This is a genomic window from Verrucomicrobiia bacterium (genome assembly GCA_036268055.1).
Lineage (GTDB): Bacteria > Verrucomicrobiota > Verrucomicrobiia > Limisphaerales > Pedosphaeraceae > DATAUW01.
The window spans coordinates 1-115343 of the sequence record DATAUW010000027.1 but is presented as its reverse complement, the minus strand read 5'-3'; the positions used below and the strand labels follow the sequence as shown (position 1 = coordinate 115343).

Annotated in this window: 114 protein-coding genes and 1 tRNA gene (1 of these 115 running past the window's edge); 66 read left to right on the top strand and 49 right to left on the bottom strand. The window is 56.3% G+C overall.

Annotated elements, in window-relative coordinates; all coding sequences use genetic code 11:
• The 59 genes from VH413_16475 to VH413_16185 all read left to right on the top strand — a co-directional run.
• Positions 1-876, top strand: the 3' portion of a protein-coding gene (locus tag VH413_16475; GenBank protein ID HEX3800292.1) for a LacI family DNA-binding transcriptional regulator. Its footprint begins 135 nt before the window's first position; 876 of the gene's 1011 nt are visible here — the last part of the coding sequence; its start codon lies beyond the left edge, outside the window; the stop codon is at positions 874-876.
• A gap of 140 nt (positions 877-1016) precedes the next feature.
• The gene (locus VH413_16470; GenBank protein ID HEX3800291.1) at positions 1017-3251 is read left to right on the top strand and encodes a hypothetical protein; all 2235 of its coding nucleotides are present in this window, start codon (positions 1017-1019) and stop codon (positions 3249-3251) included.
• Between the two features lie 28 nt (positions 3252-3279).
• A complete protein-coding gene (locus VH413_16465; GenBank protein HEX3800290.1) occupies positions 3280-3996 on the top strand; it encodes a hypothetical protein in 717 nt (238 codons plus the stop codon).
• A gap of 139 nt (positions 3997-4135) precedes the next feature.
• Positions 4136-5713, top strand: coding sequence for a DUF4832 domain-containing protein (locus VH413_16460; protein HEX3800289.1), 1578 nt, complete (start codon positions 4136-4138; stop codon positions 5711-5713).
• Positions 5714-5725: 12 nt separating this feature from the next.
• Positions 5726-6973 carry a DUF5009 domain-containing protein gene (locus tag VH413_16455; protein HEX3800288.1) on the top strand — a complete coding sequence of 416 codons (1248 nt, stop codon included), beginning with the start codon at positions 5726-5728 and terminating at the stop codon, positions 6971-6973.
• 222 nt (positions 6974-7195) lie between these two features.
• Positions 7196-7285: transfer RNA gene (locus tag VH413_16450), tRNA-Ser, on the top strand.
• Positions 7286-7657: 372 nt separating this feature from the next.
• Positions 7658-9307 (top strand): DNA translocase FtsK, encoded by a 1650-nt coding sequence (locus VH413_16445; protein HEX3800287.1) that lies wholly within the window; start codon positions 7658-7660, stop codon positions 9305-9307.
• Between the two features lie 267 nt (positions 9308-9574).
• Positions 9575-10162: a hypothetical protein gene (locus VH413_16440; protein HEX3800286.1), complete on the top strand. Its 588-nt coding sequence runs from the start codon at positions 9575-9577 to the stop codon at positions 10160-10162.
• 82 nt (positions 10163-10244) lie between these two features.
• The gene (locus VH413_16435; GenBank protein HEX3800285.1) at positions 10245-10469 is read left to right on the top strand and encodes a hypothetical protein; all 225 of its coding nucleotides are present in this window, start codon (positions 10245-10247) and stop codon (positions 10467-10469) included.
• Entirely contained in the window at positions 10459-10656 is a 198-nt protein-coding gene (locus VH413_16430; GenBank protein HEX3800284.1) for a hypothetical protein, read from the top strand. The genes VH413_16435 and VH413_16430 overlap by 11 nt, the downstream gene beginning before the upstream one ends.
• A gap of 4 nt (positions 10657-10660) precedes the next feature.
• Positions 10661-10957: a hypothetical protein gene (locus tag VH413_16425; GenBank protein HEX3800283.1), complete on the top strand. Its 297-nt coding sequence runs from the start codon at positions 10661-10663 to the stop codon at positions 10955-10957.
• A gap of 1 nt (position 10958) precedes the next feature.
• Complete coding sequence (locus VH413_16420) at positions 10959-11540, top strand: hypothetical protein (GenBank protein HEX3800282.1); 582 nt, start codon at positions 10959-10961, stop codon at positions 11538-11540.
• Positions 11541-11558: 18 nt separating this feature from the next.
• A complete protein-coding gene (locus VH413_16415) occupies positions 11559-11948 on the top strand; it encodes a hypothetical protein (GenBank protein HEX3800281.1) in 390 nt (129 codons plus the stop codon).
• 41 nt (positions 11949-11989) lie between these two features.
• Entirely contained in the window at positions 11990-14449 is a 2460-nt protein-coding gene (locus tag VH413_16410; GenBank protein ID HEX3800280.1) for a hypothetical protein, read from the top strand.
• A complete protein-coding gene (locus VH413_16405) occupies positions 14446-14805 on the top strand; it encodes a hypothetical protein (GenBank protein ID HEX3800279.1) in 360 nt (119 codons plus the stop codon). Before VH413_16410 ends, VH413_16405 begins: the two co-directional genes overlap by 4 nt.
• Positions 14806-14824: 19 nt before the next feature.
• Positions 14825-15133 (top strand): hypothetical protein, encoded by a 309-nt coding sequence (locus VH413_16400; protein ID HEX3800278.1) that lies wholly within the window; start codon positions 14825-14827, stop codon positions 15131-15133.
• A gap of 4 nt (positions 15134-15137) precedes the next feature.
• Positions 15138-15734: a hypothetical protein gene (locus tag VH413_16395; GenBank protein HEX3800277.1), complete on the top strand. Its 597-nt coding sequence runs from the start codon at positions 15138-15140 to the stop codon at positions 15732-15734.
• On the top strand, positions 15734-18730 hold the full coding sequence (locus VH413_16390) for a hypothetical protein (protein ID HEX3800276.1): 2997 nt from the start codon (positions 15734-15736) through the stop codon (positions 18728-18730). Before VH413_16395 ends, VH413_16390 begins: the two co-directional genes overlap by 1 nt.
• 1 nt (position 18731) lies before the next feature.
• The gene (locus VH413_16385) at positions 18732-19961 is read left to right on the top strand and encodes a hypothetical protein (GenBank protein ID HEX3800275.1); all 1230 of its coding nucleotides are present in this window, start codon (positions 18732-18734) and stop codon (positions 19959-19961) included.
• Position 19962: 1 nt separating this feature from the next.
• Positions 19963-20703 carry a hypothetical protein gene (locus VH413_16380; GenBank protein ID HEX3800274.1) on the top strand — a complete coding sequence of 247 codons (741 nt, stop codon included), beginning with the start codon at positions 19963-19965 and terminating at the stop codon, positions 20701-20703.
• A 19-nt stretch (positions 20704-20722) separates the two neighbouring features.
• Positions 20723-20971, top strand: coding sequence for a hypothetical protein (locus tag VH413_16375; protein HEX3800273.1), 249 nt, complete (start codon positions 20723-20725; stop codon positions 20969-20971).
• Complete coding sequence (locus VH413_16370) at positions 20971-22254, top strand: hypothetical protein (GenBank protein HEX3800272.1); 1284 nt, start codon at positions 20971-20973, stop codon at positions 22252-22254. The genes VH413_16375 and VH413_16370 overlap by 1 nt, the downstream gene beginning before the upstream one ends.
• The gene (locus VH413_16365; GenBank protein ID HEX3800271.1) at positions 22244-22516 is read left to right on the top strand and encodes a hypothetical protein; all 273 of its coding nucleotides are present in this window, start codon (positions 22244-22246) and stop codon (positions 22514-22516) included. Before VH413_16370 ends, VH413_16365 begins: the two co-directional genes overlap by 11 nt.
• A gap of 4 nt (positions 22517-22520) precedes the next feature.
• Positions 22521-24383 carry a hypothetical protein gene (locus tag VH413_16360; GenBank protein HEX3800270.1) on the top strand — a complete coding sequence of 621 codons (1863 nt, stop codon included), beginning with the start codon at positions 22521-22523 and terminating at the stop codon, positions 24381-24383.
• Between the two features lie 37 nt (positions 24384-24420).
• Positions 24421-24768, top strand: coding sequence for a hypothetical protein (locus VH413_16355; protein ID HEX3800269.1), 348 nt, complete (start codon positions 24421-24423; stop codon positions 24766-24768).
• Positions 24765-26408: a DEAD/DEAH box helicase gene (locus VH413_16350; GenBank protein ID HEX3800268.1), complete on the top strand. Its 1644-nt coding sequence runs from the start codon at positions 24765-24767 to the stop codon at positions 26406-26408. Before VH413_16355 ends, VH413_16350 begins: the two co-directional genes overlap by 4 nt.
• A gap of 55 nt (positions 26409-26463) precedes the next feature.
• Entirely contained in the window at positions 26464-27858 is a 1395-nt protein-coding gene (locus VH413_16345; protein ID HEX3800267.1) for a hypothetical protein, read from the top strand.
• A 12-nt stretch (positions 27859-27870) separates the two neighbouring features.
• Positions 27871-28920, top strand: coding sequence for a hypothetical protein (locus VH413_16340; GenBank protein ID HEX3800266.1), 1050 nt, complete (start codon positions 27871-27873; stop codon positions 28918-28920).
• Positions 28921-28922: 2 nt separating this feature from the next.
• Positions 28923-30956: a hypothetical protein gene (locus tag VH413_16335; GenBank protein HEX3800265.1), complete on the top strand. Its 2034-nt coding sequence runs from the start codon at positions 28923-28925 to the stop codon at positions 30954-30956.
• A 38-nt stretch (positions 30957-30994) separates the two neighbouring features.
• A complete protein-coding gene (locus VH413_16330; protein ID HEX3800264.1) occupies positions 30995-31789 on the top strand; it encodes a LamG-like jellyroll fold domain-containing protein in 795 nt (264 codons plus the stop codon).
• A complete protein-coding gene (locus VH413_16325) occupies positions 31786-32640 on the top strand; it encodes a hypothetical protein (GenBank protein HEX3800263.1) in 855 nt (284 codons plus the stop codon). Before VH413_16330 ends, VH413_16325 begins: the two co-directional genes overlap by 4 nt.
• Before the next feature lie 29 nt (positions 32641-32669).
• Positions 32670-33350, top strand: coding sequence for a hypothetical protein (locus tag VH413_16320; GenBank protein HEX3800262.1), 681 nt, complete (start codon positions 32670-32672; stop codon positions 33348-33350).
• 177 nt (positions 33351-33527) lie between these two features.
• The gene (locus VH413_16315) at positions 33528-34376 is read left to right on the top strand and encodes a hypothetical protein (protein ID HEX3800261.1); all 849 of its coding nucleotides are present in this window, start codon (positions 33528-33530) and stop codon (positions 34374-34376) included.
• Positions 34377-34413: 37 nt separating this feature from the next.
• Positions 34414-34893 carry a hypothetical protein gene (locus VH413_16310; protein HEX3800260.1) on the top strand — a complete coding sequence of 160 codons (480 nt, stop codon included), beginning with the start codon at positions 34414-34416 and terminating at the stop codon, positions 34891-34893.
• Between the two features lie 50 nt (positions 34894-34943).
• Positions 34944-36212 (top strand): hypothetical protein, encoded by a 1269-nt coding sequence (locus VH413_16305; GenBank protein ID HEX3800259.1) that lies wholly within the window; start codon positions 34944-34946, stop codon positions 36210-36212.
• A gap of 66 nt (positions 36213-36278) precedes the next feature.
• Positions 36279-37343: a hypothetical protein gene (locus VH413_16300; protein HEX3800258.1), complete on the top strand. Its 1065-nt coding sequence runs from the start codon at positions 36279-36281 to the stop codon at positions 37341-37343.
• 129 nt (positions 37344-37472) lie between these two features.
• Positions 37473-38030 carry a prepilin-type N-terminal cleavage/methylation domain-containing protein gene (locus VH413_16295; protein HEX3800257.1) on the top strand — a complete coding sequence of 186 codons (558 nt, stop codon included), beginning with the start codon at positions 37473-37475 and terminating at the stop codon, positions 38028-38030.
• 104 nt (positions 38031-38134) lie between these two features.
• Positions 38135-38557, top strand: coding sequence for a hypothetical protein (locus VH413_16290; protein ID HEX3800256.1), 423 nt, complete (start codon positions 38135-38137; stop codon positions 38555-38557).
• Positions 38558-38610: 53 nt separating this feature from the next.
• Entirely contained in the window at positions 38611-41475 is a 2865-nt protein-coding gene (locus VH413_16285; GenBank protein HEX3800255.1) for a LamG domain-containing protein, read from the top strand.
• Positions 41476-42366 (top strand): hypothetical protein, encoded by an 891-nt coding sequence (locus VH413_16280; GenBank protein ID HEX3800254.1) that lies wholly within the window; start codon positions 41476-41478, stop codon positions 42364-42366.
• Positions 42367-42373: 7 nt separating this feature from the next.
• Positions 42374-42679: a hypothetical protein gene (locus VH413_16275; protein HEX3800253.1), complete on the top strand. Its 306-nt coding sequence runs from the start codon at positions 42374-42376 to the stop codon at positions 42677-42679.
• Positions 42680-42687: 8 nt separating this feature from the next.
• The gene (locus VH413_16270; GenBank protein HEX3800252.1) at positions 42688-43068 is read left to right on the top strand and encodes a hypothetical protein; all 381 of its coding nucleotides are present in this window, start codon (positions 42688-42690) and stop codon (positions 43066-43068) included.
• Positions 43069-43119: 51 nt separating this feature from the next.
• Positions 43120-43800 (top strand): hypothetical protein, encoded by a 681-nt coding sequence (locus tag VH413_16265; protein ID HEX3800251.1) that lies wholly within the window; start codon positions 43120-43122, stop codon positions 43798-43800.
• 2 nt (positions 43801-43802) lie between these two features.
• On the top strand, positions 43803-44042 hold the full coding sequence (locus VH413_16260) for a hypothetical protein (GenBank protein ID HEX3800250.1): 240 nt from the start codon (positions 43803-43805) through the stop codon (positions 44040-44042).
• A gap of 166 nt (positions 44043-44208) precedes the next feature.
• Complete coding sequence (locus VH413_16255; GenBank protein HEX3800249.1) at positions 44209-44352, top strand: hypothetical protein; 144 nt, start codon at positions 44209-44211, stop codon at positions 44350-44352.
• A gap of 4 nt (positions 44353-44356) precedes the next feature.
• Complete coding sequence (locus VH413_16250; protein HEX3800248.1) at positions 44357-45094, top strand: lipase family protein; 738 nt, start codon at positions 44357-44359, stop codon at positions 45092-45094.
• Between the two features lie 3 nt (positions 45095-45097).
• A complete protein-coding gene (locus VH413_16245; protein HEX3800247.1) occupies positions 45098-45391 on the top strand; it encodes a hypothetical protein in 294 nt (97 codons plus the stop codon).
• Positions 45392-45562: 171 nt separating this feature from the next.
• On the top strand, positions 45563-46450 hold the full coding sequence (locus VH413_16240; protein ID HEX3800246.1) for a hypothetical protein: 888 nt from the start codon (positions 45563-45565) through the stop codon (positions 46448-46450).
• Positions 46451-46453: 3 nt separating this feature from the next.
• Positions 46454-46876 (top strand): hypothetical protein, encoded by a 423-nt coding sequence (locus tag VH413_16235; protein ID HEX3800245.1) that lies wholly within the window; start codon positions 46454-46456, stop codon positions 46874-46876.
• A gap of 6 nt (positions 46877-46882) precedes the next feature.
• Positions 46883-47818, top strand: a complete 936-nt coding sequence (locus VH413_16230; GenBank protein ID HEX3800244.1) for a hypothetical protein — start codon at positions 46883-46885, stop codon at positions 47816-47818.
• Positions 47815-48249 carry a hypothetical protein gene (locus VH413_16225; GenBank protein HEX3800243.1) on the top strand — a complete coding sequence of 145 codons (435 nt, stop codon included), beginning with the start codon at positions 47815-47817 and terminating at the stop codon, positions 48247-48249. Before VH413_16230 ends, VH413_16225 begins: the two co-directional genes overlap by 4 nt.
• Positions 48250-48252: 3 nt before the next feature.
• Positions 48253-48933, top strand: coding sequence for a hypothetical protein (locus tag VH413_16220; GenBank protein ID HEX3800242.1), 681 nt, complete (start codon positions 48253-48255; stop codon positions 48931-48933).
• Positions 48930-49178: a hypothetical protein gene (locus VH413_16215; GenBank protein ID HEX3800241.1), complete on the top strand. Its 249-nt coding sequence runs from the start codon at positions 48930-48932 to the stop codon at positions 49176-49178. Before VH413_16220 ends, VH413_16215 begins: the two co-directional genes overlap by 4 nt.
• Positions 49178-49777 carry a hypothetical protein gene (locus VH413_16210; protein ID HEX3800240.1) on the top strand — a complete coding sequence of 200 codons (600 nt, stop codon included), beginning with the start codon at positions 49178-49180 and terminating at the stop codon, positions 49775-49777. The genes VH413_16215 and VH413_16210 overlap by 1 nt, the downstream gene beginning before the upstream one ends.
• Positions 49778-49868: 91 nt before the next feature.
• Positions 49869-50354, top strand: coding sequence for a hypothetical protein (locus VH413_16205; GenBank protein ID HEX3800239.1), 486 nt, complete (start codon positions 49869-49871; stop codon positions 50352-50354).
• Between the two features lie 62 nt (positions 50355-50416).
• Positions 50417-50635 carry a hypothetical protein gene (locus tag VH413_16200; GenBank protein ID HEX3800238.1) on the top strand — a complete coding sequence of 73 codons (219 nt, stop codon included), beginning with the start codon at positions 50417-50419 and terminating at the stop codon, positions 50633-50635.
• 48 nt (positions 50636-50683) lie between these two features.
• Positions 50684-55756, top strand: a complete 5073-nt coding sequence (locus VH413_16195) for a phage tail tape measure protein (GenBank protein HEX3800237.1) — start codon at positions 50684-50686, stop codon at positions 55754-55756.
• Between the two features lie 2 nt (positions 55757-55758).
• Complete coding sequence (locus VH413_16190) at positions 55759-55980, top strand: hypothetical protein (GenBank protein ID HEX3800236.1); 222 nt, start codon at positions 55759-55761, stop codon at positions 55978-55980.
• An 11-nt stretch (positions 55981-55991) separates the two neighbouring features.
• The gene (locus VH413_16185) at positions 55992-58892 is read left to right on the top strand and encodes a hypothetical protein (GenBank protein ID HEX3800235.1); all 2901 of its coding nucleotides are present in this window, start codon (positions 55992-55994) and stop codon (positions 58890-58892) included.
• Between the two features lie 72 nt (positions 58893-58964).
• On the opposite strand, the gene VH413_16180 is transcribed toward VH413_16185, so the two are convergent.
• From VH413_16180 to VH413_15965, 44 genes are all read right to left on the bottom strand, one after another.
• Positions 58965-59438 carry a hypothetical protein gene (locus tag VH413_16180; protein ID HEX3800234.1) on the bottom strand — a complete coding sequence of 158 codons (474 nt, stop codon included), beginning with the start codon at positions 59436-59438 and terminating at the stop codon, positions 58965-58967.
• Entirely contained in the window at positions 59435-59683 is a 249-nt protein-coding gene (locus tag VH413_16175; GenBank protein ID HEX3800233.1) for a hypothetical protein, read from the bottom strand. Before VH413_16175 ends, VH413_16180 begins: the two co-directional genes overlap by 4 nt.
• A 6-nt stretch (positions 59684-59689) precedes the next feature.
• Positions 59690-60085 (bottom strand): hypothetical protein, encoded by a 396-nt coding sequence (locus VH413_16170; GenBank protein HEX3800232.1) that lies wholly within the window; start codon positions 60083-60085, stop codon positions 59690-59692.
• The gene (locus VH413_16165) at positions 60082-60354 is read right to left on the bottom strand and encodes a sigma factor-like helix-turn-helix DNA-binding protein (GenBank protein ID HEX3800231.1); all 273 of its coding nucleotides are present in this window, start codon (positions 60352-60354) and stop codon (positions 60082-60084) included. Before VH413_16165 ends, VH413_16170 begins: the two co-directional genes overlap by 4 nt.
• A gap of 7 nt (positions 60355-60361) precedes the next feature.
• Positions 60362-60682: a hypothetical protein gene (locus tag VH413_16160; GenBank protein ID HEX3800230.1), complete on the bottom strand. Its 321-nt coding sequence runs from the start codon at positions 60680-60682 to the stop codon at positions 60362-60364.
• A 16-nt stretch (positions 60683-60698) separates the two neighbouring features.
• Complete coding sequence (locus tag VH413_16155; protein ID HEX3800229.1) at positions 60699-61100, bottom strand: hypothetical protein; 402 nt, start codon at positions 61098-61100, stop codon at positions 60699-60701.
• A 4-nt stretch (positions 61101-61104) separates the two neighbouring features.
• Positions 61105-61314 (bottom strand): hypothetical protein, encoded by a 210-nt coding sequence (locus VH413_16150; protein HEX3800228.1) that lies wholly within the window; start codon positions 61312-61314, stop codon positions 61105-61107.
• Between the two features lie 2 nt (positions 61315-61316).
• Positions 61317-62093, bottom strand: coding sequence for an N-6 DNA methylase (locus VH413_16145; GenBank protein ID HEX3800227.1), 777 nt, complete (start codon positions 62091-62093; stop codon positions 61317-61319).
• Positions 62090-64288, bottom strand: a complete 2199-nt coding sequence (locus VH413_16140) for a DEAD/DEAH box helicase (protein ID HEX3800226.1) — start codon at positions 64286-64288, stop codon at positions 62090-62092. Before VH413_16140 ends, VH413_16145 begins: the two co-directional genes overlap by 4 nt.
• 35 nt (positions 64289-64323) lie before the next feature.
• Positions 64324-64572 carry a hypothetical protein gene (locus VH413_16135; protein ID HEX3800225.1) on the bottom strand — a complete coding sequence of 83 codons (249 nt, stop codon included), beginning with the start codon at positions 64570-64572 and terminating at the stop codon, positions 64324-64326.
• Positions 64569-64790, bottom strand: coding sequence for a hypothetical protein (locus VH413_16130; protein HEX3800224.1), 222 nt, complete (start codon positions 64788-64790; stop codon positions 64569-64571). The genes VH413_16135 and VH413_16130 overlap by 4 nt, the downstream gene beginning before the upstream one ends.
• A gap of 16 nt (positions 64791-64806) precedes the next feature.
• Entirely contained in the window at positions 64807-66546 is a 1740-nt protein-coding gene (locus VH413_16125; protein ID HEX3800223.1) for a hypothetical protein, read from the bottom strand.
• A 6-nt stretch (positions 66547-66552) separates the two neighbouring features.
• Positions 66553-66882 carry a hypothetical protein gene (locus VH413_16120; GenBank protein ID HEX3800222.1) on the bottom strand — a complete coding sequence of 110 codons (330 nt, stop codon included), beginning with the start codon at positions 66880-66882 and terminating at the stop codon, positions 66553-66555.
• Positions 66879-67316 (bottom strand): hypothetical protein, encoded by a 438-nt coding sequence (locus VH413_16115; GenBank protein ID HEX3800221.1) that lies wholly within the window; start codon positions 67314-67316, stop codon positions 66879-66881. Before VH413_16115 ends, VH413_16120 begins: the two co-directional genes overlap by 4 nt.
• Entirely contained in the window at positions 67317-67514 is a 198-nt protein-coding gene (locus VH413_16110) for a hypothetical protein (protein HEX3800220.1), read from the bottom strand. It abuts the gene before it with no gap.
• Complete coding sequence (locus VH413_16105; GenBank protein ID HEX3800219.1) at positions 67511-67849, bottom strand: DUF4326 domain-containing protein; 339 nt, start codon at positions 67847-67849, stop codon at positions 67511-67513. Before VH413_16105 ends, VH413_16110 begins: the two co-directional genes overlap by 4 nt.
• A 2-nt stretch (positions 67850-67851) precedes the next feature.
• The gene (locus VH413_16100) at positions 67852-69117 is read right to left on the bottom strand and encodes a hypothetical protein (GenBank protein HEX3800218.1); all 1266 of its coding nucleotides are present in this window, start codon (positions 69115-69117) and stop codon (positions 67852-67854) included.
• A gap of 114 nt (positions 69118-69231) precedes the next feature.
• Positions 69232-70224, bottom strand: coding sequence for a radical SAM protein (locus VH413_16095; protein HEX3800217.1), 993 nt, complete (start codon positions 70222-70224; stop codon positions 69232-69234).
• Complete coding sequence (locus VH413_16090) at positions 70221-70646, bottom strand: hypothetical protein (GenBank protein ID HEX3800216.1); 426 nt, start codon at positions 70644-70646, stop codon at positions 70221-70223. Before VH413_16090 ends, VH413_16095 begins: the two co-directional genes overlap by 4 nt.
• Positions 70647-70649: 3 nt before the next feature.
• Positions 70650-70973: a hypothetical protein gene (locus VH413_16085; GenBank protein ID HEX3800215.1), complete on the bottom strand. Its 324-nt coding sequence runs from the start codon at positions 70971-70973 to the stop codon at positions 70650-70652.
• Positions 70974-70977: 4 nt separating this feature from the next.
• A complete protein-coding gene (locus VH413_16080) occupies positions 70978-71745 on the bottom strand; it encodes a PRTRC system ThiF family protein (protein HEX3800214.1) in 768 nt (255 codons plus the stop codon).
• Complete coding sequence (locus tag VH413_16075; GenBank protein HEX3800213.1) at positions 71742-72479, bottom strand: PRTRC system protein B; 738 nt, start codon at positions 72477-72479, stop codon at positions 71742-71744. The genes VH413_16080 and VH413_16075 overlap by 4 nt, the downstream gene beginning before the upstream one ends.
• Positions 72469-73608 (bottom strand): PRTRC system protein F, encoded by a 1140-nt coding sequence (locus VH413_16070; protein HEX3800212.1) that lies wholly within the window; start codon positions 73606-73608, stop codon positions 72469-72471. Before VH413_16070 ends, VH413_16075 begins: the two co-directional genes overlap by 11 nt.
• A 166-nt stretch (positions 73609-73774) precedes the next feature.
• Positions 73775-73984: a PRTRC system protein C gene (locus VH413_16065; protein ID HEX3800211.1), complete on the bottom strand. Its 210-nt coding sequence runs from the start codon at positions 73982-73984 to the stop codon at positions 73775-73777.
• 38 nt (positions 73985-74022) lie between these two features.
• The gene (locus tag VH413_16060; protein ID HEX3800210.1) at positions 74023-74520 is read right to left on the bottom strand and encodes a PRTRC system protein E; all 498 of its coding nucleotides are present in this window, start codon (positions 74518-74520) and stop codon (positions 74023-74025) included.
• 26 nt (positions 74521-74546) lie between these two features.
• Positions 74547-75707, bottom strand: coding sequence for a DNA polymerase III subunit beta (gene dnaN, locus VH413_16055; GenBank protein HEX3800209.1), 1161 nt, complete (start codon positions 75705-75707; stop codon positions 74547-74549).
• Positions 75708-75955: 248 nt separating this feature from the next.
• A complete protein-coding gene (locus tag VH413_16050; protein ID HEX3800208.1) occupies positions 75956-76231 on the bottom strand; it encodes a hypothetical protein in 276 nt (91 codons plus the stop codon).
• An 11-nt stretch (positions 76232-76242) separates the two neighbouring features.
• Entirely contained in the window at positions 76243-76437 is a 195-nt protein-coding gene (locus tag VH413_16045; GenBank protein ID HEX3800207.1) for a hypothetical protein, read from the bottom strand.
• A gap of 18 nt (positions 76438-76455) precedes the next feature.
• Positions 76456-77076, bottom strand: coding sequence for an ATP-binding protein (locus VH413_16040; protein ID HEX3800206.1), 621 nt, complete (start codon positions 77074-77076; stop codon positions 76456-76458).
• A 27-nt stretch (positions 77077-77103) separates the two neighbouring features.
• Complete coding sequence (locus VH413_16035) at positions 77104-77931, bottom strand: recombinase family protein (protein HEX3800205.1); 828 nt, start codon at positions 77929-77931, stop codon at positions 77104-77106.
• Between the two features lie 63 nt (positions 77932-77994).
• Positions 77995-78450: a hypothetical protein gene (locus VH413_16030; protein HEX3800204.1), complete on the bottom strand. Its 456-nt coding sequence runs from the start codon at positions 78448-78450 to the stop codon at positions 77995-77997.
• A gap of 8 nt (positions 78451-78458) precedes the next feature.
• Positions 78459-78977 carry a JAB domain-containing protein gene (locus VH413_16025; GenBank protein HEX3800203.1) on the bottom strand — a complete coding sequence of 173 codons (519 nt, stop codon included), beginning with the start codon at positions 78975-78977 and terminating at the stop codon, positions 78459-78461.
• Positions 78978-79048: 71 nt separating this feature from the next.
• Positions 79049-79771, bottom strand: coding sequence for an SOS response-associated peptidase (locus VH413_16020; protein ID HEX3800202.1), 723 nt, complete (start codon positions 79769-79771; stop codon positions 79049-79051).
• Positions 79772-79930: 159 nt separating this feature from the next.
• Positions 79931-80089 carry a hypothetical protein gene (locus VH413_16015; protein HEX3800201.1) on the bottom strand — a complete coding sequence of 53 codons (159 nt, stop codon included), beginning with the start codon at positions 80087-80089 and terminating at the stop codon, positions 79931-79933.
• A 169-nt stretch (positions 80090-80258) separates the two neighbouring features.
• Entirely contained in the window at positions 80259-81155 is an 897-nt protein-coding gene (locus tag VH413_16010; protein ID HEX3800200.1) for a hypothetical protein, read from the bottom strand.
• Between the two features lie 272 nt (positions 81156-81427).
• Complete coding sequence (locus VH413_16005; GenBank protein ID HEX3800199.1) at positions 81428-81658, bottom strand: hypothetical protein; 231 nt, start codon at positions 81656-81658, stop codon at positions 81428-81430.
• Positions 81655-81855, bottom strand: coding sequence for a 3D domain-containing protein (locus VH413_16000; GenBank protein ID HEX3800198.1), 201 nt, complete (start codon positions 81853-81855; stop codon positions 81655-81657). Before VH413_16000 ends, VH413_16005 begins: the two co-directional genes overlap by 4 nt.
• Before the next feature lie 889 nt (positions 81856-82744).
• Positions 82745-83629: a hypothetical protein gene (locus VH413_15995; GenBank protein HEX3800197.1), complete on the bottom strand. Its 885-nt coding sequence runs from the start codon at positions 83627-83629 to the stop codon at positions 82745-82747.
• Positions 83630-83850: 221 nt separating this feature from the next.
• Positions 83851-84048: a hypothetical protein gene (locus tag VH413_15990; protein ID HEX3800196.1), complete on the bottom strand. Its 198-nt coding sequence runs from the start codon at positions 84046-84048 to the stop codon at positions 83851-83853.
• A 523-nt stretch (positions 84049-84571) separates the two neighbouring features.
• Positions 84572-86065, bottom strand: a complete 1494-nt coding sequence (locus VH413_15985; protein HEX3800195.1) for a hypothetical protein — start codon at positions 86063-86065, stop codon at positions 84572-84574.
• A gap of 1974 nt (positions 86066-88039) precedes the next feature.
• Positions 88040-88360, bottom strand: coding sequence for a hypothetical protein (locus tag VH413_15980; GenBank protein ID HEX3800194.1), 321 nt, complete (start codon positions 88358-88360; stop codon positions 88040-88042).
• Positions 88361-89132: 772 nt separating this feature from the next.
• A complete protein-coding gene (locus VH413_15975) occupies positions 89133-89405 on the bottom strand; it encodes a hypothetical protein (GenBank protein ID HEX3800193.1) in 273 nt (90 codons plus the stop codon).
• Positions 89406-89478: 73 nt separating this feature from the next.
• Positions 89479-89685, bottom strand: coding sequence for a hypothetical protein (locus VH413_15970; protein ID HEX3800192.1), 207 nt, complete (start codon positions 89683-89685; stop codon positions 89479-89481).
• A 242-nt stretch (positions 89686-89927) separates the two neighbouring features.
• Positions 89928-91031: a tyrosine-type recombinase/integrase gene (locus VH413_15965; protein HEX3800191.1), complete on the bottom strand. Its 1104-nt coding sequence runs from the start codon at positions 91029-91031 to the stop codon at positions 89928-89930.
• A gap of 765 nt (positions 91032-91796) precedes the next feature.
• Here VH413_15965 and VH413_15960 point away from each other — a divergent pair.
• Positions 91797-92096 (top strand): hypothetical protein, encoded by a 300-nt coding sequence (locus tag VH413_15960; protein HEX3800190.1) that lies wholly within the window; start codon positions 91797-91799, stop codon positions 92094-92096.
• Between the two features lie 21 nt (positions 92097-92117).
• Here VH413_15960 and VH413_15955 read toward each other — a convergent pair whose 3' ends face one another.
• Positions 92118-93044 (bottom strand): serine protease, encoded by a 927-nt coding sequence (locus VH413_15955; GenBank protein ID HEX3800189.1) that lies wholly within the window; start codon positions 93042-93044, stop codon positions 92118-92120.
• Between the two features lie 282 nt (positions 93045-93326).
• On the opposite strand from VH413_15955, the gene VH413_15950 reads away from it, so the two are divergent.
• Complete coding sequence (locus VH413_15950) at positions 93327-94571, top strand: PRC-barrel domain-containing protein (GenBank protein ID HEX3800188.1); 1245 nt, start codon at positions 93327-93329, stop codon at positions 94569-94571.
• A 289-nt stretch (positions 94572-94860) separates the two neighbouring features.
• Entirely contained in the window at positions 94861-95334 is a 474-nt protein-coding gene (locus tag VH413_15945; GenBank protein HEX3800187.1) for a hypothetical protein, read from the top strand.
• A 164-nt stretch (positions 95335-95498) separates the two neighbouring features.
• On the opposite strand, the gene VH413_15940 is transcribed toward VH413_15945, so the two are convergent.
• A complete protein-coding gene (locus tag VH413_15940) occupies positions 95499-96479 on the bottom strand; it encodes an RNA polymerase sigma factor RpoD/SigA (protein ID HEX3800186.1) in 981 nt (326 codons plus the stop codon).
• Between the two features lie 437 nt (positions 96480-96916).
• Between VH413_15940 and VH413_15935 the strand changes: the two genes are divergently transcribed.
• Positions 96917-105760, top strand: a complete 8844-nt coding sequence (locus tag VH413_15935) for a glucoamylase family protein (protein ID HEX3800185.1) — start codon at positions 96917-96919, stop codon at positions 105758-105760.
• A 4-nt stretch (positions 105761-105764) separates the two neighbouring features.
• On the opposite strand, the gene VH413_15930 is transcribed toward VH413_15935, so the two are convergent.
• Together VH413_15930 and VH413_15925 are read right to left on the bottom strand one after the other, a co-directional pair.
• Positions 105765-107162, bottom strand: a complete 1398-nt coding sequence (locus tag VH413_15930) for a mandelate racemase/muconate lactonizing enzyme family protein (GenBank protein ID HEX3800184.1) — start codon at positions 107160-107162, stop codon at positions 105765-105767.
• Between the two features lie 9 nt (positions 107163-107171).
• The gene (locus VH413_15925) at positions 107172-108449 is read right to left on the bottom strand and encodes an MFS transporter (GenBank protein HEX3800183.1); all 1278 of its coding nucleotides are present in this window, start codon (positions 108447-108449) and stop codon (positions 107172-107174) included.
• Between the two features lie 168 nt (positions 108450-108617).
• Here VH413_15925 and VH413_15920 point away from each other — a divergent pair, with 168 nt between their 5' ends.
• The gene (locus VH413_15920) at positions 108618-111353 is read left to right on the top strand and encodes a DUF6797 domain-containing protein (GenBank protein HEX3800182.1); all 2736 of its coding nucleotides are present in this window, start codon (positions 108618-108620) and stop codon (positions 111351-111353) included.
• 19 nt (positions 111354-111372) lie between these two features.
• Here the strand turns inward: VH413_15920 and VH413_15915 are convergent, their stop codons facing one another.
• Positions 111373-112941: a peptidase S10 gene (locus VH413_15915; GenBank protein HEX3800181.1), complete on the bottom strand. Its 1569-nt coding sequence runs from the start codon at positions 112939-112941 to the stop codon at positions 111373-111375.
• A gap of 118 nt (positions 112942-113059) precedes the next feature.
• On the opposite strand from VH413_15915, the gene VH413_15910 reads away from it, so the two are divergent.
• Positions 113060-113308, top strand: coding sequence for a hypothetical protein (locus VH413_15910; GenBank protein HEX3800180.1), 249 nt, complete (start codon positions 113060-113062; stop codon positions 113306-113308).
• Positions 113309-113348: 40 nt separating this feature from the next.
• Complete coding sequence (locus VH413_15905; protein HEX3800179.1) at positions 113349-114281, top strand: SGNH/GDSL hydrolase family protein; 933 nt, start codon at positions 113349-113351, stop codon at positions 114279-114281.
• The last annotated feature ends 1062 nt before the right edge of the window (positions 114282-115343 follow it).

Here is a 115343-nt window from a genome sequence, read left to right as displayed (position 1 = left end):
CGCCCGAATCCTTATGCCCGCGCCTTGAGAAAGGGTAAAAGCGGGATCATCGGCTTGTGGATACCGGATCAGATTTCCACTCATTACACTCATGTAGCGCGAGAGCTGAATCGCCTGGTGAAAACTGCCCGGCATGAATTGATCGTCAGTGAAGTCAGCATTGCCGAAGAACAACAGATGTTGTCCCACGTTCCGATGGATGGAATTTTCGTGGTGGATGCTCCCGATCAGGCGGACATTTATCGCAAATCACCCACGGCGGCCCGGGTTCCAATCATCAGCATGGGCGCGGATTGTTGTGAGAATTCCGATGCCGTGCAGGTGGATCTATACGCGGGCGCTCTGGAAGTGATGGAGCATTTGATCGGCTCGGGATTCCGCCGCATCGCCCATGCGACCTTCGTGCGAGAGGATTCTTCGCGCGCCGTCCGGCGTCTCGGTTATGTCAAGGCGATGCGCCAGGCCAAGTTAAAACCGGAATTCATTTATTATCCGCTCACGGAACAGCAGCGCACCATCGCGCGGCAGTTGATTCAGGATTACATCCGCGAGAACGGCCGCCCGGACGCGATTTTTTGCCACTCTGACGACGTGGCGCTGGGAATCTATCGCGGCCTGTGCGATATGAAAATAAAAGTGCCGGAAGAAATCGCGCTGGTGGGTTGCGACGGCATTCAGGACACCGAATATCTGGAATGTCCATTGACTACTTTGGTGCAACCGGTCGCCGCGATGTGCGCCACGGCGTGGCAGTTTTTGATTCAGAGAATGGACCAGTCCACGACGAAGACGCAGAAGACCAAGTTGAAACCCAAGCTGGTTATTCGTAATTCCTCGGTCCGCGAAAATCGCGGCGCGGCCTCCGTTTCCCTTTAACAGTCTCTTTTTGACCGCATGGGTCAAAACTCGTATATACCCAAATTATCATGTGATAAATGATTGTTGACAGAACAAGAACGGATGGTAAAGTCGCCTAAACTGGCGAAGGCATAGCGAAGCAAAAATGCAGTAAAATAGTGGCCGAAATCATTCAACGCGGGCAGGGCAGGGTGGCGGCGATCTTCAGCGTGTGCTTGATGCTGGTAGTTTCCATCGCGAGTGCATTTGGCGGCCGTGGTCCAGCGTTGAGACTAAACACCACCACACCTTATTTGATTTATTACGGCAATTGGAATGCCAGCCAGGTGGATTATGCGCGCACCAATTATCGCATGGTGATCCTGCATCCGGCGAGCAACATAACGTCCAATCAGATCGCCACCATCCGCCGCGGCAAGGACAATATCGCCGGCACGAGTGACGACGTGCTGGTCCTGGCTTACCTGTCCATTGGTGAAGATGATCGAAACGGCGCGCCGGTCGCCGGTGATGGACTGGGTCCGCGTGTTGACCCAAGGGCATCCGATAGCCTGCCGCTTTCCGGCATCACGAATGTCATTGGATTGCCGTCATCTGGCGGCACGAACTACGCGTCGTATTATCTCAACTCAAAAAGCAACCAGACCGGCAAGCCGGATGAGAATTCTAATTTTGGCAGTTACTATGTGAATGCCGGCGCGCCTGCCTGGTGGATGGTGATCAAGACCATGAATAAAGCCACCAGCGGCCAGTCGGGCCTTGACGAGATTCTAACTACGACCAACGGGACCGCGCTTAATTGCGACGGCGTTTTTCTCGATACCCTGGACACCGCCGCGCCGGATACTTTTGGCACACCCTACGAATGGACTGCTCCCGGCATGCAAGTGCTCATTCAGCGCATTCACACAAACTATCCGACCAAGCTGCTCATGGCCAATCGCGGCCTTTTTTTCTATGATTCAAACCTGAAGACCTATCCATACAATCCGAGGCCGTACGTGGACATGGTCATGTTTGAAAGTTATTACACGGAAACCACCACGAACATTTCGAGTTCGTTCGCCGAAAACAAATATGATTTCGCTCCCAAGTTAAATGCTGAAGCCGGGCGTCCCGACGGGTTCAGCCTGTTCGTGGTGGATTACGATCAAACGCCGCCCCAATCCGCCGCCCTCGTCAATCAAGACTACGTTGAGAGCATGGGCATTCAGGGATGGCCGTTGTATCGGACGGTTCCATCGCTCGACTCATCCTTCAACACGAATGCCGCCGGATGGCTGGCGACCAATCAGGATACGCAACCGCCCGTTTGGGACAGCACCGCGGCGCAGGGGGCGACGCAACCATCCCCGCGCGCCGGTGTGCAGAGAGTAATCGCAGGCCGCGGTATCGCGACAGTCTATTGGGATGTGGCCCGCGACCAAACCGATCCAGTATATTATAACATTTATTATTCGACTGGCGGCACGGTTAATTTTGCGACCGCCACCAAAATTTCCCACGTCGCTTCACAAATTCCCGCCAACTATTATTTGGGAACCGGTCCGGGCAGTTATCCTTATGGTTTCACGGTTGGTGGATTGACCGATGGCATGACGTATTCGTTTGCCGTTCGGGCGGAGGATGGTTGCTCGCCCGCGCATGAGGACACCAACCTCGTTTCCATCACCGTCGTCGCGGGAACGAATACTCTCAGCACCTATAAAAAAATTACGATAGATGGCTCGTTTGCCGATTGGACAAATATTCCGTGGGCGTACCAGGGCGCACCCGACGGCAATCCGGTAAATTATTTGCAAGTCCAGTTCGCCAACGATAGCCAGAACCTTTACGGCCACATCAAGCTCGCCTCGCCGTACGCGCTGTTCACGGATTTTTATTCACATCTCTTTTTTGACACGGACATGAACACCGCAACCGGCTACGCCGTGGCCGGCGCTTCGTTCGGTTCCGAGATGATGATCGAGACCGGCTTTGGTTACGATCAACGCAATGGAAGTTTCAATGCCGGGTCGGTTTCTGGTTTGGGCTGGGCGGTGGCGCCATCTACCAGCGCGAAGGAATTTGAATTTCAGGTTTCGTTGTCCACGCTTTATCCCGATAACAAAAGAGTTTTCGGCACGAGCGCCATGCGATTGCTGTTGCAGGACAATCGGGGGCCGGAAGTCGCCGTGGAAACGGGCATCCTGTACACGATTTCTCCGCCGCAACTGGGAACCATTTTTTTCACACAAACGAACAATGTCTTCAATGTCATTTGGACCGGCCCGGGCACACTGCAATATTCCGTTTCGTCGCCGGCCGGCCCGTGGATGAGCCTAAGCAATGCAATCAGTCCCTATGTGATCCAAGTGGGGAGCGGTCGGCAATTTTTTCGACTCGCTCAATGAATCCGGCGCAACCGCAAAAATTTTAAAAATGGATAATCAAAAATCAATCGCGACCAAGGACATGCTTGCGCCGGCGATTTCGTGCGAGCGGTTGCCATTGTTTGATCGCGCGAATTTGCGGAGCGTGCGAGCGGCCTTTACGTCCGCAACCGCGTGCCGATTTCGCCAGGCTTGGCGGGAACAGGAAGAGCCGGGATTTTTGCCCGGAGTTGTCCGCATCGGCTGGCTCGAAAATTCATTAGTGGTTTTTGCGGAGCTGATGGACACGGATATTTTCAACGCGGCGACGAAATTAAACCCGCGGACGTGGGAATTGGGAGATGTCTTTGAGATGTTCCTGCGCGCCTCGGAAAGCCGGAGTTATGCCGAGTTTCACGTGACGCCGAATAATCACCGACTGCAGTTGTGTTACCCGGATGATGAGGCCGCCGAGTGGGCGCGCCGCACCGGCAAGCTGGAGGAATTTTTTGTTCCCGGAGAAGCGTTTTATTCCATGACGTGGATCGAACCCGAACTGAACCGCTGGCAAATTTATGCCGAAATTCCTACGGCGGCGGTCGGCGGAACCAAGGCTCTGGTCGAAAACGCAACGTGGATGTTTTCATTTGGCCGTTACGATTACACGCGCGGCGCTAGCGAGCCGGTTATTTCCTCGACATCGCCGCATGCGAAACTGGATTTCCATCGCCAGCACGAATGGGGCGCGATGATTTTTAAGAATTCGCCAGCGATTCAAAACCGATGACCAAGAAGACCCAACATTTTTTTAGTAGCGGGCATGGCGATTCCGCGGAGCGGAACTTTTTGGCAACGGACATATCAATTCAAACTCGTCGAAACCGTCGAACGGAAAAGCAAGTGAACAAACTGGTGAAGGAATATTGATGAAAATTCCCTTATTACTTTTATTTGCGTGGGTCGTTTGTAGCGAACAAAATTCCGCCCGCGCTCAAGTGTTGGTGACTAATTATTACACTGTATCCACTGAGGATTTTGCGAATCCTGAACGCGGTTTTTACCTTGAAGAATACAGCCACGCGAGTAAGCCTTCCCATGTGCCGCTCAATTTGGCGGGCGCGCGCATCAACGGCAAAAACTCTCCCGGCAACACTTATAACGCAAAAATCTCCCTCTTCCTGCGGATGTTTTATCTCGATACTTTTGTCAACGCGCCGATCAGTTCCAATTATCTTGAATCCATTCAGACGGATTTGGATTCCGTTCGCGCGCAGGGAGACAAAGCCATCGTTCGTTTTGCCTATAACCGGGATCACGTGCGCCCGTTTCATGAACCGGCCAAAGAACGCATCCTCGGCCACATCGCGCAACTGGCGCCGTTGTTGAAGAAGAATAGCGACGTGATCGCCGTCTTGCAGGAAGGCTTCATCGGCGCGTGGGGTGAGGGCTACTACAGTGATAATTTTTACTCGAACGGCCTGGCGCGGGCGCAAAACTGGATTGACCGCGCGGACGTTCTCAAAGCGCTGCTCAAGGCTCTTCCCGCGGAGCGGATGATTCAAGTTCGCACGCCGCAGATAAAACAAAAATTTTTCTATGGCCCGGCGGCGGCAACCAGTTCGCCGACGCTCGATGCGCGGGACGCCTTCACCGGCAGCGACGCGTCGCGGATTGGATTTCACAACGATTGCTATCTCGCGGATTCCACGGACAAAGGCACTTTTGTCAGTCTGGATTATGGAACGAAGAATTCACCGCAGGACACCGCCAATCTGAGAAATTACCTCGCGCAGGATACGCGCTACGTGCCGATGGGCGGTGAGACGTGCGCGCTGAATTCACCTGCGTCCGATTGCGCTTCTGCGGGCGGCATCGCGGATTCCGACATGGCAATTTCACACTATTCATTTTTGAACGAGGATTACAATGCCGTCGTAGACGACAAATGGGTGGAACACGGCTGTATGGAAGAAATCAAGCGGCGGCTTGGTTACCGGCTGGAATTGGTCACGGGAATATTTCGCGCGGAAGCGCAGCCGGGGCAGGTGATTCCCCTAACGCTGGAATTGCGAAATACCGGTTTCGCCGCGCCGTTCAATCCACGCGGTATCGAATTGATTTTGCGCGGCGGCGATGGAAAAAAGTATTACGCCGAATTGTCACGTGACGTGGACGCGCGCCACTGGCTGCCGGGAACAAATTATATTTTGCGCGCCCGCCTTTCATTGCCGGCGGCGATGCCCAAGGGCGACTATGAGTTGCTCCTGAATTTGCCCGATCCGGCGCCGTCACTTTATGCCAATCCTGCCTACGCTATTCGCTTGGCGAACTCAAATGCGGTTTCGAGCGCAGGCGCAATCCTCGGTGACGTATGGGAAAAAGAAAGTGGTTATCATCGGTTGCATCAGACATTGAGAATCAGTGGCGCTCCAGCGAAGGCTTTGTCCAGCGGCGGTGAGATTCCCGTGCTTGGATTTTCGTCCATTGCGGGTCACCGCGAATAACTGGAATTTCGCATGTCACAAATCAATCCATCCGCTGCGAGTATTGCTGAATTGCCGAGCAATCATCCGGCATCGAGCCCGGCTCGCAGTTCCGCGCCGCGTCTGGGTTCGATAGATGCGTATCGAGGGTTCGTCATGCTGTTGATGATGGGTGAGGTTTTGGATTTTTGCCAGGTCTCCACGAATAATGCGGGCAGTGCCTTTTGGAAATTTCTTTGCCATCATCAATCGCATGTCGAATGGGTGGGCTGTTCGCTGCATGATCTGATCCAGCCGTCGTTTTCATTTCTGGTGGGAGTCGCCTTGCCGTTTTCTATCGCCCGACGGGTTGCCAATGGTCAGCCGCAATTCGCCCGGACGATGCACGCATTTTGGCGCGCGCTCATCCTCATTCTGCTCGGAGTATTTCTGCGGTCAATGGGGCGGACACAAACCTATTGGACCTTCGAGGATACTTTGACACAGATCGGTCTTGGCTACGGATTTCTCTATTTGCTGGCGGAACGATCCGCCCGCGTGCAATGGCTGGCGTTTGCGATTCTGTTGTTCGGTTACTGGCTGGCCTTTGCGCTTTACCCGCTTCCGGGAGCAGATTTCGACTGGAAGATGGCTGGTGTCTCGCAAGATTGGCAATCCAACCTCGCGGGCTTTGCCGCGCATTGGAACAAGAACGCAAACCTGGCTTGGGCATTTGACCGATGGTTCCTGAATCTGTTTCCGCGCAAGCACATGTTCGCCAATAACGAAGGCGGCTACTGCACACTGAGTTTTATACCGACGCTGGCGACGATGATTCTTGGGCTGACGGCCGGCAATATTATCCGCAGTGCGCGTTTGCCCTGGGACAAAGTAAAATGGCTGGCAATAGCCGGCGTGGTTGGATTGGTGGCCGGTCTTGTTTTTGGCTGGTTGGGAATTTGTCCAGTGGTGAAACGCATCTGGACGCCAAGCTGGACACTTTTTAGCGGAGGCTGGTGTCTGGTTTTGATGGCTGGATTTTACGCGTTGGTGGATCTGAAAGGTTGGAAGCGTTGGGCCTTTCCACTCGTCGTGGTCGGCATGAACTCCATCGCGGCTTATTGCATGGCTCATCTGCTCGAAGACTTTATCGTGGGCAGTTTCACTACGCACCTTGGCGGAAACATCTTCAAGCTAATGGGTGAAGCTTTTGAACCTCTGGTGCGAGGTATTTTTGTGCTGCTGGTTATGTGGCTGATTTTGTTTTGGATGTATCGCCGAAAAATATTTCTCCGGATTTGAATTGCTTCCGGTCACAAATGCGAATTCCGCTTTTTTGGCGAAGGCTTCTTTTTCAGCCTTGAAGTTTTGGCGGACTCAGTTACCGTCCTTGTTCGCGCTTGATACGCGCCATATAGTTTGCCCGTTTGGATTGGCAAACGTCCGGCAAACATCAAGCCTCCACTTTCTGCGTGGCTGGCAAAGGTGGGTTTTGTCCTTTAAAACAGGGCTAAACATTGGTCTGGAGAGATGGCTGAGTGGCCTAAAGCGCAGGTTTGCTAAACCTGTGAAGGAGTAATCCTTCCGAGGGTTCGAATCCCTCTCTCTCCGCCATTGCTAATCAATGGGTTACATCTTCACTGTACCCTGAGTGTACCTTCCTTGCTGGTTTTCGCGGGGTGATAGTGGTTCTTCTAACACCTTTCCGACGGTTCTCATGGCCTTGTAACGCGTTATCAGGGAGGGGTTATTAACCCGGATAACGCGCCTTTTGATAATGACGCGGCGCTGAAGGAGGCGGACTCGCGCATGGGGCTCGAACGGGTCATGGAGCAATATGGCCATGCTCCCCAAAACGGGAATTGGAAGTGTTTTACCTGCCCGTTTTGCCACAAAAAGAGCAAGGCGGGGGTGTTTGTCGCGGATGGGTCCGGGATCAAGATGTTTAAGTGTCAGAGCACATCTTGTCCGACGGGCGCTCAGGCGATGCCGGCGGTCAAGTATATCGGGTATGTCGCGAACCTGAATATCAAGGATGCGTTTGTTGAGTATTTGAAGCAGGCCGGTGTTTGGAAGGAGCGCACGACTTTGAAGAGTCCCCCCGCGCTGCCAGCGGAGAGCAAGGCGGATGCGGTCCATGAAGACGTTGCGGATAATTCTGCTCCGGCTGTTCCTGCGCTCGCAAATGACGTTCAAGAATTTGGCGGGGAGGGTGCGCCTATGGTTGCTGCAGATGGTTCCTGCCCCTCGGCAGAGTTGGATACGCCGCATCCCCCCGCCGATGAAAAATTGCCGGATGAACCTGCCGAGTCGGCGGAACTTGAGCAGCAACCGCTGATGGCCGGTGTCATTGTTTCTCGTGAGGAATTTGAACAGGAGGAAAAACGCGAGTGGGAAAAGCTGATCGCCCAAACGGTTGAACTGATTCGCGAGGAAAAGCGCGCGAGTGCGGTTCGCCTTAAACAGAAATTCCAGATCGGGCAAAGCCGGGCTAATCGTCTATTAGACGATCTCCAGGCGCGCGGGTATATCGGGCCGGCGGTGGCGGGGGAGCCGCGGCGGATCTTGAATTTGCCTGCTCCTGTTTCTTCTCCCGTAACTAACCCAAGCGCGGTGGTCGCCAGTGGCGCCAATCCGGCCGCCGCGTCTTCAACAATCCCCGGCCCCGCGGCCACGGCTGGGCCGGGAACTGGTCCGGCCATCATCGTGCCCACTCATGACGGACGGCGTTCGCTCAAGGCACTGTTTGAGCGGGCGCCGTTTTTGTTTCGCGACGAGGAAATGCTTTTCAAGAAACGGGCATTGGATACGGCGGCATCGCGCGGGCTGCGGTTCCGGTCGAATCCGAAGTCGAACCGGGATTTGTTGATCGCCATCGAGCAGGAGTTTGGTTTTCAGGATTGCCTGGCGGCGGGGATTTGGCTGCCGGAGGATCGCCGCGCGAAAAAGGACCGGCGGCCCAACGGCCAGTTTTATGGCGCGGGGCGGATTCGGAAATTGAAACCGGATGAATCGCCGGGGCGGGGCGAGTGGAAGGATGATGAGGGCAACTTGTGGGGCTGGTGCGAGCCGATTCTGATTCCGTACTTCAATGAGCGCGGGGAATTGCTTTCGCTGCGGCCGCACAAGGGCATGGGTCGAAGCGGGACGCTGGTGGGGACATCGCAGGTTTACTTTCCGCGGCCGGTGGGCTCGGAAACACAACCGGAATTTTTTCCGAAGGTGGTGATCACGGAGGGGGAATTCAAGGCGGCGATTTTGTGGCGGATTATGGCGATGGGGCGCAAGGAACCGATGGGCGTGTGCGCGCTGCCGGGAATTTCCTTCGCGAAAAATTACGAATGCCGGCAGGTGCTCGACGACTGGTTGATGCAGGTGCATTGCCGGCATGTGATCGTGGGATTCGACAACGAGGAGAAAGGCGATCCGAAATTGGCTTCGTACAAAAAGGAACGGGACAACCGTTTTGATTCGATCATCTGGGCGCGCTATCTGGCGACGGACCTGGCGCGGAAACTTCATATCCGGGCGGAGGTTTGCATCCTCCCGAACGCGTGGCGGAATGCGCAGGGCAAGGCGGATTGGGACGGTCGGGCGGCGCAACTCAACGAAAAATCCTGGAAGAAGGCGGCATGACGCTATGACATTTTGGGGTGGGGAGAGGACGAGAGAAACAACATCCGCAGATGGGACGCGGCTGATCCGAGAAATTATTTCCGCAAGCGGCGTGATGCCAAATGTGGAAGCGCACCGGCGTTATCTCGAGACGCTGAGCGTTCCGCAACTGGAAGCGCGGCTGTCGGGTTTGAGCCGCACTCCGGGCCGGAGTGGAAATTTTCAATTCGCATTTAAATAAAATTTCGCGGGGATGAACCCTGGCAGAAAAACAAAAAGGAAAATTGGATGAATACAAGCTGGTGTTTTGAATGGACCGGAAAACCGACGGAAGTAAAAGCTGCGGTTCAAAGAATGGTTGAAGTTCCTGTGGCTGTTAAAGACTTGGTTGCCCAGGTCTGCGATGCCAACACACTGATTCCGGATACTCCTTGGGCCGATGGAAGCACTACCGGTGTCTATGCCAAAGGGTGTGGTCATTTGGGAATTGACCTCGGATACGCACAGGGAGCTATCGGTGGGTTGATGATTAACGCAGTTCTTCTTGCAGGAACGCCGCCGCCAACCGAACGGGAAAACGCATGTGCTGGTCCAGTCGCATCCGCCGCATCAGCGTCGAGTGCAAGCGGGCCAGTCAGAAAATTCAAAATCGGCGACGTCGTGTCCGGTTATTCAAATGCTGACCGGCGAATGGTTGTGGATGGCTTCTGGGATGACGGGCGCGTTCAGTGCGCATATTTCGATTCGGATCACCAGTTGCACAAACTGGTGTTTTCAGAATCCGATTTGGAATTGGCAAAGCCCAAACCTGACGAGGTGGCGTCCCCAGAGACGGCGCCAACTCCCGCGCCAGCAACGACGGAGGCGACGAGCTAAAACCATTTGAAGGTGCCGGGAGCGTCAGCATGACTGGCGTCATGTGGCTTGGTGGCCGGCCCCGGCACCTTCAATTCCAATCGTGAATCCCAAAAAGTTCCATGAATCGTGCCCGGATTGCGGGCTGCCGCTGACGCTGGATCAGGCAGAGACGCTTGAGCATCACAAGGGATTCGATTGCGAACGGTGCAAGGCGCATTACGCGTCGGAAGATTTTGCCAAAGAAAATAGCGAGAAGGCGATGGCGCAATTTCACAACAGCGCGAAAGCCGATTTGACGAACGAAAGCGATGACCATGAACAATGAAAATTCTCCAGCAGCGGCGGTGAGTGACCGGGCGGCGGCGAACCCGCCGATCGTACACAAGCCGGAATATTATCTAGGCGCGATCGCGAGTGTGTCAGGCCTGGAGCGGTCGGGAAAATTGAATGCGAAGGTGGCGCTCAAGCAGATCAGGTCAATTCTAACCGAGATGACGCTCCACGCAAAATAATTTTATGAACCGAAAAATCGCGCAGGAAATTCAGGCGGAACAAAATCACGGTCGGCAAAAATACGGCCGCGGTCCGCACGATTTTAGACACGATGACCGTCATACCCAAAAGGATTGGCATTTATTCATCGTGGACCACAACGAACGGGCGGAATCAGCCACGCCGCTGGAACGGCGGCAATACTTAATCAAAGTCGCGGGGTTGGCCGTTTCGGCGGTCGAATGTTTTGACCGCAAAAGGGCTTATGAAACATTTCTCACCCAATCCAAAACCACAACATCAACAAAAAAGGCAAAATAAAATGGCAAAAGAAACGAAAACAGCAACCGAGACGGCGGCGACGCCAGCGGATGCAGCGACGGGAACGGGAGCGACAGCCTCGCCGTTCAAATGTCAGAAGTGTTCGGATACGGGACTCATTCCGACGCCGGGAGCAAGCGGCAAGGTTTGTGACTGTTCCTCGGGAAAAATCGAAGCGGATAACATTGAGCGCGCTAACTATAACGCGAAGGTGGTCGGCGAACTCAAAGAGTTGTTTCCTGATATTACCCATATTGAGCAGTTGCCGGCGTTGATGAAAGAGCGCCTGGAGCAACCGCAGGCCCAACAGCAGCAACAGCAGCATCAGCATTACTCAAACACGGCACAGCTTGGGCGGCGGGGGATGGAAGCGGGCGAGGGCATTCTGCTTGAAGGGGGCATTCGCATCGTGGTTTCCAACATCGGACATTACGAGGAATTGGGCGAGCGCGGGATCCGGATCGTGATGGCGGCGGGCGCTAAGTACGACTGGCAAGCGCCGGAAGGGCCGGATGGCGCGAAAATTCGCGCGCGCGCATTGCGGGCATTGGACCGCGCTTTCGGCATCACCAAAGACAGATAGCAACGCGGTTGAAACATTATGGCGACAGTAAGTGAAACAGCATTCGGTGAAACGGGTCTCGTGGACTTCTGCGCCTGTTGCGGGTTGAGGCGGCCTTTGGGCCGTCTCAACCTCGACCTGGGGGCGGACCAGGAGACGGTGCGGTGTGTGGATTGTTTTTTCGGGCCTGAACAACCGCAGGTATTTATCGGAGAGGCAATCTACATAGGCGCACCGCGCCAAGAATGCGGGTTCGGGGCCACTGGCGACATTGTTTCGACGCCCTGGTATGGGGTGCTTTTCTTTGAGCCTCATGGGAATCACAAGGCTGCATTTGATGTAACCGAGAAGCAGTTGTTCGCCTTCCACCGATATTCGCCGAAACTATATTCGGTGCGGTCGGCGCCGGAGGAATTTGAAACGATTTGAGCAAACCGAGTCGCATGGCTTTTGAATGAGATAGCAACAACGTGGCAGACGAATCATCAAGTCTGGGCCAGACGCCGCCGCAACGCGAGCCCGAGGGAGGGCCGCCGCCGGCGTTCGTGCTGGGGTCTGCGCTGGGCGCGGATTTATACGATGATTTCTTTGAGGCGTTGGAGCGGTCGCTGGTGCCGTACGAATTGGGCCAGCAAACTTTGTTCAAGGATGAAGACGAAAAATTCATCTGCGACGAAGTGGAACGCAAGCTTTACGAACCTAAGCTGCCGTGCGGCGGAGATAAGGAGCGCAAGGTGATCGCCAAATTAAAAAAACTGGCGGAGGACCGGGAATGGGAACATTGCTGGCGCGCGCGTGAAGAAATCGGCAAATGGGAAGCGGTGTTGCCGCAAGACCCGCAAAATGCCGGCGCGTATTATGTCCGGCGCGAGATGTCGCCGAGGGACCAGAAGGAAGATTACGTCTGGTGCAAGCAACAGGTGAAAATTTTCCGCGATGCGAAGCAGTGGGACCGCAAATGGTTTATGGAATTATTGCTCGATGGTTCACCGGAACCGGTGAGCGATTTTGAAATTCAATGCCTGTTCCTGTTGCGCAAGTCCAATGGCGAAGTGCAGCGGCTCGTGCGGTTGCGGAATATTTTGGGTGAAGTCAGCCAGGGACCGTTGCATGAGGGGACGTACATGCTGGATAAAAAAGCGTTCGCCTCGCCGGAGCGGTTTCGCGAGTGGTGTCTGGGGTGTGGAAATTTCGCGTGGTTTGGCAATCAAGTCGCGCTGCAAAAGTTGCATCAGGATTATACGCACGGCAACGCGTGGCGGATCATCAACCAAGTGGATTCTTGCGGGTGGGTTCCGGTGGAGAAGCGGCGGCCGGTGGTGAAAAACGCGAAGACGCCCGACGCGGTGAAAATCGAGACGGGCATTTGGTTTTGCGAGGACTGCGCGTATGCGGATGGGAAAGTGCTTTTGCCGGATGATAAGGACGGCATCTATTGGTATGACGGGCAGGGATATTTTCTGAACCGCAAAGGGCGCGAGAGTTCATTCCAGCAGGGCAAGCCGAAGATGAAACCGCACCTGACGGTGACCGGAGCATTGCGCACGCCGGACGGCTTTGTGGGAACGAAAATAGATCCGGCAAAAAAGAACCAAGCCCCGCCTTCGGAAGTGGTTTTGATGCGCGGATTTTTCCGGGAAGTGTGCGACATCTTTTACAATACCGTTGGCGGTTATGAAGGCTGGCTGGTGCTGGGCTCGATATTTTCGTACAAGGCCGCGCCGGAAATTTTCAAAAAAGAGCGCGCATTTCCCGGGTTGTGGCTGCACGGTCAAATGAGCAGCGGCAAAACGATGCTGGCCGGGTGGCTGATGAATATTGAAGGACTGGATTTGGAGCAGGGAGGCATCGGCCTGATGAAAGCCTCGGCGGTGGGGCTGATGCAAGAGACGGAAAATTATTCCAATTTGCCGCTGCTGTGCGACGAATTTCGGGCGGGGAAAATCCATGAGGCAGTCGAAGCGGTTTTGCGCGATGCGTACAACCGTTTGCCGCCGGTGAAGTGGACGCCGGACGGAGTGCAGCGGGTGATCCAAACGAATTTTTTGGTCTGCGGCGAAAGCACGAGTTCGGACGCGGCGATGCGGTCGCGTTATCCGCATGTGCAGGTGAGCAAAGACAAACGGCTGGCGGACCATCGCGACTGGTTTCAAGCGCACAAAGGGAAATTATTTTTGCTGAGCCGCATGCTGTTGGAACGGCGGGAAGAATTCGTGCGGCTGGTGATGAAAAACCTGGAGGATTGGGACACGACCGCGCCGCTGCCGGGCGTTAATAACCGGGACAAATTTGTGCATGGAGTTTGCTATGCGGCGTGGCGCTCGGTGGCGACGATGCTGAACTCGCACACGGAAAAGGAAATCGGAGCGTTTGCGGCGGCGATGGTCGAGCACGCGAAAGCCAGCGCGGCGGATGTCACCAGCGAAACGAACATCAATATTTTCTGGACGGATCTAATGACGGCGGTGAAAGCCGGGGAGATTGATGCGTCCTGTTTCCGGTTGGAGAAGGAGCGCAAGGAACATGCGCCAGGAAACCCAGACCAGGTGGGGCACGGCGGACGTTCGGGTTGGTGGTCTTATAAAATATTTCTCGATCCGGATTCGACCACGGCGCAGCTCCAAATGTTTTTGGTGAAACTGCGCGGCCAAATCACGCTTCAGCGAAAAGATTTGCGTGACCAGTTGAGCAAGAGCCCGGGTTGGATCGAGGGGAAGTTCACCAAACGATTTGGACCGGAGGGCGGCAAGGGACCGGCAATCAAGTGTTGGGGCTTTGAGTTGGATTCGCACGCAATGGGTTATCAGCCCGTGGGCATGGAGGAATACGACTATTGGCTGGAACATCCGGACGAAGCGGACCCGCGCCTGGGGCCGCTGTACGAAATTGTGAATTGGCTGACGAAACATACGGAGAAGGAAGAGCGATGAAAACACCTTTGCCAACGAAGCCGAAAAGTTATCCGACGTTCAAATCTGACGCCGATGAAAACCAATGGCTGTGGGGACAACTCGTGAAGGCCACGAGCAGGTCAGAATTCTTCGAGGAGCGCATGCGGTTGTGGGATGGCATCCATGACAAGGAACGCCAGTTAAAAAATTTGAATGATGAACAGGCCAAGCGGTTGCGCGATCGGGTGACGGAAGTGGAGCAGGTTTTGCGGGAAGCATTGACGATGATGAAGGCGGCGAATTGGCGCGGGGGCATCATGGAAAAAGTTGCGCGGACATTGAACCCGGCCGAACCGGCGCTGAAAGCGCGGAGAGAGGAGCGTCGCGGTGCTTAACCCAAAATTTCAATGGCTCTTGCATGAGCCGAAGCGAGTGGATGGCGTGTCGCCGTTGTGGACGATTGAAACGGTGGCGAGGGAGATTGTGATCAATCGCTCGCGGCTGACGGAAATTTTCAACAACAAGCCGCATCGGGGCGGGAAGTCGCGGCCCAGGATCGTGGCATTTTTCAAGCGGCAGTTTCCCAAGACGTGGCCGGCGATTTTGGAAACGCTCGGCTGGGACGAGCGGGGAAATTTATTAACGGGGCCAACGCGGCGAAGGATTGACGTGGCGCGAAAAATTCGGCGGACCCGGAAGTTGCACGTGCAACATTCCACATAGAACAGTGAGCGAACCAGCCAAACAACTGACGACGGGCATCTGCGATAAATGCGGAGAGCCGTTTGATTATCTGCGCGGGCGGAAACGGCGTCTCTTTTGCCCCCGTTGTTTGGTGGAAAACAACCGCGATTCCAAGACGCGGCATCGCAAGTCGCGAGAGTTGGGCGACTCGAAGCTTCAAGCCTGCGCGAAACGGCCAATGGGAGCCTCCTACCGTCCGCATCGAGCCAAAGCGGCAAAGCGTTGCTACGACCCGACCGATGCGGTGGCGAAGATGTCCACGGAAGAAATAGCCCGGCGGGAAGGTGTATCGGCGCAGGCGATACAGAAAACCCTGCAAAAAGCGCTGGGGATGATTCGGAAATCGCCGGAATTGAAAAACCTTTGGGCGTTGTTCACCGAGGAAGGGCGGCCGGTGCCGAAGGCGGAAACCGATTACGGCGAGCAGATACTGGAATGGCAGCTTGAATTGGCGCGCTGGTATGAGCTTTACGAACAGATCAATGAGCCGGAAACGCAGGAAGAGGCGGCGGCCGTGCTGGCGGAAATCCAGAAATTCAGCGAACGCATTGGGGTGTTGATCGAAAAATTCAGAAACTAATGAGCACTAAAAATATATCGGTTCAGGTGCAGATTGCGACTCAGCCGCGGATGTTTCCGGGCGCGACCGCGCAATCCCCGGCGCAGTTTGTGACGCAATCGCTGGCGGGTTCGTTTTCCTGGGGAACGCAGCCGGGCACGGCGACGATTGTGTATATCGCGCCGACCGCAAATTGGGTGGTGGCGACGGGCGCGCTGTTGACGATGACCATCGGCGCGCATTTTTTTGCCGGGGTGTGCATCAGCGACGTGGAGAACCAAGGGAGCGCGGAGGGATTGATTCGGACGCTCCAGTTTAAAGACCTGCGGGAGTTTTTGCAGTGGGATTACACGTATTGCGCGTTCAACAAGCCGGACGTGATCCTGGTCAATGGCAGGCGCATCAAACGCTATAAGCATGTTTACCCGGCCGATTTTAATACGCTGACCTGGACCTATACCAACTCTCCATTGGAAGCGTGGGAAATCATCAACGCGATCCTGGGCTATAAAGCGTTCGGTCTGTTGGGCGGAGTCGTGGGCGGAACGGTGGGGTCGCCGTGGGCTTGGGACCTGACGGGGTTGGGATTGTTTCCCGAGGGGGTGTTTAATTTTCCCATTTACGATTACGACTGTCTCAACGGGAAGCGGCTGGACGCGGTGATGAGCGATTTTTCCGAGCGGTCGGGCTGTGTGATGGGATTGGCCAGTTCGCCGGAGTTGCCCTACGTGCTCACATTTACGCGCAAGGGTTATGGTGTGACGATAGACTTCCCGGAAAATTCAGACAATCGGCGGAGCGGGTTTGCGTTGAGCGGGCATCCAACGAACGTGCGCATACTGGGCGACCGGAATTTATATCAGGTCATGGGCGTGCCGATGCAGGCGGACTGGGCGAGCGGGTGGGAACAATTTTTGGTATTCGAGCAATTTGCGGATGACATTTATCACCGTGCCACCAATCCGTTGACGGCGGCGACTTACGATCAAACGCCGAATGATCCCGAGGGTTATATCGGGCGACAACTGGCGACGGCGGCGGCGCTCTCGATGACGGTGCAGCAGTATGTGGATTTGCGGAATGCGACTTCCCAGGACGGCGCGCAGTTCGTGGATGGGCGCAAATTCGCGGCGAGGTTCCGCATGGATATGCCGGCGGCGCTTTACATTTCCACGCTGTTGTGGCGAGCGTTCCGGCCGGCGGACAGTTTCACCTTTTACAATGCGGTGCTCGCGAATAATTCGGTGCCGAATGGGGGAGGCGCTCCGCTGGGGCTGGGGTTGCAAGTGCCGCTGCCATCCCTGGACATCGCGGACAAACTGCTGTGCAAAGTGTTTCAAAACGACCCGACGTCGGGGTTGATGAATTTTGACGTGACCACGCCGAGCGACGGCAATGGTTTCGCCATTGCCAAGGGTTACATGGTGGGGGCGGATTTGTTCAAGAGCATCTCGAGTTCGCAGTTCAGTTTGAACTTTTTCAAGAACGCGAGCGCGGTGTGGCAGCATGTTCCGTTTCAGATTGACGATTCGGGCGAGGAAGTGCGGTTCATCATTTTTGACGAACCGGTGATCCTTTCGGAAAACCTGATCGTGGCGGTCAATGGATACAATGTCATCAATGCGCAGGCCACGCTTTCCGTGCCGCCGGTAAATGCCACGCTGACCTTCGAGGCGGAACGGTTTTCGTATATCCAGGGCACGTATCCCGATGTGAGCAAAGACAGCGTGGAAAATGTTGGCGGGTTGAATTTGGAGGCGGTGGTTTCGAGCGACGGTTACACGGAAGTGCCTTATGCGGACGGCACGAGCGCCTTCACCAAGGCCAGCGTCATCGCGACGAATCTGTTGCTCCGGCAATACATTTACAGCGAGGGCGGCTTGAGACTGATTTACGATCCGCGGACGGCGATCAATTCCTTTGGCACGCCCTTGAGCAGCCTGACGGACCGCGTTCAAATCGAGACGAGTCCGAAGGGTGGCACGTTTGAAGTGGTGGACCTGACCAACGAGCGGACGCGCGACACATTCGAGCCGGAGCGCGAACTCGACCGCAAGACGCAATCAAACAGTCTTTTTCCCGGGCAGGCGGAGTTGCGGATTCAGGCGGAGTACGCGCGCAAGCTCGCCTCGGCGTTCCGCCAGTTGCCGGGCATCCGCAAGGCGTTGAGCGATTTGATCGCGGGGCAGTTGGGCAATGACCAGCCGCTGACGCTCACGTGGCTGGTTCCGGTGTTGAACGCCACCTTGCCGGTGGGAACGGTATTGCGGCGGGCCCAAACGATGCCGGGAACTCCGAATACCAATACAGTTCCCGTGCCGCCTGCGCTCGTGCAGGCCGCGCACAATATTTTTATGGGCGTGACCGTTCGCGACGCGGAAAACGGAGCGAAGCCATTTCGCGTGCAGAGCACCGGTCGCGCGCTCGCGCTGGTGCAGGGGCCGGTGAACAATGGCGATCCGGTGGGATTGAGCGACGGTTCAACGAGCAATAACTGTCTCGTGAAAAATGGAACGACGCCGGTCGGGATTGTGCGGCAGGACATCGCGGGAAGCGCTGTGACGCTGGTGGAAGTGGACTTGGGCGTGGGCGGCGCGGGAACGCCCGCGGTTACGGTGCAGAAATTTTACTACGTGAGTTCGGACAAGGATTTCATCACGGCGCAAATGGTTTCGGGCGACGTCCGCACCAATACCAAGATCGCGAAGCCGCCGGCGTTGCGAGGATCCATTGCGAGCAAGACGATTGACGCCGGGTCGGGGCCGGTCACGTGGTTATACAAATATCAAACATTTCAAAACAGTTGGGATTCGCGGGCGGCTCAAGTGGAGGGGCAAGGTCTTCAATATTATCAGCGCATTTCGCCGCCGTGGCTGGCTTCGCCCAATGAAAACAACCTCGGCTCCATTATCATAGCGGACCTCATCGGCGGCTCGACGGGGATTCCGGGAGTTGGCTGGCAGGCGCGGGCTGATGGCCGGGCCTGGGCGAACAAGAAAGACCAATCCACACCCTGATATGAACCCACCGGTTTACGATACAGGCGATTTCGATTCGGCGGATGATCCGGGAACCTCCGATTTTGAGACCGACTTGAATATGGACCGGAACAAGGCCATTCCCGACGTGAGGATCCTGGCGCGGACGGTGTATGGGTTTGGCGGCTCGGTTGGCTTTCAATCCTTCAATGATGGCACGGGAACGCAGTCGCAGGCTGAACTATACAAAGTCTGGGGAAAACGAAGCATCACGAATAATAATTCGCAGGGGAAAATTTATTATGAGTTGCCGGCGGGAACGGTGGCTTACACGCATGCGCTTCCGGCCACGAATGCCTATCAATTCGATTCAGCCACGAACGTGCCCAAAGCGGACATGGAAATTCCTGGTGTTGATTTCCTCATATTCGATTTTACGGCCAACACGATCACGGCGCCGCCGGTCACCACGTGGACCATCACGGACGGCGCGCAAAATTCCGCCGGGGAGGATGAGGCGGCACAGGGATTAACCGAAGGCGGGGGTTTTTTCCGGGCGAATACGACCACGAAAACCGCGACAGTGGTTCATACTTTTTGGGATCCCAATTCGCCAAATATCCATAACCCTCCTGACGGCAATCTCGCATTAGACCCATTGGGGCCGGGCGATGTCACCTTTGATATTCTCGTGGAGAACAGCGATGAAATTCCGCTGAGTATCCTGAGTGATCCACTGATTGCGGCGCTCACAAAGTTCGATTTCACCACATTGCTTTGGCAGCAATCCACCCAACTGAACCTGAATCGTTGGGGGGATGGCGATGGCAGTGAGGTGGCTGGAATAGAAGATGTGGACCTGACCACGATAGATTTTTCCCAGTGGGACGGAAAAATAATTCCTGGCGGCGGCGGGCAAGGACCTTCTTTTGGGGCGGACGCCTACGGCTTTAGCTTTCCCAATGCCGGCCTGTTGGGAGAAAACCAGTTTGGCGGCGTGAATGAGACGGCCCAAGGGAGATGGTTTGGCGCGCGCACACAGGTTTTGTTTCTGACGGCCGGAGTGAAATATACGGTAACGAGGGTTGACATTGGGTCTGACACGCTGCCGCGTAACTCGACGATTGTGTCTCAAGGGGTTTCCAAATTTGGCCAGGTCATAGATTTGAACCCGGCTTCGGAATGGACGCCGCCCGCCTATGATTCGCCTTACCCTTTCGATCAGCCGTTTTTGTGCGGGCTCGGTTATCAGGTGAACATTCTACCCTAATATGGAAATCAAAATAACTGCGGATTTGGAGAGCTTGCCGGAGTTTCGCTTGCTCAATCATGCGATTGATAGCGCGCGGAATAAAAATGACGGTTCGGTTGTTGCGCTGGCGATGGTCGTGCGGCTATATCGGGAACTGGCGTATCATGCGCAGACGACGAACCGCGCCGGATGGCTTAACCGTCCCGGCGTGATTTTGTTTGGGAATAGTTGCCTGACGTGGTTCGGAGACCTTGAGGCGGTGAAACTCCTGGAGGAATCGGGCTGGCTTAAAAAGGAGGCCGAAGGCAACGGGTATCTGTGCGAATCGTTTGCGCGGCTCAATGCGAACCTGGCTTCCGACTTTCGGTCGCGCGAGGAGAAGGGGGCGATGGCGAGCGCGCTCTCGCGCAACCGGCATCGCATTTCCCACGAGGCGCATCAACAGGCGAGCCTGTTGCCGGCGGAGATTTATCGGCGCGAAAATGGAACGGTCATCGAGCAGCCGAAGATTATCCGGCTGCATACGGTGATCAAGACGATTGATTATGCGCTGAAGCTGCCATCGCGCAGCGGGACGAGTTACACGCCGGGGTTGATCGCGGACGCGGCGGCGGCGGTGGAATCGCGGACGGAAGAGGAGATGCGGGAATTCTATTTGTGGCTGGCGATGAACCGGGAAAATCCCGCGGTGCCGAAAACGGCGGAACAAATTCTCGCAAACTTTTCCGGGGTGTTTGCGATGCAGAGGGCTAGCGTATGAAATCAAATTGAAGGAAAAAATGAGTAACAATGAAGCAGCATTTGAAGAATGGTGGAACCGAGCAGGTAGGTTTTACGATCCCGACACATCCGACGTGCCTTGGGAAGACAAGCGCAAAGCGCTTGCAGAATTGGCATTTGATACTGCCACAGCGCAAAGCAGAAACTACACAGCCGATAAGGAACAAAATCCGACCCAGGTTGAATTCTCAAATGGGCGAGTTGTGGGCGTTTCAAACGGGATACTTGTAGTCCGATTAAAATCATAATGAAAAATAAAAAAAAGAGCGGGGAGGAGTCGGCTGACCTGCTGAGCGGGGAGTTGGGAAGTGGAGTGACGCATCTTCCGCCATCACTGCACCTGACCGACGAGGAAAAGGCGAAGGCAGTCCGCGCCGCCCTGCCGCCCATTCTCGAATATACACCGTTAGGAGAAAGAATTCCCTGGCGGGTGGAGTTGTTTGAATTATTTGCGGCGGAGTTTCAGATTGCGGCGTCGAGTGAATTGCCAAAAGTGCTGGTGGAATTTCACGAGCTGGGGTTGCAGCATTCGCGGCCTTGGCTCATTTGCCGGAGGATATTCGGCATTGGGCCGGTGATACCCTCGCCAGACGCGCACCCGGACGATTTGCGGCCGCATACGCGCAAGGAATTGGGCGAGACGATGGGCATCACGGGGGAAGAATTGCAAGCGGAGCTGGACGCTTTACGGGCGATATGGTCCAACGCAATGCGGAGTTTGGAGTGCGGAGGGGGGAACGAAGAAACGAGAAAGGAGGAAGGGCCGCAACCGGCGCTGGCCTTTGCGGACAATGTGCTGCGGGATTTTGGGTTTAGCGAGGAGATGTTCAGAGTCTCAAGCTGGAACGCGGAGACGAAACAGACCGTCAACCGGCCAGCGGAAGACAATCGCATTGAGCGGGATTGGTTTTGTTCAAGGCTGGAAAGTTGGCGCAAGCCGCTGGCGGAGCAAGTGGGTGGCGCGCTCGCGCGCGAGGCGCTGATGAATGAATTGTATCTGCGCCGGTTCAGCGCGGACATGATGAAGCTTTCGCCGGGGTCGAAACAATTTCGCGAGCTTTACGACCTGAAGAAACAGATCGAAACGAATCTCCAGGAGCAGTTGATGGAGCTTCAGGAAATGTACCCGGAAATGTCCATCCAAAGCCGCCAATCGTTTCGGGGCGTGATCAGCGACCTGAACCTGGCGCATCGCAATTATTATTCGACGGGGGACCGCAAGCTCGTGGACCGCGTGAACACCGCTACCGAGGTCGAAATTCTTTTGCGACAGAGCGTGCAATCACCGGCGCCGCGGTATCGCATGGGATTGAATATCGCGATCGTGGAAGCGATGCACAACCTTTACGACCCGAATTTCCGCAGCCAATTCAAGCCAAAGATTTTGAAAAAGCTGGATGCGGGTTTTCGCGCGGCGGTGGTCGCGATGCAGGAGGCGCAAAAGGAACCGCTGGTGGATTTGCAAAACGGCGTGATGCCGGGTGAGGGGGACGATTTCGAAGATCTATTGGAGCCAAAAAATGAAAAATAAAAAAGTCAACGTGGATGGGTTGAAGGTCAAAGCCGTGGGGCCCATGCAGAGGTCGGGGAAAAAGAAACCGGTGTTGTTTCTAACGTGCGCGGATAAGCCGCCGAAAGGTTCAAAGCAGCTTATGATTCAGGTTTCGCGGGAGGAAATGCACGCGCTGGGCGCGGTTTTGAAGCGGCCGCCGCTGATGGCGGGCACGCATGCGATTCATTTGAAATCCCTGGCGCAAACCATCTGCCGGCAGTGGTTGTTCGGAAAATATTAAATTGATGGATGTGCTCGTTCCCAGTTCGCCGAAGCGGTTGAGAATCACCCCGACAATGGTGGATGATTTCCTGATTGATCCAGTTTTGGCAGCGCGGATTTTGTTGTCCATCACGTTCGATGCCTTTCAGGCGGCGGCGTTCCGCATTCTCTGGTGGGTTCCGAATGTGATTGATGAATCGGGTTTCGGCACTGGAAAATCTTTGCGCTTGTGGGCGGTGCAGCAGCTTCGCGCGATGCTGATCGAGGAGCAATGGTTATGCGCTTATTACCAGACGTTCGAGGCGGGCAAGTCCATCTATTGGCCGAACTACAACACGCGGATGGGGGCGAACCCATACTTTCGCGCGCAGTTGGGCAAGACTGATTTTGAGGGTGACAAGGACGGTAAAGACAACAGCAAAGGCCCGGCCTGTTATTCGCAGCATTTTAAAAATGGATCGGTGGTGAGGATGCCCGCGCCAAATTGGTTGCAGAATGCCATCGGCCAAGCCGGGTTGACGATGAACGGCGTGGTCATTGACGAATGGACCAAGGTGGAGACGATGGGGAAAAAGAAAGGGGAAAGCACGACTTACAATCAAGCGGGGGCGGTGACCGGCGGCATCAACCAGCAAATCCTCGGGCGCTTGCGCAAGGCGAATTTTAACCAGCATCATTTGTTGTGGAAGAACCGGGTGATTTTTTCCGCGACGGCGGAACATACGAACCATCCTTCGCAGGCGCGCGTGGCGCAGTTCGAGCGGGAAATCGCGGCGGGCAATCCCGAGTACGCGATTATTTCGTTCTCATTCAAAGACGCGTCGAATTTAAAGAGCCACACCGGGAAACCGTTCAAGGAACAGATCATTGACTGGGGCGCGATTTCGCGCATGCACAAGCAATTCACGCCGTCGCATTTTTTGCGGGAGGGCCTGGGCATCCGCCGGCGCGAAACGACGGGTTGGTATTCCGAGGACAAGGTCGGCGCTTGCGTGAAGGTGGGCGAGCGGAATGATTTGCAGCCGATTTTGAACCGCGAAAAGTTGACGCGTTTCAATGAGATCAGCCAGGCGCTGACTTTTTATTTCATGGGCATTGACCCGGCGCCGGCGCGCGGGACGAAGTCGGACGACGGCGCGATGGCCATCCTGCGCGTGCGTCCGCGACCGGGTGTCAAAGAGCCATCGAAGACGGCGAGCGATTGGCTGTGTGAATTCGTGTGGGCTTATCGTTTGCGCGGCGCGACGGCGAGCCAGTGGAGCGCGTTCATCCATAAGCAGCACCGGCATTTTGGTCTCGCCGGGATCTGCATGGACGCCCAAGGCGGCGGCATCTGGATCAACGACGAGATGATCAAGGAAGAGCAGATAATTGATGGGATCAAAACGCGGTGCGTGCCGATCGCGTGCATCGAGGACCTGGAACGCACCGGTCCGAACGTGCAACAGATCCTCACGATGTATCGGCGGCGAGATCCGGGCATTCAAAGTTTGTGGCCGCATTTGGCGGGCGAGGACGTGCTTTATGAAGCGATGCACAATGTCTTCCAAGAGGCGGTGGTGTATCAATCGGTGAGCTGGCCCAAGCCGTATAACGAACGGCAGCGGGAAGAGACATTGGCGTGGCCGGAGGAAAAGCAATGGGCGTTGCGCACGCTGGACGCGGGCCGGGGGCAGTTGGTGAATTTGCAAGTGGCGGTGAATCAGGACGGGACGTTTGCGCTGACGGCGAAGGGCGCGAAACAGTTCAGCGCAGGCGGGAAGAAGAAGGATTTGGCTTACGCGCAGATTTACGCGTATGTGCGCTTTCTGGTGTGGCTGCAAATGGCCGAGTGGGAATTTGCGGATGGTGCGGGCGGGAATGGTGAATGGGGAAGTGTGATGTAAGGAGGAGAGCATGGAAATTCAAGAATTTAAAAAACTTATGAATTGGCGGATCAGCCAATACAAATTTTCTTTTCAAACGGAGATGCAGCTTCAGGAGGAGATTGCCAAAATGTTGACTCGGGAAGGCGTGCCTTTTCTTAGAGAGTTCCGACTGAGCGATGCCGACCGGCCTGATTTTGTGGTTTCATTGGTGTATCCAAGATTGGTCGCGCTTGAAGTTAAGATTGCCGGCGGAGTGAATGGACACTTGCGACAGCTCCGCCGATATGCGGAATCCGAGCGCATTGCCGGAACCTTCCTGCTTTGCCCGAAACCGTATCCACTTCCCGAAACGCTTTCAGGGAAACCATGCGCTTGCCTGCCATTGTGGACCAGCATGCTATGAAAACCTATGGCGAGATGTCGCTGGTGGAGGGTAGCTGGCAGATTAAAGCCGATCCTCACGTGATGCTGCGTTTGAAAAATGTCATCGGGCGGTTTGCCAAGCATCAGTTCGGAACCCTCACTGTAAAAAACAGTCCGGAGATTTGCCGGGATCTTGAGTGGTTCACGGGGCGGTATCCTCTTCGCATAAAACATCAATGTGAATTGGTTGACGGGGCGGCGAGGCATCGCCAGACGCTGGAGCATCTGGAAAAGATTTTGCTCCCAGAGCATGTGCCGCAATACTTTGAACTGGCAAAACCGTTGCGGGATTATCAGGCGCGGGGTCTCGAAGTTCTGCTAGCGAAAGGGCGGCTGCTATGCGCCGATCAACTCGGCTTGGGGAAAACTGCCATAGGCATTGGCGCCATGACCCAGCCGGAAAATCTTCCCGGCCTAATCGTGGTGCAGACGCATCTGGCGAAACAATGGGCATCGGAGTTTGGCGCGTTCATGCCTTTCGCGACGACGCACATCATCAATAAACAAAAGACTTACGATTTACCGGAAGCGGACGTTTATATCATCACCTACCATAAGTTGCATGCCTGGGCGGAAGTTCTTTCGAAGTTTATTCGTTGCGTGGTATTTGATGAGGTTCAGGAGCTGCGGCATGAAGGAACGGGAAAATGGTGCGCGGCCAATGCCATTGCCGACGGGGCGCAACGCCGACTAGGTCTCTCGGCTACGCCGATTTATAATTACGGCGGAGAGATTTTTAATATTTACGAGGTAATCGCGCCAGGCGAATTAGGAGAGCGGGAAGAATTTGAACGGGAATGGTGCCGGCATCACGGGGACCACTGGGTGTTGAAAGACCCGGAAGCATTCGGCGCGCATCTGAAAGACCAGTTCCTGATGATTCGGCGTACCCGCAAAGACGTCGGCCGTGAACTGCCACCCATGCAAACGATTGTGCACACAATCGAATATTCCGAAGAGTGCCTTGATCAAATCAAAGACGTGGCGACGGAACTGGCGCACCGAATATTGAACGGCACTTTCATGGAAAAGGGGCTGGCGGCAAGAGAATTTGACATGCGACTCCGCCAAGCGACGGGCATTGCGAAAGCTCCCTTTGCCGCGGCGTTCGTCAAAATGCTCGTGGATGAAGGCGAGAGGGTAATTCTTACTGGATGGCACCGGGAAGTTTACGAAATCTGGCAGGCTCATTTTGACGAGATGAAATTGAAATGGGTTATGTTTACGGGTTCGGAAACGCCCGCGCAAAAGGAGAATGCAGTTCGAGATTTCGTTAATGGAGACGCGCAAGTATTCATCATGTCGCTGCGCTCAGGGGCGGGCATTGACGGATTGCAAAGGAAAGCGTCCACGATCGTACATGGAGAATTGGATTGGTCGCCGGGCGTGCACGAGCAATGCAGCGGGCGTTTATTCCGCGATGGGCAGACGGAACGAGTTTCCCAATTCTACCTGGTGGCGGATGGGGGTAGCGATCCGATTGTGGCCAATGTCCTGGGAATCAAGACGGCACAGGTTCAAGGATTACTCCAAGCTGGAGCATTGGGACTTAAGCGGAATGAAAACGACGATGGGGCAAGAGTCAAACGAATGGCCGAGGCATACCTGAAAAGGCGCTAACTTTTCGTATAAATTCGTTGGGACGGGGGCGGATGGTGGGAGGTTGGATGGTTGAATGGCTAGAAAGAAGTCTCCGATACCGTCCTACGTCAAACCGCTGCCTGTGCCGGCGGGTGCGGCATTTCAATTATGTTCGGCCTGGGAAGGCGAACGGGTGGTGGATGGGCCTTATTCCTTCAGCGCGGCGGAGAGTCAGCTGAGCCATTCGCAGGAAGCGCCGCGGCGGCCACGGGAGCAGTTCCAAAAATCGCGGGAATATTTCCGGGACCAGTTTTTTATCCGCGGCATCATCCTTTTGCGGATGGCGTTTTTCCATTTCGGATTTCGCATTGCTTCCGAGGACGGGAAGGCCAGCAAACAAATCACGACGTGGGAGCAGAACAACCGCCGCATGTACCGGCGTTACGCGCGGGAGGCGTGGCTGGAATGGCTGATCGAGGACAACGTCGTGGGCGTGTGGCGCGTGCAGGGAGGCAAACCGCCGATCGCGTATCCGGTGGAAAACTGCAAGCTCGCGGATTTGTGGGGCGAGGAAGTGTTGGAGATTGAGCATAGGATCACGCCGGAAATGGCGAATGCGATGCAAGGTTTTTCCCAGGCGGAAAAGACCAAGTTTTTGCAGAACCCGAATCATCTGCTCATAACCCACAAAGACAATGTTTTTGGATTCGATGTTTTGCGCCGGGCGAAGATGGGGACCGGGTTCGGTTCGCCAACGATAGCGTCGGCATTTTCGGCGGCGGCGGAAATGACTTCGCTCGAAGTCGGGACGCAGACTTTGGGGGGCGCGTGCCGGCTGGTGCTCGAGCAGCATAAGATGGGTTACGAAATCAAGAGCGGTTTGCACGCGGGCTCCAAGGCGAACCATTGGAATGAAAAACGATCGGATTCTTTCAAGAAGGAAATCAAGGGCAAGGTGGGCCATGTGCGCGCGAGCACGAACTTTGACCATACGATGGTGCAGGCGGCGAATTGGCCGGACCCGAAACATTTTCAAGAGGGCCGTTTTTCGGGCGCGATGTTGCGCCTGGCGAATTGGGCGATGCCGCTGGGCCAGATGTTGCTCGGAAAGAATTTGAATCCGTTCGTGTTTCCGATGCTCAAGCAACAGGCGCTGATGGAGCGCGATTACATGGCGGAACATTTGCGGACCATCTTCATCGAGGGATTGGGCGCGCCGCGCAATATCAAAATCGTTTGGAGCAACAAATGTTTTTCCGATCCGCGGGTGGCGGCGGACATGCTGAAAACGGCGCTGGCATCCGGGCCGCTGAGCCAGACGACGTTCCTGGAAGACATCGGCGAAGATCCCGAGACGGAGCGGGAAAATAAAAAAGCGGAGGCGGCGCTGCCAAAATCCCACACGAACCCGATTTACGACGCGGCGCATGGACCGCCGAAAAAAGGAAAGGGCCGCCCGTCCGGATCGAGTGACGGCGACGATGTTTGAACATAAAAGCTCATGAATCATTTCACTGATTTAACGGTTGATACGCCAGTCATTCAAAGCGCGGCGGCGACGGCGCCGACGCATTTGATCCGGCTTGCGGAAGCAATCGCATTGTTGTCGGCGCTTTACACCGGGCCGTGGAGTGGCACCACGAATTACACGGCGGGGCAAATGGCTTTGGACGGTGGCAGCCTCTACATCGCGAAGGTGGCGAACATTAATTTGCAGCCTTCGCTGAATGGTTCGCAATGGGGTTTGGCGGCGGCGGGTGGAGCGGCGGCTTACCTGTATATCGCTTATGCGACGGACGCAAGCGGGACGGGATTCACCAATACGTTTGATTCGTCCAAGGGTTATATCGCGGTGAAGAATTCGACGTCGCCGATAGCGACGCCGCAAGCGAGCGATTTCGCGGGGTTGTGGAAAGCATATGCGGGTGCGGCCGGGGCGGATGGAAATGACGGGTCCAACGGCTCGGATGGAACGAACGGAGCGTCGGCTTATTTTTACATCGCGTTTGCGAGCGATACGAGCGGGACGGGATTTTCGCTGACGCCGAATTCCAGCCTGGGATTTGTCGCGTGGCTGACGACCAACACGCAGATTGTTTCGCCGATCGCGGCGAACTTCGCGGGGTTGTGGCTGCCGTGGAAAGGGATCAACGGCACCAACGGAAGCAATGGGACCAATGGAACCAACGGCTCGAACGGCAGCAACGGGACTTCCTCATTTCTCTATGTGGCGTATGCGAGCGATTCGAGCGGCACGGGTTTTAGTTTGACGCCAGCGCCGGGGTTGATGTGGCTGGGGGTCAAGGTTTCAAGCACGGTGATTGCTTCGCCGCAGGCCAGTGATTTCACGGGGCTCTGGCTCAATGTGCAGGGAGTGGCCGGGCCATCGGGAACGGTGACAAGTTTCACGGCGGGAAGTTGCCGGGTGGTCGCGGGTGACGGGCTCTATCTGCAAAACTCACGGACCACTTTATTCCACAAGATGACCGTGGGTGACGCGGGCGCTGGGACGCCGGTCAATGTCCAGGCTGAACAAACAGGAGTTGCATAATCATGAAAAATAAATTTTTGGTTGGGTGGTGCGTGCTTTTTATGGCGGCGACCGCGCTGGCAAATCCATTCGGAACACTCTCGATTGACTCGAGTGGAAACCTGATCAATCGGACATTCTTCCCGCAAAACCTTTGGCCGACGAATTGCGTTCCCAACGGAGCGGTTTACACGAGCGGCGCTTATACACCAACGCTGGTGACGGGCGCACTTTATTATTTTCAGAGTTCGCCGACTGACCAAGGCAGCCTGCACAATGGCAGCGCGGTTTATCCTTTCCCGACGAACCTGACGTTTGTGGCGGCGGCGGGGGCGTTCATCCATACGACCCAGTCGGTCACGCTGGTGTCGTCCACGCTTACGGGACAGCTTTGGACGAATGTGGGATTGTTTAACGGCGATTTTGTCGGGCGGTTCATTGGCGACGGTTCGGGCATGACGAACTCGGCGGCGCTAATGGGCGGGGACGCAACGGGGATGTCCACGAGCATGGTATTGAACAATTCCTCAACGGCGCGGGGGCATCTGGGTTTGGGTACGATCGCGACACTGAACACCAACGGCGCGCTGGCGTTCAGCAATCTGCTCAACCAAATCGCGGGCATCTTCAACGGCAATGGCGGGGGGATCACGAATTTGCAGACGAGCCAGTTGGAGGGGAAAATTGCATCGGCGAACCTGGACAGCAATCTGGTGTTCGTGATCGATTCACGGGGGAATTATAATTTCACCACCTTTGGCGGGTTGAATATCCAGGGGGACGGAACCATCGGCGGAGACGCGAGTTCATTGAATATTCTGAACGGCAGCTTTTTCACGGTGGATCCGATCAGTTCGATGACGGTGCTCGGCCTGGCGGAATTTTACGCGCCGTTCGCGATGTATCTGACGGTGTCCAATGGCGCGCTGTTCAAGGGCGGGGTGACCAATAATTCCATTTTGGGATTTGTGGGCAACGGCGGCAACCTGACGAACGTCACCGCGACCAACTTAAGTGGCACACTGGAAAATGTGACGGGGCATGATTTGAATTTGAGCGCGACGATATTAAACGGCGGATTGACATTGACGCTGGATGGCAATCCGAGTTCCAAAGCGGCTTTCAAATTGACGGGTCCGGCGGTGAACACTTTTTTCGATAACAACGGAAGTTTGCAGTTCTTCGACGGCGGGGGCGTGAATATTCAAGGCACGGGAAATTTTACGGGAAATGGCTCGGGCATCACGAACTTGAACGTGAATATGGCGTTCCCGATCGGGAGCATCATTCCGTCGCAATTTTTGGGAAGCGGCGGAACGAGCACATCGTTTCTCCGCAAGGATGGCGTGTATGCGACGCTGTCGGGCTCGGGAACCGTGACGAGCCTGGGGATCCAAGGCGATGGCGCGTTGATTGCAACAGCGCCGACCGGATCGCCGGTGACGACGGCGGGGACGATCATTCTGCAAGCGGCGAATTCGCCGGCCAACAAGGTCGTAGCAGGACCCACCAGCGGCGGCCCTGCGCCGCTGACGCAACGGTTTTTGGTGGATGCGGATTTGGCGGCGACGGATGCGGCGTTAGTTATCGCCGCGCAGACCTGGGCCGGCGCGCAACAGTTCACGAATAATAACAACAGCTTCGTGGGGAATGGAGCGGGCGTGACGAATATCTCGGCGGGCGGGGGATCGTTCGGGACAGTTACGGCGCACGACAGCGTGACGAATTTCTGGCTGGATTTTGGCGGGGCGGGAAATCCGAGTGCGATCGCTTATCCTAAAATCTTTGCGAGCGGCGATATCAACTTCACCACGCCGACGAATGGGCCGGGAGCGGTCGCGTATAAAATTTTGCCGAATGGAGCGAACCGGAATATTTCGTGGCCAACCAATTTCCTCACGCTGAACACGAATGGCCTGACGCTGGCGGGAACGAATTGGGTGATGACGCTGACCAACGGCATTCGCGTGGCGTGGTGCACCTTCGTGGCGGATGGGCCGAATGAAACGGGTTTGCTGGCGACGAACGTGACGGCGTTGTGTGTGATCTCTCCCTGATTATGAAAATAATTATTAGCGTTTTAATGGCAGTCGTGATGGCGGCGTTGCAAGTCGGCGCACAGGCGCTGACGCCACGAGATCCAGCTTTTTTGATTTGGGGAAGCGGCGCGAATGGCGGGAGTGTTTATGCCCCGGGCGCGTTCATCATATACGGTCAGCCCAATGTCTCGGCGGCGGTATTTCAAAATCTGTTGGCCTATTACACTTTTGATAACAGCGGAAACTTCGGCGCTGACTCGGTCGGGAGTTTAAGCCTGACCAAAAATGGAAGTCCAGGTGCAACGACCGGAGTGGTGAATGGGGCGATCAGCCTGCTTAATAATTCTTCAGATTCATTATCGCACGCCGATGTGGCGGGTTTGCGGATCGACGGCAGCACGTCATTCACAATCGCGGGTTGGTTCTTAGCCAGCAGTTCCGGTTTTGACGAAATCCTGATAGCTAAAAATACAGCGAACTATCAGCTTAAACTAAATGCCAGCGCCATGAGCACGCTGACTTTTACCCTTTTCAACACGACATCCGGTAGCACCTCGGTCACTTCAACGGCGTCCGTGCACGCTTCGCAATGGACTTTTTTTGCGATGTGGTACGACAAGCCCGGCAATACAATCAATATTTACGTTGCTGACCCTTTCAATAACTCAATGAATTCCGCAGCGTTTACCGGCACGCCGGGAGCGTCCGCGAACTCGACGTTTGTGGCAGGGTTTAGTTCCGGTCTTTCGGGCATTCCGGTCGCTTTCGACGCAATGGGAATTTGGGACCGGGTGGTGACGAGCGCGGAATTAGCCTACCTCTATAACAACGGGAGCGGGCGGCAATTATGAAAAGCTTGCATGGGATGACATTGGAAAATGTGAAGCTCCATTTGTGCGGGAGTAATGGCATCGAGATCGCCGGGAGAATTTTGCGGCCGGATGAAACGAAAAGCTATGTCGAGTTCACGTTGAGCCATGCGTTTCCGGTAGTGACCTGCGACAACACCTGCATTCATCCGCAGGTCGTGGCGAATAGTTACCGCACGATGCAGGACAAGGTTTTTGATCTGGCCCATATGTTGCGGGCGTACAATCCGAAGGACAATCCCCGCGATTATATTTTGGGCTGCGTGGTGGCGGTGGAATTTCCCGAGACACCGGACGGTGGCTGGAAAGTCCAGGGGGACAAGTCGCGCGCACCAGGCATCCGCGGGGCGGCGGTGATGTGGAAAAAAGCGGAGAATGTCGAAACCATTCTCAATCAATATTTCAATGGGCAGGTTGATTGGACGGTTTCGATGGAGCAGTTGTTCGACCTGGGCAATTCGGCGTTCATCGTCAAAGCGACAGGCGCAAATGAGGATTGGGAAGAATGGGTAAAAAAAACTCCCGATGATTTGAAAACGCTGGGGTGGACGTACGTGCCGTTTGTGGAAGCGCCCAACGATTTGCTGGCCTGCTATGACAAAAAGACCAGGGCCGTGAAGCAATATCGGGGCTGCGAAACGCTCCTGATGTTCGGCGGCCTCAACGGTGACGTTCATTACAACGGAGTGGGGCTCACGCCGATGGGAAAAGAAAATGAGGCGCAAGTGGTTCAGATGCTGGCGAGCGAGAAGTTGATCAAGGTCAACGGCGAGCTGATGCCGGACATCATTGGATTGTTGAAACAGACGGCGGAAATCCTGGAATTATCATGAGTTCCATCAAATGCTTTTTTGTTCAGCCAATGAACCGATGGACGCCGACGCTCAACCGGTTTGGCGGCGGAACGTGTGAGAAATCTCCGTTGCCTTCACCGTATAACGGGCATCGGGGCAATTCGGAATTGGATGACGTTTATAGCGATGAACTGGCGTTTCCGGAAGAAACGGATCCGCGTTGGCCGACGCGGTGCGATCATTGCGGTTATCTATTCAAGGACGACGACAGCCGGAGTTTGAGCCCGAACCGGCATTGGCGCAACCCCGCGACGGAAGAAACATTCGTCGCTCCGCTGCCGGTGGGCGCGCTGTTCTTTAGCGATGAGAAAATCTTTCAAGGTCCCGGCCGGGGAATGGATGGGCGCTCGCTGGTGGTGGTGATGCCTTCCGCCCGGGATTATTGCACGTGGAATGTGGATTCGCGGGCGGGCAACTGCACCGTGCCCTGCAAAACCTGCGGGCAACTTTATGCGGTCCATGGCAACCGATATGATGAAGGGAAAAAAGAAATGGTGGCGGGAAGCGGCTGCAAAAAGTTTATGCCGGCGGACGATGACAAGCACCGGTGCTGGACGCGGCGCGGTGAACCGCCCAACGTGACAGTGGGAAAAAGCGAGTTTGGCCCGACGTGCGGAGCGGGAGCGGGAAGCATCATTGTGCCTGGCTGGCACGGGTTTTTGCGGAATGGAGTTTTGGAACCTTGTTAGTGCGGACTTAGGAATTGTGAAGTGAGAAGCGCCGGAATGATCCGGCGCATTTTTTTTGTACGCGTGAAAAATATTTTTCACAAAACGAATAAATTCGTTGGGACGGGGGCGGACGGACGGAGGATGCGGTCGCTTGAGTGCGCGAGACGCAAACAAAAACGAAATAAAATTCACGATATGAAAATTCCTACCGACGCGAAAAACACCCAGATCATTCGGGAATGCCTGAACGAAATGCGCCAGCACCTTTGCAGCGCGGCGGATCTGCTGGAGGAACCTTGGAAATCCCAGTTCAACGATTTGAAGGGGCTGTACGACAAAACGATCAGCGGCCTGCCCGCGACGGATGCGGTTCCGGCGGCCCTCGAAGCCAATCAATTGCTCCAGGGATTGTTTTCCTGCATGTCCCACGGCAGCGCACTCATGACGTTGATGGCCTCGAAAATCAATAACCACAAAGGCGAGATGACGCAAGCAGTCGCGAGCGCGGTGGATGGGAAGATTGCCGAACGCATCGCTTCGGGTGATTTGATCGCGAAAGACACGCTGCCGGCGGTCGTCGCCAAAGCGGTCACGGAAAAAACCGCCGCGGGTGAACTCGTGGACAAGGGAACGGTGCAACAGCTTTGCAGTGCCGCCAAGGACCAGGGGATCGAGTTGGGGAAAGAAACCATTCGCACCGAAATCACGGCGAAGGAACAAACCACGGCCGCGATCGCGAAGCGCAAGACGATCCTCCAAACGTGCAGCCTGCCGCTGCCCGAGGCCGCGCTGGAAAGCGTGCTCGGAGGAACGGACGAAGCGTTTGAAGCGGCGAAGCAAACCGCCGAGGGACGCATCCAAGCGTTGTGCAGCAAAGGCGTCGCCATCACGGCGGCGAGCAAGATCGGAGCGAAAGTCTGGCTGCCGAAGGAGCAGTGGGAAGTCTTCGAGAGCCTCGCGCTGGAAACGCTGTCGGGTGGCGATCCGTTAGTCGTGCCGCCGACGCAACGCACCGGCGAGAAGCCTCCCGTGATGATGGTGTAAACCCCGACAACAACCGCAACTTTTAAAATAAAAAATTATGAAACTACCTTTTGAAATCCGCCGCCGGTCGCCGATGCCTTTGATCACGCTGGTGACGCCCACCGGCACCGGTTATCCGATCGGGACGGCGATGCAGGAAAGCGCCACCGCCGGAACCGCCGAACTGGCCGACGGCACGAAAGTGTTTGCGGGGTTCATGACGCGCCAATCCATCGTCGGCGGGCCGACGCTGGGCGATGATATTTTTCCCGGGCGTTTGCAACTAGGGGTTGCCGCCGGTGATCCGGACAGCTTTGAGCGCGGGGAGGAAATCGAGTGCGAGGGCGCGTCTTATGTGGACGCGGGTATTACCGGTTCCACGGCGCTGAAGACGCCGCTTTCGTTTGCCGCTGGAAAATTCTGCGTGGCGGGTTCCGGTCAATATGCGCAATTCGAATTGGTGGAACTGCCCGCGCCGGTGACAGCCGGAAACGTGCGCATCCGCGTGGTGCCGCTGGCTGCCTTTATCAAACCGTAAGTGTGAACGGATAACGATCCTCGAAAACCATAACTTTAAAAAATACCAAAATGAAAAATCCGACCTCGGTCCACACCATGAGCCTTGAGCAGTTGCAGGGCAACTTCAAGAAGTTCGCGCGCCGTTCGCTTTCGCTATGCGGTGTCATGCCAGATGGCAAGCCGCTTGGCGTCGCCGTGAAACAATTCTTCGACGATCTGCTGGCCAGCACCACGGACGCGGAGAAAATCCGTCAGCGAAATGAATTCATGGCGCGGGCCGAAACCGACGCCAAGGCGCGCCAACAACTATGCTCGATCCGCGTGGAGACCGTCAGCAACTACGTACTCGCGACGGTCAATATCCTGAGCATGTTCTTCGAGATCGTCAATTTGGCTGACGGTGAAACCTACTATTTCCAGAACACGACCGAACAGGAAATCGGCGTCAGTTACATGGGTCCCGACGGCGGCATGCAACAAAAGACCGTCACCAAAGATGATGACGAAATACGTATTCCCATGAAAATCCTCACCACGGATGAAGTCCGTTACAAGGTTTGGGACGTTTACCGCGGTTCGATTGTGGATGCGGCCTTAAAAGTTTTGCGGATGGCCTATGATTTGCAGAACAAGATTGATCAGCTCGCCTATCAGTTGCTCACCGATCCTAACAAGGGAGCATTCGGCCAGTTCATTTATCCAGGTTCAACTGCGGGCGGCGGTGCTGGTAGCGGTACAGTTCCCCCCGTGAAGACCAGTACGGGCGCGGTTTCGCAGACGGGTGTCAATTACACGTTCCTACCGAACAGCCGCATCAATATTGCGAACTTGCCGAAGACCAACGATATCGTTCTCTCCACCAACACGGCGAATTCGGTGATGCGTTACGAGGTATTTCAGAAAGCCATCAAGTATAAGGACCAGTGGCAAGGTTGCTGGCCGGATGGTGATCCTCAACTGAGCGGAGAAGTACTCATTCCTGGCGCGGATGCAAGCGATATTGCGACTGAAATTGTGCCTTCGGGTTCAACCAACAACCGCGTGGCCGATGAGCTTTTGGAAAATGGTTACACCACGGTTGATTATCTTGGACAGCGTTTCGTGTTGAAGGCGGATAATACGATCACTCCAGGAAGCTGCTATTTCGGCATGACTAAAAAAGCGGGTCGCGCCTTGTTCAAACCGAGTGGTGACCGCAATTACCGCCGTGGACCGGAGGATGATTACGAACTCGCTGCCAAGAATGAGGAGGTCCAGTGGATGAACAAGCCGTTGGGACTCTATATGCCCACGACCGAACGCATCTACGCGTTGCGGGTGACTTATAAAACTCTCTAAGTCGTGGCGGAGGCTCGTCGAGCCTCCGCAATTCTCCTCCGAATTTGAAAAACTAAAAACTTTTTTATGAAATATACACTTCCAGCGGTGCAGACGGCGGATCTGGATACGATCCAATCGCCGTATTTCGGCGGTGAGTTCGCCGTCTATATGACCAATGTGCCGGGTGTGCGCATCGGCCAGGTGGATCTGACGGCGACGGCGCAGGGGACTTATACCGCGGACCCGGCGACGACCATCCAGGCGGCAGGCAGCGATCTGCAAATGGTGGCGATCACGCCGATCAACTCGGCGGCGCAGACGGTGGTCACATTGTCGGGAACGGACACGAGCGAACCGCCAGTGCCAATCACGTTGACGGCGACGTTCGCCCCGCCGGCGCGGTCGTTGAACCAGACGTTTAATTTTGCGCGCAGTTTCGCGGTGGACATGGTGGTGGGGCCAGTGAGTGTGCCGGCAAGCACTTTCCGGTCGCGCGCTTCCAATGTCGCGACGCTGACGATCCCGGCGCACAAATTGTTGACGGGCATGAAGGTCAATGTGACCGGCGTGGGTGGCACGGGTTATAACGAGAATGGTGTGACCGTGACGGTCCTCACACCGAACACCTTCACTTATCCGAGTACGGGCGCGGATGAAGCCACGGCGGCGGACACGGGCGCGATGATCGCGGTCATCAATAACGGTTTGGCGGGAACCATCACCGGTTTGATCAGTGTTACAGGCGGCTCGGCGAATATGAGCTTCCGCGTTTACCAGCTTCCGGTGCTTGCCGATTACGTGCTGATCTCGCCGACGATGGAGATTGATTTCAACACGCGGTCGCGCGTGGCCAAGGGCATCAACAGCGGCATGGAAACGGACGCGTTCATCAAGAGCGGCATGTCTCAGCCGGGCGAGCTTTCCATCGGCAGCAATCTGGTGGACTTCGAGGCGGGCATGGCGCGTTTCGACGGCCAGAAAACCACGTGCATGCTGATCGGCTTGAAGGACGGCCAGCTTCAGGGAGACCGGATCGTGTTCCAGCAATACCACGGCACGGTGAAACCGAAACTGCCGACGGGCGATGGTGAAGCCACCATTGAGGCGGCGGGCAAGTTCGCGGACCTGCTGATATTCTTCGCGCCGTAAACCCAAACAGTTTGAAGCCCTCCGCCCATTGGGTGTGACGGGCTTCGAGGCGCCCAGGGTCGAACACAAACCACGGTCCGGGCGCTTTTGAGAAATTCAAAAAACCAAAATTCAAAAGTTAAAATAAATATGAAATTCAAAAATAAAAATTCCGGTGGGTTCACGTTGGTGGAAATTCTTTTGACGATCGCAATCATCGCTGTCCTCGCGCCCATCGCAATCCCGCGAGTGGCAAAAGCGGCGGACATCGTGGTGAGCGGCCGGGCATTGGTGGAAAGCGCCAACTCGGGTGTGGTCACCAACGGCGGCAGCCTGGGCGGACCGTTCTCCAATTCGACGGTGACCAGCACGGCGAGTTCGCCAATCCCGGTGATTCCGGGGGTGGACATTGCGCTTTATATCACGCAGGTCGCCGCGGGTTCGGGCACGGCACCAGTGACTTACGGTTTCAACTTTGAAGGTTTAACCAACACGGCGGCGTTCCGTGGATCGGGCACGAATTTCTGGACGACCACGCTGCCTTATACCGCGACGCTGGCCTTGAACGGCACGACGCAGGTGACGGGCTGGTTTGTCATCAACCATACCAACCTCATTGGCGTGGACCAGATCCGCTACGACTCCTGCTCGACCACGCAAGCCAACAATATTTTGGACGTGGTGCGTTGGAAATACGTCACCCCGTAAGCCAGGTCGGCAAGCGCCGACGGGCCTATGTGGAAAGAAATAATCGGACGGCGGCGACGCAGCACCGCCCTACCAGGTTAGTTGGTTGAATAAAAATATTTTTTATGGAGCGAGTTAAAAAACATTGGCGGGTGGTCGCGGCGTTGACGGCGTTGTTGGCGCTCATCGCGTTTCCGGTTTTGGCGGACACGTTCGCCCGGATCGTGGACAACGCGACGGCGGTGAGCGCGCCGCAAATCGTGACGGTTACCAGCACGGCGGTATCCACAGTTTTCTCGCTGAATCCTTCGCTCGGAGTGGGCCGGCCGATTTTGCGGACGGTTCAGAACACGGGGACGCAGCCGGTCCTTTATTTGATCAACAGCACGAACGTGAGCACGACGAGTTATCACGGCGTGCTGGCGGCGGGCCAGGCGAATCGCGACGGGCTGGGCACGGTGCTGGACCTGAGCAAGGTGCCGTTCCCGGTGAGTTTCATCACGGAGAGCGGTTCGACCACGATTGCAGTGGTGGAAGAGATCCAATGATGCCAATGCGGAGTGCGGAGTGCGGAATGGGGAGAATGAAGTCGCGGAGTTGAATGAAAAAGAATTTTAACATGCGGGTGGGGCTGGTGCTGGCGCTTTTGAGCGCCAGTTGCTCTTTGGGCCTGGGGCAAACCCAGGACGTGCGCCGCAATGGCGGTGGGGGCGGCGGGAGTGGTGGCGCGCCGTCGGGCTCGGCCGGTGGCGATTTGGGAAGCACGTATCCGAATCCTAGCGTCAGCCAAGTCGGGGGCGTGACGGCGGCGAATGTGGCGAGTGGGGCGACGGCGGCGAATAATGCCACGACCAACGCCACTGGTGGGACAATAGTGAAGCGCGATGCCGCTGGTGGGACGACCATCAGCACCGCGCGATTGGGCGGCGTGACGTTCAGTTCGGACAATGGCGGCGGCATCAATTTTGTCTGCACCAACGACACGGCAGCGGGCTACACGGCGGACGGAGTAGTGAGCGCGCTCAATAAGAATCCCCGGGGAAGCGGTTCGGGATGGGGGGCGCAATATGTCGGCAATGAATTGGTGAACCAATATGGCGAGACGGGAACTTTGCTGGACACCGACAGCCAGGGACGTCCGCTCTATCTCTACGACCAATTTGGAATTGATATGCTGTTCGTGGGCGAGGATGCGCCCCGGGCGGTCATGAATGGCAAGGCGTTGATCGTGTTCGATGCGCCGCATGCGTTTGTGATTGGAGCGAACGGGGTGGACGGCGGAGCCAACGGAGTCCAGGGATTGTTGTATTACTCGAACAAGGTGACTTACTTTTCGCAGTTCCAGGATGACACGAACAAGATCAATCCCTCGGACGTTGGGTATCTCTACTCGTTGAAAATTGAGCACAACCCGAGCCATCCGAATGTGACGACGGGGAGCAATTTGTTCGTGGGCGGATTTTTATACAACGGCACGACGACAGCGCAGCCGCTGACGGACGTGGCGGGGTTGCGCGGGGATGCGTTTGACACTTCCATAAATCTGAATGTGCAAAACGCGGTGTTGGTGGGCACGAATTTTTCAGCGCGGCAACTGGGCGTGGCGGCTTTTAATACGGGGAGCAGCTTCGGGTTGGGCGCGAACGGCGGGAATAATTCCGGCGTGTATTATTTTGGCGGCAATCCGCTGCTGCACTTTGACGGGACCTCGGCGATCCGGGTGGAAGTGGATGAGCCGATTCAGCCGGTGACCGCCAATACCAGCAGCGTGGGAGGGCCTACGCTTCCTTTTGGTCATGCGTATTTCAAGAGTAATTCGATTTCGGGGAACTTGACCTTGTCTTATGCGGGTGCGGGTATCCTGGAGACCGATGGCGGCGGCAATGTGACGTCGGTGGCTACGGTCCCCAACGCGAATCTTCCTTCGGCGGCGATGGTGGTGAAGACCGCGAACTACACCATCCAGGCCACGGACCACGTGGTCATCCTGACGAACACCAGCGGCACGATCAAAGCAACGCTCCCGGCCGCCGCCACCGTGGCGCATCAGCAATTTTATCTGGTCAACAGCGGAGCGGCGACGGTGATTGTCACCAACGGCAACGGGACGGACCTGTTTAATTATCAAACGAAATCTCTGACGAACACGGTCCCGATGTCGTTCATTCCCTTATACAGTGACGGCACAAACTTCTTTGCCGCCGGGTATTCCAATGGTATCCCGATAATGCCATATACCAATCTCGACGCTTTGTATGTAGAAGATCTGCATGTGGCCAATGGCATCCTGCCGGGCAGCGGCGGCACGGGTTGGACGAATGTTTTTCCGGGGACAATATTCGTTTGGAACGGCACGAACCTACCTGATCCGGTGGCGCTGAGCAGCAGCTTTTCACTTTCGGGAAGTCCGGGTGACACGAACCGGGTGCTGTCCATTGCGCCGGTATTCAGCATAGACACGAATATCCTGGTTACCAATTCTGTTTTAACAGACCTGCTCGATTTTAATTTGCCCACGAATGGACAGTTTGTCGCGACTTACAATCTGACCATACAGGGGGAAAGTAATAATCGGGCATCATTCATAAACGGGTCAGTAGTCTGCGCTAGCACCCCGGCTGGGGCCATGATCATTTCGACCAACAATCAGGTAACCAATCTCAACAAGTTTTGCTTTTGGAGCAACTTGTGGATACCGAGCGGAAACGACCTGCGGTTTAAGGTGACGGGAATGACGAACCAGTATACCTGGATTCACGTCAAGGGCGATGGTTATTTCGATACCAACGGCGCGCCGCCGCCGCCCACGCCGCCGCCAGCAGGGCCGACCCCGGATAACGCGTGGTGGAAATTCGCCGAAGGGGCCGGGCACTCTACCAGCGCAGACCAGACCAGTGGCGGGCATGCGATTACTCTGGTAAACTCCCCGACCTGGGGAACGGATAACGCCGGATTTGCCAACTTTGGGGACGTTATCCTGGATGGAACCAGCCAATACCTTTCCTACTCGGGCAGCGTTCTGCCAGGTAATGGTTCGCCGATCAATTTCAGCATTGTTGTTTGGGTGAAGTTTTCCGGCTCGCCAGCGGGCACAGTGGTTGGCTCTGATGCCTTCGGCGGCCTTAGGCTGGACGTTTCGAGCGGCGGGAACATTACCTTCTCCACCGACGCTACTGGTTTTAGCGCGGCCAGCACTGGCGGAACTTTAGCCAACGATAACCACTGGCACATGATTGGATTTACTGAAGATTCAATCGGTGACTACGTAATCTATATTGATGGCGTTAATTTGACCCATGCGCAGCACAATTCTGGCTGGCTTGGGGGAGGTCACTATATTGGCGCGGATTTGGATGGAGGCGCGAATAACTTTCTCAATGCCGCTGTCGCGGACGTGGCGGTTTACACCACCACGCTTACCGATGCGAATATGACCACGCTTTATGCCGCAAAACCTCGTCACTAAATGAAGTATCTAATCATTTTCTTCATCGCCGTGGCCCGGCTCGCTTGCGCCGACGAGGTTGCGGATGTCGCACTCATCTCTACGGTCTGGACTAACGGTGCAAATATCACCGACGCCGCTTACTACAATTCAATTACGGTTCATTCTTCCGCTGGCGCAGGAACGTGGATCACGAACGGATTCGGCCATACGAATTCCTTTGCGGCGACAGTAACCAATCTCTATGGGCGGGTACTCAACATAGGAGGCCAGCGATATCCAGATCTCACAAACAACATCGCCATTGCACTATCAATGACGAACAACAATAACTGGATGCAGTATAATTTCACCACCCCTCAGTCAGAAGTTCTCATGGTGATGATGGTACAATTTGGCGCCCACGTGACCGGCGGCTCGGGCGTATTCGATATCTTCAACATCAATGCCGGGTCTAAGGATGTTATTTCTCAATACTACGAAGCGCAGAATATTGGCGGAACGGATTATCCGACTATTTACGCTCACAACGCTGCCACAACAGAATTCGATCAGCCTATCTTCAATTTTACGCTCTCGACCAAGTGGTATATCCTGACGCTCTTCAAAAGCGTTTCTCGCGACGTCGCCATAATCACACTGATTGATGCGGACACGGGTGTTGTATTCGGGAGCAGCTCCGTTACGCCGGCGCTGCAAAGCGAGATGTCCCCATTTGTGTCTATTGGCCGATTTGACAACCACGCTCCGACGGATGAACAGGGGGGGCCGGAAACGAGCGGACCAGCCCCGGCGAACACCGTCATCAAAGACTGGCATGTGATCGTGGGCGCCGCGGCTGACGCGCCCTATCACTGGCGCGATCAAGTGATTTGGAATGTCAACCACATGATCGCAGGGAATATGCGGTAACCCATTTATGCCCGCTGAAAATTCGATGAGCAAGACCGAGAAGCTGAATCTGACGTTCACGATCCTGGGGCCGGTGGTAGTGATCGGCTTTTTATCCTGGTGTGCCTGGTCGTTCAATATCCGGCTGACGGTCGAGATGCAGGCGGCGGATAAGCGGGTGGCGGACGGTTACGTTTCCAAAGCGTGGTTTGAGCAAACAACGTCGGGCACGAACAAACGGCTGGATGATATTTCGGCGGAGGTAAACGAGGTGCAGCGGGACGTGGCCACGTTGCGCGGCGAGATGTCCACAACGATAAGGACGGGCCGATAAATTTATTTATGGACCGGATCAAGCAGGCGGAATTTTGGATCTACTCGCTGTTGAGCGCGTTCATCACGGGCGGTTGCAGCGCCATGGGGAGTGACGAAAGTGTTTCGCTGGCGCAACGGTTCGGGGCTCATGTCGAGGCGCTGTCGCTGAAGCAGATGGGGGCGATTTTCATTGTCGGCGGGATTACCGGAGCGGTGGCGTATCTGAAGAAAAGTCCATTGCCGCCGTTGGCGGCCAGTGCGGAGCGCGAAGTGCGGAGTGTGGAATTGGGGAAGGAAGGGAAAGAAGCAGGAGCGGGGACGCGACCGCCAATTACCCCGGCATTTCTTTCGGCTCCGATTAATCAGGGTTCGGCTGCCGAACCGGAAAATTTGACGGCTAAAACATAAACCAAAAAACGGCCGTCATTGACGGCCGCCACAGAAGAAAGAAAAGCAAAAATGAAACAGTTGAAATTCGGAATGATCGCGGTGGCCAGTGCGTTGATGCTGGCTGCCTGCAAGACGACGGTCACGAGCACGCCGGTGGTTACCAATGGTGTCACCAATTTGGTGCAGACAACGAATACGACGTTTGCAGGGATCGCAGTGACGCCGAGCGGGCTTTATAACTCGCTGAAGGCGGCGACGGCGGATGGCGCGAATATCGCCAAGGCGGACACGAACGCGGTGCAGTACATGGTGGCGTTGCGCGCCGTGATTGGGGATGCGCTGGGCGGGACGAACGTGGACATGACGGCGTTGCAAGCGGCGGTGAATCAACTGCCGTTGAGTTCGATTCATAGTCCGGTCGCGGTGGAAGCCATCCAGCAGGGTTTCAGCATTTTCGCGGCGTTGCTGCCGACGATCATCGCGCAGACGGGATCGAACAACCGGTTTGTGATGCCGGCGTTGCAGGGGGTTTACGATGGGTTGAGTCAGGCGCTGGGTTATCCCGTGACGCCGTATGTGCCGACGAGTTTGGAGCCGAGTGTGATTCTGCCGAGGCCACTCATTCAGAAATGCAGCGGCTTGGCCCAGGGGAAAAGCTTCTTCCCAGTCGTCAGCCCGATCGCGGTGGAGCAGGCGAATAACGCTGGGTTCGTGGATTTCTTCATTAATCTCGAGGCCCTGACAAAATAGTTATGGATCTTCCTCCGGTTCCAACTTCGGACGTCGCGGCGGTGGCCGATGCGGTCACCGCCGCAACCGACTTAGTCAAGCAACGCGACACCGAGGAGAATACTCCTGAAGTGCAAGCGGCCGCTGCCAAAGCCCAGGAACAGGCGGCATTCGATAGAATTCAAAAAGACGTGGCGGAAGGAAACATAGATGAAATTCGCAAAGACATTGCTGCTTCTCCCAATACTGGCCCTGCTACTTAGCGGTTGCTTTACAGTCAAGCCGAAGGTTGTGCGAGCTGCCCGTCCCTCAATGGATGGGAACGCTGCTACCAGCGGTTTGCAGGGCACAAACGCACCGGGTGGTTTCCCAATTAGCGAAGAAGCCTATCAGCGCTTCTGCTATTTGCGTGACCACTACGGAAAATATATGACACCACCGTTGACGAACAACGTGGGCATCACGCCCGGGCCGAACAAAAAGGGGACTGACAAATGGATTATGGATGGTGAACGGATGGTGGACTTCGGGGTGATGACCGCAATCGCCAATAATCCGAACTTCAAAAAATAAAACCGTGCAAGCTGAGTTCGACATCCAGGAGGCGTATTATTTCGCTCGCCGCGCCCAAGCGGTTTATGACGAAAAGCCGACGATCTACGATCCGGTGACGGACACGGCGGTGATGATTCGCGAGACCGCCAAGCGAATCGAAATCGGTTTTCCGGGCACGCGCAATTTTCGCGACGTGATGAAGGACCTGGAAGTGTTGCGGTCAGCGCGTTTGATCGGCGGCGTGGTATGCGGGGTGCATCACGGTTTTGATTTGGCGTGGAATGGCGTGAGGGACGCGGTGATGGATTCCCTGAGCCGCATGGAAGCCGGAAAGCCGGTGGCGGGTTTTGGGCACAGCAAAGCGGGGGCGGTGGCGACACGTTGCCTGCCGGACATTTCCAAACTCACGGGCCGACCGATTGATTCGTGCTACACGTTCGGCGAGCCACGTGGCGGCGATGCCAACTATGCGCTGATGTGCGACGTGCTGTTTGGCGATCGGCATTGGCGCGTGGAAGACGGCGACGATGCCATCTGCCGTCTGCCCGGGTGGTTTGCGGGAAACCGGCACAGCGGTCATTGCGTGCTGCTGAATGCCAATCGGCCGCAATACAAGATTGATCCGAACCTTTGGTTCAAGATCACGTCCGACGCGCTGGAAGTATGGAAGGCAAAATTCACCGGGAACGTCATGGTGCTGGCGGAGGACCATCATGTGGACAAATACGTGGAGCGGTTTCGCCGGCTGACAATCAATTAATTTATGGACGCGGAAAATAATTTTAACCTGATTGATTCGTTCGACATTGACGACGAGTCGTTGAAGGGTCTCACGCCGCAAATGATTTTCGCGCTCGGGGTGGAGTGGGAGCAATTTCGCATGCTGCTGAAGTTGGGCCGGAGATTTCGCTTGCTGGTGTTGCCGGCGAATGCGGAGCGGCTGGTGAAAATGGCGGAGCGCCACGGGCGTTTTGTGGAAAGCCGCCCGAATATTTGCCCGGGATATACGGAGGTGTGGTTGGGAGATTTTTTGCCGACGGCGGCGCAACAAGGATGAAAGATTTAATGAAAGGTGGTGATGAAACCATGAAGATACGAATTGGTGGATTGATGTACAGCCTGAAAGAATGCCTTCCGCGACTTTTCCTCGCGAGCATTGGACTGTCAAATCCAACGGCGTATTGCAACCGCGCACTGAACGCTTCGGCAAGTAGGGGCTGAATTTATTTTGAAAACCATTGTCTTAACGCAGGGAAATTTGCCGCTGATCAGCGCGACGCTCCATGGCCCGACGTGCGCGATCGTGGACCTGACGGGTTGCACGGTGCAGTTTGTGTTTGAGCAAAAGCTTGGGCCGATCATACCGGGCGGCACGGGAAATAATTCGCCGTTCACCTTCACCGCGAATGCCACGGTGGTGGGATCGCCCGCGAATGGTCAGGTATCATATCAATTTGTTTCCGGGCAAACGAATCTTCCGGGCGAGTTCGAGGCGCAATGGCTGGTGACGAATACCGCGACGAGCGCGGTCACGGTTTATCCGGTGAGCAATGCGTTCAGCCGGTCCACGGTGATTCATTTTGAGATCAAAGCGCCGCTGCCGGTGGCCTCGCCGCAGACGATCGTACAGATCCAGCAGTTGCGCGTGCCGGTGCGCGTGACGCTGGGGGATTTCGACAAGTCGTTTCCCAATTACAGCGACGAGGCGATTGACGACGTGGTGCGGACCAAGCTGATGTGCGGCGAAGTGCCCGGGCAAAAATTGGGCATGGACCGCAAGAGCATCCTCCCCGGCATCACGCAGCCGTGCGATTTGGCGCGTCTGATGTATAAGGCGGCGCTGACGTTCAAAGCGCCGGAGACGGCGCAGTATTCGTACCGCACGCGGGCCATCGAGGAGAAGTTTGGCCGGGAGGATTTTTTCATCCGCGAATTGCAGAACGCGATTTACGAGCTGGATAACGGCCGGATGTTCGACAGCTTCCAAAGTTTTTACGGCTGGGTGAACGCGCTGCGCGGTTTGGATATTTGGGGGTTGATGACGGACATGAATGTGAATGCGCCGGTAATGGCGGTGAGCATTGGACCGGCGGGCATAACGGTGCAGACCCGGTGATAAATGAAAGCGATTCCACTAAAATCCAAAGACGGCCAGATGGTTCAATGCGAGCCGAGTGAGGCGACGCATGTCAGGTTGCATTTGCCGGGGCCGACGAGCCAATTAACATTGCCGGTCATCATCAAGGGAACGCGTGCGGGAACCGGTTGGTGGACGTGGAACGGAGACTGTGAGAAGCCCACCTTAAAACCAAGCGTGCTGCTCACATCCGGCCATTTTGCGAAAGAATTCGACGCATCAAAAGATACATGCTGGTGCAAATATAATAAGGAGCATCCGAATGAAACGCCGGTCTTCCATTGCTTCCGCTGCCACACCTGGATCAACGACGGGATAGCCCAGTTCCTAGACGATTGTACTCACGCCTTCCGCGGGCAATCGGTCGAATTGCTGGAAGTCGAATTGCCGGTCGCGACGGCGTAAATACCAATGAACTTGAATTTGACGAACCAATTTGTGCTGACGTTGCTGGAGGCGAAGATCTCGCTTTATCCGGCGGCGGCGGATGGCTCGATTTCGGGCAACGCGCTTTGGAACGGTGCAGACGCGGAAAGTCTTTCGGTGCGGGAACGCTGGATCAAAGGCGAGACGCGGCCAACGGGGGTGAGTTATCCGCGGCGGCATCCGCTGATCCAACAGTTCGAGATTTCCCTTGGACGGGTGTGGGCGTTGCAGATCACGAACGCGGGCGGGTTCACGACGGTTCCGCAATATTATGTCCTCGATATCGTGTGGACGGACGAGGACACGGGCAACTGGCATCGTGAGACGTTTTACAACGTGACGATCAGCGAGCGTTCGCGGAACAGCCGGACGATTGACGAGGGGTTCACGGATGAAATGGTTTTCGATTCGGAATATATGGCGCCGCCGACGGGTGGCGAGGGAGCGGTTCCGGCGGTTTCAACGACGCTGCCGTATTACGTTTTGTGGAACGGGCCGGACGGCGTGATGCCGCTGTACAATTACGATCCGGTGGCGCAAACTTTTGCGGAAGTGACAACAGGCATCAGTGCCACGCGCGCCGTCCTGGCTTACAGTCCGACCAATCGTTCAGGAGATTTCACCATCACGTTCGACGGCGCTTCCGGCCCGGCGCTCGAAGTCAATGCGGACCAGGGTTTGGTGGTGACGGGCTTGATGCAGCGCGCGCCGGACATCAGCGCAGTCCCGCGGGTGGATTTTTATTACGGCAACGTGCGCGTGGCGTCGGTAGATGCGGCGGGGAATCTGTACGGAGCCTCGTTTGACGACAGCGCGCCGACTTCGGGGACGGGAGTGTTTTCCATATTTGCCGACGGCGCGGTGGCGCTGACGCTGTCCGGCCCGGCGATCATGACGGAATTTGTTCAAGAAGGATCATGAGAAGCAGAATTGGGAAAATCATAAACCGGCTGGCGGCGAATCTCGAGGAGAACGGGACGCTGGTGAAGGTGACGTGGGCGGTTTATCCGGCGGGCGCGATTGACCCGGTGACGCAAAGCAAGACCGGGACGCCGGTCGAGGAAAGCATTTGCGTGCGCGCATTCCTGCATTTTCCCGAGCCGGCGAACAACACGGGCGTGCAACAATTCAATGAGATCGAGCGGGGCGATTGCATCGCGGACTTTCATCAGGACACGCCGCTGGATGGGAAAGACAAGCTGGAATTTATTTTTTTGACGAATGAAGGCGAGCCGATTGACGGTCAAAAATGGGTGGCGAAACCGACTTCGGAAAAGCTGACGCAAACCTGGGGTGCGGTGGTGCGCGGCCAGCGGTTGATGCGGACGGTGTTGTTGAGAAAAGCCACGTGAGCCATGCGAATTGAATCGAACATTGTGGGTGTGATTCGGCAGACGGAACGGCTGATCCAGCGGGTTCCGGAAGCGGCGGCGCGCGTATTGCGGCCGGAGCATTGGCGCGACGAAGCGGTGGAGATCGCCACCAAAGTTTTGAATGTGCTGGCCGCGCCGGCGGAACTGAAATTTGTGCCGATGTTCATTTCCAGGCTGGCGGTGGGTTTGTTCGACGGCGGTTTGAGCATCGGCATGAGCACGCCGTTCCCGGCGTTGCACGACATCCTGGCATCGGCGCAGGCGGCGGCGGGCGTGACGGCGAACAAGGATTTGGGCATGGGCCTGTTTGATCTGCCGGTGGCGGAGTTTGAGGAATTGATTTTGAAATGGGTGGAGGCCTCGGAGGCCGAAGGCGGCAAGCGGCGCGACGAACGGGACGCGGGCAAGACAGGCGAGGAAATTGCGCGATTGATTTCCTACATCATGCTCACGCCGCGGCCGGGGGTGAAGGCGTTGATCGCGCGGCAAAGATTGGCGCCGCATATCACGGCGTTTCTCGCGGCGGGACAGGCGGACCGGCTGCCGCCGGAGAAGGTGGATTTGTGGTTGCGGGCGGTGCTGGGCGCGTGGCGCGAGATGGTGCGCGCTCGGTTTCGCGTGAAGATGATGGGCGAGTTAAAAGCGATGAAAGGCGAATTATGAGTCGAACGAACGGACAGGATTTCAAACCGAAACATACCGAGGGAGCGGTCAGCGCGGAGACGCGGTATGTGCCGCATCAAGCCTCATGGAATGATGGCCATGAGAATTTTCAGCGGATACGGAAAAATAAACTTTGGGAAAAGCTGTATGCGAAACGGTCGGCAGGCGCCGACGGGTCAATAGAGAAGGCCAATGCGGAATCGGGAAATGGGGAAACCAACGCGCCGGTTTACAACGTCACGTAATGCCATCGCTCAATTCCAGTGCGGTCAATGGATTGAACCTGGAGGGTTCGGTGCTGGCTTTGTTTGCGGAATTCCTCGCGGGCTTTTTTGACGGCGGCAATCACGCGATTGGCGCAAATGGGGCGGTAAAGTTTCCGGTGGCGCAGTTGCGATCGCAGGAGGCGCCGTTGCCGAAGACGCTGGATGCGGCCATCGGCCTCAGTACGGTTTGGGTGGCGCCATCGAGCGTTTACACCTACTGGGACACGCTGACGCAGGCGGAGATTGCGGCGTTGCCCGAGGGCTCGGAACCGGCGGTTCGCCAGCAGCGCGCATGCGGCCATGCCACGATTTTATTTTTAATCCGGTCTTCCGAGACGGGCGGCGATCCGAACGCGCAAAAGCAGGTGCAGGACGGCGCCGGGTTGTTGTTCGGGTTATTGCAGAATTCGCTGGCGACGGAACCGCTGGCTCAAAAGGGCATTCATCGGCTGCGGCCGATGCCGCCGCGCATGGCGTTTCCGGGTGACGGCGCGCCTTCAGCGGACCTGGCTTACCGGCTGCGGATTCTTTCGTGCGCGGTGAAATTGCGCTGGCCGTTGGTGAGCCAGCAGGAATGAGGTTTCAAGTTTCAAGTGTTCAGTTTCAAGCAAGACGGCGGAGCGGCAGCTCCGCCCTACCGTTGAGAGTGTGGAAATAACAAAATAAAAAATGAAAAATAAAAAAGTCAAAGCAGGGGAAGGCAGCGCGGCGGTGGTGGTGAAAATCGGGTCGCTGGACGAATTGCAAACGCGCGTGGACGCGCCGTTGATCTGCCAGTTCGCGATGGATGGCGACGTGATTGAACTCGTTTGCAAGCGGGTGAGCTTTGAGTTGAGCGAGCAGGTGCGCGCCCTGGAAAACAAAGTCATTCCTCCATTCGTGGAGAAGCGCGGGGATTACGATTATTTCGATTTGCAGTATCGCGCCCGGAAGGAATTGGCGAAGGCGCAGGGGCGGTCGCTCTTGATTTATTTCGGCTGCCCGGTGGTGTCCGCGAAGAAACCGGGGCTGATGAACCCGGTGGACATCCACAAGTTCGTCAGCAGCATCCTCTCGGAAAACATTCTGGAATTTTTGGCGGCGACGATTCAGGGCGGCGGGATGGGAGTGGTTGAGCGCACAAATTTTACCTCGCCCAGCGCCTCGGAAAACTGAGGGGCTGGAAGCAGCGCGCGCGACCGGACGAGCCGGCGCTGCCGCCGTTTGACCAGGAGTTTTTGGAATTGCGAACGGCGAAGGCGTGGGGAATGACGCCGCGGCAATGGCGCGAAGCGGACGTGGACGACCGGGCGCGCATGATGGCGTTTGAATTATTTTGCCAGACGCGCGACGCGTATCGCGACGAGTGGAAAGAGGACTGGCGCAAGCGCAATGAAAAGGGCGGCGGCGGAGTCAATCCATACGAGGCGATGAAAAAGCAGATGGGGATGGTTTAAGTGCGGAATGCGGAGTGCGGAATGTGAATTTGGAAACCATTAAATATTATGGGTGAACTTTTGGATGCAGTTGAGTTGCGGGTGACGGCGCCGAAGTTGCCGTTGCCCGGGTTGGAGGAGGCGCATCGCAAGCTCGTGGCGATCAGCGGGGAGTTGCAATCGGTTCAGAACCGCATCAACGCGGTTTCCACCAGTTCGGCATTTACGCGGACGGCGAAGGGGATTGAAGATGTTTTAAAACAATTCCAATCGAAGCGCGGCAAAGGCATCAGCCAGGCGGACGCCGCAAAAATGCTCGGCTTCGATCCCAAGGATGTCCGTCAATATTTCCTCCGCGAACAGGAGAAGTTGGCGCAGGCGATGTCGGCGGCGGAAAACAAGCGCAAGACGTTGCGCGGCTCGCAACACGATTCGGCGCGCAAAGACTTGCTCGCAAAAGAGAAAAAATTGCAGTCCGATTTGCAATCGCTTCGCCGGACATTTGAAGGCCAGAACCTGAACATTTCCGGGGCGGGAAGCGCGGCGAAGTTTTTTTCCGGTTATCAAAAGGCGGCGGTGCGGTCGGCGAAAGATCCGGTGGATGCGTTGCGAGCGCTGTTCGGCGGCGGCGGGGGCGGCGCGCCGGGGACGATCGGCGTGGGTGGCGGGAAGATTGATTTGATTATTCCGGCCTCGCAGATCACGGCGACGATTGGGCCGGGACCGATCGGGGTGAACATTCCGGCGGGTTCGGTTTCGGGTGGTGGTGGTGGGAATGGTGGCGGCGGTGGGCGCGGTGGCAAGGGTGGCAAAAAAGGTGGCGAATTCTCGGAAGGAGATGGCGCGCTGATCGAGGAGCGGACGGTGACAACGGCCGATTCGAAATTGGTTTCGCGGAAAAATTACGAGGGCGCCGGCGAGACGGTGGAAAATATTTTCAAGGAAGTGGAGGGGCAGCTTGAGCAGGTCAAGCAGGTGAGCATCAGCAGCCCGGCGCGCGCGGCGAAACAACAGTTGCAACAGGAGATCGCGGGTATTCGCGCGGAGATGGAAGGCCTGCTTGCAGGAACGAATGACCCGCGAAAGATAGCGGCGATCCATCGGAAGCAGGCCCAGCAGTTGGGCGGGATATTTGGATCGGCGGACGAGCCGAGCGAACGCGCCACGGAATTTGAAGCGCTGGGTTTGGGCACGGTGGTTTCGCGGACGCGTGGGGCGGCATCGAAACTTGAGGGGCGCGGCAGTGATCTTGCGCAAAAGGCGATGCGCGATGACTTGAAAAAACAGGGAGCGATTCGCAAGGCGCTGGCAGCGGCGCGCGCCAAGGGTGAGGCCGAGGAAGCAGCGCGGTTGAACGCGGAGCGGCGCGCGAATGAAAAACGGATTCGCGATCATAACCGGTTTCTCGCGGCGGGCCAGCGCAGTACCAACCAAGCCGCCGCGCAGGCGCAAAAGGTAGCGAACCTTAACCGCCAGCAAGCGCAGGCGGCGGCGTATAAAACGCTGACGTATCAGGGCGCGGATTCGGCATGGGCGGATTTCATGCGCACAGGTGGCCGGCAGATTTCGGACCGGCAAAGTTTATTGCCGGGCGGCGGGCGGCGGTTGGTGGGTGAACGGGAAACCAATGGGCGCAAAGAAACCATGACGGTCACGTATGACCAGGCGGGCGCGAAGATTGAACGGCTCACCAAGGCCATGAGCGAGTCGCGCAAGGAGGGCGGTTATCTGGCCAGTGATTTTATCAAGAACACGGCCAAGGTGGCGACGTGGGCGGCGAGCGTGGGCGTGCTTTACAAAAGTCTCGAGCTGGTGACTTACAGCATGGGCCGGCTGGTGGACATCGGGCCGCAGGTCGGACGGTTGGACCAGGTGTTCAAAGGCGTGGGCGGTTCGGCGATGGCGCTGACCGAGGACATCATCGGGCTCGCGGCGGCGAATGGATCCTCGACCGAGCAGGCGATGGAGGCGGCGATCCAGTGGTCGCGGCTGGGCCTGACGCGGGTGCAGGTGAACGAGGCGGTGCGCGTCTCGCTCATGGCGGCGAACGTGGCGCAGATTGACGCGCTGGAAGCCACGGAAAAAATGCAGGCGGTGATGCAGGCGTATGGGCTGGATGTCAGCGACCTGCGGAGTGAGCTGGGGCAGATCGTCCAGATTTCCAATTCATACAACGTGACCAACGAGGACATGCTGCAAGGGCTTTCGCGCGTGGCGGCGGTGGCGCGGCAGGCGGGTTTGCCACTGGCGGAATTGCAGGGCATTCTCGGCGCGACGATTGGCGGAACGGGACAGAGCGGATCGAACATCGGCAATATGATGAAGAGCGTGATTCTCTCGCTGAGCAATCCTGACCTTCAGAAAAAATTGCGGCAGAATTTCAAATTCGAGACGAGCACGGGCGGCGAGGAAATCAAAGGCATGTCGGCCTTGCTCTCGGATCTGTTCGTCAAATACCAGCATTTGAACCAGCTTCAGCGGCAGAGTTTGTTGTTCACGGTCGGCGGCAAGACGCAGTCCTCGCGGTTGGAAGCGATGCTCGATGGATATATCAAGGCGCAGATTCTGGCGGTGAACGCGCAGTTGCATTTGAACACGGCAGAACAGGAGAACGCCAAAATCGTTGCGACGTTAAAAAATCAGTTGAAAGGTTTGACGGCTGAATGGGAAAAATTCGTAGTAATTCAAGGCAGTAACGGCCCAGCGCAGGCGATGACGGCCACCGCAACCGCATTCCACAATTTGCTCAGTCTGGCGAACACGCCGGCGGCAAGCTGGCTGACGACGGCGATCGGCGGTTTGCTGGCGGCGGGCACCGCGAAATCCATTCTAACAGGTTTGAAGGGAGGGGACGGTTTCCTGGGGCGAAGTCAAGGTCACATCCGGCAAGTGCTCGGAGAGTTTAACGGTTCCATGATGCAGCTTTATGCGAATACCGTTGGCGGCGCGCTGGCAACCAATGTGGGGACGCGGCAAACGGGAATTATAGGCGCAACGCGTCAGCCGGTTTACAGCAAACTATACGCGTGGAGCGAGGCGGCGATGCGCGTTGGCCGGTCTTCCGCGGTTACCAGCGCGCCAGTGAGAGCGATGGCCACGGCGATCGGCGGGGTAACCCGAGCGTTGGGTGCAGGGTTGATCGCGTTGCAGTCCTGGTTTGTACCGCTGGTAGTGACGGCCGCGGGGATTTATGCGTTCAACAAGGGCATGGAAATGATCGGTCTTTCGAGCGAGAAAGCAGAAGCCAAGCTGGCAGGTTTTAACGAGGAGGCGCAAAAAGCGGGTGCGGCGGCGAACGCGTACGCCGAAGCGGCGGATGCACTGGCAACGATTCAGCGGGCGGTCAGTCCGGAAAAAGGATTTCAAGGGATGAAGTCCGCGGATCAGAAAAAGTATCTGTCCCAAGCCAGCGAACTGGTCGGCTTGTATGAACCGGATATAAAGAAACAGCAAATGCTTCAAGACACGTTTCGGAAGCAGACTGCGGAACTGCTCAAGCAAGGAGACATCGGGGGCGTGATAAACCTGATGGATGCCGAGCGAAACAAGCTGGGCGCAGCCCGTCGCGAGGAGCTGCAAAAACAATTTGTCTCTTTATCCAATCAGCAACGGACGCTGGCGGATGAGATAGAACGTCTTCAGGCAAAGCAGAGGGGAAGCTTTGGTAGAATTGGATATGATGCGCGAGCGAAAAGCATCGTTGAAAAGCAAACGCAGTTAGAGGAGCTGAACGGCAATAAAGTTCGCAACTTTATGGATCAGAGCGACGCGTACGAAAAGGCGATCCAGTATGATGAAAAATATCAATCGGCCATTCGAGCCCAGAAATTGCTTTGGGAAAGCATGGCAGAGATCTTTGATCAGGTAAACGCGAACAATCCGATTGAGAAATCAGCATTGAAGGTGGCGAGTTTGCAGGCGCAAAACGAAGCGATAAAAAAACACATTCAGCTTCTTGATACCGAGGACGCGGCGGATACCGCAGGCCAATCGGCGAAAGAGAAGCGGCTTAAAGAACTCGACGCGCAGGAGCAGGATGCCAGGCAGCGATTGGCGGTGGCGGAAAAAGAAAAAGGGTTCGGCGGTGATAAAGTGGGCGCGGCCATTCAACACTTCTTTGGGCAGGACGCCAAAGAAGATGCCGCCGCCAGCCAAGCCAAGGCGGACATTGAAAGTATTAATGCAGCCCGCGAGTCATTAAATCAGAATCAAGTTCCCGGCCAGGAAGGTTTAGGATTCGCCCGCCGTCAGGCAGAAAGGAGCGGCGATATAGAGCAGAATAAAAAAAACCAAGCGGAAATTGATGCCATCCGCCGCAACAAAGCGATCATCGAGGCGCAGGCGCAGGCGCAGTTTGGGCGGGAGGAAGGTCGGCGCGAGACGACGTCGTTTGATTATGGGCGCGATGAAACCCAGAAGTTGCAGCATCGGCGCGACGGGATTCGCCAGCGGTTGAACCAGATGCTGCAGGGGCCGCAGACGGTGAGCACGGTGGCGCGCGAACTGGAACTTCAGAACCAGCTTTACCAGACGCAAATCGAATTGCGGAACCGAAGTTTCGGCATCGAGCGCGATATCAATCAGTTGATCGTGGACCGGCGGAAAGAGTTTGAGCATTCGTTGTTGTCGGCTGGGCCCGCCGAGATGTTGCGGAAGCTGGCGGCGTTGAGCATGGGGACGGGCGGCAAGATGTCGCCGGGACAATTTCTCGCGCTTTCGCCGGACATGCGCAAGGATCTCTCGATGGTGGATCCGCGGTTCGATCCGCAGATGATGGACTTGATGGCGGAGCGCAATCGCGGCGGCAAGCGACCGGGGGAACCGGCGTTTGACAATTCGCTGACGCAAATCTCGACGGCGGCCGGGGAGTTGGCGGCGCGTTTGCAAAAGGTATTGCCGGACACGAGCACTTACGATGCGGCGGCGGCAAATGTTTCCAAGCTCGCGGGGAGTGCCGGGGCGGCGGCGGATGCGCTCGATCGGTTGACCGCTGCGGCGGGCAAGGCGCATCCGGTTCCGGGCGGTTCGGTGAGTTCGCCGGCGGGATCCGCGCCGAAGAATGCGCAGTCGGGCGGCAATGGCGGCGGTGCGGGATTTATCGGCAAGTCTTTGGGACATTCCGTGGGTGCGGTTTACGGATAAGCATGAACGATATTCCTGAACAATTATTTGCGGCGGTGATTTTGCTGGCTGTGTTGCTGGTTTTGCTGTGGCCGACGAAAGAAAAGCCGCGGAAACATTTCACGCGAGACGCGAGCAAATTGCGGCCGGGGAGGCAGTCGGACATTGTTTCGCGCGAGGAAGTGGAGCGGAGCAAAATCAAACATCGGAAGGCATACGGGCGCAAAAGATTTTGGATTCGATAGCGATTTGAATTATGCAATTATTTTATAACGGGTTTGCGATCCATAACATGGGCGAGTTCACGATTTCGCAACAGCGCGAGATTGAGGATGGGCAACGGGTCAAGGTGACGCTGAAGGTGGGAGTGACTTTGTTTCAGCGATCGTACGGGGACAATTATTCGCTGGTGCAGGCTTTGATGAGTGCGCTGGCGACGCAGGAGGCGGTGTTGCAATGGACGAACACGGACAACGGGACGAATTATATCAACCAGACGGTGACGCAGGTCTCGAACGATTTGCCGGAGGAATGGGGCACTTACCAGATGCAATTCAATCTGGTGTTTTTTTATTACGAACAAAACCTGGTGACGAATAATTTGCCGCTAACGTATGCCGGCGGCGGGGCGGTGTTGACGCTGGGCAATGTGAGCAAGTTTTCGCAGGTGATCAATACCGACCGGTTTTCGACGTATCACTCGCAGCGCAAGGTGGTGAAGGGCAAGCTCACCGTGACGGGTTATTTGCTGGGCGATCCGACGCTGGCGCTGGACCAGCGGCGCACGGCGTTGCTGGCGGCAAAGGCGGCGATGGACACGGCGCTCAACGGCTCGGTGGATGGGCTGTTGCAATTCGGCGCGCAGGGGAGTGTGTTCAACGGGACGGTGCGCCCGGAGGAATACTCGAGTGAGATTGACGAGCTGAAGTATCAAATCGGCTGGAGCTTCACGGCGAGCTACACGGTGTTTCCGAAGGAGGCGACGTTTGCCACGGTGGAATATTCGGCGGAGCAGCGCGACGCGAACACGGGCGAGCAATGGCTGATGTTGACGGGCAAAATCACGGCGTTCACCGAGGCGACGGCGCGCACGCAGTTGGCGGCGGTGATCACGGCGGCGACGACGCAGTATGGTTTCAACGTGCAGAGCCAGCAGTTGCGGAACGATTCCAAGGCGGACCTGGTGCAGGCGAACGGCGATGGCAATGCGTTCATCGAGCTATCGTTCACGGTGGAGTATCGGCGGTTCCGCAGCGACAACCTTCAACTGACGTTTGTCGCGACGAAAAATAAAAAACAAATCCCGTTCGGGAACACGGTGCATTTTGCGCAGGAATATTCGGCGCGGCGGTTCAATGAGTTGCGGTCGCAACGCTCGATGGCGGGCGGCCGGGTGACGGCGAGCGGGACGTGGCTGGGCGATGCCAAGCTGACTTTGACGGCGTTGCGCACGGCGCTGATCGCGCAACAAACGGCGATGCTCAATGAGGTGAACAATGCCGACGGCACGCTGACCTACGGCGCGTTCAGCCAGGTCGGGCGCGTGGAAAATTTGAAGGCGGAAATCAATCAGGCGCTGACAGGGATTGATTGGAGTTTCACAATGATCTATTCGCTCTTCCCGAATGAGTCGGGCTATGCGACGGCGGATTATGTGAGCGATGTGACCACGAACATTGAGACGGGGGACACGATGCTGGGTTTCTCGGGGACGATTCTCGCGCCGGACGAAGCGCTGGCGATCGCGAAGCTCGGGACGGTGCGGACATCGGTCCTGACGCTTTACGGTTTCAATATCAGCCAGCAGCTTGAAGCGAACCAGAAATCGCGCCGGGTGTTTGCGAACGGGGACAAGACGGCGACGATTGCCTCGCTGGAAGCGGCGGACGGGACGACGTTCATTGAATTGAGTTTTTCGGAGAGTTACCGGCAACGGATGGCGTCGCTCCTGGGTTTCAAATTGCAGCAGGGGAGCAAGCAGGATGTGACATCCGGGATGATCATGACGACGTATTCCGGGACCGTCTCGGCGGGCGGTTCGTCCGCGGACGCGGCTTATACGGCGGCGCTGGTGAAGGCCCAGGCGCTGGGTTTGGGCCGCGAGCCGCAGCTTGGGCCGGGGGCGTTCCTCAAATCTTCCCAGGTGACGTGGGACCAGCGGCAGACGCAGGCGGCGAACAACATCGAGTTTGTCTCGCTGAGTTTTGCCTACGAATACCAGAGCCGCATGCCGGCGGGAAATGCGTACGTGGAAATGAGCACGGATTGGACGACGGAGACGTTCGGCAATGATGCGGTGTCCGTGAGCGGCTCGGTGATTGCGACGACGAATCTGGCGGCGAAGGGACTTTACGAATCCACCGTGAAGTCGGTTTATGCGGGGATGATCATCACGGGCGAGTCGTTGCGCTACGCGACGTTGACGGCGAACGCGGACAGCAATTCCCCGGCGGCGCAGGATGTCCGGTTTGATTTCAGTTTCAGCGCGTTCGTGCCGAAGGCGGTAGGCAAGGTGGCGTATCGCTACGGCCTGACGACTTCCAACGATTATCTGCAACTGCAACGCGAATCGCGGGTGCAGGGAACGGTCTATGCGCTGGACGTGGCGACCGCCACGGCGGCGGTGGCCACGCTATTGGCGACGCTCAATCTGGGTTCGCTGGTGGCGGACAGCAGCGGGGTGGACCGCGAATATACGTCGGACAGCACGCTCGATGTTTTTCTCAAATACGATTTCGAGGCGCGGTATGTGGCGAAGATCACGGGCATCGGCAATTTGCTCGAGATGAAGGTGACGGAGAGCGTGAAATATTCCGGGACACGCTGGATCACGCAATCGGTCCCGCGAGCGCCGGACGGGACAGGCGGCGTGAGCATCGTCCAGGACGGCGGGTTGGAGCCGGGCAGCCGTCAGGTGCGCGGGGAAGTGTCAGCAGCGACGAAGGCGACGGCGATCGCGTGGGCGCGCCAGCAGCGGGCCTTGCTGACGGGGGACAATAGCGGGGGCAGTTATCCGCAGCCGGAGGAGCTGGACGTGGCGTATGGATTTTTGCCGCGGGTGGACGGGGTGATCGTGGGCGTGGGCGAGAACGTGCAGATCTACAAGGTGAGCTTTGGGTTCTCGGAGATTTTGCCGAATTATTTGCCCGGCACCTAGCGGTGCTGCCACTGGGGGAAAGAAAGCCGGCTCGCTACCATTTGCGGTCTAAATGACGCCGGGCTTTGCGAGTCAATGCAGGTTGAGGAGACGGACGAGGTCATCGCGCATGCGGTTGAGGTCGTCTATCGTGTTGACTTGGCGGGCGGCGGGATGTGGGCCGGTGATTAAGTGAGGACGCCATTCTAAATCGCCTTCGCTCAGGGCAGTTTGGATGGCTGGTTCGAGAGCTGCGGCCGCGTGCTTGCCAAAGATAAGAATGATTTGAGGACGTTGAGTGGCTAGGACTTCGCCAATGTGTTTCATATCAGGCGGAAAAACCGAGCTTGCGTGGCCACCGATTTCGCGGCTGATTTCTTCCCAGTGGATTTCGTCGCAGAGTTCGCCGAAGGCGGCCTTCAAACGCCTCCCGGTAAGGCAGCCAGCGAACAGAGCGTACTCGAGGATCCGGAGACGCAGTTCTTCGCCATCTTCTTTGATCATTTTCCGCACGCGTTCTGGGTCTTTGAACCATTGGTTTTGGAGGAAGGCGACGGTGGTTTTCATGGCTCGTTATTTTCGAGGGATTTTCTGAGGGCGAAGTCGTTTTTGATGTCGGTGCGCCGCAGGAAGTCGCGGGCGGATTCGGTGGCGGCGAAGACATTTCCCTTGCGGGTGGAAAGGGCAGCGGTGGCCATGTCGTCATCGTCGTCGCGATAGGTGACGATGATGAGAACGGAGTCGGCGTGCTCGGCGAGCTTGGCGGCCGCTTCCGTCATGATTTGTTCGAGGGTTTGGCGGGTGGTGCTCATGGCGTTTTATATTTCAAAATCCAAAGATGGTTCAGTGGTTTCAGAGTCTTTCCAGTGGCCGAACGCGCGCAACATGGCTTGCGCCTTGTTAAATTTGGTGGCGTGAATGAGCGCAAAATCCTGGATGAAAGACCATTTGCCGTTCATGTTGGGAGAAACGCCCACGATGTTCATGAGATGGTTGACGTAGGAACGCTTTACTTCGATGGCGGACACATCCAGCAGAAGCGCCTCAATCTGGTGTATGGCTTCGAAGCTCAAAGGGTCAAAGGTTGGAACTGGCCCTTCGAATTGGGTACCTCCACGTTTGATTATTTGATACGTGCCATTGCTGTATCGGCGTATGGCAAAAATGTTAGGTAAGAGCTGAGCCAAGGTCAGACGTTGATTGTCGTAAGTCATACGGATTCGTGAGTGTTGCCGGGGTGGAAAAATTCTCCGTAGGTTTGGCGGAGTTGTTTGCGCATGGCGTGGCGCAGTTTTTTAACGGCGGTATGTTCGATGTTGAAGATGGTTCCGCGGGAGACGCCACAGACTTTGGCGATGTCACGATGGGTCATGGTTTGATGGGGTTTCACCCAGGCGCGCAGGCAGATGAGCCCGGCTTCTAGGCTGCCATCGGCGATTTGCTCGGGGTGCTTTTCCCAAGGTTCGGTCGCGTGATCGGGCATAACGAATTTAGCTTTTGTGCGGGTCGCGGTAGTTGAGGGTGGCGGAGCCGGGGTCGGCGGTCGGTTCGGGTTGGAGGTCGGTCGGGCCGTGGTAATAACCGCCATCTAAATTGGTAATGATCATCTGGGTGTTGGGCACGGTCGGGCCAAGTCCGTTGGTCATGCTTAACCCGCCTAATTGAATCACGACGATGGGATCGCCCAGGCGCATGGCGGCGGACTTGGCGATGACGTTGTTTTGTTCGCGCAGGTAGGAGTTTGTCAATACGAGGCCAAGATCGCCAGCGGCGAGGAGGGTGAGGATGGAAATGGTGGTTAGATTTTTCATGGGTTTAAGTTTTGAGTTAGTTTGAGCCGGCGCGAAAAAACATTCGCTGCCCGGTAAAGTTGGTGCGGAGTTGGAAGTTGGTGCCGTTGGCCGGGTAATCGAATTGCAAGTAGGGCGTCCAGGTGACGAGATCGGTGGAGGAGAGCAGGAAAACATTGTGGCCGGTGGCGCAGGGCACGACGGTCATGAGGATGCTGAGGGTGAGGGTGAGTGGTTGTGCGGGCGCTGGCGCGTTGGTGGCGGGCTCGGTTACGAATGGAATGAACATCAGAGTGGGCGCTGGCGGTAGTGGCGGCGGTGATGCCACCGCAGGCAATGTTTTTGGAATGGGAGTCGTGGATGAGGGCGCTGGGGATGTCGTGCAGCCGGTGAGGATGAGCGCGGCGCAAAGGAGTTTAAGATTTTGATTTTTGAACATGGTTTTAGCGGTGTTTGTCGGCCCAGAGGAAGGCAAAGAAAAGACCCGCGCCGATGAAGATGACGCCTCCCGCGCAGGCGAAAGCTATGAAGGCGTGAACCGCACCGAGATCTCGGAGCATGTCGGTCACGGTTTGGTATCCGAGAATAATTACAGTGAGCACCCCCGAAATCCAGAGGCCGAAGTAGAGGAAGTTTGCGATGATTTTTTTCATGATTAAGCGGCTTGTTCCCAAAGCGGGAGGGAGGCATACAACGGATCCACGGGATGTTCGGCGACGTGGGTGGCGATGGCTTGCGTCTCTTCGATGGTTGGAGGCTGGCCTTGGGCTTGAGCCTCCGGCGATTTGATGCGCAGGGCCAGCGGCAGCCAGGGCATGATGTAGTGGATGTTGGACCAGGCTTTCCACATTTCGTTGCTGATGGTGTTGCCGTGGATGACGCGGGTGGGAATGCCCCAAAGCGTGGTGTTGATGAAGCACATATCGCAGGCGATGGGGTTGATATCAATGGCGGTGACGCGCAGGCGGCGGAGCATCGCGGGATCGCAGACTTTGCCGATGGCGAGAATCATGGCGCCGGCGCCGCACGCGGGTTCGCAGATGGTGATATTTTGGTCGGCCGGAAACTTTTCCAGGTCGCTGAGCGTCATGCGGGCCATTAATTCGCAGATTGAAGGGGGCGTGTGGAATTCGCCATTCCATTGCTGGCCTTTTTTGGAGAGGGCTTGTTCCATGTAATAGCCGCCGAGCAGGTCTTCAAACGGGTGGGCTTCCATGTCCATTACCAGCGCCCCAAGTGCGGTGGCAAAAATGGACATGTCATCTTTTTGCCACTGTTTCATTTCCTCGAAGTATTCGGGCTCACGGGTTTGCATGGCCAAGGCGCAGGCGGCAAAGCGAGTGAACGCGGAGAAAACTTTATGCGGGTTGTGCCGATGATCGAGGCTATCGAGCAGCTTGCGAAAGTCGGATGGCGGGGGTGATTTTTTCATGCGGCTTGCTGCCAGAGCGGCAGATCGTCGAAGTCGGCAGGCGCCGACGAGCGATGGTCGGGGAGTACGATGGGCAAATCCGCGCTACCATTTGTCAGGAGCATGGGCGTGGAAGGACATTCGAGAGGGATGATGGTTTCGGCGGCGGGTTCGTTATTCCAGGCGCGCATGGCGGCGGCGAGGCGCGTGCGGAGGGTGGGCCATTCTTTGACGAGGTCCCGTTCGTCAATCAGTGACGACTGCATGTGGGCGAAGTCGGCGCGCGCGCTTTGGAGGAGTTCGGCGAGGTTGACTTCGTGGGGATCTTCGCCGAGCAGGTGGCCGTCGAGGACGAGTTCGGTGGCGTCCTGCTTTTCCATGATGTTGCCTTCGAGACGGCGGTCAATCGTGCCATCGCACAGGAGGGAATACACATTGACGTCCTTGGTGGACGTGAGGCGGAGGATGCGCTTGATGGCCTGAAGAAATTTGTCCCACGCCCAGCTATAGGCGAGGAGGATGGCGTTGTTGCAGAGGTTGAAGCTGTGGCCTTCACTCATGGATTCGACGCCGGCGAGCATCACGGGGATCGCGCCCGCGGGACCGCGTTTGAACTGAGCGGCGGCGACTCCGCGTTTGGCGGGGCTGACGCGGCTATCCAGGACGACGTGACGGATGCCGGCTTCGTGGAGGCGCGCGCTAAGACAGTCGAGCGAATCATGGAAGGCGCTGAAGATGACGACTTGCTCGCCGCGCTCGAGGATCTGGGCGATGAGTGTGAGGGTGGCGGCAACTTTGGGAATGTAGGCGTGCGGACTGGCGGGCTGGCCGGGCGTGCGGTCCTTGTCGGACTCCGGGCGTTTTAGGAGCGCGCTGGCGGGATTGGCGGCGCAGATGCGCAGGGCCTGAAGGCGCGCGCCGATGGCTTCGCGGCCATTGATATCCAAATATTTTGCGTCAATGTGGAACTTGTAGGCGGCGGCTTGATGCAGGCCCATGGGAACGCGGATGACGTGGCGGACTTGTTTGACGACGTCTTCACCGCAGTCCTCAAAGCGGCGGCGGCAGATGAGGGGAGCCAGCAATTTCCAAAGGCGATGGATGTTGCAGACTTGCGGGGTGCGGCGGACGAAGCGGCCGCCTTTTTCCTGTTCACGGCTGAGGTTGCGTTCGGTGATGGAGAATTCGCCGGCGAAATCCTCCTGGCCGTCGCGACCGAAAGGAAAGCGCGGATGCGCGGCGTAGTGGCCGCCGGCGGCGGTGTGGGCGAGGAAGAAAATATCGGGCAAACGATTTTTGATGGGGGTGGCGGTCATGATCATGCGGTGGCGCGCATTGATCTGGCGGAAGCCGATGCCGATGTGGCTGGTGGCGCTTTTGATTTTCACGGCTTCATCGCCGACGAGAACGGCAAAGGTGTCGCAACACAAATCGGCGAGGCTGGGGGAGTAAACGCATTTGACGGTGCGACCGGTGGTTTCGTCATCGCGAAAGCGGTCCACGTTTTGCGAGGCGGCCTCGTGTGCGTCCCGGGCGAGCCGGGCCTTGAGGAAGCGCTGTTGGGCGGGATCGAGATCGTTGAATTCCCTGGCGGGACGAGCGGCGATGAAGTTCTTGAGGTCGTAGTAAGCGTCATCGAGATCTTTGCAGCGTTGTTCGTTGCGGATATATTCTTTGCGCAGGGTGAGCCATTGGGCGTGGAGATGGGCGGCGGTTTCGTCGGGGGTGTTGGGACGGATCTCGAGCAGTTCGTAACATTTCGCGAGGCGGGTGACGCGGCTGGTGAAATAATCTTCGATTTCGCGCTCGGTGACGTTGAGCGCGGCGCAGGCGGCGGAGGGATCGGCGTGGTTGAACTTGGGGAAGGGGATGACGCCATTGCGCGTGAGTTCGGTGTAGGTGGTGAGATAATAGCCGGGCGGGAGGGTGCGGCGGCCGGTGCGGGGATCGAGCGAAGAGAGGCGCAGGAAAGTTTGTTGGCTGTCGAGCAGGGTGGGGCGGACTTTAAATTTATCGCGGCCTTCCTCGAGGATTTGCGTGTGCAGATCACCACTGGCGACGAGCAGGACGGGTTCCCTGGGGCAGACAGGTTTGACGGGAACGCCGGCGGCATCGCGGAGCAAGCCGACTTTGAGCAGGGGATAGACATAGGCCCAGATGCCTTTGCCGAGCCCGGCGTCCTGAGCGCAGATGGCGCCGGAGTCAGGGATGGCCATGCGGGAATAATCTTCACGCTGGTAGTGGCGGAATTTCATTTTGATGCGTGGTTGAGGCGGTTGCTGATGGTTGCGAGGTCTTTGGTGGTGGAATCAATTTCTGCGGCGAGCGCGGATTGCATGACGATTTCGAGCGTGAGGGCTTCTTTTAATTTATCGAAGCGGCGCTGGTCCTCGAAAGGGATGGCGGAGTTCCAATTCGCGATGATGGTGTAAACGGCGAAGATAAGGACCGCCAAGACAAACAGGTTTATAAACCAATCAATGAGTTTTTGAGATTTCATTTTTGGTTGAATTGTTTTTCGCTCCAGCGCGAATATTCGGTGATCCAGTAAACGGCGCGACGACGGGCCTTGATGGTTTTGCGGTGGCCGATGCGGCAAAGGTTTTTGAAGCATTGGTCGGCTTTGCGTTGGGTCCGCCGCATTTGCGGACTGCGGCTTAAGCGGCGAATGCGGCCGTAGGATTGGAGGAAATCACCGGGAGTATAGGTTGGGTTCATTTAGTTGGGCGGCGGCTCACACCGTCAGTTGTTCGATTTCATCGAGGAGTTTGAGGTTGTTTTGGTAGGCTTCGGGATTCACGCGGGCGACGTCGGGGACATCGGGAATGAGGAAATGGCTGACGAGTTCCTGGAGGGTAAAGTCAATCGGACAATCGGAGGGCTCGCCGCTGGTGGCGAGTTCATCGCCGCGCAAGGGTTTGTCGGACTGATTGGCGAGGCTGAGCTTCACGGTGGCGTCGCGCAAACGGCCTTCCATGAAGACGCGTTCGACGCCGTGCTCGTCGGTGATAAAAAACGCAAGTTCCTGTCCGTTCCATTGCACGTCGTCGAGCAGGCCGATGAGATTGGTTTTTGTGCCGCTGCGCTGGACCTGGATCGTGGCGCTGCGGAGTTTGTATTGGCGGTCGGCGAGGAACACGGCGGGAGAATTATTTTGGCCGGGCGTGAGGCGCAAGGTGTGTTCGCAGAGGACGTGGTCCTGTTCGTCGAGGTAGCCAAGGCGCTGGATGGGGGAAAGTTCGTAGAGCGGTGCGCGGCAAATGCTGTATTGCTCGATGGCCTCGCGCACAGCGGATTGCAACTTGGGATCCACGCGCCAGATGTTGCCGAAGGCGGCTTGTTCCAACGCGCGGCGATGGGCGCGCTGGATGACGAGTTCCATCGGGTGTTTGCCGTTGAGTTCAAAAAGCGCGTTGGCTTGTTCGGCGAGGACGCGCGAACTGGCGGTATCGAAGAGCGAAACATTGGTGGCGATGAGGCCGTTGGCGGTGAGCCAGAGATTGTAGCGGATGAAATTGCCGGTGCGCTCGGTGGGATAGAGGCGTTCCCATTCGTCACGCACGGCGATCCATTTGGACGTAGTGATTTCGACGCGGTGATTGTACGATTTTATTTCGTGGCCGTCGCGGAGCTGAAGGCGGTCGCGCTGCAAGGTTTCGCAAACGAGGGTCGCGGAGTGCAGGTCGGCCAATGGCGCCGGCGGGATGGAGCGCAGGAGCGGGGAGCTGGACGGCGGCAGGCCGCTGCTGTGGTCGCGCGCGAAGTAGATGACGCCGGTCTGAAATGCGGACTGCGGGTCGGCAAGCGCCGACGGGCGATTCTGAGAGGTGCTGGTGCAGATGTTTCCCTCGATGGCAAGGTGAGCCCAGATGTGTTCGGCAAGGGCGGCGTGCGGGGCGTTGGGGCTGAGGATGAGGCGTTGGAGGGTGGATTCGTTGCCGATGAGCAGGCCTTCACCGCAACGGCTCAAGAGGTCGAGCGCGATGCAGAGAGTGGCAACCGTGCTGTCTATGGTATCGCGGCCGCAACGGCCATCGTGATTGGCGAAGGCGGCGCGCACGGCAGGGAGTTCGCTGGTGGTGAGCAATTTCAGTCGCGAGCGGTAGAGATGCAAATCCCAGGGAGGATTGAGGACAATGCAATCGGCGCAAAAATCAATGGCGCGCGCGAGGGGATGAAGCAGGGCAAGATCGCCGGTGATGCGTTGGAGGGAAATGGCGCCGCTGGTATCTTCGCACGGGTCAATGTCGCAACCGAGGAGATGATTGGTGCTGCCGCGGGCGGCGCCGCGCAGGAGATGGCCGCTGCCGCAATTCAGGTCGAGCAGGACAGGGCGAAAACGCGGGAGCGGAATGGCGAGAGCTTGCGCCCACGGAACCGGCGTGAAGTATTGGGCTTGGCCTTTGTCGCCGGCGTTCGAGGCGCTCTCCAGGAATTGCTGATAGATGGCGGGGTTGATGTTGGTTTTTTGCATAAAAAATTAGCTGAAATTTTCTTCGACCCATTTTCTCCATGAAAAACCGCATCGGCAGTTGGGCCACTTGCGATAGCGTTTGCGCCAGTCAAAATTCATGTCGGCTGGATCGCCGCATTTCGGGCAGCAAGGAACTTCGATGGTTACACGGCTTCCAGGGGGCATTTGTCTTGCGTCTAGTTCGAGTTTAAGAACCTCTCCGTCTTCAGAATCTCCCTCCTTGGGATACGAGGTCATCCAACGTGGGCGATGGAGATTCGAGTTCTTTCCGTCGTAGGTGTCGGGCTCTTGGCGAAAGGTTTGGCGTTCCACATAACGCAGTTCTTTTTTATTCATAGTTCGAGTGGTTTTGGGTTGCCGTTTGCGTCCAGGATGGGAGAGAAAGGATGGTGATAGAAAAAGACGCCTTGGCGGCCGGTGAACGGGATGGGCTCGTCGAGGAGTTGTTGATCGCGGAGATGCCAGTGGAAGGCATCGGCCACGCCCCAGCCGCAGGGGGATTCAACAGCGGAATATTTGCAGTCAAAAACTTCCACCATGCCAATGATGGCGCCGAAGGCGAGGTCATCCGGGACGGCGAGCTTGTGGCGGACATTGAGCAGCTCGAGAACGCTGGCGACGTCCCGGGTGGTTTTGCTGGCGTGGATGAGCAGGCGGCCGCGATAGCGGAATGGGCGGCGGCGGTTCTCAATGCCTTTGCCGTGGAAGATGGCCCAGGCCCATGGTTGCCACACGCTGATGCAGCGATACGTTCCGGGAGCGAGTTTCATTCAATGATCGAGTTGGCGGAGTTCTTCGCGGGTGGCGGCGGCTTTGGTGAGCCACTCGGAGCTTTTCAGGGATTCACCCATTTGGATCTCGTGATCGAGGCGGCCGCACAAATGTTTGATTTGGTCCTTTTTCGCTTTGGCGCGAGCGCGGTAAAGACGTTGTTTTTCGACCGGAACTTTAGGAGCGGTTTTATTCATTTGGAGTTGGCAATCTTGAGGAGGACGTCGGCGTGGCAGGGCGCGCCAGGCTTGCACCAGCAGGCGAGATTTTTGCCGCGGAGTTCGCGGCGGATGCGCACCCGGAACTCCGGGTCATGCTCAATCTGGATACGAAAACGGTTCACGGCGGCCTCGGGCGTGGTGCACATATGCCAGGCGTCCATCATGGTCGTTAATGGTCCGGCGAGCGGATCTGCGGGAACGACGCGATGGGGATTTCCCCAAGGTGTGGTGCGGTCCACCTTCACGGTGTTGGGCGGCATGCGCCAGCCTTTGGTGCGGCGGAGTTGGATGCGGCTGGGTGTTGTGCGCATGATTATTTTGAGAGGAGAGTTTTGAAGCGCTCGATCTCTGACCACGGGAAAACGGTGCAGCCGATGGTGACGCCGTTGGTGGGGTGGATCTCTTTGAATTCAAAGTTCTCCACTTTGGTTCCCCGGCCGTGCTGAGCTTTCCAAGCTTTTTTGCGGAACTTAGCGGCGAAACTCAAAGCTTTGCGCGCGGCAGCAAGCGCGACGCTGTTGCCGTTACTAACTTCAAGGCGCTGGCCATTGATGCGGATGCGAATGGTGGAGAAGTGCTGCCGTATGTCTTCGCCCGCGATCCAGCGATCGAGATTATTTTCGATGGCGGCTTGCCGATTAGCCTCAAAAGCGACAAAATCTTTGTCGTCCATCGTGCGGCTAATGGCGTCGTGTTTCCTCTTGATGAGATCCCGCAGAATATCGAGATCGAAATGACGCCAAACATCACTGGTGGTTCCAGAAGCACCGATAGCGATTTGGATTTCGTCAAGCTGCAACAATTCCCGGGCGGCAGAGATACGTTTTTCAAAAACGCTGCGAAGGTCGTCGTATTCCTTGCGCTTGGCCATCAGCTCGTCGTGGGTGATGCGAAAGCGGCGGCCACTGACGGTTTGTTCTTCGTGCTGAACGGTGCAGGCGATGAGGGATTTTTTACCGTCGTTGAAACTGGTCACGGAAACCAGATGCCCTTGCCACGTGAATTGACTGCCGATGGCCAATCGTTCGGGAGTTTTGGTTTTTTCCGCCCAGAGCCAGGGAACACGTCCAAAATACTTTTCAAAGGCGATGGCGGCGGAAAGATTGTAGGAGCCGCTTTCGCCACCGCAGGCCAGGGCATAGGTGCCTTCCTCATAGCAAAGCCAATAATGCATGCGAGCATGGGCGCTGAGATATTGAATATCGTTCTCATCAAAGCGCATTCCGCTGCGAACGGAGTTTCTTAATGCGGAATAGAGTGCGTTATTGAAGCGTCGGTGCGATTGGCGGGGAGCGTTATGCGACACGTGCATGACGTGGGCGAGCGCGGGGGATTGTGAGCGTTTAGATTTCATAATTGTCGAGGGGGAGTTCTTTTTCGGGCCGGACGATGGGTGGCAACCACCAGCCATCGGTGCGTTGTTCAAAGGACATTTTGCGGAGCCATGGTTCACTTTGCTCGGTGCCTTGCTGGGTGATAAAAGTCGAATCGGGATAGCCGCCGCGAAGGGCGAGAAACATTTTTGTGAGATATCCCCGCCGCCGCATTGTCGGATGAACGTAGCAATGGAGGATTTCAATATAATTTCCCATTACTATGCGGTAGTAGAGATAGCCGATCGGCGCGGCCCATTCTGGCAGCACCGCAAAGACCGCGCTCGTACCCGGGATGACGGATTGAGTAAAGAATGGTTTCATTTCGGCCAGGCGGAGATTTTGGACCAGTGGATTTCGAACCACGATTTGTCCCAGTGACCGGTCGCGAGCGATTTATCAGGCCAGAGGTGCAGGACGTTGTCGGGAATGCCGTGATACACTTGCGCGAGGGATTGAAATGCGCCGAGTTGCTCTTGGGCGTAGCGCTTCCACAATTCGCGCGTGGCGAAGACTTCGGTATTTATTTTCGCGCCGAGGCTTTGAGCATGGGCCTCGATGCGTTTCACGTTGTCGGCGCGGATGTTGATCGGCTCCATGAAGATGGTCACGGGGTCGAGTTCTTTGACGGCTTTCAGCGTGCGGGACATATCCACCATGTCGCAATCGGGATAGACGGGTGCGACGGCGACGAAAACGTGAAGGCCAAGTTCCTTGGCGGCGCGGAGCGTTGCGAGGCGTTGAGTTGGCGCGGGGGCTTTGGGTTCGTAAATTTTGGCGAGGCGATTGTCCAGCGTGGGAATCGACATGCCGAACAGGAGGCGTTTGCCAAAGCATTTGAACAGGTCAAAGTCTTCGCGCGCGAGGGGCGAGCGGGTGAGGATGCGGACGTTGAGCGTGGATCCATCGAGGATTTCGCGGAGGGCTTCGCGCACGAGCGTGCGGCGCTGCGCCTGCATGTCTTTGGGGAGGACTTGATACGGGTCGGTGGTGGTGCAGAGCATGACGGCGCGATTGCCGTCGGGCGCGAGCTGGTCCACCGGGGTTTCCTGGGCCTTGTGGAGCGAGTTGAGGAAAACCGATTTATCCCACGTGCGCGGGAAGACGTATTCGCCCCATTGCGCGTCGGGATCGGTGACGCCGTAGGTTTCGAGTTTGCCGGCCATGCGGTTGGTGGAGACTTCGGGCACGTAGCAAAAACGGCAGGCATGCTCGCAACCGACGGCGATGTTGTAGGACCAGTTCGAGAGCGACTTGAACTTGAAGTTGTTCGGCTCGATGGTCGCGGGGCGGTTCCAGATTTTGGTGATCATTTGAGGTTGGTGGTGCAGCCGAGGCGGGTGAGGGCGGCGGCGAATTCCTCGGTAACGGATTCGCCCACGACGAGGAGGAGGACAACTTTGAGATTTTTGAACGTGAGACTGGTGTAGGACCAAGTCTGGTGATGTTCGTGCATGGCTTCGAAAATCCTGCGCACGGGAGTCTCCAGGGTGATCAGGAAGCGCTCGCTTTGATTCAGTGGAAGTTTCGCAACGTGACTGTGCAGGAATGGACCAACTTCGCGGAGCGCCTTGGAACCGATCATGACGACCGCGACGCCGGTGGCCTTAGACTCGAATGGCAGAGCGCGACGGACAAGGCTGACACGGTCGAGACCGTTGGCGGTCGCGACATCCACAAGCAGCGGGACGGTGGGTTCGATATGGGATTGGTCAACGAAATCGGTTGGTTTCATAAATCAGGATTCAAATTTGCAGCGGCGGGAATTTGGAATTTTGTCGAGGCCGGCTTCGACCCACATGGTTTCGCGGTCGGTCCAATCGCGCGGATGGGCGATGGCGTGGTAGGCGAGTTCGCGCGCCTGTGGTTGCATGGATTTTACAACGGTGCCGAAAGCGACCGCGACTTGCGGCCGCCGATCGTACGCGTAAAGTTCAGCGATTTGGACGGCGGCCTGGAGCGCCCGGGCATCCGTGCCGGTGAGGACGCCAAGGCAGTTTTTACCAAGGTTAGCGCGCAGCCATGGAAAGACGGTGGCGGCATAAGGTTTGGAGGTGCTCATAGTTTTATGCGGGTTTTCCGCCAAAGATTTCAGCCAGCGTTTTGCCGGGTGGTGGTTGAGGGACGAGAATGGGGCGGACGTTGCCGGTTTCGAGGTTGATGAAATAGCCTTGATGATAGGTTTCACCATGGCGCAGGAAGGACCAGAGGAGTTGCAAAGCCCACGTGGCCACGCTTTGGTTGATGAACAGGTCCTGGCGTTCCAATGCTGCGGCGAGGCTGCAACTGGGCGTGGTGTTGTCCTCCTTGACTTTGCCGCGGTTGAGTTCGGGAAAGATTTCGAGGACGGTGCGCGGGCGCGTGTGATCGCCTTTGTTGTGGTACCATTTGGGCGCGCCGAGGATGACCTGGCCGGTACGATCGCGATTGCCTAAATCGAGCCAGTAGTGAAAGTGGTTGCGGCTGATCGCGCGGCGGCTGGTGATGGTATCCACGCAGCCGATGACGATGTGCGGCTGCAAAGTTCCGCCGTCCGACATCCTGGGCACGGCTGTCCAGCCGAGACCATAGTAACAATTCAGCCGATGAATCAGGACGGAAGCTTTGTTTTGTCCGATGTCCGAAGGGCTGAAAAGCTGGCGGCCGACATTGGCTTCGGAAACAGAATCGCCATCAAACGCGATGACTTTGAGGCCGGGATGGCCGAGGGATTGAAGGGCGATGTGCATGCGGGCAAGGCCATTTAGCATTTGCGAGCCGTTGCCTCCGCAACCGACCAAGTCAATGCTCACCTGCGCGCCGACCAAATCTTTGTGGAGTTTATGAGGAATCATAGATTGGTTTGATGCTTGAGCCATGAACCGAGCTTGGTGCTGTTGTAGGGCTGGAGATATTTGCGCGGGAAAACTTTCGCGGTCTGCATTTCACGCCAAAGACCGAGGTGTGAATCAGGATGGCGGGTGAGTTTGTGGCCGTAGTTGGAATGGGAAAAGGCGGAGTCGAAAAATCCGGCTTCGAATTTTTCGATGAGCGACGGTGTGGCAATGTCCGGAAAGTGGGCGGACCCTTTGCAGAGCGAGCCGTTGGCATCGCAATTATAATAGGGAGCCACGTAAAGCGGAGTGTCAGCGACAGGACGTTTGTTTTCTGCGAGCGCAAAGACGCGGAGGCCGCGGTTTGCCGCGAAAAAGAGTGGCGGATGCATGACGAATCGTCCGTTGAGTTTGCGCAATCCTTCGTTGACGTCCTTATCGCTCCCCGATGGCTTGAACCAGATGCGGCGGCGGCGCGCCGGGCACCACCACGTCATCTGCGAAAGGCTAATGCTCAGGATGCGCTCGGGGAGAAGATGGTTCTCGAGCTTTCGACCGAGGGATTCGGCCAGTGCTTCCACACCGGCAACGGTGACCGGCTGGCCAGCTTTGAGAACGGGCCGCCCATGCACAAGATCCACTTCATGGATAGAAGCGGCGGCGGCGCTGGAAGAACCCTGCTCCTCGTAAATGAGAACGGCGTGGGCAAGGTGAAAGTTGCGCTCGGCATTTCCGAATTTGGCTTCAACGCGCATAGTTGTCCTTTCCGATCAATTTGATGAGATTTTCAGTGAGTTGCATGATGTGGAGATAATTGCGGAGGCGAACGACGGCGCGTTCGATGGATGGTTTGTCCCACCAGGCGAATGCGGCGTTGATTTCCATGGACGATTCGCCGGCTTCAAACATTGGGTTTATGACGTCGTCCCAGATTTGACACATGGGATCGCCCCCGCCCTGATTGTCGTATTTGTTCCAGTTCAAAAGGAACGGGCAAACTTCCCATTCCAAATGTTCAAAGCGATCGAAGTCGGATGAAAGCTTCCATGACTTGGAGCGGCGGCTTAGGGTTTCAAGTCCTTTCATCAGCGCGCGTGTGGCAATGACGATATTTTTGTGGCGCGGGTGCTTGATGCGCTGGGCGAGAAGCGCACGGTAGGAAAATGGTTTGATAGCACCGCTCCCAGCCCAGCCGGGAATGGCTTTATCAAACTCCGCCTTTGTGTAAATGTTATAGTCTTTACGTATGTCGGCATCGCTGGTTCCAGGCGGATAGTTACCACGGATCTCGTCCATAAAATCGGACTCGTCCATTTCTCCGCGCCAATAGGCAGATTGACACCAGCCATAAGCGCTACGCGGTGTCATGCCCCGGCAGGAATTGTGGAGACCTTCGTCGAGGGTACTAAGAACCGTTTGACCGAGCCGGGGCAGCGCAGCTTCCAATTCGCGTAGTGTAGGGCCGATGAGTTTGATGTAGGTTGACTCCATGTCGAGAGTCAGAAAAATGACGCCGACATTCTCCGGTGCATTGTTTTTCCGATAATCGAAATCATGGAATGACCCGAGTTCAGAGGCATCGTCGGTAAAATGCAGTTTGAGTTTGACGAGCGGATCCGGACGCGCGGTATCGCAAAGTTCGGCGAGCGCGCGGGCGCAAGAATTCCCAATGTGGCCGGTCCAGTGGCGGTCCTGCAGGACGTTTGCATCCGCTAGCCCTTCGGCAAACTGGGCGAGGCTTTGTTTGCTGCCTTCAACTTTGAAGCTGGGCAAGCAGGCAGAAAGGTCCGGGAGGGCTAAAGCGGTGGCGCAAGGAGCGATGACGGCATGGCGAAACGGAATCCGTGAGTCGTCCGGGCGAGTTTGTGTAGAGCTTTGCTGCATACCGTGAATTTCGGATTGTTGATGGGAAGGGGAGGAATGGTTTCTCCGCCTTGCTCCTGGGCGGCGATGGCAATTTTCTCGTGAAGGGAAAGCGCGGGTGATTTGACTCGCGCGCGACCGGAGGTTTTCCGGCGCGCGCGCGGCGACGATTTACGGCGCGGCATGATTATCCCTTGGTGCCGGCGGAGACGATGAAGGTGTAAGTCTGGACATTTCCTTTCATCACCGGTCCGTCAATCGCGGCGGTGGCGAGTTCGGGGTGGTCGGTGCTTAGGATGTCGCGGGCTTGCTCGACGCTGATGACCGGGTTGGGGTCCGCGAGTTCAGTTCCTTTATAAACGAATTTCCGAGCGATGTTGGAGGCTTCGAGGGGCATAGATTATTTTTCTTATTGGGTTGTGGTTTGAAAATGGATTAGATGCCGAGGTCGCTGGTGGCTGCTTCGGCTGATTTATCTTTGGGAGCAGGTTTTGGCTGTTCCTTTTTCTCTGCGGGTTCGTCCTCGCCTTCGCCTTCGCCTTCGCCTTCGCCTTCGCCTTCGCCTTCGCCTTCAGCGGATGCATCGGACGCGGCGGCGGTGGTCGCGGCGGCTTTAGGCTTGGATTTAGGGGCGAGCTTGGAGGTCTTGGCGTGCTGGTGCGCGGCCTCGACGTCGGCGATGGTGTTGCGCAGGCCGACGGTGGACACCTGGAAGCGTTCGAGCGTGGCGGCGAATTCCGGGGAATCCAATTCCTCGACCGTGCCGACCATGGTGAGCGGCTGGCTCAGGGCTTTGCGATCTTCACCGTGCTGGCCGTCCATGGTGAACAGCTTGGGGGTGACGTTCACGCGGAACTGGGTTTCGTTTTCGCGCGTGATGTGGAGGACGAGGGTATCGCCCTTTTTCAATATTGGAGTGAGTTCTTTGAACATGATTTATTGGCGGTTAGGGAATTGAGTTATTTGCTTTCAGATTTTTTTTCGGCGGGTTTCTCTTCCGACTTTTTGCTGGGCGGGGTGATGGCGGCGGTGAGGGAAAGCCATTGACGGCTGGCGACTTTGATGACGGCGGGCTTGAATTCTCCGATGCAATAGAGGCGCACTTCATCGTCATCCACGGCCGATAGCGCCTCGATCAGAAAGGGGAGATTGAAATTGACGGTGAGCGATTTGGTTTCGGGAATGAGCAAGGATTCGACGGCTTCACCGGGAATGTCTTTCCCGCGCCCGCGGACGGTGAGATTTTGTTTTTCGAATTCGAGGGTGCAAAGGTCCGTCACGAAGTTGACGCGCTGGAGCGTGCTTAACAGCAGGTGGCGATTGATGGGGATGCCCTCGCCCAGTTCCTTGGGGATGATGTTTTCGTAAGGCGGATATTTGCCTTCCATGAGTTTGCTGCTCAAGAGGGTTTCGCCGATTTGAAAGTGCGCGGCGTTTTTGCCGATGCCGGCGGTGACGGTAAGAGCGGTTTCATTTTCCCCCGGTTTTTTGGTGGAGAGCAGGCGAAGCAATTCCTTGACGGCCTTTTGCGGGAGAATGAAATCGGCTTTTGCGCCGGCGACCCCCTCGGGCAACGGAACGGACTCGACGGCGAGGCGTTTGCCATCGCACGCGGCGACGGTGAGGCTGCCGTTGAGCCGCACGAGAGAACCCTGGAGCATGGCGCGCGCTTCATCCGCGCCCTGGCAGTAAGCGGTGGCGAGCAAGAGGCTGTGGAAGATGTGCTGGGTGAGTTGGAATTCGCGCGAATCATCGAGCTTGGGTACCGGCGGCATGTCCTTGGCGGGCATGGAACCGAGTTTGTAGCGCGACTGGCCGCACTCGATTTTCAAATCGTGCGTGAGTTCAATCAGTTCGACGGGTTGATCGCCGCTGAAGCTGTTGACGAGGTTGTAGAGCATGGCGGCGTTGACGGTGCAGGAGCCGGTTTCCTCAACGTCCACGGGGATGCGTGTGCTGATGGAGATGTCGTTATCCGTGGCGCGCAGTTCCAGGCTTTTGCCCTGGGCGCGCAAACAGACGTTGGCAAGGATGGGCAGCGAACCATTTTTGGTGGTGGCGCTGCGGACGATGTTCAGGGCTTTGGTCAGCTCCTGACGCGGGAGACTTATTTTCATCATATGCGGATTGCGGTTGGGGTGGGAGATTTCCGCCACACGGCGAAAAGTTTTGGGCTAGACGGGTACTGAAAAGAAAGAAAACGGGGTTAGCGCGGCGCGCTGGACGTGTGTCCATCGGGTGTCTATAAAACACACGACGAACACACAAGGCAAGCTTTATTTCTAGAAATCAAAAAGGCCCGCACGAACGGCGTGCGGGCCGGAGGCAGTTACTGGAAGAGTGTCAGTGCGGAATGCGGAGTGCGGAATTATGCGCGGGAAAACCAGATTACACCGTCGCCTTTAGTTTCGGCAATGAACCCAGGAACGTAATCAGGTTTTTGCATTTCGTGATCCGGGAACCGCTGTTCGAATTTTTTGATTGCTGCCTTGAGCAAGGAAATTTTTTGCCGTGGAGTTAGCAACCGTTTTTCATCCATCACGCGGATGTTAAAGGTATCGCCCTTAAATTGCCCCCAATCTTCCAGGAGATAATTTACTTTAATGTAGGCGGCTCCCGTGGTTATTGCTTTTGGTTTTGCCATAATCGTTTTTTTTAATTGCGGCCGTCGTGGGAGATGTGCCAATCAGTCACGGACTGACGGGCTTCTTCGAGTTCGCGGCGGGTGCGTTGGAGGGATTCGTGATCGGGTTCACCGCTGCCTTCGCCACGTTTGATGATTTGTTCAAGCTGGCGTTCGAGTTGGACGACGTTCTGCCGCAGTTGGGCGATGGATGGCGCATCAGACATGCGGCAGAACATAATCATTTAAGCGGCGGCCTGCAAGGCGCTTTCGGCATCAATGAGCGCGGCACGCACATTGCCGGCGGCGCCAAAGGCGATGTGGGTGATGGTGCGCTCGTCGGTTAAAAACTTGCGCAGCAGGCCTTGGACTTCGTGTTCCAGCGGGGGAGCCATTTCATAAATTTTGAAGCGGGTTTGAAAACGCTTTTTGAATTCGTCCACCTTGCAGTTGCTGGTGCAGATGACGGCGGCGCCATCGGGCAGATCGTCGAGCAGGGTGAGGAACCGAACCTGGGCCACGGCGGGAATCATGTCGGCTTCCTCGATCCAAATGATGCGGTATGCGCCGTAGATATCGCAATAGTGCAAGTCGCGGGCGATTTCTTCCACGGTCTCGAGTTTGATTTGAGTGCCGTTATATTTTTTGTAGGACCATTTATCGGAAGGGTTCGCGCCGAGCAGGGTGATCAAATAGCGCGACACGGCACTTTTGCCGATGCCGGGCTCGCCATTGAACAGGACTTTGATGGGCGCGTTGGCGTGGGCTTTGGCATCGGTGGCGACGCGGCCGAGTTGCAGGGAAACAGTTTTGGCATCGCCGATGAAATCGGCGGGCGACTTGGGGATATATCGGGTGGGAAGCATAATTCAATGCGGAGTGTGGAATTAAAATCAGGCGGCGACGGCTACGCGAGTGGCGAGCCAGTCTTTTACAGTTTTGGAGTTGATGATTTTGGCGACGTTGCCGGATTGCCATTTGCCGGTGTTGAAGCGGGTTTCGCCTTTGTATTTGATGATGTCGCCCCGGCCATGTTTGGTGGGGACGTTGTGGGCATTGAGGTTTTTCGCGATGCTGTGATAGCCCCAGCCGGCGTTGCGAAGCTGGACCATGTAGAGGATCCATTTTTGCTCTTCGAGATTGTCCACGAGCTTGCGGATGTTGACGGTGTGTTTGCCTTTGGGGCGAGCTTCGCCGGTTTCGACGGCGTCCCAGCCATACGGCACAGTGCCGCACAGTTCGCCTTTGGAGCGTTTTTCCTCGAAGCCGGCGGCGATGCGTTCGTGGATGCGGGCGAGTTCAAGCTGGGCAAAAATGGCGGCGATCTGAAGGAAGGCCATGCCCATGGGCGTGGTGGTATCGCAACCGATATCGAGGAACACCATGCGGACCTTGAGCGAGTGAAACAGCTTCACGGTTTGGGAAACGTCAATGGTATCGCGACCGAGCCGGTCCACCTTCGGGATGATCATGGTGACCGAACGATTGGCGGCGAGCGCTTCGTGAGCGACGGCGACGAGACGCTTGCCTTCCTTGCGTTCGGCAAAGACGGAAGCGCCGCTGGCGTTCGCTTCCGCGAAGATGATGGGTTCGGGCAACTGATACGCGGTGCTGTACCGGCGGATGGTTTCGCTTTGGGCGTCCACCGAAAGTTCCTGACGATCGGTGGACACGCGGATATAGCCCAGGCAAATGGCGGCGGGCGGAGAATTAGTTGTCATACAATGAAGGATTGAACTGCGCAGAGTCGTGAGGGCACGACGGCCCATTGGGGGACCGATTGGCTATGCGTTGCGGAGGAAACGGGTGCGCCAGGCGGGTAGTTGGCCGGGTGCAGGCGGATTGATGGGAATGGATTTGGCGACCTGGCTGGCGGGTTGTTCGTCGAAATTTACTTTCACGACGTTGGGCACTGGCGCTGGCCCGGGTGGATTGCCGGAGATGAGTTGTTCGGCGAATTTGCGGGTGACGTCGTTGCGGCGGGCATACCAATATTTTAATTTGCGATGCCAATGCCATTGGTGCGCGGCGGGAAGTTCGGCGGTGCGATGGAAGGCGGCGAGGGTGGGTTCATCGGGCCGCGTGGGGAAACGCAGTTCGAGGCCGTCCTTGGCGTTGTTCTCGGTGAGCGTAGGAGAGTGCGAGATGACGGGCGGCCGTGGAATATCGCCCTTGGGCAATGGCTGAGGGCGTTGGGGTTTGACGGGCGCGTTGGGGCGCAGAGGATTGAAGCGTGGCATGATTTTATTTATTTGGTTGAGGGGGAAATGTAACCGAGTTCGCGAAGGGAACAGTGGCGGCCGGCGCCGATGATGATGTGGTCTTCGACTTCGATTTTAAGCAGTTGACCGGCGCGCACCATGTCCCGGGTGACTTTGATATCTCCTTCCGACGGACCTGGATCGCCACTGGGATGATTGTGGCAGAGAATAATGGCGGCAGCGCTGGTCATGATGGCGACGCGAAAGACTTCGCGCGCGTGGACGAGCAAGGTGTCCATGGTTCCCGTAGCGACGAGGTAATGGCCTTTGATGCGGCGGCGGGTATTCAAGATCAGGACGACGAAACATTCGACTTCAGGATTGTAATTCGGAGCTTGGGTGACGTGCGTCCGCCAGTAGGTGGCGGCAGGCTTTGGATTCTCGCAAAGCAGCAAATCTTCCGGCGTTGGGCATTCACGCAGAGAGATGACTTTCCATTCGTGGGGTTGCGCGGGGAATTTGTGCGGTGCGACGGATGAAGATTCAAAGGCAAAGCAGGTTTGCATAATCGTGAGGGCACGACGGCCCATTGGTGGACCGTGCGGAGTTTTTGTTTATCGGCGAAGGAAAGCTGGAATCAGACCGGTTTCCAGCAGTCGGGAGAATCGTTCTTCCAATGGTTCACGAGCTGGCCGACGCGGTAGGAGTGCATATTGGCGGCGGGAGACGGAACGAGCGCGCTTTGCAGGATGTCAACGAGGTCGGTGGTGGGGGCGATGTTGCCGAAGCCACGCGGCCATTGGCCGGGGGTGATGGAGGAAAATTGCTGGCCTTTAAGCCAGGTGGAATAATGGCTGGGACTGAGGATGACGGGCATGCGGTCGTGGACGCGCGCGACGAGCGGATTGGCGTTGCAGGTGATGATGCAGAATTGTTCGATGACGCAGCTTGCGGGTGGCGAGTCGGTAAGATCCATTTCCATTTCAGCGTGCGCGGGGGAAATGATTTTCTGATAAATGCCGGCGAGATAAAAAGTTTCGTCATCCCGCATCACAAAGCGCCAGGGCAATTTGTCTTTCCATTCGTAGAAACCGTTGGCGGGGATAAGGCAACGGGTTTCGAGACAAGGTTTGCGGAAAAACTTCAGCGCGGTTTCCGCCCGGGCATTGATGAGGAGCGGTTTGTTGGGGCGTTCCCAACCCCATTGCATCGGCTTGGACGTGACGGCATTATTTTCAAACAGGATGACGGGCAGGGAATTTTTGGGCGCGGCGTTATAGCGGGTTTCAAAGGTAAAATCATGATAAATACCAGCAATGGTGATTTCGCCCCGGTCTCCCACGCTATAACGTCCGCACATGCCCAGACTGTAGCACAGTTGGGAAGGTCAAAGGGTGTCCAAGGCAACAAAAAGCCCCGTCCGATTTCCCGGACGGGGCTAAGCTTTTAATCCTTGCGAGCGGCGGCGCTACGGCTCTTTCTCGCGGAATTGGGCGCGGCGTTTGGCGAACATGATCGGTTATACGTTGTAGGGCGGGGTCGGAGAAATGTTGCCGATGGAGTACTGATAGAGCACCCAGATGGTGTGGATGATCAATGCGAGGTGGACGGCAATGCAGATGACCATCGGCCAAAAGTGCGGGTGGCGAAAAACGGATAATTTTTTCGGACGGCTCATATACTGAAATCAAAACAATGGTCGGGTCGTGAGAGGCGGAGGCGGAATGCCGCCATGCGCTGCCGGCCGGTGATTTTTTGTTTTCCGCATTTCACGCACCGATCATTCAACGCCCAGCAATGGTTTTTCCCCCAAGAGCACGGTTCCTGAAGGCGTTGCGGGACGGGTTTCATGCTTCGGTAGCTTCGCCGGCGGCGACGGGTTCAACGACTTCGATGCTCTCAAATTCGGCGACGCGGCGGACCAGGCTGCTGAGGGCGCAGTGGAATGCGATTTGATTGATCGGGGCGTTGTTCGCGGCGGTGGCATTGAACGCGCGGACTTTTTCGAGGAGGAGGTTGAGTTCGCGGGCGACGTCTATTTGCCAATCTTCGTTTTGGGTGGATTCGTCAAAGGTGGCGGCGGGTTGTTTGACGCGGCGATAGAGGAACCATTTGAGCAGGAGATCCTCGAGTTCGGCGCCGGTCATTGTGATTTGGCTGAATTCGTGTTCGTCCTGGAGCGTGAATAGATCGTTGGCGGCGTGACCGCAGGTTGGGCCGCGGAGCGAGAGGCGCTGGGCGTTGTGCGGGCTGGTGGTGAAGAGCGTGGCGGGTTTTTCCTCGTCGGTATCGCGATATTCAGCGATGGCTTTTTGAACGGCGAGGATGATTTCCTGATCGGAAAGCAGTCGTGCGGCGGCGGCATTGCGCAGGACGCAGCGGACGCGGGTAAAATCTTCGACGGGATAATCACTGGGAGACATGGGCGCGAGTTCGGGCGGCCGTTCGCCCAGCAGGATTTCGATTTCGTCGAGGGTTTTCGCGGGATATTGCGCGGCAATGTTTTGCCAGTAGGCGGCCTTGACCATGAGGCAGTCAATGAGGTCCACCACGACTTTGTGTTCGGTCTCGAACACGCGGATCTGCGCGCTGTTGAGCCGGACATCGGTATTCACGGCGGCGCCGAAGCCGGTGCGTTGCCCGTGGACCAGTTGTTCAAAGGCATCGAGCGTGGGCAGGAGGACACAGAGTTTGCCGGGCTCGGCCGGGGTGAGGTTATAGCGGAAACGGAGGTTTGCATTCATGGATAAGCTCCTTGGTATTTTTTGAGTCGGGGAAATTGTTTTTGCAGCAGACGCCAGGCGTAGTTGCAAGCGCGGTTCGAATCTTTGCGGACGTTGTTGTAATAAAATTCAAACGAGGCGCAGAAGTTCCGGTCTTCTTCGCGGTTGAGGCGGGCGAGGCGTTTCATATCAGCAAAGCCAGATGGTGATGAGCGCGGCCAGGGTGACGACCGCGATGGCCGCCAGTGCGCCGAGCACGAATCCTTTTTTGGAGAAATGGAATTGTTCGGTGCTCATGCGGCGCAAGCAGGAGTTATGATCGGAACCGCCAATTTGGTCTCACGGCTGATGAGGAAGCGTTCTCCCTTGGGAGTAATGACGATGCCGGTTGCTCCAACGGAAATATTGTCGCGAACCCTCATGCAGGCCACGGAGAATTCGCGCTTGCGATTTACGACGTAATCAATGACGACGGCTTTGCCATTATACTCTGCGATATGATGTTTCAGCATTTTAGCGTTCATTTCAAAATGGTGATGGTGAGTTTTTGGAGGCCGAAATGTTGGGCGGTTTGGTGGTCGGGCATGAAGATGTCAAACCGGTTGTCAAAGCGGTGGGCGAGGCGGTCGGTGACGACGCGCACGCCGAGGCCCTGGATGTAAACGCGGGTGCCGAGCGGGATGTTGCGCGGGCCGGCGATGGTGACGCCGGCTATGGGCATGTGGCCATCCGCCGCAGGTTGATTGGCGCGTCCGCAGCATTTGGCGCAATGGCAGTAGGCTGAGACTGGGAAGGAATGCGGAGTGCGGAGTGCGGAGTGCGGAATCAGGGATGGAACATTTCTCGCGATGGAATTTGCTCGGGTGTTTTGCGCGGCTATTAGTGCCAGGCACAAAAGGAGGATGCGTTTCATCGTTGCCTTTCAGGAGATTGATTCGCGGAGTTTATTGAAAAGGGTGTGGGCGCGTTCGGGGGCGAGGCGGCCGCCGGTACCGGCGGATTCAGATGGGGAAGGAGTACGCGGGGTTTCTGCGTTTCGCGGTTGGGTGGGTGGGTGGAACTCGACGAGGGGGCTGCTGCATTCAGCGCAGCAATTTTGCGGACGGTCCTGGTTTAACTCAACGGGCTTGCTGCACCGGAGGCAAAACCAATGGCCTAATGCCGTGTCCATAACAACACACGATAAACACACAATAGGCATACTTCAAGATGTTTGTTTGGCACTTGGTGGTGCAGCCACTTTAGGAGAAAGGGGAAATTGAGTTACTCCGGGCCGGAGTGGTTTTACGCGGCGGCGGTTTTCGTGCGTGAGGGGTCAAGCATTATGGTTCAGTTTGACAAAAAGAGAAAGTTGCCGATTTTCACGTTTCCCGGTGAAATTGAAATGGCCGGTATAGGGGAAAATGGACGCGGATAGATTGCGCCGATCATTTTTATGGAGAGTTTTCCGGCGTGTTTTTATACGGCCGGAAATGGGCAAATAAAAAAGGCCGGGTCGCACGTGTGGCGACCCGGCCTTTAAGCAGAGGCAAGCGGTTGTCAAAGACCGCATGGGAAAACGAAAAAAGCCCGAACGCTTTTAGGCGTCCGGGCTTTTGATGAGGGGCGGTTTAGGCCGCTTGCTGCATGGGGACAGCGTCCGATTCGAGCTTGCTTGTCAGGTTGTGGATGACAACCGAAGCGGCGGCGCGTTCGGGGAGGGTGGATTCGGAGTTTTGCGAGGTTTGATAAGCGCGTGTCCAGGCATCGAGCTTGTCGTCGTCGAAACGGCGTTTGTCGCCATCCATGTTGACGGCGAACATGTCGTGCGCCGTAAGCATGCCGAAGTAGGCGTTGCGCCCTTCTTCTTCGTCCACCGTATGGGCGATTTGCGCGCCGACGGCGGAGATGACGGTGCTCAGGAGCCCGCTTTCCATGATTTTGTCGAGTTGCTTTTGGGCTTGTTCGACGGTCAGGGGTTTCGGGTCTTTCACGGAGTCCAGAATGTTCTGGAGTGCTTTGGCGCCGTCCTTGGGACGGTCGCGCAAGACTTCCGCGGCCTGCATCACCGCGGGGTGGTCAATGGCACCACCGAGTTCCGTGGAAATGCTGGCGGCCTTTTCCAGCCAGCTTGCGACGCACTTATCATAGTCCGGTTCCGTAATGAGTTCGGAGCGGACGTAGGTTCCGAATGCCACCGCACACGAAAGGGCATGGTTGTTGAGCTTGACGCTCTTGCCATTTACTTTCGTCACTGTCTCCCAGTATTTCGCGAGCGGGGTGTTGGAAGCGATAAGGCGTTTCTTGGGAGAGCCGTCTGGATTCCGATCTGATTTCAGTTCGTTCAGGCGTTCTTCAATAACGCAAATCACTTTGCCGGCCATCGGGAAACCCTGCTTATGCGCGTCTGTAGCGCTTTTGGCGTGGGTTTCGAGTTTGCCGACTTCGCGTGCGAGTTTGTCTTGTTCTTCCACCAGCATTTTGCGGATGGAGTCAATCGGGAGTTTGCTTAACATATGTTTCCAGTGTAACTGCGATGTTGGGCTTTGACCCGCGCCCGTGGGTTTCCCCGCGGCATTTCAACGGAGTTGAGATGTCCAGGGAAAGGGAATCCGGGGAAACATTTCCGGAAAGGTGTTTGCAACACCGGGCCACGGCGACAGTCTGACTGTCGCGGGGAACGATGCTCTAAAAGTTCACGACAAAGAGGATTGCCGGGGATGCCGGCAATCGTGCTTTAGCGTGGTGGTTGGGCTTGGACGAGCCATGACGGGCCGAAAGTATTGCGAATGCGTTGCAGGTCTCCCTGCCATTCTTCAAGACTGTCGGCACTGTAATTGCCCGTTTCCCATGCGCGCCGAATTTTTGCTTTGTAGTTTCTACCGAGCATGAATTTGACGCACGCGAGGGTTTCGAGTGCTTGGGTTTCTGTCATAAATCACTTACCACGTCTGCGCGGAACGACCCGCGCAGGAGTGGGGAGTGGGGTAGGACTGCGACCGCGCCGGGCGATGCAAACGGGCAACCGACGCCCGCTTGAACCGCGCGGAAATTCTTTAACTTGCTTTCATTAATTAAGATTGACTCGCGCAGACTTGCCCGCGCCCGCAACCACTCCGGGCCGGAGTGACTGGGGACGCGAACATGGCGCGTGCGTTTCAGTCTCACGCGCTTCCAAAGCGCGGATGAGACAAACTGCCATAGGTTAAGATTGACGTGCGCAGGCTCGCGAGCGAGTCGCGCAAAACAACGGTGGCGTATGGCTGGGTGGTTGTCTCCATGGGGGAGTCAACCGAACTGCATAGAGTGAGATTGACTCGCGCAGGCTCGCGGTCGCGATGCCGCGACGGGTGGCGATGGCTGGGAGGGGAGTTGCCGCGCCGCGCTGGGTGTTGCGCGGGCGCGAAAAAACCGCGCAGGGCGAGCCGTGCGCGGGCGTGAGGGAGGGATTGACAGACTCAGGCCGGGGCGTGACCGGACAGCCAGCCTGAGCGCAGACCGCGTGTGCCAGCATCCCAATCCGCGAGGCGGGCAGCGTGCGACTGGCGGAGAGCCGCGCGGGCGGCGCGAGCGACGGCAACGGCCTCGCCGCGTGCGGTGGTGGCGCGTGACCAGTCAGCGGCGAGGGGATGCACGGCCCCGCGCCCGGCGCGGCCACTGGTGACCACGGCCCGGCGACTGGCGGGCAACGTGAGTGTGACCTTTCCGGCGAGCGCGGCGGGGACATCACCGCGCAGGGCGGTTGAGTAGTGCGCGGAGACCGCGCCGCTCACGAGTGACACGATGCGGGCGACGGAGGCTCGCTGAGCTGATTTGCCACATCCCGCCCGCGCGGCGCGTTGCGCGGCCATCGCGGCCATTGCGGCCTTGACGGCCCGCGCCCGGGCCATCATCAGACTCTTGTCCCGGCGCGTTAGCCGGTCAGTAATCGCCGCGCGAAGGCGCGGCCACACTTGACCGGCGCGGAAGGATTCGAGCGCGGCGCGGCCCGACGCAAAGCCCGCGCCGCGAGCGGCGGTGGCGATGTCGCGACCGTGGACGAGCCTCGCGAGCACGGAGAACCGCGCCCGCTCGGCTGCGCCGGTGCGGCCTTTGGCCGCAACCCGGAGAACGGAACGAATCCAGCGCAGGACATCGCGGCGGGATTGCGCGTCCCGCTCCTCCTCGGTGCGGGGAGGAGCGATAAAGACTGTCGCGCGGTCCCGCGCCCACGACTTAAGCGCGGCGACATCGGCGGCGGACAGTGCGTGACCGGCGCAGGTGAGGAGACCGGCCTCGTACCGGCGCAGGATGTCGCCACCGAACCGCGTGGCGATTGCCCGGCGACCGGCGAGGGTGGTGACATCAGCGGCGGCGATGGCTGTCCGGATGGCGCAGACGGGGCAGGTGGCGGCGGTGGCGTGTGGCAGCACGACGGGCGCGACCGCGGTCAGTGTCTCAGCCACGTCGCTGGCGTCGTCCAGGGCGAGCATTGTCCCGCCGCCCAGGGCGAGTGATTGACCGGCGCGGTCGCCAGTGCGCCCCGCCGCTTGATGCGAGGTCAGGCAGCGGAAGGCTGCCCGCCAGCCGAAGGTTGCTAGGTGGCGCATGGTGGTTTCGTTCCACACGTCGCCACAGAGAGCCGAGTAGCATCGCCATTCGTACCACATGACAGCGGCGGCGGCGGCGGCGGCATCGGCGAGCGATGTGTCCGACGGCGCAACGCCGCGCCGGGCCTTGATGTGACGGGCGGCGCGGGCGGCCATGCCGGAGCATTGTAGGGTTACCATGCGGCGACCGTCGCCCCACCCACGTCCGCCCGCGAGATTGAGGATGCGTTGACCCTCGTCATTGTCGCTCGCAATGCTCTCCATGATGGCCGCGCGGCGGGCGCGAGTCTCGCGTAGCTCCTCCTCGACATCGAGCAGCTCGCGCCATTGGTCGGCGGGCAAGAGCGCAACGTCCGTGCCCATGGGCGCAATCGCTTGGGCGCGGCTCGCAAGGTCGGATGCGGCGAGCCATGATTCGCGGGCGGATGCCCGCCTTGACTCTGCATCCATGCCCGCGCCCACGGCACGAGAACGCTTGAGACGCGCATTGCCGCGCCCTGTTATATCGCCGCCATCGGCGGCGCCAACTTGTAGATGGACGCGCCCGGCTAACAATTCTGGTGTCCATTTGGCGGTTGCGCCGGGTGCGAGTACCGGCCCCGCGCCCCGCTGTTGGGTGCGTTGAAGAATTCCGGTCATGTGGCCTGTCCAGTTCCAGCGGTCACCGGCGGTTGGGTATCCAATGAGGAGTGTTTGCTTTGACATATGTTTGCTTGCGTTTGATTTCGTCGCTCGTGGTGCTGGTAAGATGCCAGCACAACAACACGAATGACTCTGACTCGCCTAGTTTGCGACCTAAGCCGCAGACTAGGTAGTTTGCGTGCGCGTTTTTCTAGGTTTGCGGAGCGCGGAGAAAACCACGCCTGCTTGGCCAGATGGTGACCGGTCAAAATCTATATAAAACAAGCCATACCAGCCAAATGGGGGGTATGATTTTTAACTTTTATGAGGCTTTTTTATAAGTCTGTGCAGGTGCTAACCACGCGCGCGCAGCCGGCGATCTGGCGATGCGGGCGGGTGCTTCCAGGAAGGTGGACGCGGATGACGATGCCGGAACTTGGATGCACCACATAACCGAAGGGGATGGCCGCGCGGACGGAGTGGGCGCGGGCGCGGGAAGGCTGCGCACGAAGCTACCACATTCCAAAAGGGATGATCCGGCGATGGCTGGGGCGCGGGGGCGTGTTACCCGGCTTTTTAAAAGGTAACACGCGGGTAACACGATTATGCCACCGCTAAACTATTTATTATTTATTTATAAGTACTTTAAAATAAATAATATATATATAAAGCGGTTTGCTTTAATTGTAACCGCGTTACCTTGTTACCCTTGTTACCCAATAATATGCCTATACGTATGAAGATGGCCTCACCTCACCTCACCTCACCCGCATCCAATTTCCTTTTTCGCCGGAACGTGATCAGGTGAGGTGAGGTGAGGTGAGGTTACGGATTCCAATAGGGTGTGGTTGTAACCGGGTAACGCGGGTAACAAGGTAACAAAAATAGACATCCTATTGATAATTAATAGCCTGCGTAGTTACATCAAAAGGTAACACCAAAACTGAAAGGTAACAATAGCGCGGCATTTAGCGCAAATGGCTTATCTTCAAGGAGCCAATTCACAAGTGAACGAGTGAGGCGGCTGGAAATAAACGATCGCCGGAGTGAGGTTGCGGCGATACCATTATGCCCCAGGGAGAAAAACGTGACCGCATTTCAGACACGTAAGTTTTATTTTACCGCTCCCCACGAGCCCGCCAAGCAAGCCTAACGGACCGAGGAGGACCGCCCCGGCGACGGCCTTGCCTGCCCCAAATCCCTTTTGGCCGGCGGCGATTTGAGTCGAAAGGCATTGCGGGCACCGAACGGCAGGATCTTGAATCGCCTGATCGGGAAGTTTGGTGCCGCATCCGCACCACGTTTGCGCGGGAACATTGGCTGCGCCACATTTCGTGCAAGTTTTAATTCGCATAAATGGACTGAATTCAAAAAATGTTAAAAATCAGGAACATAACATGCTGAATCAGATTACAGCCCTTCGATTTTTTGGAGATTGTGTCTCATAACGGGGCTGTTAAATTGAAAATGTCTTTTAGCGTAACTGTTCGGCTCACCAAAACCGCGAATTTTGTGATCCCGAGACGAACTGGTAACGCGCTCGATTGGGCGCGGCCGGTTTCATTCTCGGGAAGGCGCTTCGCGGTGCCTGGTGGGAGTGTAATTGGTCCGCGCCTTTTGAGCGTTGACCGCAAAAGCAACCAATGAAGGACGAGCTTTTCGAATACTTGATGAAGTTGCCCCCAAGAGACCAAGCCAAGATTGTAGATGACTTGCTCACTTCTCTGGCTCTGTATTTGGAGAAGGTTCGCCAGTTGAATGCTGCCTCCGCTTTATTATCTCCAAGGCTTTGCGATCAATGTCCTTTTCGGAACTGCGGCTAGGAGCGGGGATCGGTCGCCGATTTTTGTGAAATGATTTCGGCTTGCTCTTAGAACTACGATAAGAAACGGTTTCGTTGACCGGAGGCGTCAGCCTTTCAACCTTTTCTGAAAGCGACGAGGACTGATTGAGCAATAAAGTTTGAGATGAATATCCCTGTTCTTGCCTATCTAAAAATTCAATGACTGCAAGCCGGATGAGTGTTGCTTCGCTCATTCCCTTTTTACCGCAAAACAAAATAACCCGAGTCTTTAATTCGCTCGTGCAGCGCCCTCGCAGAATTTCCGTATAATTCCGGTCGGCTATTGAGTCATCAGGCGGCATTGGCTAGAGGTGCTGGGGATGACGGAAAAGGAACAGGCGGATTAAGGCGGTGCCGAAGCCGGAGCACATATTCGGCTGTGGCTTTGCGAACGATGTCGGCCTCGTCCAGGCTTTCAACTTGTGCTGCCCACGCAATATCACCTTTGAGCGTTGTTGTGCAACGTGCTCTTATCATTGCTGTTTTGTTCGCTTTAGACATTTCGCCGCCACTTGTAGCACGGTGTAGCACAAAGGCAAGTAAAAGTTTTTAAAAATACCCGTTGACGACTGTAACCGAATGTGGCACAAAAGAGCCACAACAGACCACATGAGCACAAATGAGAAAAAAACTGAGGTTATAAGGGGCCGAGTTGAACCAGCGCTGAGGAAGCGGGCGGACACTTATATTTTGAAAAGTGATCGGTCTGAATCGTATCTCGTGCGCACAGCCGTCAAAGAGTTTCTTGATAAGTTTGAAATAGAAATTCCACAACCCAAAGCAATGGCTGAAGTACCCGGGCAAACAAACGAGAACCTCTTAACAGCGCATGAAAGCAAATAGTTCGAATTGTTCAACTCACCGCGACAAACCGTCGCTTAAAAGTCGAGGAAGCGCTTTTCCTGAGCAAGTGGGGCTTTTAGCTTGCCTTGAGTATGCCTCATTGGCTCGCGGTCCTATTCACCTTTACGGTTCAGAGGCCATAGGCAAAACCAAAGCTTTAGCGTTGCTGAAAAACAGCGGCGCGGCAATTAAATCGAAAAAGAAACCTGCAATCAAACCCAAATCATGATCTACCCTGATGATGAACCAGCAGTTAAAGTTCGTGGACGTGGAACAACGAAAATTTGTTTTAACGCCAGGCTGCACTTTGGCCGAGAGCACCCCGAGATGGGAAAGGTGGCGCGCTCTTTGATGAAGTGGCGCGTCATGGACAACCAACAACATTTCATCGCTCAACTGGTTCGAGAAGAATTCGACCGCCAGATTGCGCGGGGAATGCCGGACCCCTTCGCGAAGCCCGTGTTGAAAGTCAGCCCTCGGAAGGGCGGCCGCGGCGCTCCCAGTCCTCTCGGACGAGTTGTAAAAGATAGAAAGACCGATTGTCAACGCGCCGGTGCTTCATGCAAATGTTGATCAGTTCGAGTCCTTCATCGCTGGCATAGACGTTAAAGCGGTGAGGCTTGGCCGGTGGCACTGGCTGTTTCTTGGAAATCTCTTTTGCGGTGGTCTTTTTCATGAGTTGTGAAGTGTGCGGTGCATTGTCCTGATTGTCAAAAATGTAAATAGTTATGTCTCTTCTGAAAGAAAAAAAGAAAATGCCTGGTGATGGAACTCCAATGATAGTTGTTTATAACATGACGCAACTTGCCAAGCAGGTGCATTACGGTTACACGTATATTTTTGCGGCAAAAAAGGCTGGTTTTCAATTTTCCCATGGTTCGCGCACCACCGAAAAAGCATGGTGGGACTGGCTCAAGGCTAATCCTGATTTTCGTGCTTCGGATTTTTTGAAGCCGAAGTCTCGCCGGGTTTCTTCACATTCAGAGCATTCCAATATGGCGCCAGCTCTTTCGGATCAATCCGGCGGTAAACCCGGTGAACGGTTGGAGACGCATGAGTAACCGCTTTCATCATCACCGTCTCGGGAACTCCGGCGCGCTCCATCCGGGTAATGGCAGTCACGCGTGTCGAGTGGAAGCTGATGTTTTCAAATCCCAGATAATGTTTGCGCAACCGTTTGAAAACTTTAAACCACGGCTGGGCCGGGTGTTTCGGCATCTCATAAGTGTAAGTGCGGCCGTCTTTTTTAAGCTGGTGGAGAAAGGGAAGCAGGTTGGGATTGATTGGAACGTCTTCAAATTTATTACCTTTGGCTTTTATGGGCAGGCTGCCGTGAGCGAAGTTAATACGGTCGAGGCGAATGTGAGTTTCCTTCAGGCGGATGCCTTGAAGCCGGGCGATTTCCCAGGACACGAAAAGGTAATCGGCAACCAATTTTTGTTTTGGCGTGTCGGCGGTGCGCAGGCGGCGTTTAACTTCGTCCTCGATCAAGGCAAACTGTTCGTCAGAAATTTCGTCTTTCACGCGCGAGGGATCTTTTTTCAGTCCGAGCCGGCTCGCGGGATTGGCGATAATAAACTCCCGGTTAACTGCCTCCTGCATGATTTTGTGGAGCACACGCAATTCGAGAATGATCGTGTTTCGGCCCACGTGCTTTCCCTTTTCGGTTTGGGAATTGTTCAAATGGCGAACGTCGGAACGCCACGTCACATACTCCAAACAATGCGACCGGCGAACCTGAGCCGGTGCGGTTATTTTCAGTGCGGAAAAATAAGCCGCCAGAAGGTTCCAAGTGCTCAAATAACGCTTGAGCGTTCCCGGCGAATTGGCGTGGGTGGTTTTGATATAATCAGGAGCCCATTTGGAAAACGGGTTGAGGGCATTGGCCTTGGCGGAGTTTGTTTCTTTAACGGCATACTCGTTCCGCATCTGGACGGCTTTAAGATATTGCCGCGCATCGCCGGTATTAAAGCCGGTAGAGATTTGTTCAATCGCATCCGTCTCCGGATTGCGGAATTTCAACCACCAAAATTTAGAATTGCTTCGTTTGTAAAGGCTAGCCATTTGGACTGTACCTCAATGTACCTTCCGAAAAAAATCAAAGCAAACAAATACGAATAAAGGCCAATGTAAAAGAATGAAAAGAAACGAAAAAGCATGTAATAATCCTTCCGAGGGTTCGAATCCCTCTCTCTCCGCCATTCGCTATCTTCAAAGCATGATCGGCGCTTTGGTTCTAAAAAATTTCATCCGGCGCGAGGAGGAAAAACTCTGGAGAACGACCGGCTCGATCGAGGGTGAAATATTAGTGCCACGCGAACTGGACCGGCCCGCGTTTTTATTTTTTGTGGCAAAGTGCGTTTTTCTAATTCTCGGCTTTATATTTATCGGAGTCCAGCTTATGACGAGCCTGTTTTGATCGAATTCGATCAAGTTGCCGGTGGTCGCCATTTTTTCGATTCACGTTTTGTTGTTCATCGCACTTAAAATTCAGCTCTCAGCTACATTTTGGTTAATATATCTCCCGCAGCGGCCGGGTTTTCGCGGTTGGTCATTTAGGCATACTGCGAACCAAGATTGAAACTTCATGCAATTCGCGAGGGTCTTTCTATTATCGGCATCGCTTCAGAAGGAATAATTTCAATTAACGGATTGTCATTCTCATTCATGGAGGCATTTTTTCATGGAAACGCGCGATTATTTTAGCGGCGAGCGAATTTGATTGGGTCTGAACTAACGAGGGACTCAAAAACATCTTCCGGCATAGTGTTTGCTAAATCAAAAACCATGAAAAGAAATTCAACGGTTTCACATTCCAGAGCGCATCACCACGAAAAGGTGAAAGAGCATGCGAAGTCTTTGCTCGCAGCGACGTCGCACATCACGGATTCCAAAGTGTCGGAAGCCCACGGGAAATTGTCCGAGTTGTTGGACGATGCCCGGGAATCCATTGATTACGTCGAAGAAAAAGCGGTCGAGGCGGCGAAACAGACGACGGAGTATATCCGGGAAAAACCGATGCAAGCAGTTGGGCTCGCGATTGCGGTCGGGGCTTTGCTCGGATTCTGCATTGCACGCCGCAAATAGGCGGCTTGCGCTTCCGTCAATTTAGCGGGCGAAATTTTTCGGCAGGACGACGTCGAATTTTTTCTCACCGTCACCTTTGGTAACGGTGATGGTGACACGTTCGCCGGCGGAGTTGTTGAGGAAATGTTTCAGATCGGCGATGTCGCGCTGGGGTTCGCTCGTGTTAACAGATTGCGCGGAGAGCAAGGAGATTTTGCCACTGGCAGCGGCGACGGCGCTCCATGGCGTCGGAGTGTGATGCGGATTGAGATGGGTAAGAAAACTCGCGGGAATGGCGAAACTCAAGTTCTGTGCGTCCTTTTGCGTCCAGGCGGCCACGCCCAAAACTTCACCGCGCTCATTGACCACCGGACCGCCGCTATTGCCGCCGGAGATGGGGCAGGAGACTTGATATTGCTCTGAACCGTGGATGGTTTGGAGCTGGCTGACCAATCCGTCGGTGATGCTGAAATCAAATCCTTTGGGCGCGCCGATGACGTAAGCTCGCGAACCCACCGCCGGGTCTGCCACCGATAAAGTTGCCTCGGGACGATTCGCGCCATCGAGCCGGATCAAGGCGATGTCATGCTCCTCGTCCTTGTCAATCAACTGCTGAACATTCACCACGCGACCGTCAGAAAATTTAGCCGTGACCTTGGCGGCATCGCTGACGACGTGCCAGGCCGTGACCGCCACATTTTTATCCAACGCAAGAAAAGCGGTTCCAATATAATTTTCTCCGCGCGCATTCTGCACGTGCAAGGTCATCACCGTGGGTAAAATTCTTTGATAAATTTCCTCCGGCTTCAATGTCTGGCCGTGAGAAAGACAGGGGATGAGAATCAATACCAGCAGGAGGAGTTTGAGGTGTGTTGCGCGGCGAGAGACGTTCAGACCGGCGCGCTTCTCAATCAGCCAATTTTGTAAAGCGCGCAGTGGCAAGGGCCGGACTGCGTTATCTATCTGCACGTTGTCAAATTACCAAACGCCGCGCGCGCGATGGAAGTCTATTTCAACTGATTTTCGCGTCGGTAAATGTCCTACAGGAGAGGGGCGTGGCTGCAACTTGCACGGCGGGCAATTTCATTTTGCAAATTGCCGAAGACGAAATTTGACAGGTTCATTGTAACTTGCTGGTTTGCATCCCGCTCCGCTTATCCGCTTCGCGGGCATGCTCCAAGCTTCGATTATACTGCGGTTTGAAATTAAACAAACGCACTTGAGAAAGGCCATGCCGTGAGAACAAAACTTTTGATTTTTATAAGCGCCACAGCGCTTTGTTGCGCCACCGTTTCCGCGCGAACGGATGAGGCGGATGCCAATGATCCGGTATTGCGTGATCGCGATGTGGCGGCGGCTCAACGCAGCGTTCCGACGGAATCGCTTGGTGATTTGCGGCGCGCCAAAGAAATCATCGGCCGCGAGATCGTGGATGAAAAAGATCAAAAGCTTGGCCGGGTGAAAGAACTGGCGTTGGACCTGCAAAATGGCCGCGTGGCCGAAGTGATCATTGCTCCCAATGGCGCATTGGGAATGGACCAAAAACTTGTCGCCGTGCCGCCGTCGAGTTTTGCCTCGGACCGCACACGCGGGGCATTGCGTTTCGACGGCGATGCAAATGTCCTGAGAAATTCGCCTGAGTTCAACTTATCGCAGTGGAACGAAGCGACCCAATATGTCGAGATTCGCGAAACCTATCAGCGTTTTGGAGTGGCGCCTTATTTTGTCCATGACCAGCAACCCGCGCTGGGCACGGCCTCCACTCATGGAGTGGAAAACTATTATTCATCGGATCGCCCGGCTCCCTTGCCGGAATTGGGATATATCGCGCGCGCGACTCGTTTGACCGGCACGACAGCGATGAATTCCCTGGATGAACGCCTGGGCAAGATCAATGATTACGTGCTCGATTTGCATGACGGTCGCATCGTGGAAGTAGTGCTCGCCACCGGCGGTTTTCTTGGCATTGATGAAACCTTTCGCGCAGTGCCACCTACGGCTTTCCATTGGAATTCAGACCACACGAGTCTTGCCCTCGAAACTTCCAGCGAAGTATTCAGAGCATCGCCGCATTTCAAAGCCTCCGAATGGGGTTACGCGCTTGAACCCGCGTCCATTGGCGACATATATGATAACTACCATGTTCAGCCTTATTTTCTCACGCGGGATATGGATCTCAATGCGCAAAATGTTCGCACTCGCGACCAGCAGCCCGCGCCCCGCCCCGACCTGTCGGATGACGAAATCTCACGCCAGATTCATGAGTTCATCATGACCAACAACGGCATCGTTTCAACGGACGCCAGGAATATTAAAATCGTTACCGTGGACGGCAAGGTGACATTGTCCGGTCCGGTGGATACGGCGGAGGAAAAGCGCTTGATCGGCGAAGCGGCGGCAAAGGTGGTATCGGCTGATAAAGTGGATAACCAATTAGAAGTTCACGCTACGCCGCTCAATGTGCCGTTTTCAAATTCAACGGGACAAACGCAATAACTCCCGGTGGCATCGAATTGTTAAAAACATTCCTTTTGCGCAACAGCGAGAAAGGAATGTTTTCTTTTTGTGGTTAATTAAAACAACGGAGAAATATTGCGGCGCGGCAGATTGCGGCAAGTTCCGGCGCAAATTGTTTGGACGAACGGGAACAGGTGGCCGATGTCCTGGCTAAACCCAACAAAATCAAGGGGATTTCACATGTCCACGAGATTGGCACATCCAAAGCTGATTATAATTCAGCAACCGGGCCGGCCAAAATGCGCGGGCCTTAAAAGAAAGTAAAAATATGAAAACCGGAACCAGTTTGAATAACTTCCTGACGATCGCCACGTTCGACGACAAGGCGGATGCCGAAAGTTTAAAGTCCATTCTGCTTCAAGAAGACATGCCCGCTGAAGTGAAGGATGAGACCAATCTTCAACGGTATTGGTTCATGGTTGAACCGAAGGCGGGTTATCATGTTCAAGTGCCGTCGCAGTTGCTGGAGCGCGCTGAAACGATCCTGGCCCGCCGTCCGGCTGCCGACGTGATGCGCAACGCTGTGCGCTGTCCGTCCTGCGATTCATCTCGCGTGCAATATCCTGACCTGACGCGTAAGAACATCATCCCCACGCTGGCGCGCCAAGCCCTGGTCGCCCTGCACGTGATGAAGCACAAATATTATTGCGAAGACTGTCACTACGCCTGGTTGAAAACACCGCGCCGGATCCTGCGCCGCCGCAAAGCGAGCACAGCCACCCCGGCGATCACGACACGCTGAAAGCGCCAAAACCGGGCGACGCCGTCTGCCGAGCGAATCAAAACTTCGCCCGGCAGATGGTTTTTTTATGTACGTTCGACATGGTGGAGAATGGGGGATCGGTACAAATTAAATCCGTGGCTGAAGTAAGCCACGGATTTAATGCCTAAATTAATTCTGCCCGTTTAGGCAGCCACGCCGAACATCTCAAGCTTCTCCACACTCTTGCGGAGTTTCAGGAGGGCGCCATTTTGTAATTGGCGAATGCGTTCACGGGTAAGGCCGAATTTTTGGCCCATCTCGTCCAGAGTTTTTTCGGGTTCGCCATCCAGGCCGAACCGGTGCCGCAGGATTTCCAATTCGCGCGGGGCAAGTTTTGAAATCAATTCGCGGACCATGCTGGTATTAGTCTTTTCCTCAAGATGTTGATAGGGTGAAAACGCATTTTCATCGCTGACCGTATCGGCGATGCGCTTGGAATCCCGTTCGTCGCCCAGCGGCGCTTCGAGCGAGGCCGGCTGATTGGACGCGAGACGATATTGTGCAATTTTCTTCGCGCTGTAACCCAGTTCGTCCGCCAGCTCCTGATCGGTCGGTTCGCGGCCAAGGACGCTTTGTAATTCCGTCGTCGCCTGGCGCATGCGGAAAATCTTTTCGACGACGTGCACTGGCAGGCGGATCGTTTTGGACTGATTGGCGAGCGCGCGCTTGATGGCGTGCTTGATCCACCAGGTGCTGTAAGTCGAAAGTTTGGCGCCCTTGTTGGGATCGAAGCGCTCGACCGCGCGCATCAGGCCGACATTGCCTTCGCTGATCAAGTCCAGCAACGGCATGCCGCAACCTTCGTAGCCGCGGGCAATCTTCACGACGAGGCGCAGATTCGCCTTGATCATTTGTTCGCGCGCGCGCTTGTCGCCTTTTTTGATGCGCAAGGCTAATTTTACTTCTTCCTCCGGTGTTAACAATTTTGTTTGGCCGACCTCGCGCAGATACAGTCTAAATGCCGTGTTGCCGTCATACTTTTGCCGTTCGGTGTGAGTCTCGACGGGGCTCGTGTCTTCCGCTGTGTCGAGAGCGGAAGCGGCGTTGATTAAATTCGAAACCGGCAAAGGTTTAGGGTAGGGAACTTTGGCGCGTTTGAAATCTATGGCGTATTCGATCGGCATATTTTTAATCAAGTCGGTTGGTGGCGTTCGTAACTATGTCGAGTGACGGCTGCCTGTTTGTTTCCGTAAAAAGCTTCGCTAGAAACATACCGTCCTTAAGAAATCCGCTGTTCATTTGGAATTCAATAGGTTGCGAATTTTTTTGCGCCAAATGGAGGCCTGTTTTGTCACAATTTGCAATTAATCACCTGCCTGTTATTGCAAATTGCAAAATCCCGATGACTCTTCCGTTTCTGAAATGAGGTTAAATCATTGCAAAACACTAGCTTTTGCGTCATCGGCCACGTTCTCCAACCTTGGCAATTTCTGTGCTTAACAAGAACCACGGCCAGCGGGAAGGTTGCCGAAGCAGTTCTTCTATGGTTAATGACGCTTTTGAACGACGGTCGAACCCGGAAAAGTGGCTCGCAAAGATTGCCAAGTGGTTTCCATCTCACATGGACTCTGCGGAAGGTCCTTTGCGCGCCGAACTTTTCACGGTCGAACAACTTATTCATCACGGCAAAAATACGGCCGAACAACATAAGTTGGGCGTCAAAGAAGGTTCCAATCGGTTGCTGCGCCGTCTTGACGCCAACGAGAAAATTCTTCAAGCCTTCAATCGCACCACGCTGACTGTGGACAAACAACGCCGGGTCACGCCGGCGGCGGAATGGCTGCTCGACAATTTTTATCTGATCGAGGAACAGATCCAGATGGCGCGGCGCCATTTGCCGCGGGGTTACAGCCGCGAATTGCCCCGGCTTTCCAGCGGCGCGTCCGCCGGACTGCCGAGAGTATTTGATCTGGTGCTGGAATTGATCGCGCACGTGGACGCGCAAATTGATGTCGAGCATCTTAGCGCCTTTGTCGGGGCCTATCAAACCGTCACGCCGCTGAATCTTGGCGAACTGTGGGCGGTTCCGATCATGCTGCGCCTGGGCCTCATCGAGAATCTTCGCCGCATCACGGTTCATTTGAAAGCTGACCGGCAGGATCGCGACCTCGCTGATTATTGGGCAGATCGCCTGCAAACCGTCGCCGAAACGGATCCTTCCAATCTCATTGTCGTCATCGCGGACATGGCCCGCGCGAAGCTTCCACTCTCCAGCGCGTTCGTCGCGGAATTTTGCCAACGCATCGCCCGGCTCGATCCCGCCGTGCATTTCGCCCGCAACTGGCTTGAGCAACGCCTCGCCGAAAACGGGTTTTCGGTCGAGCAACGCATCCTGGCCGAAAGCCAGAATCAAGCGGCCGACCAGGTTTCCATCAGTCATACCATCGCGAGCCTGCGGTTCATCGGAGCGACTGACTGGCGCGATTTTGTCGAGAGCCTGAGCCTAGTGGACCAGACGCTGTGCAACGACCCGGCCCGTGTTTACAAAACGATGGATTTTGCCACACGCGACCGCTATCGCCACGCCGTCGAGCAAATCGCGCGTTTCAGCAAAATTTCCGAGAACGATGTCGCGTGGAAAGCTATTGAACTCGCCGAACAAAACTCGAGCGAGAAAAGCTCGGCGGATCGCACGGCGCACGTCGGGTATTTCCTGATTGATAAGGGCCAGCAAGTGCTCGAAAAATCCGCCGGAGTTTCCTGGCCGTGGCGCGCATTGATGGATAAAACCATCCGCAAATTTCCGCTCTCCTTTTATGCCGGTGGCATGGCGATCATCATGGTTCCGGCGACCATCCTCATCGGCCGCCACGCGCGGAACCTCGGCATCCACGGCGGCGAATTGGTTTTCCTCGCGCTGGCCACGCTGCTTTGCATGAGCCAGATGGCGGTTTCGCTGATGAACTGGCTGTCCACTTGCCTCGTCAAGCCCCAGCGATTGCCGCGGCTGGACTTTTCCAAAGGCATCACCGCGCAATGCCGCACGATGGTCGTCGTGCCCACCATGCTCGACAGCGCGACCGGCATTGATCGTTTGCTGGAGACGGTTGAAATCCATTACCTCGCCAATCGCGATAACAATCTTTACTTCGCGCTGCTTACCGACTTCCGCGATTCTCCCGCCGAGACGACGCCCAACGATGCCGCTTTGCTCGAACAGGCCAGCGAGGGCATCAACATATTAAATAAGAAATATGAGTCGGACCGCCCGAATATTTTTTTCCTGTTCCATCGTCCGCGCCAGTGGAACGAATCGGAAAAAGTCTGGATGGGTTATGAACGCAAGCGCGGCAAGCTTGCTGATTTCAACGCCATTCTTCGAGGCGGCGCGCCAAGTTCATTCTCCAAAATCGTGGGCGATACTTCGCTCCTGAACAGCGTCAAGTTCGTCATCACGCTGGATACCGATACTCAACTTCCCCGCGATGCCGCCTGGCAACTCGTCGGCACCATCGCGCATCCGCTGAATCGTCCACAGTTCAATTCCGAAACGGGCATCGTTTCCGAAGGCTACAGCATCCTGCAACCGCGAGTCGGCGTGAGTTTGCCCAGCGCGAGCCGCTCATGGTTTGTGCGCCTGTTCGCCGGCGATGCGGGCATTGATCCCTACACGCGCGAAGTGTCGGATGTGTATCAGGACGTTTTTGGCGAGGGTTCGTTTATCGGCAAAGGTATTTATGATGTGGACGCTTTTGAGCGCGCCGTTCACGGACGCTTTCCTGAGAACACGATTCTTAGCCACGACCTGATTGAATCCTTGCACGCGCGCTCGGCTTTGATCAGCGACGTCGAATTTTACGAAGAACATCCGTCGCGTTACAATGCCGACATCAATCGCCGCCACCGCTGGATTCGCGGTGACTGGCAAATCGCCCAATGGCTCTTGCCGCGCGTTCCCGGTCCCGACGCGCGAAACATCGCGAACCCGCTCACGAGCCTTTCGCAATGGAAGATTTTCGATAACCTTCGCCGGAGCCTGGTCCCCGCCGCGCTCGCTTTGCTGCTGCTCTTCTCGTGGATTTTTGTGCCTCAATTCGGCAGCGCGGGTTCGCTGCTCGTCCTGGGCATCATCGTTTTGCCGGGGTTGCTGCCCGTCCTGGCCGAATTCGTGCGCAAGCCTTCCGAATGGCCGTGGCTCATGCACTTTCGGACGACCGGAAAATCCTTCGCGAAACAGGTGGGCCAGCTTGCGCTCACGCTGGCGTTTTTGCCTTACGATGCCTTCGTCAGCCTGGACGCTATTTGCCGCACGCTGGCGCGGCTGCTCTTCACCCGCAAACGCCTGTTGCAATGGCAGACTTCCAGCGACGCCGAGCGCAACGCCCGCACGGACCTCCAAAGTTTTTACGCAACCATGTGGATCGCTCCCGCCATCGCGTTCGCGGCATTGCTGGCGCTGGTCTTTACTCAACCCGATCAACTTTTTAACGCGGCTCCGTTTCTTTTGCTCTGGTTGGCCGCGCCCGCCATCGCGTGGTGGATCAGCCAGCCGATTGTTCATCTCAAACCGGAATTGACGGCCGAACAAAATTCTTTTCTCCGCCGCAGCGCGCGACGCACCTGGCGGTACTTTGAGACGTTCATCACTGAGCAAGAGAACTGGCTGCCGCCAGACAACTTTCAGGAGCACCCGAAACCGGCCATCGCCTGCCGCACTTCGCCGACAAACATTGGCCTTGCCCTGCTGGCGAATCTGACCGCGTACGATTTCGGTTACATCGCCGCCGGCACGTTGATGGATCGCACGCAGAAAACTCTTGCCACGCTGGAACGCATGGAGCGTTATCGCGGTCATTTTTATAATTGGTACGACACCCGGACGCTCAAGCCGCTGCTGCCAAATTATATTTCAACGGTGGATAGCGGCAATCTGGCCGGGCACCTTTTCATTCTGAGTTCCGGCCTCGCGGAATTGAGCGATGGTCCCATCCTCAGCAAACAAGTTTTTGCCGGCTTGCGCGATACGCTTGGTTTGTTGCGCGAAGTCGGGGGCGAAACTCCGCAAATGTCGGCCATCGAACGCGACCTGGAGAATCCGCCTTCAGACCTTTCCACTGCATACGCATTGCTCCAACGCCTGGTGAATGAAGCGCCTCAACTTGCCGGCGCTTTTGAAAATCAAACGGACGAAGTGAAGTCGTGGACGCAGGCATTTGCGCGCGACAGCAAGGGCCACCTGGACGATTTGCTGTTTCTCGCGCCGTGGCTGCCAAGCCTGGAAGCGCTGAAAAATCAGCTCGGCACTGCCCGCGTTCGCCCGCCGAATGGACTGGATTGGGAACCGGAAGCGCCTTCGCCGCTCAGTGAGCAACTTGACCGCCTGCAAAAAATCCAGACGCTGAGCGAGTTCGCGGAAATCGTGGAATCGTTTGGCCACACACTGGCGGACTTGCCGGCCTTTGCGCATAATGGCACGGGCGAAGATAAATCCGAATTGTGGCGGAATGATTTATTCCTCGCCGTGCAGGAGGGCGCGCAACGGGCCGAGGCCCGCCTTCGCGAACTGGAAGAGCTTTCGCGCCGCATTACCGGTCTCGCGAACATGGATGTCAGTTTTCTTTTCGACACGACGCGCGAGCTTTTCACCATCGGTTATAACGTCACCGAACGCCGGCGCGATCCAAGCTTTTACGATTTGCTGGCGTCCGAAGCGCGTCTCGGCAGTTACGTCGCGATCGCACAAGGCCAGGTGCCGCAACGCCATTGGTTCACGCTGGGCCGCTTGCTGGCGTGCTCGAAAGGCGAGCCGGTGCTCGTCTCGTGGAGCGGTTCGATGTTCGAGTATCTCATGCCGCTGCTCGTTATGCCCACCTATGACAACACGCTGATTGACCGGACCTATCGCGCCGCGGTGGATGCGCAGATTGATTATGGCCGCACGCGCGGCACGGCCTGGGGCTTTTCCGAATCCGGCTACAATTTGACCGATCTTGAATTGAATTATCAGTATCGCGCCTTCGGCATTCCGGGGCTTGGTTTCAAGCGCGGGCTGGCTGAAGATCTGGTGGTCGCGCCCTACGCATCGGTAATGGCGCTCATGGTGGACCCGAGGGCGGCTTGTGAAAATCTCGAGCGTCTCGCCGCCGAGGGGCGCATGGGCGAATACGGTTTTTACGAGGCGATTGATTTTACGCCATCGCGTTTGCCGCCCAATGAAACCAGCGTCACCATCCGCTCGTTCATGGTGCATCACCAGGGCATGAGTTTGTTGTCATTCGCGTTTTTGCTGCTTGACCGCCCGATGCAGCGGCGCTTTCTTGCGCATCCGCCGTTCAAGGCGAGCGAATTGTTATTGCAGGAGCGCGTGCCCAAGACCGTCACCACGCTTTCGTCAGATGATGTTGAATTCGCCGAAGCGCGCGGTTTGTTGAACGAAGGCGAAGGCGTCATGCGCGTCTTCACCACGCCGAATACGCCCACGCCCGAAGTTCACCTGCTTTCCAATGGCCGTTATCATGTGGTCATTAGCAATTCCGGCGGTGGCTACAGCCGCTGGCAAAACCTTGCCATCACTCGCTGGCGCGAGGATGCCACGCGCGATTGCTGGGGAAGTTTTTGTTACTTGCGCGATGTCACGTCCGGCGAGTTTTGGTCCATGACCTACCAGCCCGCGCGTGAATTGGGAAAACTCTACGAGGCCATTTTTACACAGGCGCGCGCGGAATTTAAACAGCGTCACGGCGTGTTCGAGAGTCACGTTGAAATCAGCATTTCGCCCGAGGACGATGTTGAATTGCGCCGCATCACGCTCACGAACCATTCCAATATTCCGCGCACGATTGAACTCACCACGTACGCGGAAGTGGTGCTCGCTCCAGCCGCCGCGGACGCCGCGCATCCCGCGTTCGGCAATCTGTTCGTGCAAACGGAATATATTCCCACGCATCCGGCGTTGCTGTGCACGCGACGCGCGCGCGCCGAGGGCGAGCGTCCGCCGTGGATGTTTCATCTTGTCGCCGTGACCGGCGGCGACGCCGGTGAAGTGACTTACGAAACCGATCGCGCAAAATTCACGGGGCGCGGGCGCAACCTGAATTTTCCCGCCGCGATGCAGGAAATCGCACCGCTTTCGAACAGCGTCGGCTCGGTGCTCGACCCGATTGTGTCCATCCGCCGCGTCGTGACGATTCCCGCGCAGGAAAGCGTTCAGATAGAAATTGTGATGGGCATCACTGAGAATCGCGAAACCGCGCTGACGCAAATCGAGAAGTATCACAACCCGCGCATGACGGACCGGCTTTTCGATCTTGCGTGGACCCATAGCCAGGTCAGCTTGCGGCAGATTGATGCCACCGAAGCCGACGCGCAACTTTATGCGCGCATGGCCGGGGCGCTGGTGTATGCCAATTCCGCGCGGCGCGCGCCGACGAACGTGCTCGTCAGCAATCGCCGGGGGCAAAGCGGCTTGTGGAGTTATGGCGTTTCCGGCGATGCGCCGATCGTGCTCCTGCGCATTACCGATCCGCAAAAGATGGACCTGGTGCGCCGCATGGTCCAGGCGCATGCCTATTGGCGATTGAAAGGACTGCCGGTTGAGTTGGTCATCCTCAATGAAGACTCATCCGTCTATCGTCAATCCTTGCAGGACACCATTGTCGGCCTGGTTTCTTCCAGCAGCGAAGCCCAGTTGCTCGACAAGCCCGGTGGTATTTTTATCAAACGCCTCGAACAAATTCCCGCCGAAGATCGCATCCTCATGCAATCAGCCGCCCGCATTATTTTGACGGATGAGAAAGGCACGCTGGACGAACAGCTTCAACGGCGTGACGTGCGCGAAACTGAAATTCCTGATCTTGAAACCGCACCTGCGCGCCATCGCGATCCGGCGGTTTTGTTGCCGCAACAGGATTTGGTTTACTTTAATGGCCTCGGTGGTTTCGCCTCCGACGGCCGGGAATATATTATTAATCTCGTCGGCGCGCCGGTGACAAACGCCCCGCGCAAAAATCCTTCACCGTGGAAATTTTCAATGCGACGTGCGGATAAACCGGTTGCGGAAAGCGGCGCGGCTAATTTCATGACGCCTGCGCCGTGGGTGAATGTGTTGGCTAATCCACGTTTCGGCACGCTTGTCTCGGAGACGGGCAGTTCGTACACCTGGCTTGAAAACAGCCACGAATTTCGTCTTACGCCCTGGAACAATGATCCGGTGACGGACATTTCCGGCGAAGCTTTTTATATTCGCGATGATGAAACCGGCGAGTTTTGGTCGCCGACTCCATTGCCCGCGCGCGGCAGCACGCCTTATTCGGTTCGGCATGGATTCGGCTACACGGTTTTTGAGCATATTGAAAACGGCATCGCATCGGAGACGTGGGTCTATGTCGCGAAGGATGCGCCGGTAAAATTTACCACGGTCAAACTGCGCAATCTTTCCGACCGTCCGCGCCATCTTTCAGTTTTTGGTTATTGGGAATGGGTGCTCGGTGACCTGCGCTCGAAGTCGCTTCTGCACGTGCAGACCGAACTTGATTCCGAAACCGGTGCGCTCGTCGCGCGCAATCGTTACAACACTGAATTCACCGACCGCGTCGTATTTGTGGATATTAATTATGCCGGACGCGGCCTGACCGGGGACCGGCGCGAATTCATCGGGCGCAACGGTTCGCTTGCCAATCCCGCCGCCCTGAGAAAAACCCGGCTGTCGGGAAAAACCGGCGCGGGCCTGGACCCATGCGCGGCATTGCAAGTGCGCCTTGATTTGCCGGCGAAGAACGAGCGCGAAATCACTTTCCGCCTCGGCGCGGGACGCGATCTTTTTGAAGCGCGTTCCGTCATTCAGCGTTTTCGCAAACCCGACGCCGGACGCCAGGCCCTTGACGAAGTCCGCGCCGAATGGCAGCGCACGCTCGGCTCTGTGCAAATCGAGACTCCCGACCTTTCGACCAACTTCCTCGCCAACGGCTGGCTCATGTATCAAACGCTGAGCGCGCGTTTGTGGGGTCGCACCGGGTTTTATCAGTCCGGCGGCGCATTCGGCTTTCGCGATCAACTTCAGGATGCGATGGCTCTGGTGCATTCCGAGCCGGGGCGTTTGCGCGATCAAATTCTGCTCGCCGCGGCGCATCAATTTCGCCAGGGCGACGTGCAGCATTGGTGGCATCCGCCTTCCGGCCGCGGCGTGCGCACGCATTTTTCGGACGATTATCTTTGGCTGCCGTACGCGACGTGCCGTTATGTCAATGCGCTTAACGACACGGGCGTGCTGGATGAAAAAGTCAACTTCATCGAAGGTCGCGCGCTTAAGCCCGAGGAGGAAAGTTATTACGACCTGCCCACGCGCTCCGAGGAATCCGCCACGATCTATGATCATTGCGTCCGCGCGATCGAGAATGGCCTCAAGTTCGGCGCGCATGGATTACCGCTCATCGGCTGCGGCGATTGGAACGATGGTTTTAACCTGATCGGCGAACATGGACGGGGCGAAAGTGTCTGGCTCGCGTTTTTTCTGTACGAAATTTTAGTTGAGTTTGCTGAAATTGCGCGGAGCCGTGGCGACACGGCGTTCGTCGCGCGCTGTCTCAATCAGGCGCAAATGCTTCGCCAGAATATCGAGGAAAACGCGTGGGACGGCCAATGGTATCGCCGCGCGTATTTTGACAATGGCGAGCCTGTCGGTTCCCAAACAAACACAGAATGCCAGATTGATTCGCTGCCGCAGAGTTGGTCGGTCATCACGGGCGCGGGCGATCCCGAGCGCTCGCGCATCGCCATGCGCGCGGTGGAGAAAAGACTGGTCCGACGCGATGCGAGGCTTATCCAACTGTTCGATCCGCCGTTCGACAAATCGAAAGACAACCCGGGTTACATCAAGGGGTACGTGCCGGGCGTTCGCGAAAACGGCGGCCAGTACACGCATGCGGCGATCTGGACGGTGATGGCGTTTGCGAAACTAGGCGAAGCGGATTTGGCGTGGGATTTATTTTCGCTGCTCAACCCGATCAATCACGCGCGCACTCCGGCGCAAGTGGCGACTTACAAAGTCGAGCCTTACGTGGTCGCCGCGGATGTCTATGCGGTAAACCCGTATGTCGGGCGCGGCGGTTGGACGTGGTACACCGGTTCCGCGGGCTGGATGTATCGGCTCGTGATTGAATCGCTGCTGGGCATCACCCTTGAGGGCAAACAACTGCGTGTGCAGCCGCGCTTGCCGGGGAATTGGCGCACTTTCAAAGTGCATTATCGCTATCGCGAAACGATGTATCACATCTCGGTTGAACAAGCTTCAGAGATGTTGGAAGAAGGCGCACAAGTAACGGTGGATGGACAACGTGTCGAAGGTGGCACACTTCCATTGGTGGACGACCGGCGGGAACATCAGGTCAACATTAAAGCGAGCAACGCGCCGCCGGTGGATATTTCGCACGCGGAAAAATCCGAACCTGATTTTGCCACGGCACATTGATCCATCAAAACCGCGCAACGGGTTCGGGAAGCATGCGCTTGATCTCGTCGAGCCGATAACCAAATCCCGCGCCGTGAATACTGGCCAGGTTCACTTCGCCATTGCGACGCCGATAAATTCCCGGATGCACCGCGGCTTCGGGCGTTGAGGCTTCCGGGTAGAATTGCATGCCGTTGGTTTCGACGCCCATGATGGTGTTGACATGTGCCGCGAGGAGAACGTGTGGAATCTGCGCGAGCATGGGATTGGTGAGGTCCTGCACCATGAGCGACATGCCGTGCGCTTGCGCCCAGCAGGCCGCCAGCAAAGCACCACTGAGTGTCTTGCAAGTTTTCAACGCCACGCCGGTCCAGCCCAATTCGCGGCCTAATCTTACCATGCGCCAATCATGCGCACTTTCGTCGAGGAAGAGCGGCTTGCGGGCGGCGACGCTTCGCACATCAATGCGGTCGTGTTCCAACTCGTAAGGAAATGGTTGCTCGACGTAGAGGATGCGCGCATGACATTGTGGTTCGTCTTTTTGCAGGCGATCCAAAATTTCATTCACATAATCCGGTTCGCGCACGGTGCAATTAAAGTCCGCGGTGAACCACTGCGCGCCATTGGCCAAACCAATTTTTCCAACCTTAGCGAGCCGGGTGAAATCCCATAGCGCGTCGTTGCCGCGCAGTTTGACCTTTAAGCAGGTGAGTCCGTCGGTGCGAATCCAATCCGCGAGCAAAACCGGATAGCCATCGTTTGGTTCAGCGCCGGTTAAATCGGCGGCGGTCAATGGATCCAGACCACCCACCAAATGCCATGCCGCGAGCTGCTCGCGCCTTTTCGACAGAAGAAAATTTTCAGGATATTTTTTCGCGAAAGAAACTTTTTCAGTAGCGGGATCGAGAAATTTGCCGAGATCATGATTCAGAAATTCGGCATTCAAAGTGGAGAAGACCAGGCGTTGATGCAACTGCCCGAACGCGTCGTGCAATGCCAGATCGAATGCCGATAAACACACGAGCGCGGCCAGCCAAGGCATGGCGGCATCACGGGCGCGCGACTGATTGGTTTTTTGCAATAGTTCGCGCAGGACGCTTTCTTGAAATTCGATTCCCACTTCGAGTGGATGCCCCGAAAAATCAAAGCTCGCGATTGCTTCGGCGAGCGAGATACAAAAGTTTTTCAATGTGGAAAGGCGTTCGGCATAGGGCAGGGGACTCGGCCAAACCCATTGCACGCTCAACGGCGTTTCACCCCAACCGGCAGCGGTTTTGCCGTTGCGGTCGGTCACGACGACGCGCACGCGCGCGCAGGTCACTTCTTCGAGCGTCTCAGTACCGAACTTGAGCGGCACGCGGGTTTTGACGGGAAGAAAATAGAGCGCGGTCTCGACGGCGCGGATGTCAGTTTTGTGGTTCACGGCAAAATTTTAGGTAGGCAAAGTTTTGCCTTTAGTTTCCGGCGCGAACCAGATCAGCACCATTCCCAAAAGATAAATCAGCGTGACGATGGAACCGGCTTGCGCGTAACTGCCATGAAAATAATTGACCAGTTGTCCCTGCGTCAGCGCGCCGGCGGCGGCGAGGATGCGTCCAAAGTTATAACAAAAACCCTGCCCAGTCGCGCGGACCCGCGTTGGAAATAATTCGGGAAAATAAAGCGGGAACCAACTGTAGAACGCCGCCGTGATCGCTCCCACCACGAACGCCATTACCAGAAACAGCGCATTGAATTCCGTTACGCCCCGAAACAAAACGGCGCACGACACGACCGACAAAAAACACAGTACAAAATAAGCCCAGCGGCGCCCAAATTTTGAGCCGAGCCACGGCGCGATCCACGCGCCGGCAATCGCGCCGAATGAGAGTAGGACTTGCGTGTGCGCCTTCGCCGCCGGATTGTTTTTGCCCACGAGTTGATCCGCCCAGGTCGGCAACCATTGAACGGAGCCCCAGGTTCCGATCAGCGCAATCGCGGCGAAGGTCATTCCCAGCAAAGTCACTTTGCGCAAACCTGGTGAAAAAATTTCGCGCAACGGATTGACGCGTTTGGCATCGGTGGTTGCGATCCAGCGCGTGGATTCCGGCACGCCGATCATGATGAAAAAAACCAGCAACGCCGGCAATGCGCCCAACAGCATGAGCCAGCGCCATGAATTTGCCGTCACCGGATGGAGTTGACCGGCCACGCCCACGAGCAGCATGCCGGCGTTCGAGCCGACGCCCATTATGCCCGCCAGCCACGGGCGTTTTTTCTCCGGCCAGCATTCCATCACCAGCGCGACGCCGAGCGACCATTGGCCGCCCATGCCCAAGGCTGAGGCGAACCGCACCGCGCCAAGCTGCCACGGCGTTTGCGCAAAATATCCCAGACCGGTGACGATGGAATAAGTGAGAATGCTCAGCGACATCGCGCGGACGCGTCCGATGCGATCGCCCAGCCAGCCAAACGCGACGCCACCCAGCGCCGCGCCCACGAGAAAACACGCGGTGATGATGCCGATCCATTGGCCGATCAAGCCATCGCCGCCTGCGGTTGAGCCGAGGATATTTTGCAACGCTGGCCGGCCGATCAATGGGAAAAGCCCGATCTCGCAGCCGTCAAAGAACCAGCCGAAAAATGCGGCCATCAGCACGAGCCATTGGGCGCGGGTCAACGCGGCGTTGACCGGGGAAGAGGTCGTGTGCGGCTCGATTTGCGGCATCATCTGGATAAAAAAGTTAAGAATCGCAAAAGTGCGCTACCGGAGTGACATCCGTCAAGGTGATTTATAATTATAAACCAGTCTTGTTTTTGTCCTCGCTTCCATTACAGTTGAGCGAATCTCTATTTGTTGAACATGGAAATAAGCTCGATTGCGGGTCAAAGGTTGCCAGTGAAATTTAAGCTTCGCGCGGGAATGATATGGCTGCTCTGCGTTTTTGTTTTTTGCGCGCGGGCGGAGGAACCGAAAGCCGGGACGTTCTGGGAACCGGATTTTCCGTATCTCGAAGCCATCGTTGACGCGCGCGCGGTTCCAAATCTCACGCTGACAAATAATCTCACCGTGCGCGGCATTGTGCTTTCGCTGGGCAACCACACTTATGCTTGTTTCGATACCGACCTCTTGCGGCTCGCGTATGTCTGGCACGGAGACGGCCTGCAATTTGCCAGCATGGCGCCGATTTCATACGTGAATCTCGGCAAGAAAAATGATATTGGCCAGGCGATCCTGAACCGGCCAGTCGGCGATGCTTTTTCCGCATTGGGTTTTTATCCGGGTATCGCCAATGGGAAGCTGACTTTCAAGGATCCGCGCGCGGTGGGGTTGGACCCGGGCGAACTGGGACGCGGGCCGATTGAGGCTTCGATTGGGCGTTGGGAAGGGGTTTATACGGTGGGTGATAAGGCGGTTTTGCATTACACTGTGGGCGGAATTTCGGTGCATGAATTTTTGACCGCCATCGGCGATTCGTCAAGCGGCGGGTACACGCGAAATTTCCAGATTGCGCCGCACTCTCAATCCATCCAGATCGCACTCGCGGATTACTCGGAACCGTATGATAGGTTTCGCGTGATTGAAGGCAGCTTTGGGCCGAACGTCACTGGCGGGGATACATTTCTGCAGGGACTTGAAATTTATGCACGGCCGGATGCGGAAAGTGCTACTACGGAAAAATCTGCCGCGGGAGTTGTCGTCAACACAGTGCGGCGCGGCGGTGGAACGGTATTTATATTAACCATTTCACCGAACACGACTGAGCAAAAGATCTGCGTCGAATTTTCGAAAAAAGCTCAATCGAAGGAAAAATTTTCCATGCCGGATTTTGCCAAAGGCGGTTCCGCGCGCTGGCCCGAAACGGTCGTTACTCATGGAGTGATAGCTGGCGATACCAATGCCTACGTGATAGACCGTTTGACGTTGCCGACGGAAAATCCGTGGCATCGGCTTGTGCGTCCATCATCACTTTGTTTTTATCCCGATGGACGCGCAGCAGTCGTGACGTTTGATGGCGACGTGTGGCAGGTGAGCGGAATTACCAAAGATCTGTCCACGCTGACGTGGCGGCGCATCGCGTCGGGATTGCATGAGCCGCAGAGCATTCATTTTCGGGACGGAAATTTATACGTGTTCACGCGCAATGGAATTGTTTGCCTGCGCGACTTGAATGGCGATGGCGAAATTGATTACTACGAAAATTTTGCGAACTGTTTCGCGCAATCGGCGGAGACGCGCGATTTCGCGATGGATTCGATCGTGGCAAAAGACGGTGGCATTTACATCGCCGAGGGCGGCCAGCAGGGGCAATTCATGGGCATCCATAATGCGTCGGTGCTCAAGGTCGCGCCGGACGGGCGCTCGGCAGAAGTGGTGGCGCGCGGGTTGCGCGGGCCTTACCTGGGATACAATCGCGAACTGGATTTGCTCACGGCGAGCGACCAGCAGGGAAACTGGATTCCGACGTCGCCGATTCTCTGGCTGCGCCCGGGAAAATTTTACGGCTTCCTGCCATCCACAAAAGTTCAGCCGCCGAAACAAAGTGTGACCGAGCCGGTGTGCTGGATTCCGTATCGCTCAGCGCAAAGCACTTCCGGCCAGGTCTGGGCGAGCGGCGATAAGTTGGGCGCGCTCGACGGCCGATTGATTCAACTCGATTATTTTCATCCGCGGCTGCTGGTGGCGTTTTTCGATTCGAATTCGCAACCCACGCAAGGCGCGGTGTCTGAGCTTGATGTGCCGGTGGATTTTCCATTGCTCAAGGGCGAACTTGGGCCCAGCGACGGAGATTTGTATCTCGCGGGTTTTAGAATTTGGGGTTCGGATGCGAAGGAGTGGGCGGGCATCGGGCGGTTGCGTTACACCGGGAAACCCAGCAGCCAGCCGGCCAACGCGCGAAGCGCAAAAGACGGACTGCTCGTGCAGTTTGCTGAACCGCTTGATTCTGTTTCCGCGACCAATCTGGGCAACTTCACCCTTGAGCGATGGAATTATCGCCGCACGTCTGCTTATGGTTCGGGGCATTATAAACTGGATAATACTGCGGGGCAGGAATTCATGCCGATTCGCGGCGCGCTGATTTCGGCGGATCGCAAATCAATATTTCTCTATGTGCCGGAGATGAAAAAGGTGAACCAGATGGATTTGACTTATCGCCTGGCACATGAAAAGGGCGGAGCGTTCGACGGTCATGTTTATTTTACGGTGCAGGAATCGGAAGACCTTGATTTGAAACGATATGATTTTCCCGAAGTGGATTGGACGCACTGGAATATTGCACAGGAGATACCGCAAGGCAAAGCGCAGGAAGTTATTTCGGCGGCGGAAGGACAGCATTGTTATCAAGCAATGGGGTGTGTGGCGTGCCATTCGATTGATGGCGTGACGGTGGGGCGCGTGGGGCCGACGTTTCTTGGGCTGTTCGGCAAGGAATGTAAATTTGCCTCCGGCGCACCAGAAGTCGCTGATGAGGCTTACATTCGCGAATCCATTTTGAAACCGCAGGCCAAGATTGTGGATGGCTATCAAAAATCTGAGGTGTTGATGCCTTCATACGAAGGCGTCCTGACGGACGCGCAGATCCAGTCCATCATTCTCTATATCAAATCCCTGTCAATGCGGGCGGCGAAATAGTTTTCCGTTTTTAGCCGTTTTAATTGGTTGATGATGGCTTGGCAGAATTGATGAAAGCGGTGAGGTCTTTTTTGAGTTGCGTGAGCGAGGGTTGATTGACGTACATCATGTGGCCGGCGTCGTAGAATCCCATGCTTACGTTGGTGCGGAGATTGGGAGGCAGGCCGATGTGGTCGAAAGTGTATTTCGTCGCGAGATAGGGAGTGGCGAAATCAAAACGGCCGTTCGCAACAAAAACTTTCAGGTAAGGATTGTGCGTGATGGCTTGGCGCAGAGTTTCCGCGACGTCGAGGTAGCGGTTGCGCGCGGAGCCGAAATCCCACGGTGAAACTTTGCCGGTCAAAATTTCGTAAGGGAGATCGCTTTTAAATTTTAGTTCCGTGCGCACATAGTCGTTCAAGGTGGCCGTGAACGGGCCGAGCACGGCGGAGTAGCTGGGATCGTAGTCGGGGGTGTCGCCGACAGAATCGCGGTCCTGGCCGGTGCGGCGGCTGTCGTAGCGACCGACGGTGAGGCGTTCGCCGCGCAAGAGTTCCTTCATGAATTCCTGGTCGTGGACGCGCAAGTCGGCGCGGTCAATGTAATCTTCCGACAAGCCGGTGAAGCGGGACAAGTTCTTGATCACTTGCGCGCGGTCGGCGGCGGGAAGGGCGGCGCCTTGCATCAGCGCGTGCGAAAAATCTCCCATCGCGAACTGTTCGGATTCGGCGAGCGCTTTTTTCAAGTCGCCCTGCAAATCGGCGGGAAGTTTTTTGTGATACCAGGCCGTCGCGGTTTCGGTCGGCAGGAAGAGCGCGTAAGGCAAATCATTTCCCGGGGCGAAACTGAGCGTTTGAAAATCCAGCACGGACGAGATAAGCATGATGCCGTTTAAATAGATGCCGTAACGGTCTTCGAGGAAGCCGGACAAACCGGCGGCGCGGGTGGTCCCGTAGCTTTCGCCGATAAGAAATTTTGGCGAGGCCCAGCGCTGGTAACGCGTCGTGTAAAGGCGGATAAAATCGCCGACGGAATCCAGGTCTTCCTGCACGCCATGATATTTTTTGGGATCTTCGCCGGTCACCGGACGGCTGAAGCCGGTGCTCACGGGATCAATGAAAACGAGGTCGGAAGTGTCGAGCAGGGAATTCTCATTGTCCACGAGATGAAACGGGGGCGCGGGCAGGCCGCCGTCTTCTTTCAGGAAAACGCGGCGCGGGCCGATCGCGCCCAGGTGCAACCAGACGGAGGAAGAGCCGGGGCCGCCGTTGAAGGAAAACGTGACGGGACGGTCGGCGGCGTTGGTGTTGCCATCGAGGCGGTTGTAGGCGATGAAAAAAATCCGGGCGTGCGCCTTGTCGTCCTCGTCCTTCATCAACATCGTCCCGGCGGTGGCGCGGTAGGTGATGGTGGCGCCGTTGATGGTGATGGAATTCGTCGTTACGGAGAGGTCATCTTTTGAATCGCTCTTGTCGGATTTGGCGTCGTCTTTTTTGGGCGCGGATTTGGACGTTGAATCTTTGTCGTCATCGGCACGCAGTTGCGGCGGACGGGATAGAGCCATGAGGGTGATCATGGCGAGCAGGATGAGATTCCTTTTGGTCTTCATGAGTGCTGGATGTTGGCTGCCGCCCGCGATAACGTCAAGCGCGCTCAATGAACGGGGCGTTTTCGGTGTTCATCCGCCGTTGACAATTCGCCCGTGGAGTAACAGATTAATTTATATTATGAAAAAATCTCTCGCAAATCCCACGATTGCGCAACTGACGCGGGCCATCGGCATCCGCGAAAAAATTGAAGGACTAACCGCCGAATTGCAGGCGCTGTTAGGCGGCGCGATGCCGAAGGCCGGCGGTAAAAGAGGTCCCAAGGCAGGGTCACGCCGCCGTATGAGCGCAGCGGCACGGGCAAAAATCGCGGCGGCGGCGCGGGCGCGCTGGAAGGCGGCAAAGGCCGCGGGCAAAAGCCGTTTGTGATTTCGATTCCGTCCACCCATTCGTTCTTTCGCCGATCACGATGAAAAAACTTGCGCTCGTTCTTTGTCTTTTGTGGCCAGCCTTCGCGCCGATTTTTGCCGCAGAAATGGCCGTAATTCCCGCCGGCGTTCACCGCATTCTTTTCCTGGGTGACAGCATCACTTACGACGGCCGCTACGTCAGCGACATCGAAGCCTATTTCGTTACGCGTTATCCCGATCGGGAGATGGAATTTATCAATGTTGGTTTGCCGAGTGAGACGGTCTCGGGTTTGTCCGAGCCGGGGCACGCGGGTGGACAATTTCCGCGGCCCGATTTGCATGAGCGGCTGGCGCGGGTGCTGGAACAAACGAAGCCTGATTTGGTTTTTGCGTGTTATGGGATGAATGATGGCATTTACATGAAGTTCGATGAGCAGCGGTTTCAAAAGTTTAAAGACGGCATGATGTGGCTGCACGAGGAAGTGACGAAGGCCGGGGCAAAAATCATTCATGTGACGCCGCCGATTTATGACGGGCGCGGGCGTAACAAGGATTATAATGAAGTGCTCAACCGGTATTCGGCGTGGCTGCTGGCGCAACGCGCGGCGGCGGGTTGGGACGTGGTGGATGTTCACGGGCCGATGAATCACGTGTTTGAAACTCACGTTGCTGCCGATCCGAAATTTCACTTTGCCGAGGATGGCATTCATCCGGATTCTTTTGGGCATTGGATCATGGCGCAGGCGATTTTGGAGCATCTCGGGGCGCGCGATATTTCGGACGCAAAAAGTGCGGACGAGATGGTGGCGAATTATCCACATGGCGGGGAAGTGCTCAAGTTGATTGAGCAGCGGCAGGCGATGATGAAGGATGCGTGGCTGACTTCCACGCACCACAAACGGCCGGGGATGAATATCGGGCTGCCGCTTGCGGAAGCTCAGGTTAAGTATGCGAAGACGGAAAAAGAGATTCGTGATTTGGTGAAGCGGTGAGATTTGAAGAGGGAAACCCCTCTCTCCGGCTCTCTCCCCGCGGTCGCGGGGCGAGAGGGACGGAGTGCGGAGTGCGGTGGGTGGGCGGGGTGCGTTAACGCGGGAGAGCCTTTGGTGGATTGGCGATTTCTTTCGTCCCTCCGGGACTTGGTTTGGAACGGAGGCAAACCCAGCAATAAATCGCTGGGCTAAGATCTGTCGTCCCTGCGGGACTTCGGATGGTGGAGCGGCAGCGCAGACCTACCGTGCGCTAGATTGTCGGGAGTGGTTTAAAAGAATCTCGTCTGGCAAATTGGTGGAGGAATTTTCACGGGGGTGGACTTGCGCGGGGTGATAAGATGATGCTCGCCTGGGCTCGCCTCGCTTCGCTCGATATAGAGGTGAGTTGTTTGACGGGTTTCCCCCAACTGAAGTTGGGGGTTAATGAGAAGCGTTGGGCGAGTGGGTTAGGTTTGGTTCCAAGAGGGAAATTCTTTCGTCCCTGCGGGACTTGGTTTGGAACGGATGCAAACCCAGCCATAAATGGCTGGGCTAAGTTCTGTCGTCCCGGCGGGACTTCGGATGGTGGAGCGGCAGCGCAGACCTACCATGCGCTAGATTGTCGGGAGTGGTTTAAAAGAATCCCATCTGGCAAATTGGTGGAGGAATTTTGACGGGGGTGGACTTGCGCGGGGTGATAAGATGATGCTCGCCTGGGCTCGCCTCGCTTCGCTCGATATAGAGGTGAGTTGTTTCGGTGAGGATTCCCCCAACTGAAGTTGGGGGTTAATGAGAAGCGTTGGGCGAGTGGGTGAGATTTGGTTCCAAGAGGAAAATTCTTTCGTCCCTGCGGGACTTGGTTTGGAACGGATGCAAACCCAGCCATAAATGGCTGGGCTAAGTTCTGTCGTCCCGGCGGGACTTCGGACGGCTGCGCTGCCGCGCACTAGTGTCCAGCTATATCTATTGGAACTGGAATGACTTCTGGTTTTCCGGATAAGAGTTGTTTGAATGGTTTTGCGGGATTTGTTGTGCAAATAGTTCCGCAGCAGGTATTTGATCAAATATGCTGACGCTGGAAAT

Coding starts and splice junctions, on each gene's coding strand:
- VH413_16465 (HEX3800290.1), top strand. CDS start 3,280: ATGGATAATCAAAAATCAATCGCGACCAAGGACATGCTTGCGCCGGCG.
- VH413_16460 (HEX3800289.1), top strand. CDS start 4,136: ATGAAAATTCCCTTATTACTTTTATTTGCGTGGGTCGTTTGTAGCGAA.
- VH413_16455 (HEX3800288.1), top strand. CDS start 5,726: ATGTCACAAATCAATCCATCCGCTGCGAGTATTGCTGAATTGCCGAGC.
- VH413_16445 (HEX3800287.1), top strand. CDS start 7,658: ATGCCGGCGGTCAAGTATATCGGGTATGTCGCGAACCTGAATATCAAG.
- VH413_16440 (HEX3800286.1), top strand. CDS start 9,575: ATGAATACAAGCTGGTGTTTTGAATGGACCGGAAAACCGACGGAAGTA.
- VH413_16430 (HEX3800284.1), top strand. CDS start 10,459: ATGAACAATGAAAATTCTCCAGCAGCGGCGGTGAGTGACCGGGCGGCG.
- VH413_16425 (HEX3800283.1), top strand. CDS start 10,661: ATGAACCGAAAAATCGCGCAGGAAATTCAGGCGGAACAAAATCACGGT.
- VH413_16420 (HEX3800282.1), top strand. CDS start 10,959: ATGGCAAAAGAAACGAAAACAGCAACCGAGACGGCGGCGACGCCAGCG.
- VH413_16415 (HEX3800281.1), top strand. CDS start 11,559: ATGGCGACAGTAAGTGAAACAGCATTCGGTGAAACGGGTCTCGTGGAC.
- VH413_16405 (HEX3800279.1), top strand. CDS start 14,446: ATGAAAACACCTTTGCCAACGAAGCCGAAAAGTTATCCGACGTTCAAA.
- VH413_16390 (HEX3800276.1), top strand. CDS start 15,734: ATGAGCACTAAAAATATATCGGTTCAGGTGCAGATTGCGACTCAGCCG.
- VH413_16385 (HEX3800275.1), top strand. CDS start 18,732: ATGAACCCACCGGTTTACGATACAGGCGATTTCGATTCGGCGGATGAT.
- VH413_16380 (HEX3800274.1), top strand. CDS start 19,963: ATGGAAATCAAAATAACTGCGGATTTGGAGAGCTTGCCGGAGTTTCGC.
- VH413_16375 (HEX3800273.1), top strand. CDS start 20,723: ATGAGTAACAATGAAGCAGCATTTGAAGAATGGTGGAACCGAGCAGGT.
- VH413_16370 (HEX3800272.1), top strand. CDS start 20,971: ATGAAAAATAAAAAAAAGAGCGGGGAGGAGTCGGCTGACCTGCTGAGC.
- VH413_16365 (HEX3800271.1), top strand. CDS start 22,244: ATGAAAAATAAAAAAGTCAACGTGGATGGGTTGAAGGTCAAAGCCGTG.
- VH413_16360 (HEX3800270.1), top strand. CDS start 22,521: ATGGATGTGCTCGTTCCCAGTTCGCCGAAGCGGTTGAGAATCACCCCG.
- VH413_16355 (HEX3800269.1), top strand. CDS start 24,421: ATGAATTGGCGGATCAGCCAATACAAATTTTCTTTTCAAACGGAGATG.
- VH413_16350 (HEX3800268.1), top strand. CDS start 24,765: ATGAAAACCTATGGCGAGATGTCGCTGGTGGAGGGTAGCTGGCAGATT.
- VH413_16345 (HEX3800267.1), top strand. CDS start 26,464: ATGGCTAGAAAGAAGTCTCCGATACCGTCCTACGTCAAACCGCTGCCT.
- VH413_16340 (HEX3800266.1), top strand. CDS start 27,871: ATGAATCATTTCACTGATTTAACGGTTGATACGCCAGTCATTCAAAGC.
- VH413_16335 (HEX3800265.1), top strand. CDS start 28,923: ATGAAAAATAAATTTTTGGTTGGGTGGTGCGTGCTTTTTATGGCGGCG.
- VH413_16330 (HEX3800264.1), top strand. CDS start 30,995: ATGGCGGCGTTGCAAGTCGGCGCACAGGCGCTGACGCCACGAGATCCA.
- VH413_16325 (HEX3800263.1), top strand. CDS start 31,786: ATGAAAAGCTTGCATGGGATGACATTGGAAAATGTGAAGCTCCATTTG.
- VH413_16320 (HEX3800262.1), top strand. CDS start 32,670: ATGAACCGATGGACGCCGACGCTCAACCGGTTTGGCGGCGGAACGTGT.
- VH413_16315 (HEX3800261.1), top strand. CDS start 33,528: ATGAAAATTCCTACCGACGCGAAAAACACCCAGATCATTCGGGAATGC.
- VH413_16310 (HEX3800260.1), top strand. CDS start 34,414: ATGAAACTACCTTTTGAAATCCGCCGCCGGTCGCCGATGCCTTTGATC.
- VH413_16305 (HEX3800259.1), top strand. CDS start 34,944: ATGAAAAATCCGACCTCGGTCCACACCATGAGCCTTGAGCAGTTGCAG.
- VH413_16300 (HEX3800258.1), top strand. CDS start 36,279: ATGAAATATACACTTCCAGCGGTGCAGACGGCGGATCTGGATACGATC.
- VH413_16295 (HEX3800257.1), top strand. CDS start 37,473: ATGAAATTCAAAAATAAAAATTCCGGTGGGTTCACGTTGGTGGAAATT.
- VH413_16290 (HEX3800256.1), top strand. CDS start 38,135: ATGGAGCGAGTTAAAAAACATTGGCGGGTGGTCGCGGCGTTGACGGCG.
- VH413_16285 (HEX3800255.1), top strand. CDS start 38,611: ATGAAAAAGAATTTTAACATGCGGGTGGGGCTGGTGCTGGCGCTTTTG.
- VH413_16280 (HEX3800254.1), top strand. CDS start 41,476: ATGAAGTATCTAATCATTTTCTTCATCGCCGTGGCCCGGCTCGCTTGC.
- VH413_16275 (HEX3800253.1), top strand. CDS start 42,374: ATGCCCGCTGAAAATTCGATGAGCAAGACCGAGAAGCTGAATCTGACG.
- VH413_16270 (HEX3800252.1), top strand. CDS start 42,688: ATGGACCGGATCAAGCAGGCGGAATTTTGGATCTACTCGCTGTTGAGC.
- VH413_16265 (HEX3800251.1), top strand. CDS start 43,120: ATGAAACAGTTGAAATTCGGAATGATCGCGGTGGCCAGTGCGTTGATG.
- VH413_16260 (HEX3800250.1), top strand. CDS start 43,803: ATGGATCTTCCTCCGGTTCCAACTTCGGACGTCGCGGCGGTGGCCGAT.
- VH413_16255 (HEX3800249.1), top strand. CDS start 44,209: ATGACACCACCGTTGACGAACAACGTGGGCATCACGCCCGGGCCGAAC.
- VH413_16245 (HEX3800247.1), top strand. CDS start 45,098: ATGGACGCGGAAAATAATTTTAACCTGATTGATTCGTTCGACATTGAC.
- VH413_16235 (HEX3800245.1), top strand. CDS start 46,454: ATGAAAGCGATTCCACTAAAATCCAAAGACGGCCAGATGGTTCAATGC.
- VH413_16230 (HEX3800244.1), top strand. CDS start 46,883: ATGAACTTGAATTTGACGAACCAATTTGTGCTGACGTTGCTGGAGGCG.
- VH413_16225 (HEX3800243.1), top strand. CDS start 47,815: ATGAGAAGCAGAATTGGGAAAATCATAAACCGGCTGGCGGCGAATCTC.
- VH413_16220 (HEX3800242.1), top strand. CDS start 48,253: ATGCGAATTGAATCGAACATTGTGGGTGTGATTCGGCAGACGGAACGG.
- VH413_16215 (HEX3800241.1), top strand. CDS start 48,930: ATGAGTCGAACGAACGGACAGGATTTCAAACCGAAACATACCGAGGGA.
- VH413_16210 (HEX3800240.1), top strand. CDS start 49,178: ATGCCATCGCTCAATTCCAGTGCGGTCAATGGATTGAACCTGGAGGGT.
- VH413_16205 (HEX3800239.1), top strand. CDS start 49,869: ATGAAAAATAAAAAAGTCAAAGCAGGGGAAGGCAGCGCGGCGGTGGTG.
- VH413_16195 (HEX3800237.1), top strand. CDS start 50,684: ATGGGTGAACTTTTGGATGCAGTTGAGTTGCGGGTGACGGCGCCGAAG.
- VH413_16190 (HEX3800236.1), top strand. CDS start 55,759: ATGAACGATATTCCTGAACAATTATTTGCGGCGGTGATTTTGCTGGCT.
- VH413_16185 (HEX3800235.1), top strand. CDS start 55,992: ATGCAATTATTTTATAACGGGTTTGCGATCCATAACATGGGCGAGTTC.
- VH413_16180 (HEX3800234.1), bottom strand. CDS start 59,438: ATGAAAACCACCGTCGCCTTCCTCCAAAACCAATGGTTCAAAGACCCA.
- VH413_16175 (HEX3800233.1), bottom strand. CDS start 59,683: ATGAGCACCACCCGCCAAACCCTCGAACAAATCATGACGGAAGCGGCC.
- VH413_16170 (HEX3800232.1), bottom strand. CDS start 60,085: ATGACTTACGACAATCAACGTCTGACCTTGGCTCAGCTCTTACCTAAC.
- VH413_16165 (HEX3800231.1), bottom strand. CDS start 60,354: ATGCCCGATCACGCGACCGAACCTTGGGAAAAGCACCCCGAGCAAATC.
- VH413_16160 (HEX3800230.1), bottom strand. CDS start 60,682: ATGAAAAATCTAACCACCATTTCCATCCTCACCCTCCTCGCCGCTGGC.
- VH413_16155 (HEX3800229.1), bottom strand. CDS start 61,100: ATGTTCAAAAATCAAAATCTTAAACTCCTTTGCGCCGCGCTCATCCTC.
- VH413_16150 (HEX3800228.1), bottom strand. CDS start 61,314: ATGAAAAAAATCATCGCAAACTTCCTCTACTTCGGCCTCTGGATTTCG.
- VH413_16145 (HEX3800227.1), bottom strand. CDS start 62,093: ATGAAAAAATCACCCCCGCCATCCGACTTTCGCAAGCTGCTCGATAGC.
- VH413_16140 (HEX3800226.1), bottom strand. CDS start 64,288: ATGGCCATCCCTGACTCCGGCGCCATCTGCGCTCAGGACGCCGGGCTC.
- VH413_16135 (HEX3800225.1), bottom strand. CDS start 64,572: ATGAAATCTCAAAAACTCATTGATTGGTTTATAAACCTGTTTGTCTTG.
- VH413_16130 (HEX3800224.1), bottom strand. CDS start 64,790: ATGAACCCAACCTATACTCCCGGTGATTTCCTCCAATCCTACGGCCGC.
- VH413_16125 (HEX3800223.1), bottom strand. CDS start 66,546: ATGCAAAAAACCAACATCAACCCCGCCATCTATCAGCAATTCCTGGAG.
- VH413_16120 (HEX3800222.1), bottom strand. CDS start 66,882: ATGAATAAAAAAGAACTGCGTTATGTGGAACGCCAAACCTTTCGCCAA.
- VH413_16115 (HEX3800221.1), bottom strand. CDS start 67,316: ATGAAACTCGCTCCCGGAACGTATCGCTGCATCAGCGTGTGGCAACCA.
- VH413_16110 (HEX3800220.1), bottom strand. CDS start 67,514: ATGAATAAAACCGCTCCTAAAGTTCCGGTCGAAAAACAACGTCTTTAC.
- VH413_16105 (HEX3800219.1), bottom strand. CDS start 67,849: ATGCGCACAACACCCAGCCGCATCCAACTCCGCCGCACCAAAGGCTGG.
- VH413_16095 (HEX3800217.1), bottom strand. CDS start 70,224: ATGATCACCAAAATCTGGAACCGCCCCGCGACCATCGAGCCGAACAAC.
- VH413_16090 (HEX3800216.1), bottom strand. CDS start 70,646: ATGAAACCAACCGATTTCGTTGACCAATCCCATATCGAACCCACCGTC.
- VH413_16085 (HEX3800215.1), bottom strand. CDS start 70,973: ATGAGCACCTCCAAACCTTATGCCGCCACCGTCTTTCCATGGCTGCGC.
- VH413_16080 (HEX3800214.1), bottom strand. CDS start 71,745: ATGATTCCTCATAAACTCCACAAAGATTTGGTCGGCGCGCAGGTGAGC.
- VH413_16075 (HEX3800213.1), bottom strand. CDS start 72,479: ATGCGCGTTGAAGCCAAATTCGGAAATGCCGAGCGCAACTTTCACCTT.
- VH413_16070 (HEX3800212.1), bottom strand. CDS start 73,608: ATGCAGCAAAGCTCTACACAAACTCGCCCGGACGACTCACGGATTCCG.
- VH413_16065 (HEX3800211.1), bottom strand. CDS start 73,984: ATGCCCCTCGAAGCCTCCAACATCGCTCGGAAATTCGTTTATAAAGGA.
- VH413_16060 (HEX3800210.1), bottom strand. CDS start 74,520: ATGTTCAAAGAACTCACTCCAATATTGAAAAAGGGCGATACCCTCGTC.
- dnaN (HEX3800209.1), bottom strand. CDS start 75,707: ATGATGAAAATAAGTCTCCCGCGTCAGGAGCTGACCAAAGCCCTGAAC.
- VH413_16050 (HEX3800208.1), bottom strand. CDS start 76,231: ATGGCAAAACCAAAAGCAATAACCACGGGAGCCGCCTACATTAAAGTA.
- VH413_16045 (HEX3800207.1), bottom strand. CDS start 76,437: ATGTCTGATGCGCCATCCATCGCCCAACTGCGGCAGAACGTCGTCCAA.
- VH413_16040 (HEX3800206.1), bottom strand. CDS start 77,076: ATGCTTCCCACCCGATATATCCCCAAGTCGCCCGCCGATTTCATCGGC.
- VH413_16035 (HEX3800205.1), bottom strand. CDS start 77,931: ATGACAACTAATTCTCCGCCCGCCGCCATTTGCCTGGGCTATATCCGC.
- VH413_16030 (HEX3800204.1), bottom strand. CDS start 78,450: ATGCCACGCTTCAATCCTCTGCGCCCCAACGCGCCCGTCAAACCCCAA.
- VH413_16025 (HEX3800203.1), bottom strand. CDS start 78,977: ATGCAAACCTGCTTTGCCTTTGAATCTTCATCCGTCGCACCGCACAAA.
- VH413_16020 (HEX3800202.1), bottom strand. CDS start 79,771: ATGTGCGGACGTTATAGCGTGGGAGACCGGGGCGAAATCACCATTGCT.
- VH413_16015 (HEX3800201.1), bottom strand. CDS start 80,089: ATGAGCCGTCCGAAAAAATTATCCGTTTTTCGCCACCCGCACTTTTGG.
- VH413_16010 (HEX3800200.1), bottom strand. CDS start 81,155: ATGAATGCAAACCTCCGTTTCCGCTATAACCTCACCCCGGCCGAGCCC.
- VH413_16005 (HEX3800199.1), bottom strand. CDS start 81,658: ATGAACGCTAAAATGCTGAAACATCATATCGCAGAGTATAATGGCAAA.
- VH413_16000 (HEX3800198.1), bottom strand. CDS start 81,855: ATGCCCATAGCCGGCGTCACCATCGCCGGCCCGCGCAACATCCCGCTC.
- VH413_15995 (HEX3800197.1), bottom strand. CDS start 83,629: ATGTTAAGCAAACTCCCGATTGACTCCATCCGCAAAATGCTGGTGGAA.
- VH413_15990 (HEX3800196.1), bottom strand. CDS start 84,048: ATGACAGAAACCCAAGCACTCGAAACCCTCGCGTGCGTCAAATTCATG.
- VH413_15985 (HEX3800195.1), bottom strand. CDS start 86,065: ATGGGCACGGACGTTGCGCTCTTGCCCGCCGACCAATGGCGCGAGCTG.
- VH413_15980 (HEX3800194.1), bottom strand. CDS start 88,360: ATGAGCGAAGCAACACTCATCCGGCTTGCAGTCATTGAATTTTTAGAT.
- VH413_15970 (HEX3800192.1), bottom strand. CDS start 89,685: ATGAAAAAGACCACCGCAAAAGAGATTTCCAAGAAACAGCCAGTGCCA.
- VH413_15960 (HEX3800190.1), top strand. CDS start 91,797: ATGAAAAGAAATTCAACGGTTTCACATTCCAGAGCGCATCACCACGAA.
- VH413_15945 (HEX3800187.1), top strand. CDS start 94,861: ATGAAAACCGGAACCAGTTTGAATAACTTCCTGACGATCGCCACGTTC.
- VH413_15940 (HEX3800186.1), bottom strand. CDS start 96,479: ATGCCGATCGAATACGCCATAGATTTCAAACGCGCCAAAGTTCCCTAC.
- VH413_15935 (HEX3800185.1), top strand. CDS start 96,917: ATGGACTCTGCGGAAGGTCCTTTGCGCGCCGAACTTTTCACGGTCGAA.
- VH413_15925 (HEX3800183.1), bottom strand. CDS start 108,449: ATGATGCCGCAAATCGAGCCGCACACGACCTCTTCCCCGGTCAACGCC.
- VH413_15915 (HEX3800181.1), bottom strand. CDS start 112,941: ATGAAGACCAAAAGGAATCTCATCCTGCTCGCCATGATCACCCTCATG.
- VH413_15910 (HEX3800180.1), top strand. CDS start 113,060: ATGAAAAAATCTCTCGCAAATCCCACGATTGCGCAACTGACGCGGGCC.
- VH413_15905 (HEX3800179.1), top strand. CDS start 113,349: ATGAAAAAACTTGCGCTCGTTCTTTGTCTTTTGTGGCCAGCCTTCGCG.